Origin of the sequence: Vibrio sp. CCUG 15886, assembly GCF_028570825.1 — a bacterium.
Classification (GTDB): domain Bacteria; phylum Pseudomonadota; class Gammaproteobacteria; order Enterobacterales; family Vibrionaceae; genus Vibrio; species Vibrio vulnificus_B.
In genome coordinates this window covers 1-115,343 of sequence record NZ_JAQQBT010000006.1, presented here as the reverse complement: position 1 = coordinate 115,343, position 115,343 = coordinate 1, and the positions used below count along the sequence as shown (strand labels likewise).

108 protein-coding genes, 1 other RNA gene and 1 pseudogene (1 of these 110 running past the window's edge) are annotated in these 115,343 nt (G+C 47.0%); 59 read left to right on the top strand and 51 right to left on the bottom strand.

Annotated features, from left to right (window positions below; all coding sequences use genetic code 11):
- A protein-coding gene (locus tag PQQ36_RS13550) for a D-amino acid dehydrogenase (protein WP_013572339.1) crosses the window boundary here: on the bottom strand, window positions 1-253 show its start. It extends 1,001 nt beyond the left edge of the window; the window shows 253 of its 1,254 coding nt (coding positions 1-253); it begins with the start codon at window positions 251-253; the stop codon falls past the left edge of the window.
- Window positions 254-278: 25 nt separating this feature from the next.
- On the opposite strand from PQQ36_RS13550, the gene PQQ36_RS13545 reads away from it, so the two are divergent.
- Together PQQ36_RS13545 and PQQ36_RS13540 are read left to right on the top strand one after the other, a co-directional pair.
- Complete coding sequence (locus PQQ36_RS13545) at window positions 279-1,265, top strand: LysR substrate-binding domain-containing protein (RefSeq protein WP_080557505.1); 987 nt, start codon at window positions 279-281, stop codon at window positions 1,263-1,265.
- An 89-nt stretch (window positions 1,266-1,354) separates the two neighbouring features.
- Complete coding sequence (locus tag PQQ36_RS13540) at window positions 1,355-2,332, top strand: ion channel (RefSeq protein WP_072610743.1); 978 nt, start codon at window positions 1,355-1,357, stop codon at window positions 2,330-2,332.
- Between the two features lie 48 nt (window positions 2,333-2,380).
- On the opposite strand, the pseudogene PQQ36_RS13535 reads toward PQQ36_RS13540, so the two are convergent.
- The 3 genes and pseudogenes from PQQ36_RS13535 to PQQ36_RS13525 all read right to left on the bottom strand — a co-directional run bounded on the left by PQQ36_RS13535 (window position 2,381) and on the right by PQQ36_RS13525 (window position 6,410).
- Window positions 2,381-4,295 (bottom strand): annotated as a pseudogene (locus PQQ36_RS13535) (BCCT family transporter).
- Between the two features lie 224 nt (window positions 4,296-4,519).
- A complete protein-coding gene (locus PQQ36_RS13530) occupies window positions 4,520-5,125 on the bottom strand; it encodes a DedA family protein (protein ID WP_039552869.1) in 606 nt (201 codons plus the stop codon).
- Window positions 5,126-5,423: 298 nt separating this feature from the next.
- On the bottom strand, window positions 5,424-6,410 hold the full coding sequence (locus tag PQQ36_RS13525; RefSeq protein ID WP_039552872.1) for an L-threonylcarbamoyladenylate synthase: 987 nt from the start codon (window positions 6,408-6,410) through the stop codon (window positions 5,424-5,426).
- Between the two features lie 302 nt (window positions 6,411-6,712).
- Between PQQ36_RS13525 and PQQ36_RS13520 the strand changes: the two genes are divergently transcribed.
- The 6 genes from PQQ36_RS13520 to PQQ36_RS13495 are packed head-to-tail and all read left to right on the top strand — an operon-like array spanning window position 6,713 to window position 11,996.
- Window positions 6,713-7,300, top strand: a complete 588-nt coding sequence (locus PQQ36_RS13520) for a DedA family protein (protein ID WP_370443746.1) — start codon at window positions 6,713-6,715, stop codon at window positions 7,298-7,300.
- Entirely contained in the window at window positions 7,297-8,424 is a 1,128-nt protein-coding gene (locus tag PQQ36_RS13515; protein ID WP_273661675.1) for a D-alanine--D-alanine ligase, read from the top strand. The genes PQQ36_RS13520 and PQQ36_RS13515 overlap by 4 nt, the downstream gene beginning before the upstream one ends.
- A gap of 23 nt (window positions 8,425-8,447) precedes the next feature.
- Window positions 8,448-9,002, top strand: coding sequence for a hypothetical protein (locus PQQ36_RS13510; protein WP_011078504.1), 555 nt, complete (start codon window positions 8,448-8,450; stop codon window positions 9,000-9,002).
- A 1-nt stretch (window position 9,003) separates the two neighbouring features.
- Window positions 9,004-9,759 carry an NRDE family protein gene (locus PQQ36_RS13505; protein ID WP_011149623.1) on the top strand — a complete coding sequence of 252 codons (756 nt, stop codon included), beginning with the start codon at window positions 9,004-9,006 and terminating at the stop codon, window positions 9,757-9,759.
- A 14-nt stretch (window positions 9,760-9,773) separates the two neighbouring features.
- Window positions 9,774-10,211: a YHS domain-containing (seleno)protein gene (locus PQQ36_RS13500; protein ID WP_011078502.1), complete on the top strand. Its 438-nt coding sequence runs from the start codon at window positions 9,774-9,776 to the stop codon at window positions 10,209-10,211.
- Between the two features lie 42 nt (window positions 10,212-10,253).
- A complete protein-coding gene (locus tag PQQ36_RS13495) occupies window positions 10,254-11,996 on the top strand; it encodes a lysophospholipid acyltransferase family protein (protein ID WP_072610740.1) in 1,743 nt (580 codons plus the stop codon).
- A gap of 434 nt (window positions 11,997-12,430) precedes the next feature.
- On the opposite strand, the gene PQQ36_RS13490 is transcribed toward PQQ36_RS13495, so the two are convergent.
- From PQQ36_RS13490 to smpB, 4 genes are all read right to left on the bottom strand, one after another.
- Window positions 12,431-12,913, bottom strand: coding sequence for a helix-turn-helix transcriptional regulator (locus PQQ36_RS13490; protein WP_029786578.1), 483 nt, complete (start codon window positions 12,911-12,913; stop codon window positions 12,431-12,433).
- Entirely contained in the window at window positions 12,898-14,259 is a 1,362-nt protein-coding gene (locus PQQ36_RS13485; RefSeq protein ID WP_043877077.1) for a type II toxin-antitoxin system HipA family toxin, read from the bottom strand. Before PQQ36_RS13485 ends, PQQ36_RS13490 begins: the two co-directional genes overlap by 16 nt.
- Window positions 14,260-14,710: 451 nt before the next feature.
- Window positions 14,711-15,077, bottom strand: a transfer-messenger RNA (tmRNA) gene (gene ssrA, locus PQQ36_RS13480).
- Window positions 15,078-15,144: 67 nt separating this feature from the next.
- Window positions 15,145-15,630, bottom strand: a complete 486-nt coding sequence (gene smpB, locus PQQ36_RS13475) for an SsrA-binding protein SmpB (protein WP_011078466.1) — start codon at window positions 15,628-15,630, stop codon at window positions 15,145-15,147.
- 115 nt (window positions 15,631-15,745) lie between these two features.
- On the opposite strand from smpB, the gene PQQ36_RS13470 reads away from it, so the two are divergent.
- Together PQQ36_RS13470 and PQQ36_RS13465 are read left to right on the top strand one after the other, a co-directional pair.
- Window positions 15,746-16,177 (top strand): SRPBCC family protein, encoded by a 432-nt coding sequence (locus tag PQQ36_RS13470; protein WP_026050324.1) that lies wholly within the window; start codon window positions 15,746-15,748, stop codon window positions 16,175-16,177.
- On the top strand, window positions 16,174-16,527 hold the full coding sequence (locus tag PQQ36_RS13465; protein WP_039552946.1) for an RnfH family protein: 354 nt from the start codon (window positions 16,174-16,176) through the stop codon (window positions 16,525-16,527). Before PQQ36_RS13470 ends, PQQ36_RS13465 begins: the two co-directional genes overlap by 4 nt.
- 95 nt (window positions 16,528-16,622) lie before the next feature.
- Here the strand turns inward: PQQ36_RS13465 and bamE are convergent, their stop codons facing one another.
- The 3 genes from bamE to nadK form a co-directional block, all read right to left on the bottom strand.
- Window positions 16,623-16,982: an outer membrane protein assembly factor BamE gene (gene bamE, locus PQQ36_RS13460; RefSeq protein WP_011078463.1), complete on the bottom strand. Its 360-nt coding sequence runs from the start codon at window positions 16,980-16,982 to the stop codon at window positions 16,623-16,625.
- A gap of 178 nt (window positions 16,983-17,160) precedes the next feature.
- Entirely contained in the window at window positions 17,161-18,825 is a 1,665-nt protein-coding gene (recN, locus tag PQQ36_RS13455) for a DNA repair protein RecN (protein WP_108694289.1), read from the bottom strand.
- Window positions 18,826-19,073: 248 nt separating this feature from the next.
- Window positions 19,074-19,958 (bottom strand): NAD(+) kinase, encoded by an 885-nt coding sequence (gene nadK / locus PQQ36_RS13450; protein ID WP_045621470.1) that lies wholly within the window; start codon window positions 19,956-19,958, stop codon window positions 19,074-19,076.
- A 145-nt stretch (window positions 19,959-20,103) separates the two neighbouring features.
- Between nadK and grpE the strand changes: the two genes are divergently transcribed.
- The gene (gene grpE / locus PQQ36_RS13445; protein ID WP_017420013.1) at window positions 20,104-20,700 is read left to right on the top strand and encodes a nucleotide exchange factor GrpE; all 597 of its coding nucleotides are present in this window, start codon (window positions 20,104-20,106) and stop codon (window positions 20,698-20,700) included.
- A 282-nt stretch (window positions 20,701-20,982) separates the two neighbouring features.
- Window positions 20,983-22,263 (top strand): dicarboxylate/amino acid:cation symporter, encoded by a 1,281-nt coding sequence (locus PQQ36_RS13440; RefSeq protein ID WP_258427631.1) that lies wholly within the window; start codon window positions 20,983-20,985, stop codon window positions 22,261-22,263.
- 103 nt (window positions 22,264-22,366) lie between these two features.
- Here the strand turns inward: PQQ36_RS13440 and PQQ36_RS13435 are convergent, their stop codons facing one another.
- Entirely contained in the window at window positions 22,367-23,653 is a 1,287-nt protein-coding gene (locus tag PQQ36_RS13435; protein ID WP_273661668.1) for a hypothetical protein, read from the bottom strand.
- Between the two features lie 140 nt (window positions 23,654-23,793).
- On the opposite strand from PQQ36_RS13435, the gene PQQ36_RS13430 reads away from it, so the two are divergent.
- The 5 genes from PQQ36_RS13430 (at window position 23,794) to dnaJ (ending at window position 30,143) form a co-directional block, all read left to right on the top strand.
- Window positions 23,794-24,972 (top strand): TonB-dependent receptor, encoded by a 1,179-nt coding sequence (locus tag PQQ36_RS13430; RefSeq protein WP_309302339.1) that lies wholly within the window; start codon window positions 23,794-23,796, stop codon window positions 24,970-24,972.
- Window positions 24,956-25,855, top strand: coding sequence for a metal ABC transporter solute-binding protein, Zn/Mn family (locus PQQ36_RS13425; RefSeq protein ID WP_258427628.1), 900 nt, complete (start codon window positions 24,956-24,958; stop codon window positions 25,853-25,855). The genes PQQ36_RS13430 and PQQ36_RS13425 overlap by 17 nt, the downstream gene beginning before the upstream one ends.
- Entirely contained in the window at window positions 25,852-26,637 is a 786-nt protein-coding gene (locus PQQ36_RS13420) for a zinc ABC transporter permease (RefSeq protein ID WP_258427627.1), read from the top strand. The genes PQQ36_RS13425 and PQQ36_RS13420 overlap by 4 nt, the downstream gene beginning before the upstream one ends.
- A gap of 240 nt (window positions 26,638-26,877) precedes the next feature.
- The gene (gene dnaK / locus PQQ36_RS13415; RefSeq protein WP_011078453.1) at window positions 26,878-28,788 is read left to right on the top strand and encodes a molecular chaperone DnaK; all 1,911 of its coding nucleotides are present in this window, start codon (window positions 26,878-26,880) and stop codon (window positions 28,786-28,788) included.
- Between the two features lie 209 nt (window positions 28,789-28,997).
- Window positions 28,998-30,143, top strand: coding sequence for a molecular chaperone DnaJ (gene dnaJ / locus PQQ36_RS13410; RefSeq protein ID WP_013572321.1), 1,146 nt, complete (start codon window positions 28,998-29,000; stop codon window positions 30,141-30,143).
- 60 nt (window positions 30,144-30,203) lie between these two features.
- On the opposite strand, the gene PQQ36_RS13405 is transcribed toward dnaJ, so the two are convergent.
- Window positions 30,204-30,638 carry a type IV pilin protein gene (locus PQQ36_RS13405; RefSeq protein WP_013572320.1) on the bottom strand — a complete coding sequence of 145 codons (435 nt, stop codon included), beginning with the start codon at window positions 30,636-30,638 and terminating at the stop codon, window positions 30,204-30,206.
- Between the two features lie 102 nt (window positions 30,639-30,740).
- On the opposite strand from PQQ36_RS13405, the gene PQQ36_RS13400 reads away from it, so the two are divergent.
- The 5 genes from PQQ36_RS13400 (at window position 30,741) to PQQ36_RS13380 (ending at window position 35,436) form a co-directional block, all read left to right on the top strand.
- Window positions 30,741-31,253: a GspH/FimT family pseudopilin gene (locus tag PQQ36_RS13400; RefSeq protein ID WP_011078450.1), complete on the top strand. Its 513-nt coding sequence runs from the start codon at window positions 30,741-30,743 to the stop codon at window positions 31,251-31,253.
- The gene (locus PQQ36_RS13395; protein WP_108677666.1) at window positions 31,234-31,902 is read left to right on the top strand and encodes a PilW family protein; all 669 of its coding nucleotides are present in this window, start codon (window positions 31,234-31,236) and stop codon (window positions 31,900-31,902) included. The genes PQQ36_RS13400 and PQQ36_RS13395 overlap by 20 nt, the downstream gene beginning before the upstream one ends.
- Window positions 31,899-33,191 carry a hypothetical protein gene (locus PQQ36_RS13390; protein ID WP_130268114.1) on the top strand — a complete coding sequence of 431 codons (1,293 nt, stop codon included), beginning with the start codon at window positions 31,899-31,901 and terminating at the stop codon, window positions 33,189-33,191. The genes PQQ36_RS13395 and PQQ36_RS13390 overlap by 4 nt, the downstream gene beginning before the upstream one ends.
- Window positions 33,181-33,597 carry a type IV pilus modification PilV family protein gene (locus PQQ36_RS13385; RefSeq protein ID WP_011078447.1) on the top strand — a complete coding sequence of 139 codons (417 nt, stop codon included), beginning with the start codon at window positions 33,181-33,183 and terminating at the stop codon, window positions 33,595-33,597. Before PQQ36_RS13390 ends, PQQ36_RS13385 begins: the two co-directional genes overlap by 11 nt.
- Window positions 33,598-33,876: 279 nt before the next feature.
- Window positions 33,877-35,436, top strand: a complete 1,560-nt coding sequence (locus PQQ36_RS13380; RefSeq protein WP_011078446.1) for an AbgT family transporter — start codon at window positions 33,877-33,879, stop codon at window positions 35,434-35,436.
- Between the two features lie 45 nt (window positions 35,437-35,481).
- Here PQQ36_RS13380 and fghA read toward each other — a convergent pair whose 3' ends face one another.
- Entirely contained in the window at window positions 35,482-36,327 is an 846-nt protein-coding gene (gene fghA / locus PQQ36_RS13375; RefSeq protein ID WP_065090690.1) for an S-formylglutathione hydrolase, read from the bottom strand.
- Window positions 36,328-36,376: 49 nt separating this feature from the next.
- Entirely contained in the window at window positions 36,377-37,507 is a 1,131-nt protein-coding gene (locus PQQ36_RS13370) for an S-(hydroxymethyl)glutathione dehydrogenase/class III alcohol dehydrogenase (RefSeq protein ID WP_011078444.1), read from the bottom strand.
- 152 nt (window positions 37,508-37,659) lie between these two features.
- Between PQQ36_RS13370 and PQQ36_RS13365 the strand changes: the two genes are divergently transcribed.
- Together PQQ36_RS13365 and tadA are read left to right on the top strand one after the other, a co-directional pair.
- The gene (locus PQQ36_RS13365) at window positions 37,660-38,544 is read left to right on the top strand and encodes a LysR substrate-binding domain-containing protein (RefSeq protein ID WP_258427625.1); all 885 of its coding nucleotides are present in this window, start codon (window positions 37,660-37,662) and stop codon (window positions 38,542-38,544) included.
- Between the two features lie 36 nt (window positions 38,545-38,580).
- On the top strand, window positions 38,581-39,126 hold the full coding sequence (tadA, locus tag PQQ36_RS13360) for a tRNA adenosine(34) deaminase TadA (RefSeq protein WP_039552974.1): 546 nt from the start codon (window positions 38,581-38,583) through the stop codon (window positions 39,124-39,126).
- 446 nt (window positions 39,127-39,572) lie between these two features.
- Here the strand turns inward: tadA and mltF are convergent, their stop codons facing one another.
- Window positions 39,573-41,162, bottom strand: a complete 1,590-nt coding sequence (gene mltF, locus PQQ36_RS13355; protein ID WP_011078441.1) for a membrane-bound lytic murein transglycosylase MltF — start codon at window positions 41,160-41,162, stop codon at window positions 39,573-39,575.
- Window positions 41,163-41,459: 297 nt separating this feature from the next.
- On the opposite strand from mltF, the gene purL reads away from it, so the two are divergent.
- Window positions 41,460-45,353 (top strand): phosphoribosylformylglycinamidine synthase, encoded by a 3,894-nt coding sequence (purL, locus tag PQQ36_RS13350; RefSeq protein ID WP_258427623.1) that lies wholly within the window; start codon window positions 41,460-41,462, stop codon window positions 45,351-45,353.
- 159 nt (window positions 45,354-45,512) lie between these two features.
- Window positions 45,513-45,818, top strand: coding sequence for a DUF3622 domain-containing protein (locus PQQ36_RS13345; protein WP_258427621.1), 306 nt, complete (start codon window positions 45,513-45,515; stop codon window positions 45,816-45,818).
- 77 nt (window positions 45,819-45,895) lie between these two features.
- Here PQQ36_RS13345 and PQQ36_RS13340 read toward each other — a convergent pair whose 3' ends face one another.
- A complete protein-coding gene (locus PQQ36_RS13340; RefSeq protein ID WP_258427619.1) occupies window positions 45,896-46,360 on the bottom strand; it encodes a DNA-directed RNA polymerase subunit beta in 465 nt (154 codons plus the stop codon).
- 130 nt (window positions 46,361-46,490) lie between these two features.
- Window positions 46,491-47,549, bottom strand: coding sequence for a succinylglutamate desuccinylase/aspartoacylase family protein (locus PQQ36_RS13335; protein WP_011078437.1), 1,059 nt, complete (start codon window positions 47,547-47,549; stop codon window positions 46,491-46,493).
- Window positions 47,550-47,866: 317 nt separating this feature from the next.
- Between PQQ36_RS13335 and PQQ36_RS13330 the strand changes: the two genes are divergently transcribed.
- On the top strand, window positions 47,867-48,406 hold the full coding sequence (locus tag PQQ36_RS13330; protein WP_011149672.1) for a DUF3332 domain-containing protein: 540 nt from the start codon (window positions 47,867-47,869) through the stop codon (window positions 48,404-48,406).
- A gap of 56 nt (window positions 48,407-48,462) precedes the next feature.
- On the opposite strand, the gene PQQ36_RS13325 is transcribed toward PQQ36_RS13330, so the two are convergent.
- A complete protein-coding gene (locus PQQ36_RS13325) occupies window positions 48,463-49,935 on the bottom strand; it encodes an aminoacyl-histidine dipeptidase (RefSeq protein ID WP_080535732.1) in 1,473 nt (490 codons plus the stop codon).
- Window positions 49,936-50,943: 1,008 nt separating this feature from the next.
- Between PQQ36_RS13325 and PQQ36_RS13320 the strand changes: the two genes are divergently transcribed.
- The 14 genes from PQQ36_RS13320 (at window position 50,944) to pgpA (ending at window position 63,588) form a co-directional block, all read left to right on the top strand.
- Window positions 50,944-52,233, top strand: a complete 1,290-nt coding sequence (locus PQQ36_RS13320; protein WP_011078434.1) for an NCS2 family permease — start codon at window positions 50,944-50,946, stop codon at window positions 52,231-52,233.
- A gap of 144 nt (window positions 52,234-52,377) precedes the next feature.
- On the top strand, window positions 52,378-52,842 hold the full coding sequence (gene tet(34), locus PQQ36_RS13315; RefSeq protein ID WP_011078433.1) for an oxytetracycline resistance phosphoribosyltransferase domain-containing protein Tet(34): 465 nt from the start codon (window positions 52,378-52,380) through the stop codon (window positions 52,840-52,842).
- Window positions 52,843-53,003: 161 nt separating this feature from the next.
- Complete coding sequence (gene frsA, locus PQQ36_RS13310; RefSeq protein ID WP_011078432.1) at window positions 53,004-54,251, top strand: esterase FrsA; 1,248 nt, start codon at window positions 53,004-53,006, stop codon at window positions 54,249-54,251.
- Between the two features lie 105 nt (window positions 54,252-54,356).
- Window positions 54,357-54,746 carry a sigma factor-binding protein Crl gene (gene crl, locus PQQ36_RS13305; protein ID WP_011078431.1) on the top strand — a complete coding sequence of 130 codons (390 nt, stop codon included), beginning with the start codon at window positions 54,357-54,359 and terminating at the stop codon, window positions 54,744-54,746.
- Window positions 54,747-54,869: 123 nt separating this feature from the next.
- The gene (gene proB, locus PQQ36_RS13300) at window positions 54,870-56,009 is read left to right on the top strand and encodes a glutamate 5-kinase (RefSeq protein ID WP_130190989.1); all 1,140 of its coding nucleotides are present in this window, start codon (window positions 54,870-54,872) and stop codon (window positions 56,007-56,009) included.
- A gap of 12 nt (window positions 56,010-56,021) precedes the next feature.
- Window positions 56,022-57,290, top strand: a complete 1,269-nt coding sequence (locus tag PQQ36_RS13295; RefSeq protein ID WP_072602686.1) for a glutamate-5-semialdehyde dehydrogenase — start codon at window positions 56,022-56,024, stop codon at window positions 57,288-57,290.
- 200 nt (window positions 57,291-57,490) lie between these two features.
- Window positions 57,491-57,940: a transcriptional regulator NrdR gene (gene nrdR / locus PQQ36_RS13290; protein ID WP_011149678.1), complete on the top strand. Its 450-nt coding sequence runs from the start codon at window positions 57,491-57,493 to the stop codon at window positions 57,938-57,940.
- Between the two features lie 19 nt (window positions 57,941-57,959).
- On the top strand, window positions 57,960-59,066 hold the full coding sequence (gene ribD / locus PQQ36_RS13285) for a bifunctional diaminohydroxyphosphoribosylaminopyrimidine deaminase/5-amino-6-(5-phosphoribosylamino)uracil reductase RibD (protein ID WP_258427617.1): 1,107 nt from the start codon (window positions 57,960-57,962) through the stop codon (window positions 59,064-59,066).
- A 1-nt stretch (window position 59,067) separates the two neighbouring features.
- Window positions 59,068-59,724: a riboflavin synthase gene (locus PQQ36_RS13280; protein WP_072602689.1), complete on the top strand. Its 657-nt coding sequence runs from the start codon at window positions 59,068-59,070 to the stop codon at window positions 59,722-59,724.
- Window positions 59,725-59,821: 97 nt separating this feature from the next.
- On the top strand, window positions 59,822-60,931 hold the full coding sequence (ribBA, locus tag PQQ36_RS13275; RefSeq protein WP_258427615.1) for a bifunctional 3,4-dihydroxy-2-butanone-4-phosphate synthase/GTP cyclohydrolase II: 1,110 nt from the start codon (window positions 59,822-59,824) through the stop codon (window positions 60,929-60,931).
- 175 nt (window positions 60,932-61,106) lie between these two features.
- Complete coding sequence (ribH, locus tag PQQ36_RS13270) at window positions 61,107-61,577, top strand: 6,7-dimethyl-8-ribityllumazine synthase (RefSeq protein ID WP_011078424.1); 471 nt, start codon at window positions 61,107-61,109, stop codon at window positions 61,575-61,577.
- On the top strand, window positions 61,577-62,044 hold the full coding sequence (nusB, locus tag PQQ36_RS13265) for a transcription antitermination factor NusB (RefSeq protein ID WP_011078423.1): 468 nt from the start codon (window positions 61,577-61,579) through the stop codon (window positions 62,042-62,044). Before ribH ends, nusB begins: the two co-directional genes overlap by 1 nt.
- Window positions 62,045-62,110: 66 nt before the next feature.
- Entirely contained in the window at window positions 62,111-63,079 is a 969-nt protein-coding gene (gene thiL / locus PQQ36_RS13260; protein ID WP_273661651.1) for a thiamine-phosphate kinase, read from the top strand.
- 5 nt (window positions 63,080-63,084) lie between these two features.
- A complete protein-coding gene (gene pgpA / locus PQQ36_RS13255) occupies window positions 63,085-63,588 on the top strand; it encodes a phosphatidylglycerophosphatase A (protein ID WP_011078421.1) in 504 nt (167 codons plus the stop codon).
- A gap of 67 nt (window positions 63,589-63,655) precedes the next feature.
- Here the strand turns inward: pgpA and dxs are convergent, their stop codons facing one another.
- Genes dxs through xseB form a run of 3 tightly spaced genes read right to left on the bottom strand, consistent with a single transcriptional unit; the run spans window position 63,656 to window position 66,689 of the window.
- Window positions 63,656-65,521, bottom strand: coding sequence for a 1-deoxy-D-xylulose-5-phosphate synthase (gene dxs, locus PQQ36_RS13250; RefSeq protein WP_258427614.1), 1,866 nt, complete (start codon window positions 65,519-65,521; stop codon window positions 63,656-63,658).
- Between the two features lie 20 nt (window positions 65,522-65,541).
- Complete coding sequence (ispA, locus tag PQQ36_RS13245; RefSeq protein ID WP_103194603.1) at window positions 65,542-66,426, bottom strand: (2E,6E)-farnesyl diphosphate synthase; 885 nt, start codon at window positions 66,424-66,426, stop codon at window positions 65,542-65,544.
- A gap of 20 nt (window positions 66,427-66,446) precedes the next feature.
- The gene (gene xseB, locus PQQ36_RS13240) at window positions 66,447-66,689 is read right to left on the bottom strand and encodes an exodeoxyribonuclease VII small subunit (RefSeq protein ID WP_011078418.1); all 243 of its coding nucleotides are present in this window, start codon (window positions 66,687-66,689) and stop codon (window positions 66,447-66,449) included.
- 367 nt (window positions 66,690-67,056) lie between these two features.
- Between xseB and pomA the strand changes: the two genes are divergently transcribed.
- From pomA to rlmM, 9 genes are all read left to right on the top strand, one after another.
- Window positions 67,057-67,818: a flagellar motor protein PomA gene (gene pomA, locus PQQ36_RS13235; RefSeq protein WP_011078417.1), complete on the top strand. Its 762-nt coding sequence runs from the start codon at window positions 67,057-67,059 to the stop codon at window positions 67,816-67,818.
- A gap of 15 nt (window positions 67,819-67,833) precedes the next feature.
- Entirely contained in the window at window positions 67,834-68,787 is a 954-nt protein-coding gene (locus PQQ36_RS13230; RefSeq protein ID WP_026130493.1) for a flagellar motor protein MotB, read from the top strand.
- A gap of 144 nt (window positions 68,788-68,931) precedes the next feature.
- Window positions 68,932-70,380 (top strand): tRNA uracil 4-sulfurtransferase ThiI, encoded by a 1,449-nt coding sequence (gene thiI, locus PQQ36_RS13225; RefSeq protein WP_258427613.1) that lies wholly within the window; start codon window positions 68,932-68,934, stop codon window positions 70,378-70,380.
- A 168-nt stretch (window positions 70,381-70,548) separates the two neighbouring features.
- Window positions 70,549-70,716: a hypothetical protein gene (locus tag PQQ36_RS13220; protein ID WP_165386380.1), complete on the top strand. Its 168-nt coding sequence runs from the start codon at window positions 70,549-70,551 to the stop codon at window positions 70,714-70,716.
- Window positions 70,709-70,861 carry a hypothetical protein gene (locus tag PQQ36_RS13215; RefSeq protein WP_011149687.1) on the top strand — a complete coding sequence of 51 codons (153 nt, stop codon included), beginning with the start codon at window positions 70,709-70,711 and terminating at the stop codon, window positions 70,859-70,861. Before PQQ36_RS13220 ends, PQQ36_RS13215 begins: the two co-directional genes overlap by 8 nt.
- A 534-nt stretch (window positions 70,862-71,395) precedes the next feature.
- The gene (locus tag PQQ36_RS13210) at window positions 71,396-72,319 is read left to right on the top strand and encodes a transcriptional regulator GcvA (RefSeq protein ID WP_011078414.1); all 924 of its coding nucleotides are present in this window, start codon (window positions 71,396-71,398) and stop codon (window positions 72,317-72,319) included.
- Complete coding sequence (locus PQQ36_RS13205; protein WP_045621442.1) at window positions 72,297-72,923, top strand: alpha/beta fold hydrolase; 627 nt, start codon at window positions 72,297-72,299, stop codon at window positions 72,921-72,923. The genes PQQ36_RS13210 and PQQ36_RS13205 overlap by 23 nt, the downstream gene beginning before the upstream one ends.
- Window positions 72,913-73,311: a DUF423 domain-containing protein gene (locus PQQ36_RS13200; protein ID WP_013572298.1), complete on the top strand. Its 399-nt coding sequence runs from the start codon at window positions 72,913-72,915 to the stop codon at window positions 73,309-73,311. Before PQQ36_RS13205 ends, PQQ36_RS13200 begins: the two co-directional genes overlap by 11 nt.
- Window positions 73,308-74,399: a 23S rRNA (cytidine(2498)-2'-O)-methyltransferase RlmM gene (gene rlmM / locus PQQ36_RS13195; protein WP_011078411.1), complete on the top strand. Its 1,092-nt coding sequence runs from the start codon at window positions 73,308-73,310 to the stop codon at window positions 74,397-74,399. Before PQQ36_RS13200 ends, rlmM begins: the two co-directional genes overlap by 4 nt.
- A 63-nt stretch (window positions 74,400-74,462) precedes the next feature.
- Here rlmM and PQQ36_RS13190 read toward each other — a convergent pair whose 3' ends face one another.
- From PQQ36_RS13190 to queF, 6 genes are all read right to left on the bottom strand, one after another.
- Window positions 74,463-75,206: a DNA/RNA non-specific endonuclease gene (locus tag PQQ36_RS13190; protein ID WP_258427612.1), complete on the bottom strand. Its 744-nt coding sequence runs from the start codon at window positions 75,204-75,206 to the stop codon at window positions 74,463-74,465.
- Between the two features lie 236 nt (window positions 75,207-75,442).
- A complete protein-coding gene (xni, locus tag PQQ36_RS13185) occupies window positions 75,443-76,222 on the bottom strand; it encodes a flap endonuclease Xni (protein ID WP_258427611.1) in 780 nt (259 codons plus the stop codon).
- Window positions 76,223-76,282: 60 nt separating this feature from the next.
- Window positions 76,283-77,659, bottom strand: a complete 1,377-nt coding sequence (gene ppnN, locus PQQ36_RS13180) for a nucleotide 5'-monophosphate nucleosidase PpnN (protein WP_011078408.1) — start codon at window positions 77,657-77,659, stop codon at window positions 76,283-76,285.
- Window positions 77,660-77,898: 239 nt separating this feature from the next.
- Window positions 77,899-79,464, bottom strand: a complete 1,566-nt coding sequence (locus PQQ36_RS13175) for a GGDEF domain-containing protein (protein ID WP_011078407.1) — start codon at window positions 79,462-79,464, stop codon at window positions 77,899-77,901.
- 99 nt (window positions 79,465-79,563) lie between these two features.
- Window positions 79,564-81,828, bottom strand: coding sequence for a tetratricopeptide repeat protein (locus PQQ36_RS13170; RefSeq protein ID WP_011149694.1), 2,265 nt, complete (start codon window positions 81,826-81,828; stop codon window positions 79,564-79,566).
- Between the two features lie 25 nt (window positions 81,829-81,853).
- Complete coding sequence (queF, locus tag PQQ36_RS13165) at window positions 81,854-82,699, bottom strand: NADPH-dependent 7-cyano-7-deazaguanine reductase QueF (RefSeq protein ID WP_065090682.1); 846 nt, start codon at window positions 82,697-82,699, stop codon at window positions 81,854-81,856.
- A gap of 97 nt (window positions 82,700-82,796) precedes the next feature.
- On the opposite strand from queF, the gene syd reads away from it, so the two are divergent.
- Both syd and PQQ36_RS13155 read left to right on the top strand, forming a co-directional pair.
- A complete protein-coding gene (gene syd / locus PQQ36_RS13160) occupies window positions 82,797-83,342 on the top strand; it encodes a SecY-interacting protein (RefSeq protein WP_045597618.1) in 546 nt (181 codons plus the stop codon).
- A 3-nt stretch (window positions 83,343-83,345) separates the two neighbouring features.
- A complete protein-coding gene (locus PQQ36_RS13155) occupies window positions 83,346-84,122 on the top strand; it encodes a Zn-ribbon-containing protein (protein WP_011078403.1) in 777 nt (258 codons plus the stop codon).
- 87 nt (window positions 84,123-84,209) lie between these two features.
- Here the strand turns inward: PQQ36_RS13155 and ilpA are convergent, their stop codons facing one another.
- The 3 genes from ilpA to metN are packed head-to-tail and all read right to left on the bottom strand — an operon-like array spanning window position 84,210 to window position 86,756.
- A complete protein-coding gene (gene ilpA, locus PQQ36_RS13150; protein WP_011149697.1) occupies window positions 84,210-85,019 on the bottom strand; it encodes a MetQ/NlpA family lipoprotein adhesin IlpA in 810 nt (269 codons plus the stop codon).
- A 35-nt stretch (window positions 85,020-85,054) separates the two neighbouring features.
- Window positions 85,055-85,732, bottom strand: coding sequence for a methionine ABC transporter permease (locus PQQ36_RS13145; protein WP_101956750.1), 678 nt, complete (start codon window positions 85,730-85,732; stop codon window positions 85,055-85,057).
- Complete coding sequence (gene metN, locus PQQ36_RS13140; RefSeq protein ID WP_011078400.1) at window positions 85,722-86,756, bottom strand: methionine ABC transporter ATP-binding protein MetN; 1,035 nt, start codon at window positions 86,754-86,756, stop codon at window positions 85,722-85,724. The genes PQQ36_RS13145 and metN overlap by 11 nt, the downstream gene beginning before the upstream one ends.
- 198 nt (window positions 86,757-86,954) lie before the next feature.
- On the opposite strand from metN, the gene gmhB reads away from it, so the two are divergent.
- The 4 genes from gmhB to treC all read left to right on the top strand — a co-directional run bounded on the left by gmhB (window position 86,955) and on the right by treC (window position 91,925).
- The gene (gene gmhB / locus PQQ36_RS13135) at window positions 86,955-87,593 is read left to right on the top strand and encodes a D-glycero-beta-D-manno-heptose 1,7-bisphosphate 7-phosphatase (RefSeq protein WP_324167031.1); all 639 of its coding nucleotides are present in this window, start codon (window positions 86,955-86,957) and stop codon (window positions 87,591-87,593) included.
- Between the two features lie 38 nt (window positions 87,594-87,631).
- On the top strand, window positions 87,632-88,579 hold the full coding sequence (gene treR / locus PQQ36_RS13130; RefSeq protein ID WP_011078398.1) for a trehalose operon repressor TreR: 948 nt from the start codon (window positions 87,632-87,634) through the stop codon (window positions 88,577-88,579).
- A gap of 169 nt (window positions 88,580-88,748) precedes the next feature.
- Entirely contained in the window at window positions 88,749-90,173 is a 1,425-nt protein-coding gene (treB, locus tag PQQ36_RS13125) for a PTS trehalose transporter subunit IIBC (RefSeq protein WP_043920904.1), read from the top strand.
- 66 nt (window positions 90,174-90,239) lie between these two features.
- Complete coding sequence (gene treC / locus PQQ36_RS13120) at window positions 90,240-91,925, top strand: alpha,alpha-phosphotrehalase (protein ID WP_258427610.1); 1,686 nt, start codon at window positions 90,240-90,242, stop codon at window positions 91,923-91,925.
- 98 nt (window positions 91,926-92,023) lie between these two features.
- Here the strand turns inward: treC and PQQ36_RS13115 are convergent, their stop codons facing one another.
- The gene (locus PQQ36_RS13115; RefSeq protein WP_225470813.1) at window positions 92,024-92,623 is read right to left on the bottom strand and encodes a YitT family protein; all 600 of its coding nucleotides are present in this window, start codon (window positions 92,621-92,623) and stop codon (window positions 92,024-92,026) included.
- A gap of 345 nt (window positions 92,624-92,968) precedes the next feature.
- On the opposite strand from PQQ36_RS13115, the gene glyA reads away from it, so the two are divergent.
- The gene (gene glyA, locus PQQ36_RS13110; protein WP_011078394.1) at window positions 92,969-94,219 is read left to right on the top strand and encodes a serine hydroxymethyltransferase; all 1,251 of its coding nucleotides are present in this window, start codon (window positions 92,969-92,971) and stop codon (window positions 94,217-94,219) included.
- Window positions 94,220-94,351: 132 nt separating this feature from the next.
- Here the strand turns inward: glyA and PQQ36_RS13105 are convergent, their stop codons facing one another.
- The 13 genes from PQQ36_RS13105 to leuS all read right to left on the bottom strand — a co-directional run bounded on the left by PQQ36_RS13105 (window position 94,352) and on the right by leuS (window position 107,363).
- The gene (locus PQQ36_RS13105) at window positions 94,352-94,687 is read right to left on the bottom strand and encodes a hypothetical protein (protein ID WP_011078393.1); all 336 of its coding nucleotides are present in this window, start codon (window positions 94,685-94,687) and stop codon (window positions 94,352-94,354) included.
- Between the two features lie 199 nt (window positions 94,688-94,886).
- Window positions 94,887-95,852: a lipoyl synthase gene (gene lipA / locus PQQ36_RS13100; RefSeq protein WP_225470814.1), complete on the bottom strand. Its 966-nt coding sequence runs from the start codon at window positions 95,850-95,852 to the stop codon at window positions 94,887-94,889.
- Window positions 95,849-96,505, bottom strand: a complete 657-nt coding sequence (lipB, locus tag PQQ36_RS13095) for a lipoyl(octanoyl) transferase LipB (protein ID WP_013572280.1) — start codon at window positions 96,503-96,505, stop codon at window positions 95,849-95,851. Before lipB ends, lipA begins: the two co-directional genes overlap by 4 nt.
- Window positions 96,506-96,683: 178 nt before the next feature.
- Entirely contained in the window at window positions 96,684-96,962 is a 279-nt protein-coding gene (gene ybeD / locus PQQ36_RS13090; protein ID WP_011078390.1) for a DUF493 family protein YbeD, read from the bottom strand.
- Window positions 96,963-97,084: 122 nt separating this feature from the next.
- Window positions 97,085-98,266 carry a serine hydrolase gene (locus PQQ36_RS13085; RefSeq protein ID WP_011078389.1) on the bottom strand — a complete coding sequence of 394 codons (1,182 nt, stop codon included), beginning with the start codon at window positions 98,264-98,266 and terminating at the stop codon, window positions 97,085-97,087.
- A gap of 92 nt (window positions 98,267-98,358) precedes the next feature.
- The gene (locus PQQ36_RS13080; RefSeq protein WP_017420884.1) at window positions 98,359-99,153 is read right to left on the bottom strand and encodes a septal ring lytic transglycosylase RlpA family protein; all 795 of its coding nucleotides are present in this window, start codon (window positions 99,151-99,153) and stop codon (window positions 98,359-98,361) included.
- Window positions 99,153-100,274, bottom strand: coding sequence for a rod shape-determining protein RodA (gene rodA / locus PQQ36_RS13075; protein WP_011078387.1), 1,122 nt, complete (start codon window positions 100,272-100,274; stop codon window positions 99,153-99,155). The genes PQQ36_RS13080 and rodA overlap by 1 nt, the downstream gene beginning before the upstream one ends.
- Complete coding sequence (gene mrdA / locus PQQ36_RS13070) at window positions 100,274-102,166, bottom strand: penicillin-binding protein 2 (protein ID WP_080535754.1); 1,893 nt, start codon at window positions 102,164-102,166, stop codon at window positions 100,274-100,276. Before mrdA ends, rodA begins: the two co-directional genes overlap by 1 nt.
- A gap of 30 nt (window positions 102,167-102,196) precedes the next feature.
- Window positions 102,197-102,667 (bottom strand): 23S rRNA (pseudouridine(1915)-N(3))-methyltransferase RlmH, encoded by a 471-nt coding sequence (gene rlmH / locus PQQ36_RS13065; RefSeq protein WP_011078385.1) that lies wholly within the window; start codon window positions 102,665-102,667, stop codon window positions 102,197-102,199.
- 4 nt (window positions 102,668-102,671) lie between these two features.
- Window positions 102,672-102,989, bottom strand: coding sequence for a ribosome silencing factor (rsfS, locus tag PQQ36_RS13060; RefSeq protein WP_013572279.1), 318 nt, complete (start codon window positions 102,987-102,989; stop codon window positions 102,672-102,674).
- Between the two features lie 56 nt (window positions 102,990-103,045).
- Window positions 103,046-104,071, bottom strand: coding sequence for a DNA polymerase III subunit delta (holA, locus tag PQQ36_RS13055; protein ID WP_273661634.1), 1,026 nt, complete (start codon window positions 104,069-104,071; stop codon window positions 103,046-103,048).
- Window positions 104,072-104,073: 2 nt separating this feature from the next.
- Complete coding sequence (locus tag PQQ36_RS13050) at window positions 104,074-104,604, bottom strand: LPS-assembly lipoprotein LptE (protein ID WP_011078382.1); 531 nt, start codon at window positions 104,602-104,604, stop codon at window positions 104,074-104,076.
- 185 nt (window positions 104,605-104,789) lie between these two features.
- Window positions 104,790-107,363 carry a leucine--tRNA ligase gene (gene leuS / locus PQQ36_RS13045; RefSeq protein ID WP_045612907.1) on the bottom strand — a complete coding sequence of 858 codons (2,574 nt, stop codon included), beginning with the start codon at window positions 107,361-107,363 and terminating at the stop codon, window positions 104,790-104,792.
- A 122-nt stretch (window positions 107,364-107,485) separates the two neighbouring features.
- Here leuS and PQQ36_RS13040 point away from each other — a divergent pair, with 122 nt between their 5' ends.
- Window positions 107,486-107,956 carry a zinc ribbon-containing protein gene (locus PQQ36_RS13040; RefSeq protein ID WP_011078380.1) on the top strand — a complete coding sequence of 157 codons (471 nt, stop codon included), beginning with the start codon at window positions 107,486-107,488 and terminating at the stop codon, window positions 107,954-107,956.
- A 114-nt stretch (window positions 107,957-108,070) separates the two neighbouring features.
- On the opposite strand, the gene lnt is transcribed toward PQQ36_RS13040, so the two are convergent.
- The 5 genes from lnt to miaB all read right to left on the bottom strand — a co-directional run bounded on the left by lnt (window position 108,071) and on the right by miaB (window position 113,652).
- Window positions 108,071-109,591 (bottom strand): apolipoprotein N-acyltransferase, encoded by a 1,521-nt coding sequence (gene lnt, locus PQQ36_RS13035; RefSeq protein ID WP_225470815.1) that lies wholly within the window; start codon window positions 109,589-109,591, stop codon window positions 108,071-108,073.
- Between the two features lie 42 nt (window positions 109,592-109,633).
- Window positions 109,634-110,509, bottom strand: a complete 876-nt coding sequence (corC, locus tag PQQ36_RS13030; RefSeq protein WP_011078378.1) for a CNNM family magnesium/cobalt transport protein CorC — start codon at window positions 110,507-110,509, stop codon at window positions 109,634-109,636.
- A gap of 78 nt (window positions 110,510-110,587) precedes the next feature.
- Window positions 110,588-111,052, bottom strand: a complete 465-nt coding sequence (gene ybeY / locus PQQ36_RS13025) for an rRNA maturation RNase YbeY (RefSeq protein ID WP_045620344.1) — start codon at window positions 111,050-111,052, stop codon at window positions 110,588-110,590.
- Entirely contained in the window at window positions 111,042-112,154 is a 1,113-nt protein-coding gene (locus PQQ36_RS13020) for a PhoH family protein (protein ID WP_011149715.1), read from the bottom strand. Before PQQ36_RS13020 ends, ybeY begins: the two co-directional genes overlap by 11 nt.
- A 73-nt stretch (window positions 112,155-112,227) precedes the next feature.
- Window positions 112,228-113,652, bottom strand: a complete 1,425-nt coding sequence (gene miaB / locus PQQ36_RS13015) for a tRNA (N6-isopentenyl adenosine(37)-C2)-methylthiotransferase MiaB (protein ID WP_224638884.1) — start codon at window positions 113,650-113,652, stop codon at window positions 112,228-112,230.
- Window positions 113,653-113,958: 306 nt separating this feature from the next.
- Between miaB and PQQ36_RS13010 the strand changes: the two genes are divergently transcribed.
- Window positions 113,959-115,107, top strand: a complete 1,149-nt coding sequence (locus PQQ36_RS13010; protein ID WP_224638885.1) for a 2-octaprenyl-3-methyl-6-methoxy-1,4-benzoquinol hydroxylase — start codon at window positions 113,959-113,961, stop codon at window positions 115,105-115,107.
- Window positions 115,108-115,124: 17 nt separating this feature from the next.
- On the opposite strand, the gene PQQ36_RS13005 is transcribed toward PQQ36_RS13010, so the two are convergent.
- The coding region (locus tag PQQ36_RS13005) for a hypothetical protein (protein ID WP_225489748.1) at window positions 115,125-115,343 on the bottom strand (219 nt) is incomplete at its 5' end.

Sequence of the window (115,343 nt, the reverse complement as noted above, 5' to 3'; positions counted from 1 at the left end):
GTTGAGGATCAAGAGAGGGTTTGATTTTTAGTGGCGCGTGCTCTTCCATCAGCCAGCGAAGCGCTTTTTGTGGAATGCCCGGTGCAGCCCAAGGCGAAGAGTAGCCGTAAGAGATCTGCCCTGCGTTGGCAAAACTGGTTTCTTCCGCGCTGCGTGCTTGGCGGTCGACAACGGTCACCTGATAGCCCGCTTTTTGTAGATACCACGCGCTCATCAAGCCAACCACACCACTGCCCAATACCACTGCTTTCATTGATTTTCTCCTGATTAGAAACAGCGTGAGTTTCTTAGGTTTACAACTTGGTAACAATCGATATAAATTAATTGCTGCTTATAGAAAAACTAAACGCAAGTGGGCAAAAATGATCAAAAGCACTTATGTATCGGCACTGCATACTTTTGTGGAAGTGGGTAAGTACCCCAGTTTAACCGAGGCTGCAAGGCAACTTTGCTTAACTACCGGTGCGGTGAGTCAGCAGTTATTACAGCTAGAACAGCAACTTGGTTTTAGTTTGTTTGAACGGCACTCTCGCGGTATTCGCTTTACGGAGAAAGGTCGTCAACTTCATCAATGTGCAGCGTTGCACTTTGGGGAAATGGCAGCGGAAATCCAACGTTTAAAGCAAGAGCAGAATCGCCCACAGGAAGTGCGTCTTAAATTGACTCCTTCTTTTGCCTTCAAATGGCTGGTGCCAAAATTGGAAAGCTTTCACCAGCAGTACCCCGATATTCAAATCCAAATTTTTGCCGAAGGGGCTTTGGTGAACAGTGATACGCGAGATTTTGACCTCGCGATTGATTACCGCCCACACCCGTTTCGTCAAGCCAATACCGAGTTGCTATTGGATGAATATTTGCTGCCTGTGATGAACCCCAGATACTTGCAAACACACGCGTGGTTGCACAATGCCGTGTATGCGCTAGATGAGTGGAGTCAAGTGGTGCTTTTGCACGACGCTATGCCGTGGGAAAACGCGCCAAGGGATTATGAATGGCTTAGTTGGGTCGCGCAGAGACGGCTCGATTTACCAACCGAAAGAGGACACTTCTTTAACCGGACCGATATGGCGATGTCGGCTGCCGAAGCGGGTGTAGGGATTGCCATGGCACGCATGGCGCTGATTGATGATGAGTTGCAAACCGGCCGCTTAGTCTCTCCTTTTCAGCCCATCCGAGCAGAGGCGGGGTACTATTTGATCCACAACAGCAAAAATGACAGCACCGCAGCGTTTACCACTTGGCTTAAGCAACAAATTTCAAATTGAGTGGCAACTCAATAACTAGCTCCTACACTTACTTTTATACCGTGGTCATAACAAATAAATCCAAATCGGTATGACAAGAGGGGCAGCAAATGAAGTCAGAAAAAGGCCGATGCAGCTATCAAAATCCTGATGGCTGGTGCTGCGATCAACCGTGTGGGGAGTCTGGTTTCTGTTACTGGCACGATCCCAAAGTCGATAAAAGCAATGACGACGTCAAGTCGCAGGTTGAGCAATGGGCAGCAGAAGGTAAACCTTTAGACGGATTTCAGTTGGCAAAAACAAACTTGGTTGATCTCAATTTGGTTAACCGTGGTAGCAAGGTTGGGTTTCAGTGTCGAGGTGCCGATTTCTATCGCGCAGACTTAAGTGATGCTCATTTTTTTGGCTTAGATTTACGCGGTTCTTCACTGATGAAGAGCAAATTGGTGTGTGCCAATTTGCACTGCGCAAAACTAGAGGGTTGCAATTTACTCGGAGCGGACTTGGCGCGTGCCCGTCTCGAAAATATCGAGTGGGGGGAGGAGCTCAAACAGGAGCAAGAAGCGCGAGTTGCGATGAAAAAAGGCGATCATAAAAAAGCCAAATCCTTATGGCAAGAAGCGGAGGAAGTCTGCCGAGGGGTACGCAAGCAGTGTGAAAAACAAGGGTTGTTTGAAAGTGCAGGGCTATTTTTTAAAAAGGAAATGCGTTTTCGTCGTTATCAAATGCCGAGACTCAGCCTGCAGCGGATTTTATCGAAATTGGTTGATCTGTTTTGTGGCTACGGAGAAGACCCGCTTAGAGTCGTGTTGTTTTCACTGTTCCTGATTTTTGCCAGTGCAGCGGCTTACTTTTTCTTAGACACCACCTCGGCTAACCCGATTTATGCCGATGTGACGGGTTGGCAGTTCTATTTTCTGGAGTTTCTTAATGCCCTTTATTTTAGTGTGGTTACATTTACCACGCTTGGTTACGGAGACATATCGCCGGTTGGCGTGGCACGCTTTATAGCGGCATTGGAGGCGTTTCTTGGTAGCTTTACCATGGCCTTGTTTGTGGTGGTGTTTGTAAAGAAAATGACGCGATGAAAGAAAGCTCACTCGTACATGAGTGAGCTTTTTGGTTGTGATGAGTGATTAACTGAGTGATTCTGACTGAAGAGATTGCAACTCTTTTTCTTTGATCAGCTCGTTAAATTCAATGCGCGCTGCTTGAGCCGCTTCAGATGCTTGCAGTTTGTGTTCTTTAGCCTCCATTGCCGCGTTCGTTAGGCGTTGAATTTCTGTAAGTTGTTCCTCAGGAGCTTCTCCCAGTTCTAAGCCGCTTTCTCCGCGAGAGAGCGCTTCAGAACGTATCACTTTTTTCAGTTTCCAGATGGCAGCGAGAGCCTCGCGTTCTTGCTCTGCTGCCTCAACCGCTTCATCTTTCAATCGTTCGAATTTCGCCAGTGCCATACCTTCGCGTGACCAAGGATCAACATCAGGAAACTCTTCTATGTTGATAACGGGATCTTCATAACCTTCTTGGTGTGCTAAGTCTAAGCTTGCGGCTTTGATTCCGGAAATCATCAACATAATGGCGATACCTAGCAATGGTAAACCGCCCACAATGGCTGCGGTTTGCAATGTCGCTAAGCCACCCATGAATAAGAGAATGGAAGGCATGAGTGATAAGGTGAAAGCCCAAAACAGTCGGTTCCAGCGTAGTGGATCTTCCGTGACATTGTTTTGTACAACGGACGCGAGAATAAATGAAATCGAATCGAAGGTTGTCGCAGTGAAAATAATGCACAAAATAGTGAATACCGCGATCACGACAGTGCTGAGCGGAAGTTGTTCCAGAATGGCAAAAATGGCTCTTGTCGCACCGTGCTGGTTAAGAATGGCGACTACATCTAATTGACCCGAAAGTTGCAATGATAAACCAAAATTACCCAGCACCATAAAATAGAGCGCACAGCCCATTGAACCGAAAAAGATCGACCCTGACACCATCTGCTTTATGGTTCTCCCTCTCGAGATTCGCGCAACAAACAGTCCCATACTTGGGGCAAACACTAGCCACCATGCCCAGTAAAAAATCGTCCAGTCTTGAGGGAAGTGGGTATCCTCGAATGGCCCATAACCGCCAAATGGTTCCGCCCATGTTGCCATAACGAAGAAATTGGACAGCATTCGGCCGATAGAATCTAAGCCGGTTTCCAGCATGAAGAGTGTTGGGCCTGTCACTAAGATGAAAGCGAGCAAGGCGAGCGCACCCCAGAAATTGATGTTGCTGAGTACTTTAATACCACCATCCATGCCTTTATAAGAGGAATAGGCGAACAGCGCAGTACACAGGAGCAGTACACCAATTTGTGAGAGTGTTGTTGAAGGGATGCCAAATAAATAGCTGATCCCTTCATTGATGAGAGGGGCAGCTAAACCAAGCGTGGTGGCTGCGCCACCAAGAAGGCCAAAAATAAACAAAACATCGATCACTTTGCCCAATTTACCGTAACTTCTTGCTTCTCCAATCACAGGCATCAGTGCCGCAGAAATTTTCAGAACTGGCTGCTTACGAACATAGAAGAAGTAAGCAATGGGTAAAGCTGGAATCAGATAGATAGACCATGCAATCGGCCCCCAGTGGAAAATTCCGTAAGTGGCGGCCCAGCGAATGGCTTCTTCACTGCCTGCTTCTAGTTGGAATGGCGGATTTTGGTAGTAGTAAGCCCACTCGATAGTGCCCCAATAAAGAATGCTGGCTCCGATCCCTCCGCAGAAAAGCATCGCCGCCCAGGAGCCTGTGGCAAACTCTGGCTTTTCATCGGCATCGCCCAGTTTAATTTGACCGATATCGCTGAAAATGATGTAAACCATGAAGAAAAATGCAGCCAAACCAAGGCCTAGGTAAAGAAAACCCAGCTTATCGGTCATGAATGTTTTTGCTACGCCTATCCAGTATTCTCCTTGAGATGGCCAAACAAGAAGTGGAATAATCACCGAAAAAAGAAGCGCTAGAGCGCCAAAAAAAAGTGGGTTTATCGATGAGTTCAAAGTGCCTTTTCATAAAATTCCCTAGTACAAAATTACAATCAGTATGAAATACCGATTGTTCGATACTAATGAGGGAGTCTATTTGTGCAATTGAAATATTGAATGGTAACCACATGAATTTTTTATAGTATTCACGATGATGCTAAATTGGTTGGTGAGTAATTGCTTTTAGAAATAACAACAAGAGAAGCGTCACCTTTACTGTGGTGTAGGCATCACCATGTCTTCTATTCGTGGTTATTTTGAACGGCGTCGGTGTTTGATGACAGCATAAATCATCGAACAGAAGAGCAGGGCGCTGATCCCCCAAATAACAAAGTGGTGGGCAGAGTAAAAATGGGTGATCTGATGCAAATGTTCGAAGGCAAAGTGAGTCAGTAAGCCAAATACCGCAACCCAAATGCTGGTGGCGAGAAGGTTGCCTAAGAGAAATTCTTTGAGGGGCATTTTGGCAATCCCACACGCCAGTGGCATAAATTGTTTCATCCCTTCGACAAAGCGGCTGATGACTAGGCAAGCTGGGCCATATTTTTGAATGGCCTGTTGCAGCTTGTGAAACTTAGTACCTGAAATGTAGCCTTTTTTATCCAACCAAGACTCAAAGTGGTAACCCAACAAGTAACCACAGCTGTTGCCGATAAAACAGCTCAACCAAGAGACGATCATCACCCAATAAAAATTCATCACACCATCAGAAGATAGGATGGATGCTGCGATCATTAGCGATTGCCCTGGCATCGGTACGCCAACGCCCTCAAGCACGATGCTGACGATCAAAGCTAGGTAGCCATATTGTTCCAACAAAGGTTGCATAGAAATCAGCAGTTGGTTGAGATGTTGCACGGTCACTGTCCAGAAGGGGTATGCGATAAAGAGATGTTAATACGCCTGTCTATGGCGCGAATCAAGTGTGCTGATGGGTTCTTGCGTGGATTTTACAAAACCGTTCAGTTGTCGAGCGGTGACTCAGCAATGGTGATGTGTACAGCTTAAGAAGCATTTAGATCATCATGTACCTAAAGCATTTGGAACATGATGATCCTAATGCTTAAAAAGCAGAACCAACGGCTGAAAAAGTGGGAAAAATACATAAAGAAAACCCAGCGATAGCGGCTGGGTTTTCTGGTTATTCTTTTTTAAATCAAAGTTTTGATTGTGCTCGATTGAGTCGGTCATGAACGGCAAACCAGCTTTCGGTCACCGGTGGTCTTTCTACCCAAATTTCCTCACAGCCCCATTTGTCCGCCTCATCGAGTGTGCGATATAAGTCATGCGAGTATTCGGCGACGGAAGAAGGCATCTGTCTGGCTTCAACATTCTCTTGCGCAGTGAACGGCGTGTAGTGAAGGTAGGCGATCTTCTTATCCCCAACCAGTGCCAGATCGCTAGCTTGAACCAAGCGAACGCGGGTATTGGGTTGGTAGTGGCTAGTAACATTACCGGGTACCGCAACATTATGGCTAACCGGAGAGCTCACTTCCTCGCCCAATGTGGCAGAGAGTTGCGCGGCGGTCACTGGGCCGGTACGTAAAATACGGAAAGGTTTTTCGGTTAGATCGACAATCGTCGACTCAAGCCCGTGAGCGCAGTCCCCTCCATCTAATACGGCCGCAATTTTGCCACCGAGTGAATTCATAACGTGCTTGGCTGAAGTGGGGCTCAGTTTTTTGTAGGGGTTCGCTGAAGGCGCAGCAACCGCCATACCGGAAGATTGCAATAGGGTTGCAAATACGTCATGCGCAGGCATTCGAATGCCGATGGTCTCTAAGCCACCAGTAACCACGGGAGTAACATGGGGCGCTTTTTTCAACAGCAAGGTAACTGGGCCTGGCCAGTAGGCTTGCGCCAAAGTATACGCTTCTTCAGGAATGTCGATCGCCCAATCGGTCAATTGCTCCACACGGCCAATATGCACAATCAAAGGGTGATCGGCTGGTCTTCCTTTCGCGGCAAAGATCTTTTTCACAGCGTCTGGATTGGTGGCATCTGCGGCTAAGCCGTAAACCGTTTCAGTTGGGATCGCCACGAGCTCACCGCTGGCGAGAATCTTTTTGGCTTGATCGATGTCTTTTTGCTCTAGGGCAGAAAGATAAAGCGTGTTCAATGTTACTTCCTCAGAATTGGCCATGAGAGACCGATGTACTGCGTTATCCGAGCCCGCGCCGTGCGGTTCAAAACGAAGGCGACATTATACTCAACTAGTGTGAAGATGCGAGCACTAGCAGTACTGTGCTCTGTTCGTGCAAAATCACCTCGTTGATTCCTTCTTTAAGCTATTGATAAATGGTCAGCAGAGCAAAACTGCGGACCTCGCTCTGCCAGATCATTCGCGTATTTTTCTTCAATGCGTAATTTTTTTCATCCCCTTCCGGTCTATTCAAGCAGCTTATGCATTTCAAATATGACATTTGGCTTCATGGAGGGGAAATGTTGGCCGCCTATATCCAAGAAATATTGAGCTTACATCTGAGCTCGCCGCTGTGGCTGTTTATTGGCATCGTGCTGGTTTCCTATCTCTTGGAAGATCTTGCCATCGTGCTAGCCGCAGGGTTAGCCGTGGAAGGTTACCTCCCTTCTTTGGTTGCCATCGTTGCCATTTTTGTCGGTATTACTACTGGCGATTTAGCGCTCTATTGGTTGGGCAAATATGGTCAAAGTGTCCGTTTTTTGCGTTATCACACGCTCAAGCATAAAGCGTTTCGCCAGGTGAGAGGGCGTATTCAAAGTAAGGCTTTTGTGAGTTTGTTTGTGATTCGTTTTATTCCTGGATTGCGCACCTTAGGTTACACCCTAAGTGGTTATTGCCTCGTGCCGATGCGTGTTTTTTTGTTGGCGGTCATACTCGCCAGCGCGCTCTGGGTCGGGGGGGTGTTTGGGTCGGTGTACTGGTTAGGTAGCCAAGCTTTCTTAGCACAAAGCTCGTGGCTTTGGTGGTGGGTGTTAGGCGCATTTTTACTGCTGACCGTTATGAATCGTGTCGTGAGCCAGTCTTGGTCAAAAGGAAAAATATCAATATGAATCGAGCCATTGAAATGATTGAACAAGGCCGAGTGAATGCGGGCATGCCGTTGTTAAGTCAATCACCCAAGCGTGAGATTTCACCTTATGAGTTTCTACCGAGCTGGTTTTTTTATACCCCGGTTGTGGCGCAGAGTGTCGTGCAAGGTTTGTGGCATCGAGACATCATGCTGCCATTAATTTCGAATCCCACCATACATCTCAGCGGCATGGTGGGAGAGTCTAAGCACGATATTTTGACCTTAGCGGGCAAAGAGGCGCAGCGCTGGATTTCTCCTTTCATCACCGTCAGCAAACATGGGCAGGAGATTGAGAGTCTGTTGGCCGAGATTGAGCAATCGTTGCTTGATGCAGGATTGACTTATCCCTTAGTGGCAAAACCCGATCTTGGTTGCCGTGGCGCGGGCGTGAAGCTTATCGAAACCGAGCTGCAACTTCGTCAATATTTGCACACATTTCCGCAGCAAGCGCGGTTTCTGTTGCAGAAAAAAGCGCCTTTTTCGGCGGAGGCGGGGGTGTTTTACGTTCGTCATCCACAAGAAAAGCAGGGGCGGATTATTTCGATCACGTTGAAGTACGCGCCATCGGTGGTTGGTGATGGCCAGCGAACACTGAAAACATTAATTGAAGACTCGCCTCGAGCAGGTAAGTTGACGCATTTGTATTTCCCAAGGCACAGCAACAAGTTGGATTGGGTGCCTGACGCTGGTGAAGAAGTACAGCTAGCGTTTGCGGGAAGCCACGGTCGTGGTTCGATATTTCGCAATGGCAACCAATACATCACCCCAGAGTTGACTCAGCGTTTAGATGCCATTTTTGATGATTTCAACGGCTTTCATTATGGACGGTTGGATATCAAGTTCGCCGACATTGAACAGTTTATGGCTGGAGAAAATTTCACCATTTTGGAAGTGAATGGTGCCAGCAGTGAGGCTGCCCATATCTGGGATAGCGAAACGCCTTTGCTGGAGATTTTTTCTACGCTGCTTTTGCAATACCGACTGCTTTTCCAAATTGGTGCGCAACAGAAAAAACTGGGCCACCGCACGCCGAAAATCCGTGAATTGCTTCGCGCTTGGCAAACTGAGCGTCAATTAGTTCGTCAGTATCCCGCTACCGATTAGCCCCCATTGTTAGGAATTTCCTTATGTTAATGATTGCCAAATCAGACAACCAACAAGCCAGAATGGTGATGAGTTATCCCGCGGTTGTGCAGGGGTGTTTAGAAACCCTTGAACAAGCACAGCAGTTTTTACTCGATATTGAAGATCGTCACTATGTGACACCCGCGGCCCCGTACGTAAGCAGCAGTATTGGAGAGCATTTTCGTCATTGGTTAGATATTTTTCATGCGATTCGCTTAGCCAGTGAAGAGATTGACTACAACCAACGTCGCCGTGGTCACGCTGTTGAGCACTCTATCGAACAGGCGCAAGCAGAAATCGCACAGCTCACGACGTGGCTAGGGAATTTGAGCGCCGAAGCGGCAGTGATGAAAGTCTCCGTGACCAGTGAAGTGACGCTCTATCAAACACGGATTGCTGAGATGCAATCAACCCTTGAGCGAGAGTTGGCTTTCGCGGCGCTGCACGCCAACCATCATTTCGCTATGGCCAAAGTGGCGGCGCAGGTGATGCAAGTGGAAACCAATAGCGCGTTTGGCATTGCCCCAGCCACCGCGACTTACATCCGAGGCGAATAGCATGTGTTCGGTGACTTGGCTTATAGAGCCTGATGGCTATCAACTGTTTTTTAATCGTGATGAGCAAAAGGCAAGGCCATTGGCGTTGCCCCCTCAGCAAATTTGCATTCAACAAACATCGGTTCTCATGCCGATTGATCCCAAAGGGCGAGGCAGTTGGATCTCGCTCAATGAGCATGGGCTTTCCTTGTGTCTGCTGAATTACTATCAAGGAAAAGTGCCTGCCGGGGAGTTGGTCAGTCGCGGTTTATTATTGCGTCATCTTTCGCCGCATCAGCGAGTTGAGGACATTGTGAAAGTGTTTCGAACCATTCAGTTGAAACGCTTAGCGCCCTTTACTTTGCTGGCGTTTGATCCGTCGTTGACGGCGCGTTTTGGTGATGTCATGGCATTTGAATGGAATGGTGAAACACTAGGGATCTTTCCTGTAGATAGTCCGCTGTTTTCTTCCGCTGTGCATTTCGATGCTGTGCAGCATTATCGCCAGCAACTTTACCGGGAATGCACCGCAAAAGAGAAAACGCGCGAAGCACTGTTGGCTTTTCATCGTGCCTTTGAGGCAAAAGAGCCGCATCTCTCCCCGTGCATGGTACGAGAAGACGCACATACCGTGAGCTTTACCTCTATAAGCGTCAATCGTCAGCACAAGCGCATGAGTTATCTCCCTGGGTTGCCTGTTTTACAGCTCTCAGAAAGCGCACTTGAGGAACACGGTTATCACATTAATCCTGCCGCTGCTGCGGCAAATGATCATTGAGTAAGGAGCTCACAATGAAAAAATGGTTTGCTGTTTTATTGATGCTGGTGAGCGCGACGAGCTATGCCGCTGATGAAATCTACACAGGCTTTTTTAGCAACAAGGCTTTGGATGGGTATGACACCGTTGCTTACTTCACACAAAACAAGCCAGTGAAAGGAGAGGCCAAATTCAAAACGCAATACAAAGGTGCAGATTGGTTGTTTGCATCGCAAGCGCATCTTGATTTGTTTCTCGCTAATCCAGAGAAATACGCCCCTCAATACGGCGGTTATTGCGCTTGGGCCGTTTCCGAAAAGAGCGATTTTGCTCCGGGAGATCCACAATACTGGGCGATTGTTGATGGCAAGCTTTACCTCAATTACGACCAAAAAATTAAACAATGGTGGGACGAAGCACCGCAGCGACACATCACACAAGCCGATGCGAATTGGCCAGCGATGCTGAAGTGATAGCTGTTTGATGTTGGTTTTAACTCGCGTGGAGAGAGAAGTATGTTAACCAGTCCATTTCGATTACCCAGATATACACCTTTCGGCTTGGGAGAATCACTGGTTGAGTGGATGACAGGTTTAGCAAAACTTGATGGCTTTTATCAAGCTCGTCCGAACACTCAAAGCAGTTTTGAATTTATGCGCTATACCCTCTCTGCGTTGAACATTGATTATCGTGTCGAGCAGGGCTTAGTCACGCACATTCCTGAACAAGGGCCTGTTGTGATCGTGGCCAATCATCCGCTTGGGGCAATTGAAGGTGTGATCTTAGCTGATTTGGTTGGCGCAGTGCGTTCAGATGTAAAGGTGCTGGCCAATCAACTGCTCAAGCGCTTGCCTGAAATTGATGAGTTGTTTATCGGTATCGATGTTTTTGCAGGGCGCAGTGCAATGCGTACGAATGCCAACGCAGTGCGAGAAGCTCATCGTCATTTGGCGCAAGGAGGCGTGTTGATTGTCTTTCCTGCCGGAGAAGTTTCCACCTATCGAGAGGGGAGTGAAACCCTATCCGATATTGAATGGAGCCAATCGGTGGCGAAGTTTGTCACTCGTGCCAAAGCCACGACAATCCCCATTTACATCAATGGCCAAAATAGTGCGCTTTTTTACAAAGCCGGAAAAGTACACCCTCTGCTGCGTACCGCTTTGCTTGGTCGAGAGTTGCTGAACAAGAGTACTTCTACGATTGCCATTTCGATCGGAAATCCCATTCCTTATTCCGAGGTGAAAGAGTTTGAACATGAGCGAGATATTGTCCATTACTTACGGCTCAATACGTATCTCATGGGTGCAGAGCAAGATCCACCGTTTGCCTTTTGCTCGCCAGTGTACACGCAACCGCTCATCCAACCGGTTGAGAAAGCTTTGTTAGAGTGCGATCTGGCGGCTCTGCCTTCAAACGCGTTACTGCTAGAGCAAGGTGACTACGCCGTCTATTGCGTGGAATCGACAGCGATCCCTAATATGCTCAGGGAAATTGGCCGAGTTCGAGAAGAAAGTTTTCGTGAAGTGGGAGAGGGCAGTGGCTTGGCGTGCGATTTGGATTCCTTCGATGCCAGTTATCGACAATTGTTTGTTTGGAATCACAGTGAAGGTGAGTTGGTAGGGGCTTATCGATTAGGGCTGGTGGATGAACTTACCGTAGAGAAAGGCCTTGATGGGCTCTATTCGCGAAGCTTGTTTCAATACGACGAAGCCTTTCTTAATACGCTGGATAAAAGTATTGAATTGGGGCGCTCAGTGGTTGCCATCAAATACCAGCGCAGTTTGAATGCTTTACTGCTTTTGTGGAAAGGCATCGCTGCGTTTGTGTCGCAACATCCTCAATACACTCATTTGTTTGGCCCTGTTAGCATCAGTAATGACTACAGTTCAGTGGCTAGACAACTGATGGCGGCCACGCTTTCGATTCATCATTACGATCAAGAAAAAGCGCGATTAGTGACACCCACCACACCATTAAAAACAAGCACATCGCCTTTTTGGCACAAGAATCTGCTCTCGGCATTGGCCAGTGTTTCAGCGTTATCTAAAGTGATTTCGCGTTTGGAAAAAGGCCCTGGCCTACCAGTATTGCTACGCCAATATTTAGGCATGAAGGGGAAACTGGTGTGTTTTAACGTGGACCCTGCCTTTAACCACGCGCTGGATGGTTTGATCGTGGTGAACTTGAAACAAGTCCCGCTGAAAACGTTAGCCAAATATATGGGCAAGGAAGCCGCCCAGCGCTACCTTGAGCAATAAGGTTTACAAAAATAGAAGAGACTTAATAAAGGCTAACTCTTTGAGTTAGCCTTTATATTGCTGAACTACTCTCAAATAAATAGCGTTGTTCGCAAGGACGTCGATATCGGAAAGGCGAGTAACCTGATTTAGTTTAGTACCTTGTTTTAGTACTCACAGCCAAGTTACTGAGAAATAAAATACAAAAAGGGCGATAACTCAAAGAGTTATCGCCCTTTCCAAACGTTTGGTGGGCTGGGGAGTTGAAATGGTTTCTCACTTTTCATAAATTCAGTAACTTATATCGATGTTGCCAATTTGGTGCTGCATCAAATGTTACATCAATTTCCTGCTTCAAAAGGAATTGAACCCGCGTCCACATATTTCTAATTCATTTAAAAAGATTGAGTTCTTATGACAATTCAATCTAAAACAAGAAAGCTGATACAGGACATTTACCCAGCCTCACCATCTATTAGTAGCGATTTTAACACATCGGGAGAAGACGGTAGCATTCCGACTTTTAAGCCAAATGGCTTGAATACCTTGTTGAGAATCTCTGTATTGTAGCTGCCCCGATCATTCTCTATATCTGAGAGTGTTTTTCTTGAGACATCTACAAGTCTTGCGAACACATCCTGTTTGAGTCCCAGTATATTAATGCGTAAACTTTTTAACGCTTGGCCTTGTGTTAGCTCTCCAAGCAATAAGTGTTTGATGATTTTGTTTGCCTCTGTTTTGCGTTCTGCTGCACTTACTGCTTTGGCGTTTTTTGAGGTTTTCGATCTAGTCGGAGTATTAAGTTGCGATCGTTCTTTGGTCGAATGAGTTGCATCCGTCCCAGTCTTGGGCTGATGTTGATTTCGGTTTGCTCTTAGACGAGCAACGGTATCTTGTACGGACTCTTTATTGCTTGGCTTATTCATAGTAGCCCCCATTTAGTGAGCTTTTCTGATATATGATTAAGTCCAACGGCTGGCATCTCTAAGATTTGTTCTGGTACTCCTCGTAATGCTAGTCTCTGCTTTAAGTCAATGCATTTACTTGCAGTAATCTCTAGCTCTTGTAATAACACCTCTTTTGGCACGAGATCAGATAAGGTGTCCGCTATTCCGATGAAGTCGTAAGTTCCGCCAACCTCTAATGGGGCTTTCCATTTTGTTGTTCTTGGAATGCCTTCAGGATCAGCTTTCATTGGTGCGAAGTCGTAAACGGGAGCAAGCTTTATGACTCCATCACCTTTTAAGAATGAAGTGTTTCTGCCATGGTTATCACTATTACCAAACAAGATGTTGAGTAGATCTCTCTTCACCCATTCAATGACGAAAGCTTGGGTATCAAACCTATACCCTTGGTGTTTAACCATATTGCTTTCAGTAATTTTTTCTATGAGAGTTCGGATTGTTGTTTCGTGATCAAGAGTGACCCCAGCGCCTTTGTTCAAAATGGAATACACAGATTCCATGCCAAATCTCTCGATTTGCTGCTCATTAATTTGAACATCAAATCGAGGAAGCCATAAGGAAGGGTAGTTTAATCCTTCCTCCAAGCGCATACCGTCGGTGGAGATCGTTTCAACTCCCATTTCAGTTAGCTCGTGGTAGAAGTAGAACTCTGCTCTTAGAATATTACAGTCGATGGTGCTTCTTGAGCCTCTAGGGTACTTTACTAAGTAATGTAAGTCGTGGTTGCTATTGTCATCTTGGTATGGATCAATCCATATTTTTTCGCTGCCAGATCCATGATCGAGACCACATCGGAGGATCAGTTTTGGCGCTTCACCTCCAGCCCCTGTTGCACCACCCGCGGCTGCGCCCCTTTGCAGTGCATAGTCGAGGAAATCACCTGCTCGATTTTTAACATCATCAACAGAGAAGTAGAGGTTGTCTGCTACTTCGTAGCGCTCAGGAAGAGAGTCTTTTATTCTTAAGTTACCAACAGGCGACATTGTGCCAAACTTGAGCAAAACATAGTCTTGTTCATCAGAACTAAGGTCTTCAATATCTAGATATCTGACCCAGTACCGTCTACTAGCGCCGCTAGGCATAATATCGTCTAGAAACTTTAACCATCCAGGTTTACCCATGTCATTAAAAAAGAATGAGACAGGGTGGTTTAGTGAAACAGCGTGAAAGTCATCTTTATCGTGATGTTCTAGCGCATAGTCGCTGAGATAGTTGAGTTCAGTCACTCGGAAATTATGTTGGCTACTTTTTGGGAATGAGATGATACCAATGTCTATCCATTCACTTCTGATAAAAGCTTGTACGGTTAGTTCTTCCATCAACAATACCTCTACTTATCAATGAGTAAAACTTTACTCTTAAAGTTCCTATCTTTCAACTTATGAGTAACTATTTACTCATAAGTATGTGGCGAGACTCTTTGTGAGTAAATAATTACTCGTAATCTGTAAGCCCAAATTGTTGATGAACAGAATGGATGGAACTATTTATTAATTTTTGACGTAGGTCTTGAAATCGCCAATGATTCCAAGGCCGGTCTCCTTTCTCTTACGTAGGGTATGTTTGATTAGGTACGTAGCGACTGTTTGACTTCAGTATGGTGAACAAAGAGGTGACGATATTTTGGTCGTGAAAGTACCAGTTACCAGATGTTGAAAGGCTCAGGTAGTGCATCGTTTAGTACCTTGTTTTAGTACTCATAGCCAGTTATTGAGAGACAGAATACAAAAAGGGCGATAACTCAAAGAGTTATCGCCCTTTCCAAACGTTTGGTGGAGCTGGGGGGATTTGAACCCCCGTCCGAAAACCATTCATCATTGGTACTACATGCTTAGTCGATCTTTAATTTCACTACCACCTGCGAACCGACACGCGAATGAATAGCTAACCTGAATTATATCTTACGCTTCATCCCTCAGGTGGGGGAATCCACGCCAGCTTGATTTGGTTTGACCCCTCGTGATTCCCCGTCTTACAAGCGGAAGCTAGGGCGAGAGGGCTCTGAGCAGTTTATTAAGCTGCTAGTGCGTAGTTTTCGTCGTTTGCGACTATTTTTTTGCGGTTTGTTAACGAGGCCTACCGCACCTCGGCATGCACCTCAGACTGCAAAATTCCCGTCGAATCCTAAATCAGCCCCAAGGTAATTCGGGCATACTACCAGAAAAGCCTTTTCTGTCCAGTAGTATGCGTCTAAGTGGTTAAGTTTAACGCAGTGAACTCTTCATCACGCGAGCTTTTTGGCGTTGCCAATCGCGATCTTTAATATCATCACGTTTATCGTGTAGCTTTTTACCTTTTGCTACACCGATTTTGATCTTCACCCATGAGCGAGCCCAGTAGAGTGAAAGTGCTGCTAATGTCATGCCTTCGCGGTTGATACGTCCGAGTAAGTTATCAAGTTCACGACGGCTCATGAGCAGTTTGCGCACACGGGTAGGGTTCGCTACTACGTGTGTCGACGCTTGATTCAAAGGAGTGATAGTCATGCCGCTAACGAAGGCTTCGCCGTCACGCATAAATACGTAACTTTCAGAAATATTGGCTTTGCCCTGGCGAAGAGCTTTCACTTCCCACCCTTGTAGCTCCATGCCTGCTTCAATCTCATCTTCTATGAAATATTCGTGGCGAGCTTTTTTGTTCAGCGCGATAGTGTTGCTACCCGCTTTTGGTTTTGAATTTTTCTTTGCCATAGTGATGCCATTATACGGTGTGCAACTTTGATAGGAAATGCTTTTGTTTGCGCTGGCTCAGAATAACAGTAAAATTGTTTGGCGCTTTGAAGTGAAAGCTGTGAGAGGAGAGTCTATGAAGCAAGTCACCCGGTCTGCATTGGTATCGTTTAGTGCAGAACAGATGTATGCCCTAGTGAATGATGTGGCAAAGTACCCTGAATTTTTGCCAGGTTGTTCTGGGAGCCGAGTGATCGAGGCGTCGGACTCCAATATGGTCGCATCGGTAGATGTGGCAAAGGCCGGTATCAGCAAAACGTTCACCACCGCTAATCATCTTGTTCCAGGTGAAGCGATCATGATGACGCTGGTCGATGGCCCCTTTAAAACCCTCAAAGGAGGGTGGTTTTTTACTGCCTTAGATGAACAAGCGTGCAAAGTTGAGTTAAAGCTGGAGTTTGAGTTTTCAAGCAAGATGATTGAGCTCGCCTTTGGCAAAATCTTTAATGAGCTGACCAATAATATGGTCAATGCATTTACTCAGCGTGCGAAGCAGGTGTATTTATGAGTATTGAATCTGAGATGATCCACGTTGAGGTGGTTTATGCTTTACCTCAGGAGCAACGTGTATTAACCCTTGTGGTGAACCAACAAGCGACGGTGGAAGAGATCATTCGTCAATCTGGCGTGTTAGAGATCTATCCCGAGATTGACCTTGGCAAAAATAAGGTTGGGGTGTTTAGCCGTTTGGTGAAATTAGATGCAACGGTGCGCGATAAAGATCGTATTGAAATTTATCGTCCTTTATTGGCCGATCCCAAAGAGATTCGTCGTAAACGTGCTGAGCAAGCAAAAGAGAGTGGTGCGGCGGATCCTGTCACAGGCGGCAAGCCAAGCCCAGTGCGCAAAGCGGACTAACTTCAGCTTCAATACTGGCTAAAACAAACCCCGAATTCATCGGGGTTTGTTGTTATAGGACCATCGTAATGGATGCGGAAGAGACTCGATAACGCTTAGCGGAGCCCTTCAAAAAAGCTATCACTGGCAGGAAAGTCTCCTGCGATATCCACCAATGTGCCATCATCGTTGAAGTTAACGATAAGGTTTTTCTGGATAGATTCTTTGTGTCCTTCCGTATGGTGGTAGATATAGTACCAAGTATTTGGATAGCCATTTTCGATCAGCATCGGTGACCCCATGACAAAGCGCACTTGTGCTTTGGTCATGCCAAATTTCAATTTATCAACCGCTTGTTGTTCAACGTAGTTACCTTGGTTGATATCAATACGATAGACCAGTTTTTCTAACACCGAGCAGCCTGTCAGCATTGTCATTGCCAATGGTAAGGCAACCAACCACTTCTTTAATTGCATAGCTAAATTCTTAGTAACCTCAAAAATACTGCGACCGATAATAAACAAGCTCGGCTCAGATGTAAAAAGCTCTGTGGAGAGTATTGAGGAATCAGACAACGAATTTTGAGATGAGTTGCATTTATGAAGAAAAAAGCCAGGCTCAAGGAACCTGGCTGATTGTTGAAGAAGGCTTAAACTACGCTGCGATCAGCAACTCTTTTGCATTGGCGAGTGTGGATTCAGTAATTTGGCTTCCACCAAGTAGGCGTGCTAACTCCGACACGCGCTGATTTTGGTCTAACAAGCGCATTTGTGTTTCTGTGGTGCCATTTTTGGTGTTCTTAGCCACGAACATTTGCTGATGACCACACCCTGCAACTTGCGGTAAGTGAGTCACACATAGCACCTGAGTTGATTCTCCCAGTTTACGCAGCATTTTTCCGACGACTGCCGCTGTTGGCCCACTGATACCCACGTCTACTTCATCAAAAATGAGGCTAGGTGTGTCGACTTTTTGCGCCGTGATGACTTGAATGGCAAGAGAAATGCGCGACAACTCACCACCAGAAGCGACTTTAGCAATAGGTTGCAGTGGCTGGCCTGGGTTGGTTGAAACCAAGAAGCACACAGTGTCTAAGCCTAATGGCGAGGGATGTGTACCTTCATTGTTGACTTCAATGTTAAAGACCGCCTTTTCCATGCTCAGTTCATGCATACTTTGGGTAATCAGCTTGTTGAGTTCTTTGGCATAGCGACAGCGGGATTTATGCAGTTTCTCCGCTTGTTCAAGATAGTCTTGGTATTTAACCTGCACATTGGCGGCTAACTCATCCATTTTTTCATCGGAGCAATCTAACGCTTCTATTTGTTGCAACAGATCTTGATGATGTTGATAAAGCTCTTCAGGTTGAACGTGGTGTTTACGAGCCACGGACATTACCTTGGAAAAACGCTGCTCAACATAGGCCATACGAGCTGGATCTACATCGATACGATCGAGGTAATTTCTGAGTTCACTGTTGGCTTCTTCAAGCTGAATGATCGCTTCGGCGACCATATCAGGAAGAGCACTGAGTTTCGGGTCTAGCTCCGCCAATTCAATCAAAGCATTGCTGGCGCTTTGTAAAATACCGAGTGCGTTAACGTCTTCGCCTTCGTAGATAAGTTCTATTGCATGCTGGCAAGTGCTGGCGAGTTCTCCGCTATTGGATAGCAACTTATGTTCTTGTTCGAGCTCAGCAAATTCTTCTTCGCCAATCGCAAGTTCATTGAGTTCTTTTATTTGGTATTCCAATAACTGTTTTTGAGCTTGGTTTTGGAGGCTGTTCTCTTGCAACTGTTTTAAGTGATTATCTGCTTGACGCCAATTTTGGTAAGCGACACGTGTGTTTTTCAGCAAGTTGAGGTGGCCAGCGTATTGATCCAACATGGCCATTTGATGTTCGCTCTTCATCAATTGATGATGGGCGTGCTGGCCGTGAATGTTGATCAGTAGTTGTCCCAATGCTTTTAGCTGAGAAAGGGGAACCGGACTGCCGTTGATGAAGGCTCTAGAGCGCCCTTCACTGGTGATAATGCGGCGTAAAATACATTCACTGCCGTCTAAAAGTTCGTTGTCTTCTAGCCAGCGTGTGGCGTGAAGATTGTTGTCGAGTAGAAAGGCGGCACTGACTTCAGTTTTGTCCTCGCCTTGCCTCACCATGCTGGCTTCTGCGCGTCCACCAAGGCATAGCCCTAGTGCGTCAATGGCAATGGATTTACCTGCTCCGGTTTCACCGGTAATGGTTGTCATGCCTTTTGACAGCTCGAGTTGTAAAGACTTAACAATAGCAAAATTATTAACACTTAAATGAGCCAGCATTTTGGTTTACCTGTATAACTGAACAATACTGTATATAAATGCAGTATATACTGTTTCTTTATACAGTAAAGATATCCAAGAGAAAAAATGTGAAGGCGGTTTTATTTACCAACAGAGTGATGTTGCCAAAGAAGAAAACATAAAGGCAAAGCTCAAGTGAGAGGTTGAATTTCTTTTAATGGAAGTGTGTTTTTTTGATGGTGGTATAGAGGGTTAAGGTACGCCTTAACCCTTTTAAGGAAGGGCATTTAGAACAACTTACTCGACCAACCAAGCTTGTTACGTAAGACGTGATAGTAGCTGTAGTCTTTTGGATGGATTAGACGAAGTCGATTTGGACTTTGATAGATATGAATCTCATCGCCGGGAGAAACGGGAAGAGAGACTTGGCCATCACAGCTGACTTCTTGCGTTCCCCGGTTGTCTGGCGATACCAGTAGTTTAATCCTGCGATTGCCATCTACGACTAATGGTCGACTAGAAAGTGTATGAGGAAACATTGGCACCAAAGAAATGGCGTTCAGGCTCGGTGATAAAATGGGCCCCCCGCCAGAGAGCGAGTAAGCGGTTGAACCTGTTGGTGTGGAGACAATTAAACCGTCTGCACGTAGGGAAAATGCAAAGCTCTCATCGATGTAAACCTCAAACTCAATCATATGCGCGACTTGCCCCGGATGGAGCACGGCTTCATTGAGTGCGGCGTTGTGGCTTTTTACTTGCCCATGCCGGTGGATTTCTGCTTCAAGCAAAAATCGTTCTTCCTCGATGTAGGCTCCGTCCAATACGGCTTTCAGAGAGTGCTGGAAATCTTCAGGGTTTAAGTCGGTCAAGAATCCAAGATTGCCTCTGTTTACCCCGATAACACGGGTGTTAAAGCGAGAGAGAATACGGGCTGCACCGAGCATATTGCCATCACCACCAACAACAATGGCCAAATCGGCTTTTTCACCTAACTCGACCAAACCAGAAAAGTGTTCTTCGGGAACATCATTGAGAATGGCGGAAAGTCGATCGTCAATAAATACCTGATAGCCGAGTGAACTCAACCAATGAAATAGGTCGCGATGCGTCTGAATCGCTTGTTGATCTCTTGGCTTACCGATAATGGCGATCACGTTAAATGGTTTTTTCATAGCTTTTCCGCACTAAAGAGGCTTGAATCGGGATTCATCATCCCCATAATAATGGCAAGTTATCTAACTTTGCGAATTTTTGTGAAGATAAAGCCCATAAAACGTGAGGGGCTTTAAGGACAAATAGTTGAATTCTGGAGATATCATGAGCAACGAAGAAAACAAAATCAACGAAGAAGCGCTTAAACAGCAAGACGCTGCGGAAGTAGAAGTAGAAGCTGTTGGCACTGATGCTGATATCGAATGGAACGAAGAGGCCGATGAATCAGCGGCGAAGATCGCTGAACTGGAAGCCGCTTTATTAGCCAGCGAAGCGCGTGTGAAAGAGCAGCAAGATTCAGTGCTACGTGCGAAAGCAGAAGTGGAAAACATGCGTCGCCGTACTGAGCAAGAAATTGATAAAGCGCGTAAATATGCGTTGAATCGCTTTGCTGAAGAACTGCTGCCAGTGATTGATAATCTAGAGCGTGCGATTCAAGCGGCTGACGCTGAAAGCGAAGCGGTAAAACCGTTGCTTGAAGGCGTTGAATTGACTCATAAAACGTTCGTTGATGTGGTCAGTAAGTTTGGTTTGAAAGAAATCAATCCAGAAGGCCAACCATTTAACCCAGAATGGCATCAAGCGATGTCGATTCAGGAAAGCCCAGATCACGAGTCAAATACCGTGATGTTCGTGATGCAAAAAGGCTATGAATTGAATGGTCGAGTGATTCGTCCTGCGATGGTTATGGTTGCGAAATAAGCGAACTGATAGACCGATTCAAACACACAGAGCGGCTTTTGCCGCTCTTTTTTATGTTTCCAAAGCCCCCTGCACCTAACAAACCAACCCTTTGATTTAGTCGATTATTCTTTGCTTTTCCTTTAACTGAAAATTAATTTCTGATTGGAAATTTGTATCATTATTGTAAACAAACGCTTCATTTTGTAACTCAAGTGTGTATTATGTGCGAACTCCGTCTGAAATATAGGCGGTTTTAACTACAAAACCATAAATTACAAACACAACATTCTGGAGTGAAGGATGGATAAATCACTTTCAAGTAAGATTTTTGTAGGCTTGTTTGCTGGTCTACTTATCGGTACTGCTATTCAGTATCTCTTTAGTGGCGTTGCTATCTTTGATACTTATTTGCTGGGTGCCGCAGAGGGCGCTGGTGGTATGTTTGTATCGCTAATTAAGCTGCTGGTTGTGCCACTTGTTTATGTTTCGATTGTGTGTGGCATTGTTGACCTAAAAGACATTACTGCGTTTGGTCGCCTTGGTGGTAAAACTTTTGCGCTTTACATTATCAATACCATTATTGCGATTGCGGCAGCGCTGACGGTTGGTCTTATCTTCCAACCAGGGGCGGATGCACATCTTGCGGGTACCATTTCAGAAACGGTAAAACTGACCACAACGGAAACACCGGATATCTTTTCGTTGGTAGTGAACATTGTGCCAAGCAACCCAGTGCAAGCTTTCGCCAATGGTGACATGCTGCAAATCATCTTTATGGCGATTTTGACCGGTTTGGCAATCCAAGCGCTGGATTCTCGTGGTGGTCCTGCTATCCGTACTTTCAAAATGGCCAATGAGATCATGATGAAACTGGTTGGCCTTGTGATGAGCCTTGCGCCTTACGGTGTGTTTGCTCTGATGATTCAACTTGGAGCGACTTTGGATGCCAACACGCTGATGTCGGTTGCAGGCTATGTCGCGTTGGTTGTGGCCATGCTGGTGTTTTGGATCTTCTTCTTCTACCCAATGGTGGTGGGCATTACTACTGGGATTACACCCAAGGCATTTTTGCGTGCGACTCGTGAGCAGATCTTGTTCTCGTTATCGACCGCGAGTTCGAATGCAACCATCCCTGTGACCATGAGAACCCTGACTGAGAAGCTTAATGTATCTAAGTCTGTGGCTGGTTTTGGTGTGCCACTGGGCGCGACCATGAACATGTCAGGCGTGTCTATTTACATTGCGTTGGCGACCATGTTTGTGGCAAACGCATTTGGCCAGCCAATTAACACGGCAGACATCTTTACACTGGGCTTGACGATTCTTCTGCTTTCGATTGGTGCCGGTGGTGTACCTGGCGGTGGCGTAGTGATGGTGGGTGTACTGCTTCATCAACTTGGTTTGCCACCTGAAGGCCTTGCTATTATTGCCGCGGTAGACCGTATCAACGATATGTTCTGTACTTCGTCTAACGTGGTAGGCGATACCGCGGTGAATACCATCGTTGCGAAATCTGAAGGGGAAATTGGTGTGGCAGCGAACGAAGCGCAAACAGCGGCTTCAACCACAGCGAATGCGTAAGCACACTTTTTCTGCCAAACAAAAGCGAAGCCAAGTGGCTTCGCTTTTTTGTACTTTGAAATGATGCCCCTCTTTGCTCATTGAGTACATCAAGCGTCAAGCATCAATGCTGGTGTTCTTGTTCAACGGTCCCTACCCAAGTGAGTAAGTGAGGAACAAAATCAAGCGGATGTTGACGGACCTCTTCTTTGACAAGGTCGATTTCCAGCAGTTGGTTATTGGCAGGATCGCTCACAATAAGGTGACCTGTACGTTTGTCTTCTGTGAACTGAATTTTTTGTCCTTCCGCCAACGCTGGTGGCATTTCCCATAAATTGATGTTGTGGCTTTGAATGAAATTCGCCGCGGCATTAAACACTTTCAATGTGCCGTTGGAACTCACCACAACCAAGGCGTCGTTAGCAGCATAATGAGCTAAAACCCCTTCCTCCGGAGAGGACTTCCAATTGACCTCTTTCAGTTCTCCTTGGGCGAGATAAAAGGCTTGAGCCTGACGAGTGAGAAACAACAGTTTATCCGCAGCATCAAAACCCACCACAGTGCCAAATCGAGATCCCGTGTCTAAACCTGCCGGATTGGCGAGTTTAGTGAATTGTGGGGTGGCATTGGGTGTATCAACAACAATCACACCATCACTACACGCAAAAGCCACTTGTGTTTTGGATTGTGCACTGCCGTGAAGAGCGGGGCACGCATCGGTTGAGGTGCTCAATTCGTGAAAATGGTCACCGTGTTGTTCAAGAGCCACGACTTTGTTTGGCAAAGCGGGATTGGCCGCATTGTCGACAATGCCGGTAAACGCATGTTCCCCAAACAGTTGCGCGGTGCCGTGCACGGCATACCCAAAGGTGTAATGAGCTAGGGCAGTGCCATTGGCGATGCTGGCATCATTTAATACTCGAAACTCTGCGTTTTCTCCGCTGTTGCTGTCGCCATCAAAAAAGAGCGCCGCAGTGTCGTCACTAAGATCGTAATGCGTTGGTTTGATGCCCTGATACTGGGTAGTGAGTAATTGTGGACGCTCTACGTGTAAATGGAAATGATCGCCATGTGCTTCTGCTTCAATACCAGAATCGAGAACTTCCACGAGGTTTTGATTGCGTTGCAAGGCCAACGCGTAACGCCCATCAGGGCTGGTTTTCAGGCCTGATGGCGTATTTTGTAAATTAAACTGTTCCAAGGGTGCCCAATTTTTGCCTTCAAGAACGTAGAGGTTCGTGCTGCCTTGCTCTGTGACGACCAAACGGCTCATGGCGGATGGCGAATGTTCTGAATCTTGATGATTGTGATGGTCTGCTTTGTTCTCGCCTTCACTACAGCCACTGAGTGTCAGCATGACAGCCAGAGAGAGTGCGGTGTATTTGCCTTTGGTGGTCAACAGGGGTTGCATTTAAAGATGTCCTTTCATTTGAGCGATGGAATAAACCTACGAGATTAATTGAGGTAGGTCCGATTGATTTTTGAAATGTTATAACATAACATTTGTTTCATTCAATAGTTTTGAGACGTATTATCATTAATTAATCGGAGATGGATGTCGTGAGAGTCCCAGCAGTAAAGAAGAGTAGGTTGTTTTTGTGTGGTGCCATGCTCATCAGTAGTTCAGCGGTAAACGCAAATATTGATATTGGCGTCGTTCTGGATGGCAGTTATCAAAATGAATCTCGCCATTGGGGAAGCCGTGACAAGGGATTTTCGCTTGGTCATTCTGAGCTTGTACTAAGCAGTAACATTGATCATCACTTCAAAGGCCAGCTCGTTACGGTACTGGCGAGCCATGGGGGAGAAACTGAGCTTGAACTCGAAGAGGCTTGGATAGAAACGCTCAGTTTACCGCTGGGATTCAAACTGAAAGCGGGGAGATTGCTCTCTCACATTGGCTATCTAAACAATAAACACATGCATGAAGATGCGTTTATCGAGCGCCCGGCTGTTTATCGCGCATTTCTTGGTGGTCACTATTTTGATGATGGCGTTCAAATGAGTTGGTTGGCACCGAGCGATTTTTATCTGCAGACGAGTATCGAAGCGTTTAGCGGAAAGCCTTTGGATGCAGAGTATAGCGATCCGGTGAATGTTGGTGTGTATACCGCGAACGTGCAAATTGGCGCAGACTTAGGTGTGGAGCACAGTTGGCGCTGGGGAGTGAGTGCACTTTACAATGCCAATGGTCGTCAGTTTATTCATTCCGAGTCATCGGGTCACAGTGCGCATGACCATCATCATGATCACGCTGGCCATTCGCATGGGCCCGCGATAACCGGGCGTAATTTATACGGTACGGATTTCACTTGGAAATGGGCACCGGAAGGTAACTATCGTCAAACCAATGTGAGAGCCAGCAGTGAATTTTGGTATTTAGACAATCGATTTGATCCGCCAATGGCGAGTGTGCCTGGAGCGGAACAAGCTGCACAAGGTTGGTATGCGGAGCTGGCTTATCAATTCCATCCGAGTTGGACCATGAGTACACGTTATGGGGAAGTGAAAACTGTGGAAGGAGAAGTGCATGCTCATGGTGATCACTTGCATGGCGAGTTTTCTCGTGGCGATCTGAAAGAGTGGGATGTCGCGCTGGATTGGCATGCTTCCCATTTTGGTCGCATTCGTGGTCAGGTGACCTATGAAGAAAACGTTGATGGTGATGAGACCTTATTTAGCGTGCAATACGTGATGTCATTTGGAGCGCACCATGCTCATGCGTTTTAGTGTTTGTTTGTCGCTGTTACTTTTGAGCATGCCGAGCATCGCAGGGCTGAATGTCTTTGTCTGCCAGCCGGATTGGGCTGATTTGGTCCGCCAGCACGCGCCTGATGCACGGATTTACTCCGCAACCACGGCGATGCAAGATCCGCATTATGTTCAAGCTAGGCCATCACTGATTGCACAAATGCGCCGTGCAGATCTGGTGGTCTGTTCTGGTGCTGAGCTAGAGATCGGTTGGCTACCTGAACTGCAAAGACAAAGCCGCAACCCGAAAGTACAAAACGGGCAAACGGGGTTGTTTTGGGTCAGTGACTATGTGCAAATGTTGGATAAACATGAGCAGCTTGATCGTGCTATGGGCGATGTGCACGCACACGGTAATCCTCACGTCCAATTTGCACTGGCCGATATGCCAGCGGTGTCTCGTGCGTTAGCGGATAGGCTTGCGCTTATCGATCCAGACAATCAGTCCCTATATAAAGGGATGGGGGTAAAGTTTCGTCATGCGTGGCAAAAACGTTTGTCCTTTTGGCGTGAGCAAGCAAGATCATTACAAGGTATGCAAGTGGTGGGTTACCACCAGACCTATCGCTACCTTTATGCTTGGTTGGGAATAGAACAAGTGGCGGATCTTGAACCAAAGCCCGGATTGCCACCGACGATGGCGCATCTGCAAAAGTTGAATCAGCTCGATTTGAGTCAGGTGAGTGGTATCGTCTACTCCAGCCATCAACCTGTGGATGCGGCCAACTGGCTGGCCCAGCGAAGCCAGTTGCCGATTGTGCAGTTGGCTCAAAGTGTTGGAGGAAGAGAGCAGGCCAGTGATCTGATCGCGCTGATTGATGACAGTATTGCGCAACTGCTTCAGTTGAGAAGTGCGCCATGAGTGTGCACATCTGGCTAATGACACCAGTGGCCATTGGGTTACTGGCTTTGGTGAGTAACATCATTTTAGGAAGGCAAGTGTTACGCCGTGGGGTGGTCTTTATTGATTTGGCCATGGCACAAATCTCGGCACTGGCGATGATCATCGTAGAGCTCTATGCGGGGTTTGAAGCCAGTTTGCTGAGTAAAGTACTGGCTTCGTATTTATTGACTTTACCAGTGGCTGGGTTACTCAGCTATTTAGAGTATCGAGCGACGCCGCATTTGGAAGCCATGATTGGACTGCTGTATGTCATTGCTGCGTGCGTTTCCATCAATGTTGTGAGCGTTCAGGCACATGGTAAAGAGTTGATTGATTCGCTGCTGGGTGGCCGCTTGCTATGGACAGACATCGCTGATGTTGGGTTGGTTTTGATGGTGACGCTCAGTTTGCTTTGGGTGCAATGGCAGCGTCCTCATTGGTTGGAGGGGGCAAAATTCTATCTGCTGTTTGCTTTGGCGGTTCCGCCTTTGGTGATCAACCTAGGGGTTTATCTTGAATTTGCAGCACTCATTTTGCCCGCTCTGTTTGCCTTGCTCTTTCGAACTTCGCTCTATTGGTGGGCGGCGATAAGCCTTGGTATTGTTGGTGGGAGCGCGGGCTTTTTGATGTCATTGTGGGGAGATTATCCGGTCGGGCCCAGTATTGTGCTGACCATGGCAGGTGTCGGCGCCGTTGGCGTGACGGTTAAGCGAGCGAGTTTATATTTTCAACGCGCAGATTCTCGTCCTCTCTCGTCTTAAATTATCCTTTCAATTGTGCGGAGCGGATATTGACTCCGCCATCTGATGACTCGAATCCAATAAAAAAATATCACTTTTTTTCTTGTTGCCCCTTGAAAAGGTTTTTGACGCCCCTATTTATGAGGCATAAGTGAAACACACAACTTATTTTGGTTTTGTGAGTAAGGGTTGAATCCCCATTGTCGATCCCCATATAGGGGATAAAGCAAAAGAAAATAGAATTTATTTGGAGATAGCCAGATGGGTAAAATCATTGGTATTGACTTAGGTACTACTAACTCTTGTGTTGCTGTACTAGACGGCGACAAACCACGTGTAATCGAAAATGCGGAGGGTGAGCGCACAACTCCTTCAGTTATCGCTTATACCGATGGTGAGACTCTTGTTGGTCAACCTGCAAAACGTCAAGCGGTAACAAACCCAGAAAACACGCTATTTGCAATCAAGCGTTTGATTGGTCGTCGTTTTGAAGATGAAGAAGTTCAGCGCGACATCGAAATCATGCCATACAAAATTGTGAAGGCAGATAACGGTGATGCTTGGGTTGAAGCGAAAGGCCAAAAAATGGCAGCTCCTCAGGTTTCTGCTGAAGTTCTTAAGAAAATGAAGAAAACAGCAGAAGACTTCCTAGGTGAAGAAGTAACAGGTGCAGTAATTACCGTTCCTGCATACTTTAACGATGCTCAGCGCCAAGCAACAAAGGATGCTGGTCGTATCGCGGGTCTAGAAGTTAAGCGTATTATCAACGAACCAACTGCGGCAGCGCTAGCATACGGCCTAGACAAGCAAGGTGGTGATCGCACTATCGCAGTATACGACCTCGGTGGTGGTACATTCGATATCTCTATCATCGAAATCGATGAAGTTGAAGGCGAGAAAACCTTTGAAGTACTAGCAACCAATGGTGATACTCACCTTGGTGGTGAAGACTTTGACAACCGTCTAATCAACTACCTAGTAGCAGAATTCAAGAAAGATCAAGGTATCGATCTGAAGAACGATCCACTAGCAATGCAGCGCGTTAAAGAAGCGGCAGAAAAAGCGAAGATCGAACTGTCTTCTACTAACCAGACTGACGTAAACCTGCCATACATCACGGCAGATGCAACGGGTCCTAAGCACATGAACATCAAAGTGACACGTGCGAAGCTAGAATCACTGGTTGAAGACCTAGTTCAACGTTCACTAGAGCCGCTAAAAGTTGCGCTTGCGGATGCAGATCTTTCTGTAGGTGACATCACTGACGTTATCCTAGTGGGTGGTCAGACTCGTATGCCTATGGTTCAAGCGAAAGTAACAGAGTTCTTTGGTAAAGAACCACGTCGTGATGTAAACCCAGACGAAGCAGTAGCGGTAGGCGCGGCTGTTCAAGGTGGTGTACTAGCAGGTGATGTTAAAGACGTTCTTCTACTAGACGTAACACCGCTGTCTCTAGGTATCGAGACTATGGGTGGTGTAATGACGAAGTTGGTTGAGAAGAACACTACTATCCCAACCAAAGCGAACCAAGTGTTCTCGACAGCAGAAGATAACCAGAGTGCGGTAACGATTCACGTGCTACAAGGTGAGCGTAAACAAGCGATGTACAACAAGTCGCTAGGTCAGTTCAACCTTGAAGGTATCAACCCTGCACCACGTGGTATGCCACAGATCGAAGTGACTTTCGACCTTGATGCGGATGGTATCCTACACGTATCTGCGAAAGATAAGCAGACTGGTAAAGAGCAGAAGATCACTATCCAAGCTTCTGGCGGTTTAAGCGACGCTGAGATTGAGAAAATGGTACAAGAAGCAGAAGCAAACAAAGAAGCGGACAAAAAGTTCGAAGAGTTAGCAACTGCACGTAACCAAGCTGACCAAATCATCCACGGTACACGCAAGCAAGTAGAAGAAGCGGGCGAAGCGCTACCAGCAGATGAGAAGGCGAAGATCGAAACAGCAATCAGCGAACTTGAAGAAGCTCGTAAAGGCGAAGACAAAGAAGCGATCGAAGCGAAAATCCAAGCGCTAATGGCTGCAGCTCAGAAGCTAATGGAAATCGCTCAGCAACAAGCTCAAGCACAACAAGGTTCAGCGGAAGCTGGTGCTCAGTCTCAAGAAGACGATGTTGTTGATGCAGAGTTTGAAGAAGTGAAAGACGACAAGAAATAATCTTGTTTAACCAGATGGCAATACGCCATCTGGTGTTGAACTTCCTGTTTGCGGGCGTTTGGGGTAACTCTTACGCCCGTAAGTTTGTAAATACCTGTGTACTTATAGATAAAGGACTTCATTGTTTTCAAACGTCGAACCTTTATCTATATCGATACAAACACCAAGCGGAATCAACCGTTTGCAGTAATTAATTGGTGACGAATAACATGTCAAAACGTGATTTTTACGAAGTATTAGGCGTTAGTCGCGATGCCTCAGAGCGAGACATCAAAAAGGCGTATAAGCGCTTGGCGATGAAATTTCACCCAGATCGCAATCAGGGTGACGAGTCTGCTGCGGATAAGTTTAAAGAAGTAAAAGAAGCGTACGAAATTCTGACCGATCCACAGAAAAAAGCGGCTTACGATCAATATGGCCATGCTGCATTTGAACAAGGCGGTGGCGGCTTCGGCGGTGGTTTTGGTGGCGGTGGTGCTGACTTTGGTGACATCTTCGGCGACGTTTTTGGCGATATTTTTGGTGGTGGTCGCCGTGGTGGTGGTCATGCTCGTCCACAGCGTGGCGCGGATCTGCGCTACAACATGGAACTGTCGCTAGAAGAGGCCGTTCGTGGTGTTTCGAAGGAAATTGAAGTTCCGACATTGGTTCATTGTGATACTTGTGAAGGCTCGGGCGCGAAGAAAGGCACTTCTGCCGAAACTTGTGGCACCTGTCATGGCCATGGTCAGGTTCAGATGCGCCAAGGTTTCTTCGCTGTGCAGCAAACCTGTCCAACTTGTCACGGCAAAGGCAAGATCATCAAAGACCCATGTAATGTGTGTCATGGTCAAGGCCGCAAGCAGAAAACCAAAACGCTCAATGTTAAGATTCCAGCAGGGGTTGACACAGGCGATCGCATTCGTCTCTCTGGTGAAGGGGAAGCGGGCGAGCGCGGCGCTCCAGCGGGTGATTTGTATGTACAAGTGCACGTAAGAGAGCACCACATCTTTGAACGTGAAGGCAATAACCTTTACTGTGAAGTGCCAGTAAGTTTTGCTATGGCGGCACTGGGTGGCGAAGTGGAAGTACCAACACTCGATGGCCGTGTGAATTTGAAAGTACCATCAGAGACCCAAACGGGCCGCATGTTCCGTATGCGTGGCAAAGGCGTAAAAGGCGTTCGCGGCGGCGCAATCGGTGATTTGATTGTGAAACTTGTGGTCGAGACGCCAGTGAACTTGAGTTCACGTCAAAAAGAGTTGCTGAAAGAGTTTGAAGAGTCTTGCTGTGGTGAAGCGGCCACCAAGCACAAACCAAAATCAGAAGGCTTCTTTAATGGTGTTAAGAAGTTCTTTGACGATTTGACCAGCTAGTCATGTGATAAGAGTTCAGTACGACAAAGCCCGTTTGGTGATGCCAAACGGGCTTTTTTGTTACCAACAAGCCGTTGGTTTTGCTTGGTTGGTTGAATCGAGCGTCATTTTTTTTATCGTTTCATTGGCTAGGCAAGGATCGTTGCTTTGACCTTTATCGGTTTTCGCTGTCGCTGTAATGGTATATGAAATGGTTGCAGAACTGGCAACAGAAAATGTATATCTTTCCGAGAGAGAGTCACATATCAGGCAAGTGCTGCCGGATAGAATTTGCGTCCATTGATAACCACTATTGTAGCTACGTTCCAGCTCCAACTGAATTTTTGCCATATCTGCTTTGGCTACTGTTCTATGCGACTCGATCACATAATTTTTGTAGCTCGGGTAGCTGATGCTTGCCAAGATCCCCACGATGACTACGGCGATTAATAATTCGATCAATGTCATACCAGATGAGTGTTTATTGTAGTGTTTGCAGGGAAAATTTCGAATCATCACGAACACTTCCTCGTTGATTTTCCTCCTATTTTTCTATGGTGCTAGCATTGGTGCAAGTTGAATTGTTGCTTAGCAATAGATTACATAGGAATTTGGGAAATGACTCGCGGCTTCACACTTTTGGAGCTCTTAATTACAGTGGCTGTACTGGCTGTAATTTTAGCTTGGGCAGTACCTAGTTTTACTGGTGTTACGAATACAACCAAAATGCAGAGACTAGGAAATGAATTGCATGGCTTTGTTATCCAAGCAAAATCGGAGGCTGTATTACGTCGACAAAATCTTTGGGCACATATTTCCATCGCAGCTAATGGGGATAGTTTAGGGACTTGGAAAATTGAACTTACTGACAATGCAACTCCAGGAATTGGTACTGTCTTGCTTAATCTTTCGGGTGCTCCTTACAAAGGAGTATTAGTTAAATCGCAGTTCCCGTCTGATCAGATCAGTTTTGATGGTGTTTATGGCCGTCCTAGTCAGGGCAACATCCGTTTTTACCCTACAGGTGAATCTACGAAAGCAATTAAGTTAATTGCGCATAATCGTTCTGCCCGTTTCCGCCTATGTAGTGATAACCAGAGTGATGAATACTATGGCTACCCTCGTTGCTAAACAAATTTCTTTTCAACGTAAGAGGCAGTTAGGTGCCTCGTTGGTCGAATTTATGATATCCGCAACTATTGGCTTGTTTGCATTAGGTGTTGTTGGTTCGATTTTTATTCAAGGACAAAATGCGTCAGCGAAGCGCAGCAAAGATTTGATGTTATTGCAAAACACAAGGAGTGTTACGCAGATGATGCATTCAGACATGTTGAGAGCTGGCTATGATGGAAGTAATGGTCAAACGGTCAGACTATCAGGGGCAACCACGGTGATCTATTCACACAATAGTGCAGATGAGGGGTTAATTGCTTACGCTTATTTTACCAAAATGTCTGGAGCAACGCCGCTATATAAGAATGTAGTTTATGAACAAAGAGATAATGATAGTCACATTCTTAGAATATGTGAAAAGGAGTTAGATTATTTGATTACGACAGCTCAAGCGAGCAATTTTGTCGGTTCATTTGTAAATTCCTGTAATTCTTTATTTGTGGCTAGCCAGATCCAGGTAGAGGCATTCAATGTAGTGCAGAAAAATATAGCGGGTGGTGGTGCGACGTCAGCTTATTTTGATATTGAATTGATTACGCGCTTGACCGACCTCCCATCCAGTAAAGAAAACGTTTCATTCTCAGTAACGCAGAGGAATTGGCAATGATAAATCGTGAACAAGGTGCGACGACCTTGCTTGTTACGAGTGTATTGCTGATCGCTGCACTCATGGCGACTTTAGGTAGTTATAAAACATTGCTTTATCAAATCAAACGAGCGCAAAATGAGGTATTGTCACGGCAAAGTTACTGGAAAGCGGAGGGGGGATTGGAGTGCGCGTTTGCGCTTGTCAGACAGCAAGGTGATATTCTTGCTGCAACTACTCTTTTTCCTTCTACGTGTAAAAACCCATTAGGACTGTCTAATCTTGCTATCGATAGCAACAATAAAATTACGAGCAAAGTAGCCTCTAGCGGACATGCGACGATAAGCAAAACTCTTAAACTGAGTCGTGGTGCATCTAGCGGTGCTCTGAAAAGTAGCTCCGATCTCTATATCAACGGTAGTGCTACTTTTTCTACACCTGATCCTGGTGATTTTGATGATGGATGGGAATGTACAGCAATCCGTTACAAAAGTGCATTTCACTCTAGATCAGGCGCCACTAACCAAGGCGTGATACATGGCAGTGTTCCATATCAAGGCTTCAATCATAAATCTAAAGATTGTAAAGCTTCGCACAAGACCAATATCTCCGCAGATACTGGATATGGTGATGATTTTATTCAGGATGGCGCTCTGGAGCCTTTCTATGATCTTTTCAGAGTGCAGAGATCCAATTGGAGTAGCGTAAAAACTAATCTCAACTTTGCCACTGTAAATTTTGACAACGTGTTGGATAAGATAGTTACGGATTGTGGAAAAAAAGTGGCTGATCAGATAAACGCAGGTAAGCGAAGAATATGGGTAACGGGTTCGTGTGAATTTACGTCTTCCACAAAAATTAATGGTAATTATCCAACCGATTCAAACGGTAACCCGATTAAAGGTGGGATCGATCATATTTCCGAGGCTTTTGTTAGTTCGGGAGGGGATCCTGTTTTATTACTAGTGCACAACGGCATTTTTGCTGCACATGGCGCGATGACGTTTCCTGGAATGCTGTATCAACTTCATACAACAGCACCAACTAACTTAGATACTCTTTGGGATAACTTTGAAGCAAAAGATCATTTTGCAGAGGTTGTTCACTTTACAGGGTTGAGTAAAAACCGAATTGTTTATTTTCAAAGAGGGGCATTTACTTTCTCTGGGGGGCAAGTTTTAGATAGTCCAAGCTATGCAGCTTACTTCGCAAACTCACTGAACTTTGCTTTCAATAGAGACAATATAGAAGAGGTGGTTGATCCCGTTATTTTTTACGCATGGGAAAAGGGGAGCTGGAATGATTTGTAAGCAAAGTGGTTTCAGTTTGATAGAAGTGCTGATCTCTTTTCTACTTATTGGTATCGGAGCCTTGGGGTTGATAAAACTTCAAGTGTACATGGAGCGTAAAGCCGATTTTGCTGAGAGGAGCATTGAGGCGCTCAACTTAGCAGAACAAAAACTCGAATGGTTTCGGACACGTGGTATTTCTGATGCTATGTCATCTATTTCTGGGGCTGACTTTTCGACAGATTTCTCTGCGGGAAGTTCTGCTGTTGCTAGTGGTTACAACGTGTATTGGAATGTTCCTAGCAGTAGTGTTTCCGGTGCCTTAAAAACAATAGAGATAAAAACTACGTGGACGGATCGGCTAGGTGATTCGCACTCTATTGAGCTTAAAACAATGATTTCCAAATACAGCGAATTTGATATGTGATGAGTTGATATTGAGTGGTTAAATGGTGACAGGTGCTTCAGTTGTTATCGTGATGTATTTCAATATGGTGTCGTTTTTGTTTCAAAAAAGGGTTTTTGATTGTGTTTAATTTGTTGCGCATTGATTGTGTTTTTGCAAAATATGTCTCCAAATATGGAAAAACTTTCGGAACCTTGTGCTTTTCTTAAACGGATTTAATAGAATCAAACGTTGAAAAATAGGCTGAAACAATAATTTTAAGAAGCCATTGGCACCAACATCATTGATTATGGAGTTACCATGAGTAACCAAGCTGTAAATCAAGCGCCATCGCCGAAGCCGAGCGGTATGGATCGTTTTTTGAACTTCATCGAAAGGGTAGGGAACAAGATCCCAGATCCTGCGATTTTGTTCTTCTGGGCACTAGTGATTACTTGGGCTGCGTCTGCACTTTTGTCAAACGTTTCGTTTGATCTTATCAATCCTCGAACTGGCGACGCTCTTGCAATCAAAAACCTTCTAACCGGTGAATCATTAGCCAGTTTTCTTGCAAACATGGTGACCACGTTTACTGGTTTTGCACCTCTAGGAATCGTGTTAGTGGCGATGCTTGGTGTCGGTGTTGCGGACTCTTCAGGCTTTATTACCACAGGCCTTAAGAAGATGCTGAATTTCACGCCAGCTAAGCTTCTGACTCCTATGCTGATTTTGGTGGCGATCGTATCGCACACCGCAGCGGATGCAGGCTACGTGCTGGTTATTCCGCTAGGTGGTATCATTTTCCATGCGGCAGGTCGTCACCCTCTTGCGGGTATCGCGGCTGCGTTTGCGGGTGTATCGGGTGGTTTCTCGGCCAACTTTATCCCTTCAGGTATCGACCCTCTATTGGCTGGCTTTACACAAACGGCAGCTCAGGTTCTTGATCCTGCATACGTGGTTAACCCACTGGCGAACATTTTCTTCACTGGTCTTTCTTCAGTGATCATCATTGCGATTGGCTGGTATGTGACAGAGAAAATCATCGAGCCTCGTCTAGCGAGCACGCCGATTGATGACGATGCGGAAAAAGCACCGGATCTTGGTTCATTCACCGAGTTAGAATCGAAAGCGTTCCGTTACGCTGGTTGGGCAATGATGGCAGGTATTGCACTGCTTATCGCGGCTATCTGGCCTGAGAACTCAGCGCTGCGTTCACCAAATGGTGAAATTACGGCGTTCTCTGCTCCGATCATGAAGTCAATTGTTCCATTGATCTTCATCCTGTTTATCATCCCTGGTTATGTCTACGGTCGTGTGTCTGGCACGTTCAAATCCAGTAACGACATTATCAAAGCGATGGCAACAACAATGTCGACGATGGGCGCATACATTGTGATGTCGTTCTTCTGTGCACAGTTCTTGTCGGCATTTGCTCAGTCAAACATCGGTACCATGTTGGCGCTTTACGGCGCTGAAGGTCTGAAAGCGATGAACCTGCCGGGTGAAGCGACCATCGTTGGTATGATTCTGCTGACTGCGTCAGTGAACCTACTTATCGGTTCTGCATCGGCTAAGTGGGCATTGATTGGTCCTATCCTAGTTCCAATGCTAATGGCTGTGGGTATTTCTCCTGAGCTTTCTCAAGCGGCTTACCGTGTGGGTGACTCTGTATCCAACATCATTTCACCTTTGATGGTGTTCTTCCCACTCGTTGTTGTTTACTGTCAACGTTACGTGAAATCAACCGGTATCGGTACGCTTGCATCACTGATGATGCCGTTCTCTATCGCGATGCTGATTGGTTGGACGATCTTCCTGCTTGCTTACTGGGCAGTGGGTATTCCGTTGGGTGTTCAAGCGCCATACACCTACACAATGTAATACCATTGGATAAGAAAAAAGCCTGCTTCAGCAGGCTTTTTTTCATTATGTACTAAGGTGTTGCCAGTGAAAGGCGAGATGATCCGCAATAAAGCTTTGGATGAAGAAATAGCTGTGATCGTACCCCGGCTGCAGGCGAATTTGAGTATGTGCAGGAGCGTTTTGTAACGCTTGTTGCAGCGTCTCAATTTGCAGTTGTTCTTCTAAGAAGGGGTCGGCAGCGCCTTGATCGACCAGTAACGGACGTGTAAGGCGATGCTCTTTGAGCAGTTCAACGGCATCGTATTGTGCCCATTGACCAGTCTCTTCCCCTAAATAATGGCGAAAGGCTTTTTGCCCCCAAGGTACCTTGGTGGGGTGGCAAATCGGACTGAATGCGGAAATAGAACAATATCGCTCTGGATTACGAATCCCAATTGTCAGAGCACCGTGTCCCCCCATGCTGTGTCCTGCAATGGCCCTTTTTTCCGTGACAGGAAAATTAGCTTCAATTAACTGAGGCAGCTCACTCACGATGTAGTCGTACATCTGATAATGCTTTTTCCACGGCGTTTGAGTGGCATTAAGGTAAAATCCAGCGCCAAGACCAAGGTCATAGTGCCCATCGGGATCGTCGGCGACCCCTTCACCTCTGGGGCTGGTATCGGGGGCAACAATAGCCATACCTAGCTCTGCCGCCTTTTCAAATGCCGCCGCTTTTTGCATAAAGTTTTCGTCGCTACAGGTGAGGCCGGATAACCAATACAGGACGGGTACTTTGTGATGGTTGGTGGCTTGGGGAGGCAAAAAAATCGCAAATCGCATCTCGCAATTCAGCGTGCTTGAGTGATGTTGGTACTGCTTGTGCCAACCTTGGAAAACTTTTGATTGGCTAAGGTGGGTCAAAACCATGCTTGCTCCTTTGGCGAGCCGAAGCTCGCCAATGTTAATAGGGGAGGGGTTATTCGAAGTGAACCACTGAGCGAATGCTCTCTCCTGAGTGCATCAGTTCAAAGGCGTCGTTGATCCCTTCCAGTGGCATTGTATGCGTGATGAATTCTTGTAAACCAAATTCACCAGCAAGGTATTGCTCAACAATCGCAGGCAGTTGAGAGCGACCTTTCACGCCGCCAAAAGCGCTACCACGCCAAACTCGACCTGTGACCAGTTGGAAAGGGCGTGTTGAGATTTCTTGCCCTGCTCCTGCGACCCCGATGATGACAGATTCCCCCCAGCCCTTATGGCAGCATTCGAGCGCTTGGCGCATGACGTTGACATTACCGATGCATTCGAAAGAAAAATCCACGCCGCCGTCAGTCATCTCGATGATTACCTCTTGGATCGGTTGAGCATGTTCTTTAGGGTTAATGCAATCTGTTGCACCCAGCTGCTTGGCTAATTCAAATTTTCTATCGTTGATATCAACAGCAATAATGCGACTCGCACCAGCCATACGCGCACCAATAATCGCTGACAAGCCAATTCCACCTAAACCGAAGATCGCAACCGTATCCCCTTGCTTCACTTTCGCTGTATTGATTACCGCGCCCATCCCAGTCGTGACACCACAGCCAAGTAAGCAGATCTCTTCCAGCGGCGCTTCTTTATTTACTTTTGCTAGTGAGATTTCAGGTAACACGGTGTACTCCGAAAAGGTTGAGCAGCCCATATAGTGGAAGATAGGCTTGCCATCTTTATAAAAGCGCGTCGTGCCATCAGGCATTAAGCCTTTACCTTGTGTTTCTCGCACTGCTTGGCACAAGTTGGTTTTACCAGACAGACAGAACTTACATTGACCACACTCTGCGGTGTAAAGGGGAATGACGTGATCACCGACTGAGACGCTGGTTACCCCTTCGCCAACCATTTCAACAATACCGCCACCTTCATGACCTAAAATCGCTGGAAAAACCCCTTCTGGATCATCGCCTGATAGCGTAAAAGCATCCGTGTGACAAACCCCAGTCGCGACGATGCGAACAAGGACTTCGCCTTTTCTGGGCAGCATGACATCGACTTCTTCGATGCTCAGTGGTTGTTTTGGCCCCCAAGCTACAGCGGCGCGAGATTTGATGAATTTATCTTGAGTCATGGAGAGGCTCCTTTAAGCGTCTAACTAAGCGGTGGTGCATAGGCACACCGAACCAAGAATTTCAGTATAGTCATTCCAAATTGTTTTATAATCCTGTCAAATTGAGAATGACTTTTACACATGAGTAATAATGAATGTGAAGGAGAAGTGTGATGGCCAATATTCATTGGGAAGGTGTGAACGAGTTTGTTGCGGTGGCCGAAAGCAGCAGCTTCACTCAGGCCGCCACGCGCTTAGCAACATCGGTCGCAAATGTGAGCCGCCGAGTCGGACAACTGGAAGAGCGGTTAGGTGTAAAACTGTTACTGCGCTCAACAAGAAAAGTGTCACTCACTGAGGCTGGGCAGATCTACGTTCAGCATTGTCGCAGCATACTGGAAGGGCTGCATCAAGCGGAGCTAGCCGTGACACAAATGCAGCAGACTCCACTAGGGAAACTAAGAATTACCGCCCCAGTCACTTACGGTGAGCAAAAGATTGCGTCGTTGCTGAATGACTTTCTGATTCGCTACCCTAAAATCGATTTAGAGTTAGTGCTCACCAACCAAAAGCTCGACTTGATTGAGCAGGGTGTGGATATCGCGGTTCGGCTGGGTCAGCTTGAGGATTCTAGTTCCATGGCGCGTCGACTAAGTGATCGTCATCTGCATGTTTGTGCGACGCCGGAATATTTTGAACAGCATGGCATGCCTCACACGTTATCGGATTTGTCGTCACACAACTGCCTGATCGGTACCCATGATCATTGGCGTTTCAAAGAGAATCATCAAGGTCGTTCCATTAAAGTGAATGGGCGTATTCGTTGCTCTAGTGGTGTTGTGCTATTGGATGCCGCTCTGAAAGGGATTGGTTTGGTTCAGTTGCCGGATTACTACGTTGATGAGCACTTGCGCGCAGGGCGACTTATCGAAGTGCTGACACATTTTCGTGATGATCGTGAAGGAGTTTGGGCGCTGTATCCACACAATCGACATTTATCGCCGAAAGTTCGTTTGCTGGTGGATCATCTGGCACAACATTTATCTGCAGCCGCATAACCGCTATAATCCCCAACCCAGACGATAGAGGTAAACATGGCAGAGACACATCAACCCTTTTCACTTCAAGATGAAGTTTTTATGCGCAGAGCGATTGAGCTTGCCGCGATTGCTGAAAGTGAAGGGGAAGTGCCTGTTGGCGCGGTACTGGTCAAAGATGGCGAAGTGATTGCTGAAGGGTGGAATCAATCGATTGGTCAACATGATGCAACGGCCCATGCAGAAATACAGACCTTACGCCAGGCTGGGCAGAGTCTGGGTAACTATCGTCTGCTTGACACCACATTGTACGTCACCTTAGAGCCTTGCCCAATGTGTGCAGGCGCACTACTGCATAGCCGTGTAAAACGCATTGTCTTTGGTGCTCCTGACTTGAAAGCAGGGGCGGCTGGGACGGTACTCGATCTGTTTTCTAGTCAAGCGGCGTACCACTACGCAACCATCGAAAAAGGATTGTTAGAGTCGGAATGTCGTGACCAGTTACAGGCCTTTTTTAAGCGCCGTCGAAAAGAGATCAAGGCGTTGAAGAAGGAGCAGCAGACTCAAAGTGATCATGAAGATGTGGACGAGAAAGAAAAGTAGAGAGTAGTAGCAAACATCTGCGTTTTATGGTGCAGATGTTTACTCATCAATTAAGCGTGGTTCACAAGGTGCACAAAAATGCGATTGCGAGCGCTAATTTTTCTTTTTGTATTCGCTAACTTACGTTTACGTCGGTTAGCCGCTACAGTTTTGTTCAGGCGTTTGGATTGGACGCGACGTCTTAACACAACGACCTCCTACTGACGATAAATAATCCCCTTAACGACGACGATAACGTCTCCGCATTCTTTAGAGCCTTGGCTTTAAGAGAAGTTTTTGGGGTGGTTAAATATGAACTCTTTCAGTACAAGCTTGACGCTTGGAAAGTGACGCTAAGATTTAGATCGACCGAAGTGGTCTGCTTAGCTTAATTCAGAAGAGCGATTTTAGATAAAGTTGTCGATAAAAAGCAATCGACTTTTACAAAAATCGCTCCACTTCTGCTCTTAAGGTTGGACTTCTGTGGTGAGTGTCGCTTGGCTCACGCCGACATCTGGAGACAGAGCTTCGTTTTCTGCTGCGTCAATGTCGCTAGCTGCCACTAGCTCACTGTTTTCGAGTGGCGGGATCACTTGAATTTCGCCCTCTTGATCGCTCGCAATCAGAGAGTTTTGTCCCACATGACCAATGATGCTTTGGTAGTAGCGGCGGATATTCTCAACGTAATTTTTCGCCTCGTCTCCACGGGCATAACCGTAGCGAGTTTGGCTGAAATACTTCTTCTGTCTTAATAGCGGCAGTCTCTCTTTCACATCTCCCCAAGAATCTGGATCGCCACCTTGTCGTTTGGTTAAACGGCGTGCATCCATCATATGGCCAAAGCCAACGTTGTAGGACGCTAAAGCAAACCAGATTTTCTCATGTTGAGGGATCGATTCAGGTACACGAGCGACAATACGACGCAGATATTCAACGCCACCACGAATAGACTGCTCTGGGTCTAAGCGGTTTTTTACGCCAACACTTTGCGCAGTTGGCAACGTCAGCATCATCATACCGCGCACACCGGTCGGCGATTTCGCGAGGGGATTCCAATGTGATTCTTGGTATGCCAGCGCGGCAATTAAGCGCCAGTCAAATTCTGCGGAATATTGCTCAAATAAAGGGGCCCATTTGGGTAATTTATTGTCCAACGCACGAATAAAAGCGCGCGTATCAACATAATCGAAGCTGCCAATGTGGCCAATGTATTTTTCTTCTAAACGTGCAAGTTCGCCAGATTGGCTAATGTTGCCAAAAAACTCAATCATCAGCGCATACAAAGATTCATCCGGTGAACGGCGAACAAACCAAGAAACGGGTTGATCTTCGGTGACTTCAAATGCAGTGGCTAAATCGGGGTAGAGACGTTGAGCCAGTGATAATTCGATAGAATCGCTGATGGCAAACCTCAGCTCTCCTGTTGAGACGCGGCGAAGCAAATCGTAATTGTCGGCATCAGAGACGGTGGTAAATTGAAGCTCTGGGTAATCGCTCTGTAGCGATTTTAACAACGTCACATTTTGTGATTGTTTCACCACTTGCAGAGTGTTGGCAGCCGCGTTGTTACTCGCTTCGGCTTCATCTTCTGAAGCGGTTTTGGCGTTTTGGTATTCGACTAACTGTTTTAAGTTACGTGGGCGTAGGGCACCATTTTTGTACACCACGACTTGACTGACGTAATAATAACTTGGGCCGGGGCGAAATTGTTTAATCGCTCTTGGGGTCTGGTTGAGACCGGTGGCGATCAGGTCGATGTCTCCGCGTTTGAGCATGGGGAACAACTCGGCTTGGCGAAAAGCCACTTTCACTTCAAGTTTGACGCCAAGTTCATCTGCAAACTGGCGAGCGAGTTCGTAATCTAAACCAGTTTGGCCATCAGGACCGATGTAATAAGAGAGTTGATTATTGAGAGTGCCGACACGGAGTACACCTCTCTGTTTGATCTGATCAAGCTCGCTAGTGGGCTTTGATTCAATCTGACACGCTGATAAAAACAGCGTTGTCGCGATAATAAACAGAAAGTTACGTAGTTGGTGAAGATTAAATATTGGCATCAAGTCTGCTCTCAAAAATCGATTCGTCTCTTTATATCAAAGCGGGCAAGGTAGGCAAAGAAAAAGCGATAGGCAAAATTGTACACCTTTTCTTAGCGACGACATTTTGGTTGTATTTCAAATTTGACAAAAAAAGTGACGCAAACGGTTGCTTTTGGTGTTACATCACAAAAACAATTGCTATATAATGCGCCCGCAACAGAGAGGTGCAATCGGCATAAGTTCGAAGTAAAACAGTATAACCCACTGAATTTATTCCAATATCACCTTAATCAATTGCATAAGAGACCTAAGCACATGAGAATTTTGCGTGGCTCCCCAGCTCTTTCTGAGTTTCGAGTTAATAAACTACTGGAACTTTGTCGTGAACAAGATCTGCCTGTAACGGGCATTTACGCCGAGTTTATGCACTTTGCGGATTTGACCTCTGAGTTAGACGCAGAAGCGCTAGAAAAGTTAGAGAAACTTCTTACTTACGGCCCAACTATCGAAGAGCACGAGCCTCAAGGTCTCTTATTGCTGGTCACTCCTCGTCCTGGCACCATCTCTCCTTGGTCATCAAAAGCGACAGACATTGCACAAAACTGTGGCCTTAACGCAGTGAAGCGTTTAGAGCGCGGCACGGCGTACTATGTTGAGTCGTCTTCAGAGCTTTCTAGCGTACAAATCGACATCGTAAAAAGCATTATTCATGACCGTATGATGGAAGCGGTATTTGGTGATTTAGAAGCGGCAGCGGCATTGTTCAGCGTTGCGCAGCCTGCACCAATGACTCAGGTGGATATCCTTTCTGGAGGTCGTCTTGCGCTTGAAGAAGCAAACGTTTCACTTGGCCTAGCATTGGCAGAAGATGAAATTGATTACTTGGTGGAGAACTTTACTAAGCTTGGCCGTAATCCAAATGACATCGAACTTATGATGTTTGCTCAGGCCAACTCTGAGCACTGTCGTCACAAGATCTTTAACGCCGATTGGACGATCGACGGTGTGGAACAGCCAAAATCGCTGTTTAAGATGATCAAAAATACCTTTGAAACAACGCCAGATCACGTGCTGTCTGCTTACAAAGATAACGCAGCGGTAATGACGGGTTCAAAAGTGGGTCGTTTCTTCCCCGATCCAGAAACGCGTCAATACAACTACCATCACGAAGATGCACACATCTTGATGAAGGTAGAGACGCACAACCACCCAACCGCAATCTCACCATGGCCAGGTGCTTCCACCGGTTCTGGTGGTGAAATTCGTGACGAAGGCGCAACCGGCATTGGCGGTAAGCCAAAAGCGGGTCTGGTTGGTTTTACCACCTCGAACTTGCGTATTCCTGGCTTTGAACAGCCATGGGAAACCGATTTTGGTAAGCCAGGTCGTATCGTCAACGCCCTTGACATCATGCTAGAAGGCCCGCTTGGCGGCGCGGCATTCAACAACGAATTTGGTCGTCCAAACCTCCTTGGTTACTTCCGTACTTACGAAGAGAAAGTGACGTCACACGCAGGTGAAGAAGTGCGTGGCTACCACAAGCCAATCATGATTGCTGGTGGTATGGGTAACATTCGTGACGAGCACGTACAGAAGAAAGAGATCCCTGTCGGTGCGAGCTTAATCGTGCTGGGTGGCCCAGCGATGAACATTGGTCTGGGTGGTGGTGCCGCTTCGTCTATGGCATCAGGTCAGTCGGCAGAAGATCTGGATTTCGCTTCGGTACAGCGTGAAAACCCAGAGATGGAACGCCGTTGTCAGGAAGTGATTGATCGCTGTTGGCAGCTTGGCGACAACAACCCAATCGCGTTTATTCACGACGTTGGCGCAGGTGGTATTTCAAATGCGTTACCCGAATTGGTCAATGATGGTGAGCGTGGTGGTAAGTTCCAACTGCGTGATGTACCAAACGATGAACCGGGAATGAGCCCATTGGAAATCTGGTGTAACGAATCTCAAGAGCGTTATGTGCTCGCGGTCGCACCAGAAAACATGGCGGCATTTGATGCAATCTGTAAACGTGAGCGTGCGCCATATGCCGTGGTCGGTGTGGCAACGGAAGAGCGTCACCTAACGCTGGAAGATGCGCACTTCGACAATACACCGATTGATATGCCAATGGATATTCTGCTTGGCAAGCCACCAAAGATGCATCGTGAAGCAACCACACTCAAAGTAGACAGCCCAGCGATGACGCGTGATGGCATCGAACTTAACGAAGCGGTGGATCGTGTACTTCGTCTTCCAACCGTGGCTGAAAAAACTTTCTTGATCACCATTGGTGACCGTACCGTCACAGGCTTAGTGGCGCGCGACCAAATGGTCGGTCCGTGGCAGGTGCCAGTTGCAAACTGTGCGGTAACCGCTGCCAGCTACGATACGTATCACGGTGAAGCCATGTCTATGGGTGAACGTACGCCTGTTGCGCTGCTTGACTTTGGCGCGTCAGCTCGTCTAGCCGTTGGTGAGTCTCTGACTAACATCGCAGCGACTGACATCGGCGATATCAAGCGCATTAAGCTGTCGGCAAACTGGATGTCACCAGCAGGTCACCCAGGTGAAGACGCGGGTCTTTACGAAGCGGTGAAAGCGGTGGGTGAAGAACTGTGCCCTGCATTAGGTCTTACTATCCCTGTTGGTAAAGACTCAATGTCAATGAAGACCAAGTGGAATGAGAACGGTGAAGAGAAAGAAGTGACTTCTCCACTGTCTCTGATCATCACCGCGTTTGCTCGTGTTGAAGATGTACGTAAAACCATTACTCCTCAGTTGCGTACCGACAAAGGCGAGACTTCACTGGTTCTTGTTGACCTTGGCAACGGTAAGAACCGCTTAGGTGCTACGGCGCTGGCTCAGGTTTACAAGCAATTGGGTGATAAGCCGGCTGACGTCGACAACGCAGAACAATTGAAAGGCTTCTTCGATGCGATGCAAGCTCTGGTTCGCCAAGACAAATTGCTTGCGTACCACGATAAAGGGGATGGTGGCCTATTGGTGACACTTGCAGAGATGGCATTTGCTGGTCACTGTGGTGTCAACGCGAATATCGCTGCGCTGGGTGATGATGTTCTGGCGGCGTTATTTAACGAAGAGCTCGGTGCGGTTGTTCAAGTTAAGAACGACGAATTGGATTCCGTGCTGTCGACGTTGGCGGCCAATGGTCTAGAAGCGTGTTCACACGTGATTGGTGCGGTTGACGCTTCAGACAACTTTGTGATTCGCTCTGGTGATGCTTTGATACTGGAACGTTCACGCACTGATTTGCGTGTTATCTGGGCGGAAACGACGCATAAGATGCAGGCACTGCGTGATAACCCAGCGTGTGCAGACCAAGAGTTTGAAGCGAAGAAAGACAATTCAGACCCAGGTCTGAATGTATCTCTAAGCTTTGATGTGAATGAAGATATCGCAGCTCCTTATATCGCGAAAGGCGCGAAACCTAAGATGGCGATCCTGCGTGAGCAGGGGGTTAACTCTCACGTTGAAATGGCAGCAGCGTTTGACCGTGCTGGCTTTGAAGCGACTGACATCCACATGAGTGACATTCTGACGGGTCAAGCAGTGCTGGATGAGTACCATGGTCTAGTGGCTTGTGGTGGTTTCTCGTACGGTGATGTATTAGGTGCGGGTGAAGGTTGGGCGAAATCTGTGCTCTTTAATGCGCAAGCACGTGAGCAGTTCCAAGCCTTCTTTAATCGTGAAAACACCTTCTCACTGGGTGTATGTAACGGCTGTCAGATGCTTTCAAACTTGAAAGAATTGATCCCAGGTGCCGACTTGTGGCCACGTTTCGTTCGCAACGAATCAGAGCGTTTTGAAGCACGCTTTAGCCTAGTCGAAGTACAGAAATCGGATTCCGTCTTCTTTGATGGCATGGCAGGCTCTCGTATGCCTATCGCTGTTTCGCACGGCGAAGGTCGTGTGGAAGTACGCGATGCTCAACATCTCGCTGCGATTGAAGCATCGGGCACCGTTGCGGTCCGCTTTGTTGATAACCTAGGAAATCCAACACAACAATACCCGAACAACCCGAACGGTTCACCAAATGCGATTACCGGTTTGACGACAAAAGATGGTCGCGTAACCATCATGATGCCGCACCCAGAGCGTGTATTCCGCACCGTAGCAAACTCATGGGCACCAGAAGGTTGGGGTGAAAATGGCGCGTGGATGCGTATGTTCCAAAACGCACGCAAAAATCTAGGCTAATCCGATTGAAATAATGTGATACTGAATAAACCGCTAGAGAGTTTCTCTGGCGGTTTTTTTATCAGTGAGCCAATAGCCAATCGCAAATAATTGTGGTCTAATACGCCGCTTGCCAAGGGATGGCTTGAATCCCTTTACAATCCCTTAGGAACATCTGACATGTCTAAAAACCAAAAATTTGCCATCCGCGTAACTGAGAAACGTGAAGGTTGGGCGGCTGAGATTACTCGTCAAGTAACCTCTCGTAAAACTGTTGTTTCAAAGCGTCAAATGGGTTTTGACTCTGAAGCGACTGCTCAAGCGTGGGCAGAAGCTGAACTCGCTGGTTTTGTTAAAAACCAAGCCGAGCGCAACGAGCGTAAAGCTCAGCAACGCAAAGAGCGCGATGCTGAAGCGTTGAGCGCAAAACTACGTAAAGCAGAACAACGTCGCGTTCGCGATGTTGAAGAAGATGACGAAGAGTAATCGTCTGCTGGATACTGTTTGAAAAAGCCCCGATGCTCACACATCGGGGCTTTTTGCATTTATGCGTTTTATCTAGGTTAGTTGAAGCAATCTGAGGAGAGTGAAACATGGAAGTCTCCCGCCGCAGGGGCGGCAAACTGCTTGCTACTAGGGATTAATCCCGGCGTATTGCTGTTGACTTGATTGCGGTAATATTCTTGTTCGCTTTTGCGTTTTGGTAAGTCGAAGTGTTGCAAACCATCAGAAAGATCTTTGGCTTCGCCATAGTCAAAGTGGGGCTCTTGACCTGATTGAGAGACCAGCATGTCGCAGTTGATGCGATTCGCTCCACGATCTAAGGTCCATTCGATGTTTTCTTTCCCTGCGTCCAGATCAAGCGATGTCGATAGCTTTTCCGTTTGTGTCATCCTGTCCTGACTCGGATCCTGATTGGCTTCAAAATGCTGTTGCAGGTAGTGGGCGAGATCCGGTGTTTGGGTATGTTGTGCCATGCTTGGCAGTGACAACAAAGCGACAAAAGAAAGAATGAAACGAAACATCATAGTGACTCGGCGGCTATATCAATAATCCAGTCATGGTAAATATCAATGAAACGCCGTTCAATTTATTTCGTGTAATGATATGTATGGCTCACGTCAATAGCATGAGCCAACGTATTGTAGCGAAAAAAGGTTAAAGGGGGATTTGCCCTGTGGTGATCAAGTCAATGTCACTTTCAACGAGCTCTTCAATATAGCTTTCCACCACTTGCTCGACGACTTCGTCATCTTGACGGAAGTAAGCCACATTAAAAATAGCGTCTCCTTCATTAACCAGAGGCAGTGTTTGTTGGCCAATCACAATGCCACCTTTCGGGGCTTTCAACTCCACTTCGTCATGGCCCAGCGGTGAACTGATATAGGCTAAGGTTTCCCCTTTTTCAACTTTGGCGCCCAAGTTGACCACGGTACGCAAAATGCCGTTTCCTGATGCTCGTACCCAACTGGTGGACTTAGCGATGACAGGTTGAGGCAATTTTTTTCGACTGGCTCGGAGCATGCCAATGGCTTGCATCACGCGTTTAACACCGAGCACTCCGGCACTAATGGAGAGAGGATCAAATCTGAGCGCTTCGCCAGCTTCATAGGTGAGTACGGGAATATCGCATTTTTCAGCTTCGGAGCGAATGGAACCATCTCTAAGGGCTGAATCGATGATAACGGGCGCGCCGAAGGCTTTGGCTATTCTCAACGTTTCTGGATTACTCAAATTGGCACGGATTTGAGGCAAATTGGTTCGATGGATGGCTCCGGTGTGAAGATCAAGAATATAGTCGGCTCTTAGGGCCACATTACTAAAGAAGGTATGTGCCATGCGTGAAGCCAGTGCGCCTTTTTCACTACCGGGAAAACAGCGGTTGAGATCGCGTCTGTCCGGCAGATAGCGAGATTTATGAATAAACCCGAACACATTCACGATTGGAACGGCAATAACGGTACCTTTGATTTGGTTGGGATCGAGGCTGTTAATCAGTTGTCTAACAATCTCAACGCCATTGAGTTCATCACCATGTATTGCAGCGTTGATCATCAGTACAGGGCCAGCATTGCGTCCATTGATGATCTCAATCGGGATCGAAAGAGGAGAGTGGGTGTAAAGCTGCGCCGCATCGAGCTCTATCTCTAACCGTTGTGCGGGGGGAATTTTGTGCCCTAAGATCTCGAACACTTTGTTTTTCTTGATACGAACCATACTACTTCCTGTATTTGCTGTTCCACTGACTCTAACAACGCAGCTAAGGTGAAACCATTCGACCTTATTAAGATTACGATAAAAATCGCTAATCGTTCACTGACTTTTCTCTGATTTTTGTCGATAGGTTGTTAATTTTGGTTGATTGAAATTTAACCGCTCAATGTGTCTTGTTTTGGCATATGACCTTGTTATGTAAAGAGTCTTAATTTTGAGATCGCTTTAGCAACACAGAATTTTCCTACTTTGAGGATGGTTTTTATCTGCGCTAATATGCGCCCCCAATTCCTGTTCTCCAAATTACATTCGAGGTAAATATGAAAAAGACGATCACTAAAGTCGTGGCATTATCTGTAGCAGCAATGGCATTGTCTGGCTGTGTAGGTAGCAATGCAGTAACGGGTTATGTTATGGGCTTCAACCTGAAAGCTGTAGACAACCGTTATGCTCGTGGTGGTCTAAACATGTTGTTGGCGCCAGTATACGGTGTGGCGATTGCAGCAGACTACATTGTGTTTAACTCACTGGAATTCTGGACGGGCAAAAACCCTCTAAACGGCAAGCCACACATCTTTGACACTAAGATGGACACTTACATTGATGTGAACCACCAACTAGATAAGTCGCTAACAACTGCACCGATTGCGCCGTTAACGAATAACCGTATCATTGAGCAAGGTATGATGCAGCAGATCGACGAAAATACCGTTCAAATGGACATCACCTACAACAATGGTGAAAAAGCGACATTGACCGGTGTACGTGAAGGTGATTTCGTGACTTATTACATTGATGGTGAAGTGGTTGCACAAACTTCAATGGATGAGCTAGCGGCTTACGCACAAAATCGTGCTTAATCGATAGTGAACGAGACAGAAAGGGCGCGAGTTTCGCGCCCTTTGTTTTTATCGTGTTACGCCTTTTCAGGAATCGCTTCCAGTAACGCCACCATTTGATCCCAGTAGAGTTGTACCGTGTCAATCTTCACTTTTTCATCTGGAGAGTGCGGGAATTTAATCGTTGGGCCAAATGACACCATGTCCATGTCAGGGTAAGGTTTCTTGAATAGGCCGCATTCTAGGCCCGCGTGAATGACCATGATGTTCGGTTTGTGACCGTAAATGCCTTCGTACATATCACGGAAGATCGCCATGATTTCAGAATCAGCATCCGGTTTCCAACCTGGGTAAGCGCCAGAGAACACGATGTGTGCACCTGCCAGTTCCGCTACTGATGTCAGCATGCTTTCCACTTGGCTGCGACCTGAGTCGATCAGTGAACGGATCAAGCACAATACGGTGATTTTGTTCTCTTCAGTGGTGATAACACCCACGTTAAGCGACGTTTCAACCACACCTTCAATCTCATCGCTCATGCGAATGACACCGTTTGGACAAGCATTTAATGCAGCGACAAAGCGTTGTTGATCAGCATTCGTCAATACACCCACTTCTACATCGACCGCTTGGTTAAACGTGACAATATTGGTTTCCACTTTACCGAGTTCGGTTTTGAGAAGTTCAGTGTAGTAGTCAAACAGTTGAGCAAGCTTATCTTGGTTTTCTGCAGGCAGCGCCACTTTGACGAATGCTTCACGAGGAATCGCATTACGCAGGCTACCACCGCGGAACTCTACTAAACGCAGATCCAATTCTTGTGCATGGCCAGCAAGGAAACGTGCCATCAGTTTGTTTGCGTTACCGCGGCCAGTGTGGATGTCACAACCTGAGTGACCGCCTTTTAAGCCTTTTAGCGTTAACTGACGAGTAATAAAGCCCGCAGGAACCGCTTCGCGTTGAATATCAAACGTCATCGCGCCGTCGATACCGCCTGCGCAGCCCATGTAGACTTCACCCTCTTGCTCAGAATCGGTATTAAGAAGAATGTCGCCTTCTAGCCAACCCGCTTCCAAACCAAAAGCACCCGTCATGCCCGCTTCTTCATCAATGGTTAGCAGTACTTCAATTGGACCATGCTTGATCTCTGTTGAGGCCAACACCGCAAGGCAGGAAGCCATGCCAATTCCATTATCCGCACCGAGCGTCGTACCTTCTGCGGTTACCCACTCACCGTCAATGTATGGACGAATAGGATCGGTGGTGAAGTCGTGTTGAGTGTCTTCGTTTTTCTGAGGCACCATGTCGATGTGCGCTTGAAGAACAACACCCTTTTTGTTTTCCATGCCTGGTGTCGCAGGCTTTTTAATAAACACATTGCCGGTTGGATCGCGACGGACGTCTAGACCTTGCTCTGTCGCCCAGTTGACGATGTACTGAGCAAGGGCTTCTTCATGCTTTGATGGGTGTGGGATAGAACAAATCTTATCAAAAAACTGCCAAAGTGGAGCAGGTGATAAGGTACTGATTTCAGAATGGAACTCAGACACAGATGACTCCTTTTTCTAGGTTTGCCGGATGATGGCACTGCTGTTAGCCCAGTAGATTAGATGGTTGTGGGTTCAGCAGATAATAAGTTGTGAGCAAGGATATCACTTGCAAGCAGAGCCGAGTAGTGCCAGTCACAGGCTGTTTACAAGTGCACTGTCACAGAATGTGAACATCGCTGTCAGCGCTTACTCAATTGGTTGGTTATGCTCTGTAACTTAACCTATTTTGAGCTTGATAATTCTGTAATTTAATTACCAAATTAACTTGATATAGATCATTAAATGAAATTTATGTGATTTTAATCACTAAAAGTATTGTAATAAAATTTCTTGGTGGTATATTTGTAACCAACTTCTAAAGCGAAGAAAAAATGCTCAAAGGATGAGTCCGTTTATCGCCTCCAAGGAACCGAGAAATCAAACGTGTTTAATTGATTTAATAAGGTGATAGTTATGAAAGGTTTAGCATCTGCAATGTTTTGGACAAACAACTCTGTTTACACCAGCAACTTTGCATACCCAACAAGCTTTGGTTACAAGTAACGTACGCTAACCAAGTGCATGTGACCCCCGAACGATTTGTTCACCCCTAAATTGGAATTTTCTTTCAGTAATCGAACTGACATGATTCTACCGCCACTCAAATTGAGTGGCGTTTTTTTGTTTTCTCAATATTAGTGATACGAGAACAGACCTCACTTCCGAAACCAATCGAATCCGCCGCATTTCTTACATGTAAACTCTGCAATTTTCCCTCGTTATTCCGTGTAAGTTTACGACATTGTCGATTTATTCTTCAGTTTATCTTCTAAAGCCCCTGTTTTTTCTGGTTGTTTCTTAAAGGAAAAATAATAGCGGCTAATTTTTCTTGCTGAATTGGTTTCATAATCCAGCGAGAAATCTTTATTAGAGTGAAAAATCTATCTGGAATTTGTTATTTGATAACTTTATAATCTGCAGCCAATCGATTACGCAACCGTTTACTTTTTACCTTTACAGGACTCGATCATGCTCGAAAGGCTATTTAAACTCAGCGAACATGGCACAAATGTGCGCACTGAGATCATTGCAGGTATTACTACCTTCTTGACGATGGCTTACATCATTTTTGTTAACCCAGCGATTCTAGCTGATGCGGGAATGGACCGTGGTGCCGTGTTTGTTGCTACCTGTCTTGCCGCAGCAATTGGCTGTTTCATCATGGGTCTACTTGCCAACTACCCAATCGCACAGGCGCCAGGTATGGGCTTAAATGCCTTCTTTACCTACGCGGTTGTTCTGGGAATGGGATACACCTGGCAAGTCGCATTGGCGGCCGTATTTGTGTCGGGTGTGCTTTTTATCCTGTTGAGCATCTTCAAAATTCGTGAGTGGATCATCAACTCGATTCCGCTCTCTTTGAGAACGGGGATCTCAGCGGGTATCGGCTTGTTCCTTGCGTTCATTGCACTGAAAAATGCAGGCATTGTTGTTGATAATCCTGCGACGTTTGTTTCTCTTGGCGATATCACTTCTCTCGCACCAGCTCTGGCGGCTTTTGGTTTCTTTTTGACTATTGCACTGGTTCACCGTGGTGTGAAAGGGGCAGTAATGATTGCGATCTTGGCAGTGACAGCACTTGGTTTGGTGTTTGGTGATGTCCAATGGGCGGGTGTGATGTCAACCCCACCAAGTATTGCGCCTACGTTCATGCAACTGGACTTCTCTGCGGTATTTGAAGTAGGCATGATTTCAGTGGTGTTTGCTTTCTTGTTCGTTGACCTGTTCGACACAGCGGGTACGCTCGTGGGTGTTGCAACCAAAGCGAACCTGATTGAGAAAGATGGCAAACTGCCACGTTTGAACAAAGCACTGCTTGCTGACTCAACAGCGACTTCTGTAGGTGCGCTACTAGGGACATCAAACACAACGTCTTACATCGAAAGTGTCTCTGGTGTGGCAGCTGGTGGCCGTACCGGTTTAACTGCGGTTGTCGTGGGTGTGCTATTCCTATTGGCACTGTTCTTCTCACCACTGGCAGGCATGATTCCGGCGTACGCAACAGCGGGTGCCCTGTTCTACGTGGCAATTTTGATGCTTTCTGGATTGGTCAGCATTGATTGGCGCGACTTAACCGAGGCGGCTCCTGTTGTTGTAACATGCTTGCTGATGCCACTGACTTTCTCGATTGCAGAAGGGATTTCTTTAGGTTTCATCGCGTACGCTGCCATTAAATTGTTCAGCGGAAAAGGGCGTGATGTTTCACTCAGCGTCTGGATTATGTCGGCTATTTTTATCATCAAGTATCTGGTGGCTTAAATAGCTTTTAGAGTTGCGTTCCGGTAGAATAATCGTTTGCGCAGCTCGATACCCAAACTTTCTGTTACGTTTCGGGCTCTCATCTTTATGAGAGCCTGTTGTCTGTTTGGGACAATAGATTTTTCAAATAATTAGGTTATTACAATGAGCAACAAATTCGTTATTACCTGGGACGCCATGCAAACTTACTGCCGTCAACTTGCTGAAAAACAGATGCCAGCAGACCAATGGAAAGGCATTTGGGCAGTGAGCCGTGGTGGTTTGGTTCCTGGGGCTATTCTGGCTCGTGAGCTAGGTATTCGCTATGTCGACACCATCTGTATTTCCAGCTATGACCATGATCATCAACGTGATATGACTGTACTGAAAGCACCGGAAGGTGACGGCGAAGGCTACCTAATCGTTGAAGATCTAGTCGATAGCGGTGACACCGCGCGTAAACTGCGTGAAATGTACCCTAAAGCGAAACTGATTGCGGTGTGTGCAAAACCTTCTGGTAAAGAGTTGTTGGATGATTATGTCGTCGACATCGCTCAAGATACTTGGATTGAGCAGCCATGGGATATGGCATTGGCTTACGCTGAACCAGTAAACCGAAAGCAGAAGTAAATCCTGATTTTGTTGAGAGAATGACCCTTTTACGGGTCATTTTTTTTATACTGTTATACTGATTTGGCTTTTAGGCGCATACACTCTTGCATGGAAAGAGTATTAAGCCACTGAGCCGTATTTGTTTTTTAGTCTTTTGGAATGTCACTCTGAGCCCGAATATGTCAGAAGAAGTCAGCAAAAACCTGTCAGAAACGCTATTTGTCAAACATAAGCAAGCCAAAGAAACCTCGGCATTGACTCAATACATGCCGACCAGCCAATCCTTACTTGATGAAATTAAAGAGAAGAATGGTTTTTCTTGGTATCGCAACCTTCGTCGCTTGCAATGGGTGTGGCAAGGTGTTGATCCTATTGAGCAAGAACAAGTATTGGCTCGTATTGCGTCTTCCAAACATTCACGCACTGATGAGCAATGGCTCGATACGGTGATGGGATATCACAGTGGTAACTGGGCTTATGAATGGACGAGGCTCGGTATGGAGCATCAAAAGCGTGCCGGTGAGATGACGAATGAAGCAGCATCGGAAGCGCTCTTCTCCGCATCCTTGTGTTACAGCATCGCAGGTTACCCACACCTCAAGAGCGATAATTTGGCCATTCAAGCCCAGGTATTGGCCAACAGCGCTTATCTTGAAGCCGCGAAAAAAAGCAAATACATCATCAAGCAGCTCGAGATCCCATTTGAGAAAGGGAAGATCACCGCGCATTTGCATCTGACCAATACCGACAAACCGCATCCTGTGGTTATTGTGAGTGCGGGATTAGACAGCTTGCAAACAGACATGTGGCGTCTATTTCGAGATCACCTTGCCAAGCACGATATTGCCATGTTGACAGTAGACATGCCATCGGTGGGGTACAGCTCAAAATACCCATTAACGGAGGATTACAGTCGACTTCACCAAGCGGTGTTGAACGAGCTTTTCTCTATTCCTTATGTCGATCATCATCGAGTGGGTTTGATCGGCTTTCGTTTTGGCGGTAACGCCATGGTGAGGCTCTCGTTTCTTGAGCAAGAAAAGATCAAAGCGTGCGTCATCTTAGGCGCACCTATTCATGATATTTTTGCCTCCCCACAGAAATTGCAGCAAATGCCGAAGATGTATCTCGATGTCTTAGCCTCGCGTTTAGGTAAGAGTGTGGTGGATATTTACAGCTTATCGGGGCAAATGGCCGCGTGGTCACTGAAAGTACAAGGCTTTTTGAGCAGTCGTAAAACCAAGGTGCCTATCTTGGCGATGAGCTTAGAAGGGGATCCGGTCTCGCCATATTCGGATAATCAGATGGTTGCGTTTTTTAGCACTTATGGAAAAGCGAAGAAAATCAGTTCCAAAACAATTACACAAGGATATGAGCAATCCCTCGATTTAGCGATAAAGTGGCTGGAAGATGAACTCTTAAGGTGACAAATCTCCTAATTTAGTCAAGAGTGATATATGAGCCTGAAAATTTAAGCTCATGATAAATAAAAATTATTGTCATTCTTAACATTGAAGAAAATGGAGATTCACATGTCAGAAGTGACGAACAACCCTACCCACAATCGTTTATTGGCAAAATTGCGAGCGATGGGGCCTTACTTGAGAGACCCTCAATCTAAGGAAGGGCTTTACTACTTTGATTGCTTGTCTGTTTGTATTGATGATCGAAAATCACCAGAGTTGCGCGAGTTTTGGGGCTGGTGGATGGAGCTGGAAGCGACTGAGGGAGGCTTTACAGCAAACTATCATATTGGAAAATATGATGTTGAAGGGAACTGGCTCGATTTGGCTATTCCTAAAAATGCACTTGAAGAAGTGAATAAAACTCAGAACTGTTTTCACCTCAAATTAGTCAAAACCTTGGAAGAAAATTTTCAGCTAAGCGTGGCGTATCACGAACAGTCTGTGGAATTTGTCTGATTTCATCCTCTTGGAACTACCTAAATCAAAAAGGTGCGATTTTCGCACCTTTTCTGCTTGTGAATTCTTCATTTGATTGTTAAAACATCTTCTCTATTTTTGTGTTTCATTTCAGAAGACATCATGACAACGAATCAACAAAGCGTCGTAGCTTCTCAACCAAAAACTATCGTTGTGAAGCTTGGAACCAGTGTATTGACCGGTGGCACATTAGCGTTAGATCGCGCTCATATGGTTGAGCTTGCGCGCCAATGTGCAGAGTTAAAAAAACAAGGCCACTCTGTGGTGGTCGTCTCGTCAGGCGCGATTGCCGCTGGACGTGAGCACTTAGGTTACCCCGCGCTGCCCAATGCGATGGCAAGCAAACAGTTGCTTGCTGCGGTTGGGCAAAGTCAGTTGATTCAAACTTGGGAATCGTTATTTGCACTGTATGGCATCAAAATTGGCCAAATGTTGCTCACTCGAGCGGATCTCGAAGATCGCGAACGTTTTCTCAATGCTCGAGATACGATTAACGCGTTAGTGGATAACGGCATTATCCCTGTCGTTAATGAAAATGACGCCGTCGCCACGAGCGAAATCAAAGTGGGTGACAACGACAACCTCTCTGCGTTGGTGGGCATTTTATGTGGTGCAGATAAACTACTGTTGCTGACAGACCAAAAAGGCTTGTATACCGCCGATCCGCGTAAAGATCCCAATGCTGAGCTGATCAAAGAAGTTAAAGTCATTGACGATACTTTGCGTAAAATTGCTGGTGGCAGCGGTACAACACTAGGTACTGGTGGAATGGCAACTAAGCTCCAAGCTGCGGACATTGCGCGTCGTGCTGGCATTGAAGTCATCATTGCGGCAGGCCGTGGTCAAAATGTCATTTTTGATGCGTTGAGCCCAGCCCCTCAAGGAACTCGTTTCTTGCCTTGTGAAGAAGCGTTGGAAAATCGTAAGCGTTGGATTCTCGCTGGCCCTGCGGCCTCTGGTGATATTGTGATTGACCAAGGTGCGGTGAAAGCCGTGGTCGAAAAAGGCAGCAGTTTGTTGGCGAAAGGGGTGACCAAAGTACTTGGCGAGTTTTCTCGTGGCGAAGTGGTTCGTGTAACGGATGCACAAGGCCATTTGGTTGCGCGAGGTATTGCGAGTTATTCCAACCAAGATATGGCGAAAATTGCCGGTAAGCACAGCAAAGACATTATTTCGATTCTGGGCTATGACTATGGTTCAGAAGTGATTCACCGTGACGACATGGTTGTCATTCAAGAATAGTCGCTCACCAGAATCAAAGAGGACAACAAAGTGGATTTAATCACATTAGGCAAAGCGGCAAAAGATGCGGCTTTTCAGCTTGCCACCGCTTCTACGGCACAAAAGAACAAAGCATTGGCCATCATTGCAGATGAACTTGAAGCGAATGCGGCGGATATTTTGGCGGCAAACAACAAAGATATTGAACTCGGTCGACAAGCGGGTTTGAGCGAAGCGATGCTGGATCGTTTACTTTTGAATGAATCTCGCTTGAATGGCATCGCCAACGATGTACGTAACGTGATCAGCCTTACGGATCCGGTCGGTAGCGAAATCGACAGTAAAGTGTTAGAAAATGGCATGCAGTTGTCACGCCGTCGTGTGCCGCTTGGCGTGGTTGGTGTGATTTACGAAGCACGCCCAAATGTCACCATCGACATCGCGGCATTGTGCCTAAAAACCGGCAATGCGAGCATCCTACGTGGCGGAAAAGAGACCTTCTTCTCCAACATGGAGTTGGTGAAGGTGATTCAATCGGCGTTAGCGAAAGCTGGCCTGCCTGCGGCCTCCGTGCAGTACATTGAAAAACCGGATCGCGAGCTGGTCACTCAATTACTGAAACTGGACGATTACGTTGACATGATCATCCCTCGTGGTGGCGCGGGGCTGCACAAAATGTGTAAAGAGAACAGCACCATCCCTGTGATCATTGGTGGTTTCGGTATCAGCCATATTTTTGTTGATGAAACGGCTGATCTCGCGAAAAGCGTGGATGTGGTGGAGAATGCAAAAGCTCAGCGTCCTTCCGCTTGTAATGCGCTGGATACCTTACTTGTTCATGAGCGTATCGCAGAGCAGTTTCTTCCGATGCTGGTGGCAAAACTCAATGGCAAAGTGACTTTTGTTGTTGAGCCAAAAGCCAAAGCGTACATGACTAAAGCTGAACAGGTGCGTGATGCGAGTGATGGTGATTTTGATACCGAATGGTTGAGTTACACGCTGGGAGTTAAAGTGGTTGCGGATGTGCAAGAAGCGATCGACCACATGCGTGAACATAATGCGAGTCACTCTGATGCCATCATGACTAACCATCTGCAAAATGCTGAGTTGTTTATCAACTCGGCGGGCTCTGCGGCGGTGTATGTCAACGCATCGACACGCTTTACCGATGGCGCACAATTTGGTTTGGGCGCAGAAGTGGCGGTGTCTACTCAGAAATTGCACGCACGTGGTCCAATGGGATTAGAAGAGTTAACCAGTTACAAATGGGTTGGCAAGGCGAATTACCTTTCACGCGCGTAAGCGTAATCGAGTTTGAGTTAACATATCCGGTCTAAACCGTTTTGAAAAAGGGGCATCACGCCCCTTTTTGTTTTATTCGGCCTAGCAATTCCGCTAAACTAGCCGCAAGTTCTGCACCTGCTTTGCCGCCGTGATTCTCTGTATTACCACGGATATTAGCAATAGCGTGCAGATGGATCTATGCATCATTGGGAGGTGATATGCATTGTCCTTTCTGTTCAGAAAATGACACCAAAGTAATTGATTCACGTTTGGTGGCCGATGGTCATCAAGTACGTCGCCGTCGTCAGTGCCTCGCGTGTAACGAGCGTTTTACCACGTTTGAAACCGCGGAGCTGTTAATGCCAAAGGTGATCAAATCCAATGGCAACCGTGAGCCGTTTAATGAAGACAAGATGGTTGGTGGTATTCAGCGTGCTTTAGAGAAGCGCCCTGTCAGTGCCGATGCGATTGAACTGGCGATCAGCATGATCAAATCCAAATTACGTGCCACTGGCGAGCGTGAAGTACCGAGCAAAATGATCGGTAACTTGGTGATGGAACAGCTCAAACATTTAGACAAAGTGGCCTATATTCGCTTTGCTTCCGTATACCGTAGTTTTGAAGATATTCGTGAATTTGGTGAGGAAATCGCCAGATTGGAAGATTAACGCAAGGTAACGGTTCACCATGTCGGAATTTACTGCAATCGATAGACAAATGATGCTGCGCGCCATTGCTTTGGCGAAACGCGGCCTCTATACCACCGCACCTAATCCTAATGTTGGTTGTGTCTTACTGCGCGACGGCGAAATTGTCGGAGAAGGTTTTCACTTTCGCGCTGGCGAGCCTCATGCGGAAGTGCACGCGATGCGCATGGCTGGTGACAAAGCCAAAGGTGCGACCGCTTATGTCACGCTAGAGCCTTGTTCACACTATGGTCGAACGCCCCCGTGTGCAGAAGGCTTAATTAAAGCTGGGGTAAGCCGAGTGGTGTGTGCCATGGAAGACCCAAACCCCCAAGTCGCGGGGAGAGGTTTTGCCATGTTGCGAGAGGCAGGGATCGAGGTATCGGTGGGCCTACTTCAAGCAGAAGCAGAAGCACTGAATCCTGCTTTTATTAAACGAATGAAAACGGGCATGCCGTTTGTTCAACTCAAAATGGCCGCGTCCCTCGACGGTCAAACGGCGTTGGCCAATGGCAAGAGTCAGTGGATCACCTCATCACAAGCTCGCCGAGATGTGCAACGTTTTCGGGCGCAATCAGGGGCGATTTTGTCCACCAGTAAAACGGTGCTCGCTGACAATGCGTCTCTTAATGTTCGTTGGTCCGAGTTACCTTCATCTGTGCAACGCGCTTTACCGCAAGAACAGCTGCGCCAACCCACTCGTGTTGTGTTAGACAGACAAGCCGAGCTTTCGCCGGAGCTAAAACTTTACCAAACCGAGGGTGAGCGACTCATTGTTGGTCCTAAAGGCGATCTCCCTGCACCTTTGGATGAGCACGGACAGACCGATTTGCCCCAACTGTTCGCGCAACTGAGTCAAACACAGTCAATTAATCATCTTTGGGTTGAAGCGGGAGCAACGCTGGCCGCTGGACTGATAAAACACCAGTTGGTGGACGAACTGATTGTTTACCTCGCCCCCAAACTGATGGGCAGCGATGGACGTGGATTGATTGGTGCGCTGGGTTTGCAAGCCATGTCACACGTGATCGATTTAGACATTAAAGATGTGCGAATGGTTGGGCCGGATATCCGCATCATTGCGCACATCAAAGCAAAAGAAAGTTGATATGTTCACAGGAATTATCGAAGCAGTTGGAACATTGGCTGCGATTACCCCGAGAGGGGAAGACATTACCGTAACGGTTAACACAGGCAAGCTCGATATGTCGGACGTTAAGTTGGGCGACAGTATTGCCACGAATGGTGTTTGCCTGACGGTGATTGATTTTTCAGACCGTCATTACAGTGCCGATCTCTCGTTAGAGTCTTTAAAGAAAACGGGCTTTGCCAATTATCAAGTGGGTGACAAGGTCAATCTCGAGAAAGCGATGCTGCCTACCACCCGTTTTGGCGGGCATATTGTTTCTGGCCATGTGGATGGCGTTGGTGAAATTGTTGAGCGTAATCAGGTTGGTCGTGCTATCGAGTTTTGGGTCGCAATGCCTGAGAGCTTGAGTAAATACGTTGCGGAAAAAGGCTCAATCACCGTTGATGGGATCAGTTTGACCGTGAATGATCTACGCAAGAATGCGTTTAAACTCACCATCGTTCCTCATACGGGGGACGAAACCACGATTAATGATTTCCAAGTGGGGCGCAAAGTTAACTTGGAAGTGGATGTTCTTGCTCGCTACATGGAACGTTTGCTACTTGGTCAACAAGCACAATCCAATAATGAATCCCGCATCACCATGGAATTCTTGCAACAGAATGGTTTTGCTTAGTTCACAGAATGTTAGCCCACAGGTTGACACTCGGTAACGATGAATCAGACTAGTGTCTATCAGCGTTTTAGCGCTTAAATTGACAGGAAATATCGCTATGCCAATCAGTACACCCCAAGAGATCATTGAAGACATTCGTTTGGGCAAAATGGTCATCCTAATGGACGATGAAGACCGTGAAAACGAAGGTGATTTGATTATGGCGGCGGAGCACATTACGCCAGAAGCCATCAATTTTATGGCCAAATATGGTCGCGGTTTGATCTGTTTGACCATGACCAAAGAGCGTTGCCAGCGTCTTGGATTACCACCAATGGTGCAAGATAACAACGCGCAATACACCACCAACTTCACTGTTTCCATCGAAGCGGCGGAAGGCGTGACAACAGGTATTTCAGCAGCGGATCGTGCTCGTACCGTGCAAGCGGCAGTCGCAAAAGAAGCTAAAGCAGCAGACTTGGTGCAACCGGGGCACATTTTTCCATTAGCCGCGCAAAATGGCGGCGTATTGACTCGCGCGGGTCATACCGAGGCGGGCTGCGACCTTGCTCGTTTGGCGGGTTTTGAACCAGCTTCCGTTATCGTTGAAATTCTGAATGACGATGGCACTATGGCGCGTCGCCCTGATTTGGAAGTGTTTGCTGAGCAACATGGTCTCAAACTCGGCACCATTGCCGATTTGATTGAGTATCGAAACAACACGGAAACCACGATTGAGCGCGTTGCTGAGTGCAAGCTACCCACAGAGTTTGGTGAGTTTGATCTCGTGACCTACCGCGACACCATTGATAATCAAATTCACTTTGCTTTGCGTAAAGGTACGATGGGTGATCAAACACCACTGGTTCGTGTTCATTTACAAGACACCTTTACCGATTTACTGCGCAGCGATCGCAATGCTGAGCGCAGTTGGACGCTTGATAAAGCGATGAAGCGTATTGGCCAAGAAGGGGGCGTTCTGGTGATTCTGGGTAATGAAGAGTCACCTGAGCTGCTGATCCATCGCGTCAAAATGTTTGAAGCTCAAGACAAAGAAGAGGCACCTAAATTGGCGAAGAAGCAGGGCACTTCACGTCGTGTTGGTGTTGGCTCGCAAATCCTTGCAGACTTAGGTGTGCACGACATGCGTCTACTTTCTTCTAGCAACAAGAAATACCATGCCCTTGGCGGTTTTGGTCTGAACGTTGTTGAGTATGTGTGTGAATAACACCGCTTCTAATAAACGCAGCGAAAATAACGCTGCGTTTATTTTTCTCCCCTAATTCGACTTATCTCTTCGCTGTAAGGCAGTATTTCGTGGCGAAATACCATTAGATATTGCTCACAAAATTGTGCTAGAATCCGGCGATTCTCACTTGATGAACATAGTTAAAGGAAGGCTTATGAAAGTGATCGAGGGTGGCTTCCCTGCGCCAAACGCAAAAATTGCTATCGTTATTTCTCGTTTCAACAGTTTTATTAACGAAAGTCTATTGTCTGGTGCCATCGACACTTTGAAGCGTCACGGTCAAGTCAGTGAAGACAACATCACCGTTGTACGTTGTCCTGGTGCTGTTGAACTACCTCTAGTGGCTCAGCGCGTAGCAAAAACAGGTAAGTTCGACGCGATTGTATCTCTTGGCTCAGTGATCCGTGGTGGTACACCACACTTTGACTATGTTTGTAGTGAAATGAATAAAGGTCTCGCACAAGTGTCTCTTGAATTTAGCATTCCAGTGGCGTTTGGTGTTTTGACCGTTGATACTATCGATCAAGCTATTGAACGCGCAGGAACCAAGGCTGGTAACAAAGGTGCAGAAGCTGCACTGAGCGCACTTGAGATGATAAACGTTCTTTCTGAAATTGATTCCTAATGGGGGCCAGTGTGAAACCAGCCGCACGTCGTAACGCACGTCAATTCGCTTTACAAGCAATCTATTCATGGCAAATTACTAAAGAAAATGTTGCCACTATCGAAGCTCAGTTTTTGGCTGGCGAAAAGTATGATGAAGAAGAGCATCGTGCTGCTGAGCCTGCACTAGCAGCTCCGGAGACTGACGTAGCATACTTCCGCGACTTGTTGACCGGTGTTGTTCTAAGCCACACCGAACTGGATAGTAAGATTCGCCCTTACGTTTCTCGTCCAATGCAAGATTTGGATATGATGGAACTGGCGTTGTTACGTTTGGCGATGTACGAAATGACTCGCCGTGAAGACGTACCTTACAAAGTTGTGATTAACGAAGCGATTGAACTGGCTAAAGTTTTTGCCGCTGAAGACAGTCACAAGTTTGTTAACGGTGTGCTTGATAAAGCCGCACCGCACGTACGCAAAAAATAAGCGTCACTGAATAACGAAAAGGTCAGCACAATGCTGGCCTTTTTTATAACAAAGGAAAGGATTTTGATGTCAGGCGAGTTTAATCTGATTGAAAAATACTTCGTTGGCCGTCAGGCACAACGTAAAGATGTCCACCTAGCCGCTGGCGACGACTGCGCGCTAGTTAAGCCACCAAGCAACGTGCAAATTGCCATTAGCACCGATACCCTAGTATGTGGCACTCATTTCTTAGCCGATGCCGATCCCGCTTGGGTGGCGCATAAGGCGTTAGCGTCAAACATCAGCGATTTGGCTGCCATGGGCGCAACCCCTGCGTGGGTCTCATTTGCTTTGACTATGCCGCAAGCCGACGAAGCCTGGTTGGCTCCCTTTTGTGATGGTTTTTTTAAGCTGGCGGATTACTTCGGCATACAGCTCATTGGTGGTGACACGACGAAAGGTCCACTGAGTTTGACCATGACGGTGCAAGGGTTTGTCCCTGAAGGGAAAGCGATCACGCGCAGTGGTGCCAAACCGGGCGACTATGTGTTTGTTACGGGGACGCTAGGCGATGCAAAGGCGGGATTGGATGTGATTCTCGATAGCAACTTGCGTACTCGCCCAGCCGCACAAGCGCTAGAAAAAGCGCACTATATGAGTATGCCGCGGATTTTAGCAGGGCAAGCGTTGGTCGGATTAGCCTCGGCGGCGATCGATATCTCCGATGGCTTAATTGCGGATTTAGGGCACATCTTAAACCGTTCTCAGGTTGGTGTTAGCCTGGATGTCTCTAAGCTGCCGATTTCATCTGAACTGCTCTCTTTTTTGACCGAGCGCGAAACGGCTCTTCAATATGCGCTGACCAGCGGCGAAGAATACGAGCTTTGTTTTACCGTGCCCGAAGAGGTAAGAGGAACAATCGAAAGTGCCTTGGCACACGTTGGTTGCAAAGTGACGTGCATCGGGCAAATTCGTCCACATGGCTTTTTTGAACTCCATGATGATGGCACAAAATTAAACTGGGATTTGAGTGGCTTTGACCACTTTAAGGCGTAATCACCATGAACAATCCACTTGATAAAATTTCTTTAAATAATCCTTGGCATTTATTGGCAACGGGGTTTGGCAGTGGCTTATCGCCGATTATCCCTGGCACCATGGGGACGTTGGCATCCATTCCTCTGTTTTTGGTTTTCGCTCCATTGCCTCTTCCTGTCTATTTGGTGATTGTTCTCGCTGCCTGTCTAGTCGGTATTAAAATTTGCCAGGTGACGTCAGATGACATGGGCGTGCACGATCACGGCTCGATTGTCTGGGATGAGTTTGCTGGCTTTTGGATTACCATGACCATCATGCCTGCGTTGCAAATCCCCATTTCTGAGTTGAAATGGGTAGGCGCAGGGTTCGTGTTGTTCCGCTTCTTCGATATGGTCAAACCTTGGCCGATTGGCTGGTTGGATAAGCGTGTGCATGGTGGGTTAGGTATTATGCTGGATGACATTGTCGCTGGGGTGATGTCTGCCATTTCTCTCTATGTGCTCGGGTATTTTGCTGGTTGGCTATAAGCCAGAAAGGCATAAACAAAAGGGATTGGCTTTGCCAATCCCTTTTTTGTGTCTGTTCGTCTTTACTTTATTTTGCAAGATAGTGGCGAATCGCTTGTTCAATGCCTTTGGCATCTAAGCCGAGTTCTTCATGCAACTCTTCTTGAGTACCTTGATGGATGAACTTATCCGGTAGACCAAGGTTTAAGACTGGTTTCATGATCTTTTCTTGCATCATAAACTCGATCACGCCCGCACCAGCACCACCGGCAATGGCGTTTTCTTCAATCGTGATGAGCACATCATGCTCGTTGGCCAATTGACGAATAAGTGCTTCATCAAGAGGTTTAACAAAACGCATGTCTGCAACGGTCGCATTCAATGCCTCTGCCGCTTCAAGCGCGTTGGCTAAGAAGGTGCCGAAACTCAGAATGGCCACCTTTTCGCCTTGGCGAACCAAGCGGCCTTTACCAATCTCAAGCGCGGTAAATTCAGATTCGATAGGCGTGCCCATGCCATTGCCACGAGGATAACGCACCGCGCTCGGTCCTTGATGTTTGTGGCCAGTATAGAGCATTTGGCGGCATTCGTTCTCATCGCTTGGCGCCATGATCACCATGTTTGGAATACAGCGCATGTAGCTTAAATCGAACGCGCCTTGGTGAGTTTGACCATCTGCGCCCACCAAACCAGCGCGGTCAATCGCGAACATCACAGGCAGGTTCATGATTGCCACATCGTGGATCAGTTGGTCATAGCCGCGTTGCAAGAACGTCGAGTAAATCGCCACAATCGGGTTGTAGCCGCCAATGGCCATCCCGGTAGCCAGTGTCACTGCGTGCTGCTCTGCAATCGCCACATCGAAATATTGCTCTGGGTATTCTTTAGAGAAACGCACCATGCCGGAGCCTTCACGCATGGCTGGAGTGATCGCCATTAGTTTTGGATCTTGCGCGGCCATGTCACAAAGGAAATCGCCAAAAATGTTGGAAAAACTTGGCTTGCCGCCACTGTTTTTCGGCAGGCTGGTATGGGCAGGATCGAACTTTGGCACACCATGATAGCCAATCGGATCTTTTTCGGCAGGCTCATAACCTTTGCCTTTTTTGGTCATGATATGTAGGAACTGCGGGCCTTTTAGCTCGCGCATGTTCTTCAGGGTTTTGACCAGCTCCACCACATCGTGACCATCAATCGGACCGATGTAGTTAAACCCCAGTTCCTCGAAAAGGGTGCCCGGAACCACCATGCCTTTAAGATGCTCTTCGGTGCGACGAACCAGCTCTTTAATCGGCGGCACACCAGAGAGCACTTTCTTGCCACCTTCACGGATGGAGGTATAAAGATTGCCAGAAAGGACACGAGCAAGATGGTTGTTAAGCGCGCCCACGTTTTCGGAGATCGACATTTCGTTGTCATTGAGGATCACGAGCATATCGCTGTGTACATCGCCAGCATGGTTCATCGCTTCAAACGCCATGCCCGCGGTGATCGCGCCATCACCAATCACACTGACGACTTTGCGGTTTTGGCCTTCTTTTTCTGCGCAGATGGCCATACCAAGCGCAGCACTGATCGAGGTCGAAGAGTGGCCAACAGACAGGGTGTCGTACTCACTTTCTTCACGCCATGGAAAAGGGTGTAAGCCGCCTTTTTGACGGATAGTCGGCATTTGTTCACGACGACCAGTCAGGATTTTGTGTGGGTAAGCTTGATGGCCAACATCCCAAATCAGTTGATCAAAAGGCGTGTTGTAAACGTAGTGAAGGGCAACCGTAAGCTCAACGGTGCCAAGACCAGAGGCTAGGTGACCGCTTGATTGACTGACGGAGTTCAGTAAGTAAGTGCGTAATTCATCGCACAGTGTTGGCAACGTCTCTTTTGGTAAGAGACGCAGCTCATCGGGTGTTTCTGCTAGTGCCAGTGTCGGGTACTTTGAAATATCAAGAGTCATAGGTATGCGCGCTTATTGTGTTAGTTCTTGCGCTCGACGACGTATCGGGCGAACTCTTCTAAGTGTTGGGTATTGTATGGGATTGCTTCCAAAGCTTGAAGTGCTTCATGTAACAGAGTGTGAGCTTTCTCCATTGCGCCTTCTAAACCCAGCAGCGATGGGTAGGTACTCTTGTTGAGTTCTTGGTCAGAGCCTTGTGGCTTCCCGAGCGTTTCGGTATCGCTAATGATATCTAAAATGTCATCTTGTACCTGAAACGCTAACCCAATCGCAGTGGAGTACTTATCCAACTGAGGCAAAATAGCCAAACCTTTTTCGCCTGCAGCTAAGGCACCTAAGCGTACCGCACAACGGATCAAAGCGCCGGTTTTGTTACGGTGAATCTCTTCTAACTCTTCCAGCGTGACTGCGCGGTTTTCCGCGGCCAAATCCAACGCCTGACCAATGCACATGCCTTGCGCTCCAGAGGCTTGTGCCAATGCTTGGATCATGGCAACGCGTTGTGTTTCTCCATCAGGAGACAATGTACCTTCAGCGAGAATGGTGAATGCGAGCGTTTGTAAAGCATCACCAGTTAGAATGGCGGTGGCTTCGTCAAATTTAACATGGCAGGTTGGTTGGCCACGGCGCAGTTCATCATCATCCATGGCTGGCAGATCATCATGGATAAGAGAGTAAGCATGGATACACTCAATCGCTGACGCAGGTGTGTCGAGCTGCTCTTGGCTGCAACCAAGCATCTCACCGGTGGCATACACCAAAAAAGGGCGAGCACGTTTTCCACCTAGCACTAATCCATAGCGCATCGCTTGGATCAGCGCTTGATTTTGGTGTGGCAGTTTATCGAGCCAAAGATTGAGTTGTTGGTTGTTACGCTGCTGAAAAGACGCAAGGACGTCAATCATAGAGTTATCCATTTAAAACATTACTCTGCCAAGGTGGAGAAATCGCTGAGAGGAGCATCATCACTGTCGCTCAGTAAAATGCTAACTCTTTGTTCTGCTTCTGTTAGTTTAGCTTGGCTGGCTCTGGCTAATGCGATCCCACGCTCAAATTTCTTAAGAGCGTCATCTAAAGCCAGATCACCGTTTTCCAGTTGATCCACCAAATTGTCCAATTCTTCGATGGTTGCTTCGAAGGACATGTTTTCTGGTTTCTTGGTTGCCATATCTATTCTGCCTTTAAAAGAATGCCCGCAAGTTACCTTAGCACGCTGACTTGGTCAAATTTAAGCGGGCAAATTTATCTGAAAATGAGGTTAATAAGGAGGAGAATATTGACTCGCTAACAAAAAGGTTGCCCGTGAGCGTTAAAATGGCAGTAAACTTGCTATAACTTGTAAAAAGCCTCGAGATGATGCCCGGCACTTTGCCGCCTCATCGAAATAATCAAGGGTAACGGCTTTATTTTGACGCTTTGCGGCAAAATTGTGACTTGTTGGCCAAGTTTTTTCTAAAAGATCGTTACTCATTGTCGATAAAGAAAATAATCTCTTTATATTGCGGTAAATCGGAAAATAGCATGAGGAGTGCTTTGTGGATTTAGCAACCCTTTTAGGTTTGATAGGTGGCCTTGCTTTCGTCGTGATGGCGATGATTCTTGGCGGCAGCATCATGATGTTCGTCGATGTGACCTCAATCCTCATCGTTGTCGGTGGTTCAATCTTCGTTGTATTGATGAAGTTTACGATGGGGCAATTTTTTGGCGCGGCGAAGATTGCGGGCAAAGCCTTCATGTTCAAAGCCGATGAACCAGAAGATTTGATTGCGAAAATTGTCGAAATGGCGGACGCGGCACGTAAAGGCGGTTTCTTGGCCTTGGAAGAGATGGAGATCTCCAACAGCTTCATGCAAAAAGGCATTGATTTGTTGGTGGATGGCCACGACGCCGATGTGGTGCGTGCAGCACTACAGAAAGACATTGCTCTGACCGATGAACGTCACACGCAAGGAACGGGCGTGTTTCGCGCGTTTGGTGACGTTGCGCCTGCGATGGGGATGATCGGTACCCTTGTTGGTCTGGTGGCGATGTTGTCCAACATGGACGACCCCAAATCCATCGGCCCTGCGATGGCGGTCGCGCTTTTGACCACACTCTACGGTGCGATTTTGTCGAACATGGTGTTCTTCCCGATTGCGGATAAATTGGCGCTTCGTCGCGACCAAGAGACCCTCAATCGTCGTTTGATCATGGATGGCGTGTTGGCGATCCAAGATGGCCAGAACCCACGTGTTATCGACAGCTACTTGAAAAACTACCTCAACGAGAGCAAGCGTGCCCTCGATATCAACGATTAATCACGGGAGTATGTGATGGATGACGATAGCAAATGTGATTGTCCCCCTCCCGGATTACCTCTGTGGATGGGTACCTTCGCTGACTTGATGTCACTGTTGATGTGTTTCTTCGTACTGCTGCTTTCGTTTTCGGAAATGGATGTACTGAAGTTCAAACAGATCGCGGGCTCAATGAAATTTGCCTTTGGTGTGCAAAATCGCCTTGAGGTGAAAGACATCCCCAAAGGCACCAGTATCATCGCTCAAGAATTTCGTCCGGGGCGTCCAGAGCCGACACCGATTGACGTGATCATGCAGCAAACCATTGATATCACCCAGCAAACCTTAGAGTTTCATGAGGGAGAGTCGGATCGTGCTGGTGGTACTCAGCGTGACCAAGGCAAAATGACGGGCGGGCAGTCGCCTGAAACCTCGACCCAGACCAACCAAAATACTGAACAACAACAGCAACAGCAGCAATCGGAAGCCATGTCGAAAGAGATGGAAACGCTGATGGAAAGCATCAAGAAGGCCCTTGAGCGTGAAATAGAGCAAGGGGCGATTGAAGTGGAAAACTTGGGGCAGCAAATTGTGATTCGCATGCGAGAGAAGGGCGCCTTCCCAGAAGGCTCTGCGTTCTTGCAGCCTAAGTTCCGCCCGCTAGTGCGACAAATTGCCGAGTTGGTGAAAGATGTCCCTGGCATTGTGCGGATTTCAGGCCACACGGACAATCAGCGTCTTGATTCGGAGCTTTATCGTTCTAACTGGGATCTCTCTGCGCAGCGTGCCGTTTCGGTGGCGCAAGAGATGGAGAAAGTGCGCGGATTTTCTCATCAGCGCTTACGAGTGCGAGGTATGGCTGATACCGATCCTCTAGTCGACAACGATACTGAAGAAAACCGTGCAAGAAACCGCCGAGTGGAAATCAGCATTATGCAAGGTGAGCCTTTGTATAGTGATGAAATTCCAGCCATTCCTCAAGACCAGTAATTGGGTACGTGAGTTGAATAAAAGACGAGCAGAAATGCTCGTCTTTTTTATGGTTATAATTCGTGTATAATCTTGCGCCCTAAGTCCCACACCTTAGTGCAAGCTGCGGTGTGAATTGATAGCCAACAGACTGCGAATTGAACTATGAAATTTATTGTAAAGCCCCATCCAGAAATTTTTGTAAAGAGTGAGTCGGTACGTAAGCGCTTTACCAAGATTCTTGAGAGCAACATCCGAATCATTATTCAGAATCGCACTGAATCTGTGGCTGTCTTTAACCGTCGCGATCACATCGAAGTGTCGGCTAACAGCCATCAATATTACCAACAAGTGCTCGAAATCTTGACGACGACACCAGGCATTCAGCAAGTGTTGGAAGTGAAGCAATCTGACTTTAAAGATCTGCACGACATCTATGAGCAAGTGTTGGAGCTCAGCCGCGAGCGCATCGAAAACAAAACCTTTGTGGTGCGTGCTAAGCGCCGTGGTAAGCATGACTTTACCTCAATTGAGCTGGAGCGTTACGTCGGTGGTGGCTTAAATCAATCGGTAGAGAGCGCCTCGGTCAAACTGCACAACCCAGACATTACCATCAAAATTGAAGTGGTGGATGACAAACTGAACCAGATTTTGGCCCAACACAAAGGTCTTGGCGGTTTCCCACTAGGCACGCAAGAAGATCTGCTGAGCCTGATCTCTGGTGGTTTTGATTCGGGTGTTTCGAGCTATCTGCACATCAAACGTGGCTCTAAAGTGCATTACTGTTTCTTCAATCTGGGTGGCCCTGCGCATGAAATTGGCGTTAAACAAGTGGCTCACTTCTTGTGGAATAAATATGGCTCATCGGCCAAAGTGCGCTTCATCTCTGTTGACTTTGAACCTGTAGTGGCAGAGATCTTAGAGAAGGTTGAAGACGGTCAAATGGGCGTGGTACTAAAACGCATGTTCATGCGTGCAGCCGGCATGGTTGCCGAGAAGTTTGATATTCAAGCTTTGGTCACCGGTGAAGCCCTCGGCCAAGTATCAAGCCAAACTTTGACCAACTTACGCCACATTGATGTGGTGACGGATCGTTTGATTCTCCGTCCCCTAATCAACTGGGATAAAGACGAGATCATTAAAGTTGCACGTGACATCGGCACCGAAGATTTCGCCAAAACCATGCCAGAATACTGTGGCGTGATTTCGAAGAAGCCAACCGTGAAAGCAGTCAAAGAGAAGCTAGAAGCGGAAGAAGCCAACTTCAATTTCGACATCTTGGAACAAGTGGTACGCAATGCTCGTCAAATGGACATTCGTGATATCGCGAAAGAGTCGGCGCAAGCAGCGCCAGAAGTAGAGCAAGTTCAAGCGATTGAAGAGCACGCTGTGGTGCTGGATATTCGTAGCCCAGATGAAGAAGACGACAGTCCGCTAGAGATCGATGGTGTTGAGGTAAAACACATTCCGTTTTACAAGCTCAGTACTCAGTTTGGTGACTTAGACCAGTCGAAAACGTATCTGCTTTACTGTGCTCGCGGTGTGATGAGCCGTTTGCAAGCTCTCTACCTACAAGAGCAAGGCTTTAACAACGTTAAAGTGTATCGCCCATAGCGGTGATGTGTTAACCCTGATGTCTAAAAATCCGAATGCCTGCATTCGGATTTTTTATTGCCCACGTCCAAGGTTTTATAAATCTGAACCTAGGTTAAATTCTCTTTGATTTTTATGAACACAGGCTTGAATTAGCATTATGGCGGAACGGGTAAACGGGGATGCACCATGCAAGATGAAGAGTGGCTTGAACAAATAGAGATCAGTTTAACAGAAGAAGAGATCGAAGCATTGGGGTGGCAGCCCAAACGAAATTGGTGGGCGATGGGGTGTTTTGTGATTTTGGTTGGCCTCAGTGGCATCATTTCACTGTGGCGGAGACGCAGGCATGAATAAAGCCCAACGAGAGGTAAAAGAAATACTCAAACACAGCGTGCTTTGGACTCTCTATTTTGTCGCGATTCTTGCCGTGGCACTGGTGGTAATCTATACCCAAGTAACCTCGAGATGTGAGTTTCAGCGAGAGTTAACTGGCGTTTAGACAAGGCATCGATTTGAAGGTCTAGTCGCTCTACATCGAGAATCGATAACGCAGTATGAAGGCCAGTTAAACTCGCCCTTGGGAGCGCATATTCTGTCTCATTTCTGTGTCATAGAACTTGGAAAGGGCTCGTCATTCCGCTGCGTTCTCTTCCTTGAACTGAACCAGAATATGAAGCTCTGAATCCTGCATCTTGAAGTCACTTGGGTATATCACTGTGATGTGAGCATATTTCGCAGATAAAAAAACACCGCCTAATAGGCGGTGTAACAAATTTGACAGACAGGTCAAAAATAAATACAGGAAGTATAGGTTTTGTCACAGGGAGTTGGACAAAACACTACGGTAGAAATCTACCTAACTCGAAATACGAGTTTGCAAACACAACATCGCAACAACTAAGCCAATTGATTTACAAAGAAATCAAGCCGTTCAGGCTAGCGTTGCGGGGTGAAATATAGAATTTATCTGGCTGTTCTACAACGGACAAATTATAATGTTTCAGATTAAAAAAACTAATGGTTAGAGAGCCGTATGTCCCGAAGATTGCCCCCACTGAATTCCCTTCGTGTATTCGAAGCCGCCGCTAGACATCTTAGTTTCACTCGAGCTGCAGAAGAGCTCTTTGTCACTCAAGCGGCAGTGAGTCATCAGATCAAAGCGCTTGAAGAGTTTCTTTCATTGAAACTCTTCCGCCGCCGCAACCGTTCTTTACTCCTCACTGAAGAGGGGCAAAGTTACTTTTTAGACATCAAAGATATCTTCTCAGCACTCGCGGAAGCGACCGATAAGGTATTGGAACGTAGCGAAAAAGGGGCATTGACCATCAGTTTGCCACCGAGTTTTGCCATTCAATGGTTGGTACCAAGATTGGCGGATTTCAATGCTAAAGAGCCAGACATTGACGTGCGAATCAAAGCGGTGGACATGGACGAAGGCTCTTTGACGGACGATGTGGACGTGGCGATTTATTACGGTCGTGGCAATTGGCCGGGGTTACGTGCCGATAAATTGTACCAAGAATATTTGATCCCACTTTGTTCACCTTCATTACTTTTAGGTAACAAACCATTAGAATCTTTGCAGGATTTAAAACGACATACGTTACTCCATGACACCTCCAGAAAAGATTGGAAACAATTTGCTAAGGAAAACGGTCTGGATGAGGTCAATGTCAACCAAGGTCCGATTTTTAGTCACTCGACCATGGTTCTGCAAGCGGCGGCTCACGGGCAAGGGGTAGCCTTGGGCAACAATGTATTGGCCAAACCAGAAATGGAAGCTGGCCGTTTGATTGCACCCTTTGATGAAATATTGTTGTCGAAGAACTCGTTTTACGTCGTCTGCCATGAACAGCAAGCTGACATGGGCCGTATCGCGCGATTTAGAGACTGGATGCTAGTGACCGCGCGCAAAGAACAAGAAGAGGTGTTAGATGAATCTGCCATGCATTATTGATGGACCAGACAACGGACCACTGTTTATTTTTGCTCACGGTGCAGGGGCTCCGATGGAGCATGCTTTTATGACCTCGGTGGCTCAAGGATTGGCAAAGGAAGGGATTCGTGTGGTGCGTTTCAATTTCCCTTATATGGCCAAACGAGCTGAAGATGGCAAAAAACGCCCACCGGATCGCGCGCCGAAATTGCTGGAAGCCTTTTCCGAAGTGATAGCATCCGTGACCGATGACCCCGTGATCATTGGGGGGAAGTCGATGGGCGGACGCATGGCGAGTTTGTTGTCGGAGCACCCCCTCGTGAAAGGGATTGCCTGTTTAGGTTTTCCGTTTCATCCCCCCGGTAAGCCTGAAAAGTTCAAAGGTGAGCACTTACAAACATTGAGTAAACCGACGTTGATTTTGCAAGGTGAGCGAGACACGTTTGGTACTCAAACTGAGTGTCAGCAATTTGAGTTCTCCTCAATGGTGCGTTTGGCGTTTTTGCCTGACGGCGATCATAGTTTTAAACCGAGAAAAAGTTCTGGCTATACAGAAGCCGGCAATGTGCAGTTGGCGATTGAGCAGTTGTGCGCTTTTATTAAAGGAGTTGACGATGAAAAGTAAGTGGTTACTCACTTTTGTTGGTTTCTCAGGCGCATTGGCGGTCGCACTTGGCGCGTTTGCCGCTCACGGACTCAAAAGCCAATTGTCGCCGTATTTGTTAGGTGTGTTTGAGACGGGCGTGATGTACCAGTTTTGGCATACCCTCGCCATCGCCCTGTGCGCCGTTCTGCTGTCTTTGCCGACTGGAGAGAAAGCGCAAAAATATTTTTTCCGCGCGGCAATTTGTTTTATCATCGGCATCTTTTGCTTTAGCGGCAGCTTATACGCCCTCGCATTAACTGGCATAAAATGGTTTGGCCCCATAACTCCTATGGGAGGCTTGCTGTTTATTATTGGTTGGATAATGTTGATGTTGGCAGCTTTAAAAACGAACGAGGTATCTCAGTGAAACAATTAATGCTCTATTGTCGTCAGGGCTTTGAAAAAGAGTGTGCTGGTGAAATTCAGGACAAAGCGACTCAGTTAGAGGTTTATGGTTTTCCACGTGTGTTCAAAAACGCAGGGTATGTTCTGTTCGAATGTTACCAAGATGGGGATGCCGATAAACTGGCACGTGAACTGGACTTCAACGCGCTGATTTTTGCGCGTCAAATGTTTGCGGTTGCAGCAGAGTTCACCGAACTGCCGAGTGAAGATCGCATTAGCCCAATCCTTGCGGAGCTGGGTGAGATCGACGCGTTCCCTGTTTGTGGTGATTTGCGTATTGAAACACCCGACACCAACGAAGCAAAAGAGCTGTTGAAGTTCTGTCGCAAGTTTACCGTCCCAATGCGCCAAGCATTACGTGGTAAAGGCTTATTGCTGGCGAAAGAAAATGCCAAGAAGCCAGTGTTCCACCTTTGCTTTGTTGCGTCAGGCCACTGCTTTGCCGGTTACTCTTATTCGCACAATAATTCGCGCTTCTTTATGGGTATTCCACGTTTAAAATTCCCGGCCGATGCACCAAGCCGCTCAACGTTGAAGTTGGAAGAGGCTTTTCATGTGTTTATTCCGCGTGAAGAGTGGGATACGCGTTTGTCTTCGGGCATGTGGGCGGTGGATTTAGGCGCGTGTCCTGGTGGATGGACCTATCAGCTAGTGCAGCGCTCTATGTTCGTTCACTGTGTGGACAACGGTATGATGGCAGACAGCTTGATGGAAACAGGCCAGATCAAGCATCACATGGTGGATGGCTTTAAATTTGAGCCAGACCGTAAGAACGTGACTTGGTTAGTGTGTGACATGGTGGAAAAGCCAGCTCGCGTGGCGCATCTGATGGGCGAATGGCTCATTAAAGGGTGGGCGAAAGAGACCATCTTTAACCTCAAGTTGCCGATGAAAGGTCGTTATGACGAGGTTTTACAAGACATTGAAAATCTTAAGACCTTCCTGATTGAGAACAAGGTGAAGTTTAAGCTGCAAGCGAAACACCTTTATCACGATCGCGAAGAGATCACCGTACACATTCAGGTGCTATCGAACATTTCTCCGCACTAAGATGAGTTGAAGAAACGGTTCGCTAAAAAACGCTCCTCGACATGAGGAGCGTTTTTGTTTGTGTTAGTTCGACGTTGGCCACATTTCCCACACCTGTGCTTCCATGCTCGCTTCTGTGCTGTCATCGACAGCTGAGAAGAAGTCAAGTTGGGTCAATCTTTCGACCTCGTCAATCGTGGTGATGAAGTTCGCTAGCTCACTGCCAGAGACATCTCGGTGTGGCACGACAAACGCAATCGCGTCATTAAACGCAGGGTCAAGAATGACTTTGAAAAAGGCGCTAGGAATGACCACTCCGTTACCAATCGCGTTTTCGCCACCTTGGTAAATGGGCCCAGTGACGACGTAAAGCTCGTTATATTCATTGGCAAGATCACGAACATGCTCTTCCAGCAAACGCCAACCCACGCGATTAAAGCCCGGTAACTGCGGTGACATGTTGCTCATCAGGAAGCTTTGTTGCATTGACTGCTGACTGAAATCCATCGCCGCTGACGGGGCAAGATGGCCTCTGTCGTAACCTGATTTGCTGTAATCCGCTAAGGTGGAGCGAGCATAGTCGGGCAGTTCGGCATCTTCTTTAAAGCTGTTGCTGCGCTTATAGGAAGCATTCACACTCTCTGCCGTAATATGGTAGGCCACCCAATCGGCGTTTTTGGTGTTGTAGTTGTAACCTACCGCGTAGCCATCGCGGCAAAGCACTTGATCCGGTTGTGTGGAGGGCATGCCTTTGTCGAGGTGTTGGCCACAAATTTCAGCCGCAGCAGGTAAAGCAAATAATAGTGATAGTAGGATGAGGTTTTTCATTTTCATTACTCCTTGTTAGAGAGTGGTGAAAATAGAGTAAATGCTCATCAATGCTGTGATGTTGATAATAAATTAATCAATACTCAGTAAGGTATTGATTAATTTGTTGTTATTGTTGTGAATGTAACCCATTACACAACAATAACGTTTAACATTTATTGATGGTGTTTTGTGATGCACTTGGTGGGATTTGCACGGTCAATGTGTTCTGACTGGCAAGGCGTTGTTCTTGGAAATTAACGGGCCTCATTAGCGGTAAAACGCAGATCTTGCAGGTTAAAACCGAGTTCAATATCGGTTTTGAGTGCCGAGACTCGTTTGCAACGGCGAGCTAACTCGATATGTTGCTCGAACTTAGTGCGATATTTCTTTGGTAGATCCGGCGAGAGAAAAGCCTGTTCGATATCGTCAAATTGGCTGAGGATCTCTTTGGCTGCTTTTGGGCCAATGCCGGGAATGCCGGTCACTTGACTGGAACTGATGCCCGTCAGGCCCCAATAGTCAGAAAGCTGTTGAGGTTTTACGCCAAACTCTTGTTCAATAAACGGCTGATCTAACCAACGGTGTTGGAAGTAATCGCGAATCTGCAGAGTGGGAGAAAGGAGTTGGCAGTAGCCTTTATCGGTTGAAATGATGGTGACCTTCTCACCGTGTTGCGCGACTTTGCACGCTAGGGTGGCCACTAAGTCATCGGCTTCATCACCTTCAGAAAGCAGCGAATCAATACCCAACTGCCACCATGCATCTTGTATTTTCTCCAAACCATTGAGCAAAGGTTCTGGCATCGGCTTTCGCCCTTGTTTGTATTCTGGAAGGATCTCTGCACGCCATCCTCGGTCGCTACCAAGATGATCAAACACCGCGACGATATGCGTAGGATGACTTTCATTAATGATTCGCTGCAAGGTACGACAGGTGTTTTGGATGGTGTTGGCTATGTCTGTCGGGTCCGGTTGAGCCGAGTGGACACGACGGATCAGATTGAGTGCATCGATGATAACAAGATGAATAGCCATAGAAAATTACAGTATTGAAAAGGGGCCTAAGGCCCCTGAGTGTAACGTAAATCGTATGGACTATCGACCGCCATTTTCCGCTGACGCGATCTTATAGCAAGGTTCATATGCACTGCCGCCGGGCAGTTTCATACGGTGCTGGGCGACGAAATCGCGCAGCAGTTTGTCCATTTTTTTCATCAGTGCAGGGTCACCATCAATAATGAATGGCCCTTTGCGTTCGATCTCGCGAATGCCTTCGGCTTTTACGTTACCCGCCACAATACCTGAGAAGGCACGGCGTAAGTTAGCGGCCAGTACTTGAGGCTTCTGATTGAGATGCAGATCCAAACTTGCCATAGAGTCGTGTGTGGGTTCAAATGGCAACTGGAACTCAGGCTCAATCTTTAAAGACCAGTTGTAGCTGTAAGCATCGCCTTTGTCTTTACGGTGCTGACGTACTGCTGGCATCGCTTGTTTCATCACACGGGCAACCTGAGCTGGGTCATCAATGATGATTTGGTAGTGCTTCTGACCTTCTTCCCCCAAAGTAGCACCAATAAACGCATCCAGTGAGCGGAAGTAAGCCTCGCTCTCTTTAGGGCCTGTTAAGACGATGGGCATCGGCTGATCGGCGTTTTCTGGATGCATCATAATGCCCAGTATGTAGAGCAGCTCTTCAGCAGTACCGGCACCACCCGGGAAAATGATGATGCCATGCCCCATGCGGACAAATGCTTCTAAGCGTTTCTCGATATCAGGCATGATCACCAATTCATTGACGATCGGGTTTGGCGGCTCAGCGGCTATAATTGAAGGCTCGGTTAAGCCCAAGTAACGTTGCGTACTGTAGCGCTGTTTGGCATGACCAATTGCGGCGCCTTTCATTGGCCCTTCCATCGCGCCCGGTCCACAGCCAGTACAAATGTTCAATTCACGCAGGCCGAGCTCGTTCCCCACTTCGCGCGTGTATTGGTACTCAACAGGGTTGATGGAGTGACCGCCCCAACACACCACCAGATTTGGCTCAATACCAGGAATCAAAGCGCCAGCATTACGCAAAATACCAAAAACAAGGTTAGTAATGTGGGTGGCATTCGTGAGGTTAAGGCGTTGGTTATCCGCAAGGTGCATGTTGACGTAAACAATATCACGCAGCACAGAAAACAAATGTTCTTGGATACCTTTGATGATCTCACCATCGACAAAGGCGTGCTCAGGCGGATTGGTGAGCTCTAACTTAATGCCACGCTCACGGCGCACTACGTTGACATCAAAAGATTGATATTTGTCGAGCAGCTCTTTGGAGTTATCCGTGTGGCTACCTGAGTTCAACACCGCTAACGTACAGTTGCGGTAGAGTTGGTAAAGCTCACTAGAGGCGGTTTTTTTCAGACGCTCAACTTCAAGTTGAGAGAGCAGATCCATACTTCCTGCTGGGCTGATATGAGTAATCATATGGCCTCCTTGCTTAGCATTGTAATTAACAGGCAGAGATCCACGAGGAAAAATAATGGTTGTTATTGAATCCGATAAGCGCGTGAATCTCTGTTCTATGCCGAGAAAAAATCTCGGCAAAACACGTCATGAATGTAGTTAGCTTAGCAAAGTATGAGCAAAAAGAAATGTGATAACTAATTGAAAAAACTATAACTGATGGTGAAATTTCGTCTGAGCGGTTAATAAATGACCACTCATTAACGCCATTCTAGCTGTTTTTTTCCACGTCGTTTGCATTCGTTGAGCATGATGCCTAGGCGATCCACCACGTATTCCGGATTATCCGACTCTTTAAAAGCCACGGAAGCGGCGCTGAGCGTGATGGTGATTTGTTGTTCACGGAATTTGAACGGTAGTTTGCTGACTTCTGCTTGAATGTGCTTAATCAGCTCGAGTGTGTACTCTTCACTTTGCTCTGGAATGAGCAAGATAAACTCTTCACCACTAAAGCGTGCCACGGTATCGGTGTCGGCCGCCGCTTTGCGAATGGTTCGCGCAATGATCTTCAATGCTTTGTCGCCAGCAGAGTAGCCATAGCTATCGTTGATGGCTTTAAAACCATCAATGTCGAGCAGTACCACACGCAGATTGTGCTGTGCGCGGATCCAGCGACGATATTCAAGTTCAAGACGATCGTTAAAGGCGGTGCGGTTATACACCTTAGTGAGGGGATCAAGCAGCATGCGCTGCGCCTGATCTTCTAGGCGTTTACGATAGTCTTGGGTAATTTCAAATACCGCTTCAAGTTGATTTTTGTTGTATTGCAGTCTTTCTTGTAGCGCTTGTTCTTTCTCTTCCGCCAGTTGCAAACGTTGAGACAACGAGGCCATTTGCGCTAACAAGGGGGAAATGTTGTTTTTGAGCTGTTCGAGCTCGGTTGCATTGTCCAATGAAGCCTGGCTTTTCGCCACCAATCCTTCTAACTCTCGATTGAGCTGTTGGCGATGTTCAAAATACGTTTGGCTTTGGTCAACGTTGACGTGAGAGGTTTTTAAGTTGGCAGCGAGTGAGCCATTAAGCTGTTCTAGGAAATGCTCGGATGATTTTCTTTCAAACTTCGTCCCTTCAATCACCAGTTTGAGCACTTGAAGCGTCAGTTCTAGTAGTGACTCGGTGGAAACACCCAACAACAGCTTAGTGCGGATATCCAATAACAAGTCGCCCGATTCGCCTTCAAAATCCAGTTCCGTGATCACGTGTTGTAGCTCTGCGGAGAGGCAGTCTAGCTGCGAGCGATCGGGAGTATCACTGAGTTCATTAAAGTTGATTCGAGAGTTGGAGGTGATGATCTTCAGCGCACGTTCGTAAATATTGAGCAGACGTACTGCTTGATCGACATTGCGCGCTTTATTGACGTCATTGAACGTCATTAAACTGCGCAATTCGCGTTTTAGTTGTGGGGGAAGCCCAGCGACGCGCTGTAAAGTCTCACCGCTGTGCTTAATCTGTTCGTCGAGAAAACCGCTCTGTTTATCCATAGCCACTGCTTGTTGTCTGAGCATTCTTTCTAACACGGCAAGGCGTGGAATAAGAGTGCTTACATCTTTTTGTTGTTCAAGTTCCTGCTGAACCGCCTTCAAATGCTGCGTGAGCGTCGGGTCGCCCCCCTGGCATGCTGCGCTCAGGGAAGTAACGATGCGCTTCAGAACTTGTTGTTCACGCTTAAATTTGAGTGACGAGTCGCGATGTGTCAATCGAAGTTGGTCTAATTGACAACTTAACTGATGCAGCTGCGATTGAATATCGGATTCCAGAATGCCCATTAAGAACTACAACACGGTCCATGTACGACTAAAGAATGAGTTCGATAATAACAAAAAACATTATAGCGTCATCTCTCTTACGGTTTGATTGCTTGAGAATTATTCACTTTTTAATAATTTTTTGAGGTTGTCCTCATTCTGATACGACGAGTGTATCTTTATTAAGCCTTGATGGATGGCCTGCTGGCAGGCATTTCTTATGTTACCAGTTGCAAGGCTTGCTGCGGGGGCATTCTCTATAGCTTTAAGATAAACGTAATGGCTGCACTTGTCTGTCAAACTGACTTCACGAGCAAGATGAGTTGCGAGCAACAGCAAATCAAGCAGCTCTTGATCGTTGATCGCCGTGTAGGCGCGCGGCAAAAATGGGTAATCGGCCATGCCCATTCGAACGGTTCGGTTGACCGCGTGTTCAGCGGCAAACTCATCTACCCACGCTTGCACTTTACTAAAAACCGCCTCAGCTGAATAATCGCGCTCGGCATTGGGTTCGATGTAAAGCAGATTTGCATCCGAAAAGTGGTAGAGGCGCGCAGGTTTTTGGATTTTCTCACTCATGAACGCACCAAAGGCGCGCTCAAGTTCTAGGCCCGCTTTATAGCCATGCTGCACGTACATGCTGCGCAAAAACGGCAAATCAATCATCACAAAGCGTAAGCGATCGTTGAGCGGCTCGTGGATCAGTTCACCCAGCTGCCATTGCTCAAACGTTTCATTGGCTTTGCGCAATGAATTTGAGAGTTTCACGTTCAACATGCGCAGATTACGTAGCTTTGAGCGTGAGTGGGTGTACAGATCGCTCGTAAGCTGCTCGATTTGCGCCGACTGCCGTTGCAGTAACACGCCGCGTCTCATGAGCAATAAGAAAAGCACGAGAGAGAGCAAGAATAGCGCAAAGGCGATTTTCTGGAATTTGGCGTGCTCCACCGTTACTTTTTCGAGTTGTTGTGCTTGGCCAATGTAGTGAATGGTCTGCTCGGCAAATTCTTTTTGTTGGCGGAAGGCATCTTCACTGATTTGGTTCAGTTCTTTTTGTTCAATACTGACCAAATTATTGTAGCGGCGCAGATTTTGTAGCGATAACGCGTATTGTGCTGATTGCTCGTAACCCAAAGAGAGCAGTTGGTAAGCGTTCTGCTTCACGCTCAGTTGTTCTTCTGGCTGCGCGTTGGCAATCTCCAACGCTTTGTTGGCGTTGCTGATCACCGCTTGGCTGTCATTTTGGTAAAACGCCAATCCTGCTTTCATTAATGCCGCTTTGGCTTTTAACTCGGGAATATCGGAAAACTCGAGAACGTCTTCGGCGCGCTCTAGGTATTGCTCTGCCAGTGGGTAGTTATAGAGTTGCAGATAGGTGGCGGCAAGGTTCAAACGAATGCTGATCACCTGCTTGATGTTGCGAGCCGAGCTGTCATGGTCGAGCACATTGAAGTAGTGCACTAATGCTAAGTTGTACTTGCCTTGGCGGAAGTAGATATCGCCCATTTGCTCCATCACTTGTGCAAGGATAGGGGAGTTGGGGTAGCTATCGTAAAAGTCGGCTGCCTGCGATAAGTATTCAAGGGCTTTGTCGAGTACGCGTCGCTCTTCAAACAGTTGTGCCAAAAGGCGGTTTACTTTGGCCAGTCGAGCGCTCTTGTTGCCTTCCACCGCTTGCCAATAACCAAACAGCAATTCAGACAGCGCCAAGTTGTACTTTTGATGGCTCAGATAAAACTCACCCACCGCGATGTGGTAGTCGATAATGATGTTTTCTGAGCGGGTGTTTTTGATCAGCTCTTTCGCCTGCGCATAATATTGCTCAGCTTGTTGCAACGCATTCTGCTGGGAAGCGAGCAAGGCTTGTTGCATCAGCAAACGGTATTTCACACTGTCGCTCATTTGCAATGAGTTAGTGGCCTGCTCCAACTGTTCACTAATCTGCTTAAGCGCTTGCTCTGCCGTCGCGTAGTCCTTGCTGTATTGCCACTCCAACTGGGTACGCATCAGTTTGACTTCCATCTCAAGATAAGGGAGATGGAAGGTTTTGCTCAGTTGTTGCGCCGTCTCTAGCTGCATGAGAGCCGATCGTTGATTACCAAGAGCAAATTCCGCTTGCGCGAGGATTTTGTATGCTTCAACGCTGCCACTTGGGGTGCGCAAAGTGCGATCGGCGTCTTCACGAGAAATCGCCGACGGACTTTTTTCTTGATTGTCAGTTAATTCGCGTTGGGTGAGGTAATTCTGCACGATTTTTTTTGCTTGGTCGGGTTCAATTTCCACCAATTGCTCAGCCTCAGTGAGTAGCACTGAGGAGAGCGGGTTCGCTTGCACTTGCATGCAAACCAGCAAAAATAAAACTGCGAAAAACCGTTGCCAACGCATAGTGAATTCCTTTTTGACAGACGTGTTACTGACGAGCCATTCGATGATTATGATCTGGCTTCGCTTGCTCGGTTGAACGGTATGGATTGATGTCTAATCCACCGCGGCGAGTATAACGAGCAAACACCGTCAGTGATTCTGGCTGACAATATTTCATGAGGTCGGTGAAGATGCGCTCTACGCACTGTTCATGGAACTCATTGTGTTCGCGGAATGACACAAGGTAGCGCAACAGTTTTTCGCGATCAATCTTGTGGCCTTGGTAGCGAATTTCGACGCTGCCCCAGTCCGGTTGATTGGTGATCAAACAGTTCGATTTGAGCAGATGGCTGTGCAGCGTTTCTGTCACCCACTCTTCGCCCGCAGCGCCTTCGAGCAAGCGGTCATCAAAATCGTAACTGGATATGTCGATGTCTTGTTCGTCGATGCATTCCCCTTCCATCGTCACGATAGGTTGCTGGGTGTAGTGAGTGACCGAATTCACCTCCACTTCCACCGCTTCGCCTGCGCAATGAGAAAGATCGGTAATCAAGCGTTGACGAACTTCTTCCCAGCTAGCAAAACGGGTTTGGTTGTAGCTGTTGAGGTAGAGTTTGAATGACTTTGATTCAATCAGGTTGGCGCTGGTGGCTGGGATATACACTTCACCGACCGCGACCTGAGGCAACCCTTTGCTGTTGAGCCAAGAGAGCTCATATAACGTCCAGATGTCGTGGCCCATAAAGGGCAGCTCATCACCCAACTGAAGATCGTCACGGTTGAGGCTACGTGGTACAGGCTGTAGCAAGCTAGGATCGTATTGGTTGGCGTAGTCGGTTTTCTTACCCAGCGTTAGGCCAGCAAGCTCTTTCGCGTCAGAATATTTGCTCATACTTTGCGGTCATTTTCGATTAGAATGGCGGGAATTTTACTGAATCCATCGTTTAAAAGCCATCTTGTTGGCTCACAAGGTATAGAAGGAGTTATTCATGTCATCTCCAGTTTCACTGGCACTTGCTGACTTTAGTCAACGTTTTCAAGCAGCGTGGCAAGCACAGCACAACGCATTGCCTAGCAGTGAAGAGTTGGCGGATTTGCCTTCTCCTTGCGTGGTGGAGTCAAAAGGAGATGAAGTGCTCTGGCGCTCAGTGAGCCTGTCTGCGCCTGCGGACTTCGCCAATGTTGAACAGGCGATTGAGTTGACACTGCATGACGACATCAAAGCCTTTTATGGCAGTCAATTGAGTGCCGATATGACAGCCACGTGGGAGGGTAATGAGCTTACGCTGTTGCAAGTGTGGAATGACGATGATTTTACTCGCCTGCAGGAGAACATTTTGGGTCATTTAGTGACGCAACGACGTCTAAAACTCAAACCAACGGTGTTTATTGCCGCAACCGATGCTGAGTTAGATGTTCTGTCGATTTGCAATATCACCGGGAATGTTGTGCTGGAGCGATTGGGCACTTCTCAGCGAGATGTCTTGGCGGAAAACGTCACCGAGTTTCTTACCAAACTCCAACCAATGGTGTAACCGATGTACGTAGTTGAATTGCAGTTTGAGTGTTTCGACAACACCACCATCAGCGCGGTCGATAAAGCGATTAATGGCCTAATGGATGCGTTGCGTTATAACGGCCAAGTGCTGGGGCGTGAGTTTCCGATTGTGATGGGCGATGGGGAATTTTTTGTTCGTGCGGTTTGCCCTGAAAAAGAGAGCTTACACCCGCGTTATCATTCGGATTATGTGCGCGTTTGTTTCAATCGACTTTCAGAGGCGGCGTTACTTGCGCCCAAAATGCGCTTGCTGGGACGAGACATTAACTCAGAAGAAGCGGCAGAAATCGAAACGCCAAGTTGGCAGGTGCTGTATACCACTTATGTGCATACCTGCTCGCCGCTGAGAAGCGGTGAAACTTTGCTGCCAATCCCTTTGTATCGCAATGGCCCGACGTTAAATGGCGATCACAAAGCGGTGATTAAGTGGCAAACCGAATGGCAAGCGTGTGATGAGCTGCAGATGGCCGGGGCGTGTCGCGCCGAGCATGCCGCACTGCATGAGATGTGCGACGTGGACAGTGTCTTGTTCAAGCGAGGTTGGGATCTTCGTGGCCGTATTGAGTACATCACGAAAGTGCCGACCTACTATTACCAATATCGTGTTGGCGGTCATTCGCTCGCCGAAGAGCAAGCGCGCAAGTGCCCGAAATGTGGTGGTGAATGGCTACTCGATGAGCCACTGCACGATATCTTTTATTTCAAATGTGACGACTGCCGTATCGTCTCAAACATCTCTTGGGATCATTTGAAGTAGCAAGTGGCATCTCAACATGCAAAAAGGGTTGGCGCTCTCACACCAACCCTTTTTTGTTTTGATGAACTTCGACTTTTGCTATCGAAATTACCAGCCTTTTACAACGCCGCCTTTGAAGATTTCTTTTGCTGCCGTGTAGACTTCTTCAGTTTGGTAGGCTTTAACAAAGTTCTGTACATTTTCGTTTTGAACGTTGTCTTGGCGAGCCACAATCAGGTTCACGTATGGAGACTCTTTGTCTTCAACAAATACGCCGTCTTTTTCCGGAGTTAGGTTGATAGAGCTCGCGTAAGTGGTGTTGATGATAGACAGAGCCACGTCGTCAAGTGAGCGTGGAAGCTGAGCAGCATCGAGCTCGACGATAGTGATGTTCTTTGGATTCTCAACGATGTCACGAACGGTCGCAAGTAGGCCTACTTCTGGACGTAGTTTGATCAAACCTTGTTGCTCAAGAAGCAGCAGAGAGCGGCCAAGGTTGGTTGGATCGTTTGGTACCGCAATACGCACGCCGTCAGCCAACTCTTCGACCGATTTCACTTGCTTTGAGTAGCCCGCGATAGGGTAAACAAAAGTATTGCCAGCGATGGTCAGTTTGTAACCACGGTCTTCCACTTGACGATCTAGGTATGGTTTGTGTTGGAACGCGTTGATATCGATAGAACCGTCATCCAATGCCGCGTTTGGTGTCACGTAGTCAGTGAAGGTGACCAATTCCACGTCAAGGCCGTATTTTTCTTTGGCTACTTTCGCAGCGACTTCCGCAACTTGCGCTTCGGCACCCGCCATAACGCCAACTTTTACTTTGCTCGTGTCAGTCGCTTTTTCGCCACAACCAGCCAATACCAATGTTGAGGCAGCAGCAATAATGGTCAGTAAACCTTTAAGGCTAAATTTCATAGTAAATCTCCTTATTATTTTGAATCTTTCAATGCTTATCTGTGGTCTACACGGCGCACGATGGCGTCACCGATAGACTGAATAATTTGTACCAACACAATCAACATCACCACAGTGACCGCCATGATAGTGACATCGTAGCGGTGGAAACCGTAGCGAATGGCTACGTCACCGAGACCGCCGCCACCAACGGTGCCCGCCATGGCAGAGTAGCTCACCAATGTTACCAACGTAATAGTGACGGAGTTAACAATGGTCGGCAATGCTTCAGGAAGCAGTACCTTAGTGATGATTTGTAGTGGTGTTGCACCCATCGATTGTGCCGCTTCAATCAGGCCAGTTGGAACTTCCAACAATGCTCCTTCAATCAGGCGCGCAACAAATGGGATAGCCCCAATGGTGAGTGGAACAATCGCTGCTGTAGTGCCGATAAATGTCCCCACTAACAGTTTTGTGACGGGAATGATCGCCACCATCAAGACCAAAAATGGCACCGAGCGGCCAATATTAACAATGGCGCCAAGTACGTTGTTGAGTTTGGTGTTTTCAAGCAAGCCGCCTTTTTTGGTGGTGTGCAGAATCACGCCCAAAGGAATACCAATCGCAAAACCAACGACGCCAGCAACGGCAACCATATAAAGCGTTTGCCAAGTCGCGCCCAGCAGCAGGTCAGTGTTCAAACTGAGCCATTGAGATAGGTCATTAAAGGACATAACCCAGAACCTCCACTTTTACGTTGTGCTCGCGCAGGTATTCAATCGCTGCGTTATCGTCTTCTTCGTTACCAAACAGTTCTGCGACCATCATGCCAAACTTCACTCCGCCGGCGTAGTCGAGATCGGAACTGAGAATGCTGATGTCGATGTTGTATTTACGAGAAATCTGCGACACCAAAGGTGCATCAACCGTCGCGCCGGTAAATTCCAAACGCACTAAAGGATAGCTGCCTGCGACGCGAGTGGGTTGCAAACGCACTTGGTAATCTTCAGGAATAGAAAGATCCAGTGTTGAGCGGATAAAATCATGCGCCAATTCCGTTTTAGGATGGGCAAAAATTTCACCGACGGTGCCTTTCTCAACCAATTCACCGCCACCAATGATTGCTACTTCGTGACAGATGCTTTTCACGACATCCATTTCATGAGTGATGAGCAAAATGGTGATTTTCAGCTTGCGGTTGATCTCTTTGAGCAACTCCAAAATGGATTGAGTGGTCGCAGGATCCAGCGCGCTGGTGGCTTCATCACACAGCAGTACTTTGGGATCGCTGGCCAATGCTCGTGCAATCGCCACACGTTGCTTTTGACCACCACTTAAGTTGGCTGGATAGCTTTCGTGCTTGTCGGCCAAACCAACCAGCTTCAGAAGTTCCGTCACTTTGCTTTGGATTTGCTCTTTGTCTTTTCCAGCCAACTCTAATGGCAGTGCAACGTTGTCAAACACAGTGCGAGAAGAAAGCAAGTTGAAGTGCTGGAAAATCATGCCGATATTGCGGCGAGTTTCGCTGAGTTGCTTTTTACTCAATTTTGTTAAATCAACACCATCCACCACAATGGAACCACTGGTTGGTGCTTCTAACATGTTCACGCAGCGGATCAGCGTGCTTTTCCCTGCACCCGATGATCCGATCACACCAAAAATGGTGCCTTCTGCGATGTGTAAGTTAATGTCTTTCAAGGCATGGATTTCCTTACTGCCTTGATAGAACACTTTATTTACTTGGTTAATTTCAATCATTTCTCAACCTGTGCAGGGACAACAGAATAATATTTTGAGCTCTAGCTCACTTTTCAGATGATGCTATGGCTTTCGTGTTTTTAAGTCAATAGATATTTTTACGTCTAGACGTCTAAACGTTCATTTAAGGCTAGCGGATTTGCTATGAGTTAGTTGATATTCGTATATAGAGGGTGTTTTGACGATGTACCTCACGGCTTGGAAACTCGCAATGTAGCGCTTTTAAGGTATAATCTCGGCTTATATTCCTTTGTGACAGAGACAGATACTTTGGCAAAACCAGCTGTTTTTTTGGATCGTGATGGCGTGATTAACGTTGATCATGGTTACGTTCATGACGAGCACGACTTTGAATACATTGAAGGTGTGTTTGAGGCGACGAAGGCCCTAAAGGATATGGGGTATCTTTTGGTGTTGGTCACCAATCAGTCGGGGATTGCCCGCGGCAAATTTAGCGAAGATCGCTTCCTTTCTCTGACCCAATGGATGGATTGGAATTTTGCGGACAACGGCGTTGAGTTTGACGGCATTTATTACTGTCCGCACCATGCAGAACACGGTGTGGGGGATTACAAACAAGATTGTGATTGTCGCAAACCAAAACCTGGGATGTTTATCTCAGCGCGTGATTTCCTCAAAATCGATATGGCTCGCTCAGTGATGGTGGGTGACAAAGCCGAAGATATGATGGCTGCCGAAGCGGCAGGGGTTGCAACGAAGATTTTGGTACGCACTGGAAAACCTGTTACACAGCAGGGTGAGCAACTGGCAACCGTGGTGCTCGATAGCATCCGTGATGTGCCACTTTATGTAAAAGAACAAGTAAAAGGTCGCTAAGCGGCCTTTTTATTATTGAACGTCTTTCTTGGCCTATTATGAGCAAAAAGCTGACTATTCTTGATATTGCCCGTTTGTCTGGGGTCGGTAAATCGACCGTCTCGCGCGTGCTGACCAATGATCCCAAGGTAAAACCTGAAACCCGAGCGAAGGTAGAACAGGTGATACAAGATTCCGGTTATGTGCCTTCTAAATCCGCTCAATCGATGCGTGGCGGTAGCCAGAAGGTGGTTGGGGTAATTATCTCGCGTCTCGACTCTCCCTCAGAAAATCGTGCTGTCGGTAGTATGCTTAATGTGCTGTATCAAGCGGGATACGATGCGGTGATCATGGAGAGTCAGTTCGATCGCGAGAAAACCAACGAGCACTTAGAAGTGCTGCGTCGTCGCAATGTCGATGGCGTCATTGTGTTTGGCTTTACCGATATCGATCTACAAACCTTAGCCAGTTGGCAAGATCGAGCCGTGGTGATTGCCACGCCTGCAGAAGAGGTGTCTTCGATTAACTACGATAATCAGCGTGTGATTGAGCTGGCGTTAGAACACTTGCAATCTTTATCGCTGAGCCATATCGCTTATATCGGTGTGAATAAAGAAGATAAAACCACGGGCTGGTCGCGTTTAAATGCCTACTTGTCGTGGTGCCAAAAACACGATGTTGAAGCTCGTTATCAAACTGGCAAACTCAACCATGAGAGTGCTTATCACTTAGTTGATGAGGTGTTAGCGGAAAACACTCAAGCGATTGTCTGTGCGAGCGACACCTTGGCTTTGGGCGTCATCAAGCGACTTCAAGAACTGGGGCGCGAAGAGGTTTGTGTCACCGGTGTGGGTGGCAATGAGTTGCTCTCTTTTCTTTTTCCAAAGGTGTTCAGTGTCGATCCCGGTTACAAGCAAGCGGGAGAAAAGGCCGCTAAGATGCTGATTTCTCAGATGAATGGTGAGGAAGCTATCTCGCACATCACTCAGGCACCGATCCAAAACTAACCCTTTCATTTTTCTTGTTTTTCCGATCTAGACTGTGATCACTTTCAATTAATGGGACTGTTCCCATTTTGTTTATTTATAAAAGCTGGCAATATTAAATCAAGAAATGGGAATGTTCCCATTATCTAAAAACTATAATTGAGTAGATCAGAATAGGGTGGACAGAGTTATGAGTAAGATAGCGCGCAAGGACGTTGAACGTCTCATCGAGCTAGTCGGAGGAAGCGACAACATCGCCAGTGTCAGCCACTGTTTGACACGCCTTCGCTTTGTGTTGAACGACACGTCGGCCGCCGATGTTAAGCAAATCGAAACATTGTCGATGGTCAAAGGATGCTTTACCAACGCGGGTCAATTTCAAGTGGTGATTGGCACGGAAGTTGATGCTGTCTATAAAGTGTTGCTCGAGATTTCAGGTAAATCGGAAGCGAGCAAAGACGATGCGAAATTGGCGGCTCGTCAAAACATGAACATCATTGAGCGCGGAATCTCCCATCTTGCTGAAATTTTTGTCCCTCTGCTCCCTGCGATCATCACTGGTGGTTTAATCCTTGGTTTCCGTAATGTGATTGGCGACATCAAGATGTTTGATGGCCAGACATTGACGGAGATTAGCCAGTTTTGGGCAACGGTTCACTCCTTTTTATGGTTGATTGGCGAAGCGATTTTCTTCTTCCTACCAGTAGGGGTGTGCTGGTCTACCGTGAAGAAACTCGGCGGGACACCGATTTTGGGCATTACACTCGGTGTAACACTGGTTTCACCGCAGCTCATGAACGCCTACTTAATAGGTAAACAAGCCCCAGAAGTGTGGGACTTTGGTCTGTTTGTGATTGAAAAGGTCGGCTATCAAGCGCAGGTGATCCCAGCCATGTTGGCAGGTGTTGCGTTGGCTTTCATTGAAACTAACCTAAAACGTATCGTCCCTTCTTATCTCTACCTCGTGGTGGTGCCGTTTGTCTCGATCATCCTATCCGTTATTCTTGCTCATTCTTTGATTGGCCCGTTTGGCCGTGTGCTTGGTGATGGCGTGGCATTTGCGGCAAAAGCGGCCATGACGGGCGACTTTGCAGTGTTAGGCTCAATGATTTTTGGCTTCTTGTACGCACCACTTGTGATCACCGGTATTCACCATACAACCAACGCTGTGGATTTGCAGTTGATGCAAGAGATGGGTGGTACGCCAATTTGGCCGCTGATTGCGTTGTCAAATATTGCACAGGCGTCTGCCGTTGTTGGCATCATCATTATCAGTAAAAAACATGGCGAGCGTGACATCTCTGTGCCCGCTGCGATTTCAGCCTATTTAGGTGTGACTGAGCCTGCCATGTACGGCATCAACCTCAAGTACAAGTTCCCTATGCTGAGCGCGATGATTGGTAGTGCTGTCGCAGCCGCAATTTGTGGTGGTGCTGGTGTGATGGCAAATGGCATCGGGGTGGGTGGCCTACCTGGCATTCTCTCAATTCAACCACAATTTTGGGGTATTTACGCACTGGCGATGCTGACCGCCATTGTGTTGCCAGCAGCCCTCACTCTAGTGTTTTACAAGCGAGCAGAAGCCAAAGGCGAACTCGAACCGGTAAACGCATAATTTCATCGATTTGGAGTGGCGAATGGCCACTCCGCTTTGTTTCTCTTCGGTAAGTGAGTCTTTACCATGACAACACGTAACACAGATGCACATTGGTGGAAAACCGCCACTATCTATCAAATCTACCCAAAAAGTTTTTGCGACAGCGGGGCAAAGGGGACGGGAGATATTCAAGGCATCATCTCTAAGTTGGAATATTTGAAGCATCTCGGTATTGATGCAATCTGGCTGACGCCGGTTTACCAATCGCCGATGGTCGATAATGGATACGACATTTCGGATTACTACCGAATTAATCCTCAGTTTGGCACGATGGCGGATTTTGATGAATTGCTCGAGAAAGCGCATCAGCTCGGAATCCGTCTTATCATGGACATTGTGGTGAACCACACCTCGACCGAACACGCTTGGTTTCAATCGGCACTGGGTAACAAAAACAGTCCATATCGGGATTACTACATCTGGAAAGACCCGGTCGAAGGAAAGGTACCCAATAATTGGCAGTCTAAGTTTGGTGGCAGCGCTTGGGCGCTGGATGAACAAACGGGCCAATATTATCTGCACCTTTTCGCCAAAGAGCAGGCCGATCTCAATTGGGAAAATCCCACGGTTCGTGAGGAAGTGAAAAATGTTATTCGTTTTTGGGCGGAAAAAGGCGTTGACGGATTTCGTCTGGACGTCATCAATCTGATTTCGAAGCAACAAGATTTTTGCGACGATGAGATTGGCGATGGGCGTCGTTTCTATACTGATGGACCGCGTGTGCACGACTATCTCCAAGAGATCAGTCAAGCCGTTTTCCAAAAGTATGGCAGTGTGACAGTGGGTGAGATGTCATCGACAACCTTAGAGCATTGTCAGCAGTACTCCTCACTTGATGGTAAAGAGCTTTCCATGGTGTTCAATTTCCATCATCTGAAAGTGGATTATCCAAATGGTGAAAAATGGACCAAGGCACCATTTGACTTTCTCCAGCTCAAACAGATTTTTAATCATTGGCAAACCGGCCTGAATGGGAAAGGGTGGGGAGCGCTCTTTTGGTGTAACCATGATCAGCCACGTATCGTGAGCCGTTTGGGCAACGATCAAGCGTATCGTGTTGAATCGGCAAAAATGTTGGCAGCTTCGGTTCATATGATGCAAGGCACGCCTTATGTTTATCAAGGCGAAGAAATTGGCATGACCAACCCAGGGTATACCGAGATTGAACAGTATCGTGATGTTGAAAGCACCAACATGTATCAGATCATGGTTGAGCAGCAGGGAGTTGACCATGACGAGATGATGGCGATTTTGGCACAAAAGTCTCGTGATAATTCACGCACCCCAATGCAGTGGTCAGAAGAAAAACACGCAGGATTTACGCAAGGAGAACCTTGGTTAGCGGTGGCGAGTAACTACTCGAAGATCAACGCGGAAGCGGCTGTGGCGGATCTCAATTCTGTATTCTATTTCTATAAACGATTGATTGAACTACGTAAAGAGGTGCCAGTGATCACCCAAGGTGATTATCAAGACTTATTACCCGAGCATCAGAGTGTGTTTGCTTATGCGCGGACCAGTGCGGCTCAGCAACTGGTGTGCATCAATAACTACTACGGGGAAGAGGTGGAGTGTGTATTGCCATTGGGTCTCGACATGCGTAAAGCGAAATGTTTGCTGTCTAATTACCAAAATCGACCGAGTGCCATGGCTTCACATCACCAAGTACTCAAACCTTACGAGACTCGTATTCTCTTGATTGAACGTTAAGTTTGTTGTTGGTTATAAAGAACGCTAACGGCACGCCCCTAATACGTTCAAAGGCTTTGGAAGTCCCAAAGCCTTTTTTTGTTGCAGGGTAAAACAGATTACTGATAACGAACCGAGTATCGATGCGGCTTATGATTCATCGCGAGTACTAAATTCAATGCAAAAGCGCCGAGAATCGACAGTGCGATCGTGGTCGGGCTGACAAAGAAAAAGGAAGCAAATAGGATGGTTGCATCAATTGCCATCTGCGATTTGCCCACTGAAACACCAAATTTATCTTGGATGTCGAGGCAAAGCACGTTAAAGCCCCCCAAACTGGAGCGATGACGAAATAGGATAAGCATGCCTAGACCCATTAACAGCCCACCCGCAATCGCGCAGTAAACTTCATTGATATGCTCAACAGAGATTACTAAATATAGGTTATCGGCAAAAATCGAGACTAAACCACCAGAAATGGCACTATTAAAAGCAAAGCGACGCCCATAGCGTTTCCAAGCCAATAAATAGAAAGGACAATTCGCCAAAAAATACAACATTCCAAAAGTGAATGGAGTAAACTGAGTGACTAACAGAGCAAGCCCAGTTGTCCCGCCTGTCAGTAGATTGGCTGATTGCAGAAAAAAGACGCCTTGGGCGACGAGAAAGGTGCCGGTTAATATGGCGATCCAGTCTTCTCTACGTGAGTGTTTTTCCATCAGTGGTTAAATTTCATTTGCGATTAAGGGCGTGCATAGTAGTAAAAAGCTGATCTTTTTGGTAGCTAGCGGGTTAAAATTAGGGTAAACCTATGTAATTGTTGTTTTACAGGGTGTGAAACGCAAAATTGACACTTTAGATTGCATTTTCGCTTAAGGACAAAGCCAAGATGAAATCTTTCACATGTCATCATGAAGAAACTGCATAGAGAAAAGTGAATTTTCTCTTTATGACCTGGATCAAATTATGTAGAATGCGCGCCATTATGGTGACGAAAACGTTTGCGTTGGGTCATTAACCAGTTTTTTTGCAACTTTCAGTCAAATCTGAGTCAGGAGATACAGATGCTTAAGCGTGATATGAATATCGCTGATTACGATGCGGAGCTATTCGCAGCTATCCAGGAAGAAACTCTTCGCCAGGAAGAACACATCGAGCTGATCGCTTCAGAAAACTACACAAGCCCACGTGTAATGGAAGCTCAAGGCTCTCAGCTAACCAATAAGTACGCTGAAGGCTACCCAGGCAAGCGTTACTACGGTGGCTGTGAATATGTTGATAAAGCGGAAGCACTCGCAATTGATCGCGCATGCCAGTTGTTCGGTTGTGAATATGCAAACGTACAGCCTCACTCAGGTTCTCAAGCAAACAGTGCAGTGTATATGGCGCTGCTTAACCCAGGCGACACTGTATTAGGTATGAGCCTTGCGCACGGTGGCCACTTGACGCACGGCTCACCAGTTAACTTCTCTGGTAAGCACTACAACGTTATCCCTTACGGTATCGATGAAGCGGGTCAAATTAACTACGACGAGATGGAAACGCTAGCGCTTGAGCACAAACCTAAGATGATCATCGGTGGTTTCTCAGCGTACTCTCAAATCGTTGATTGGAAGCGCATGCGTGAAATCGCGGACAAAGTTGACGCTTACCTATTCGTCGATATGGCGCACGTTGCGGGTCTTATCGCAGCAGGTGAATACCCAACACCTGTGCCACACGCACACGTAGTAACGACAACGACGCACAAAACGCTAGCAGGTCCACGTGGTGGTCTTATCCTGTCTAACGCTGGCGAAGACATGTACAAGAAACTGAACTCGGCCGTTTTCCCTGGTGGCCAAGGCGGTCCTCTAATGCACGTTATCGCGGGTAAAGCAGTAGCGTTCAAAGAAGCGATGGAACCTGAGTTTAAAGCTTACCAAGCGCGCGTAGTGAAAAACGCAAAAGCGATGGTGGCTCAATTCCAAGAGCGTGGTTACAAAATCGTATCTAACGGTACAGAAAACCACCTGTTCCTTGTTGACCTAATCGACAAAGACATTACAGGTAAAGATGCTGACGCGGCACTAGGCGCAGCAAACATCACGGTAAACAAGAACTCAGTACCAAATGACCCTCGTAGTCCGTTTGTGACTTCGGGTATCCGTGTTGGTACGCCAGCGATCACTCGCCGTGGCTTCACTGAAGCGGACGCGAAAGAGCTAGCAAACTGGATGTGTGACGTATTAGACAACATCGGCAATGAAGCGGTTATCGAAGCAACGAAACAGAAAGTACTAGAAATCTGTAAGCGTCTACCTGTTTACGCATAAGATTTTGGTTACTTGAACATCAAAAAGGCTTCCGGATGGAAGCCTTTTTCATTCGTACATTTCTTAGTTAAAACAGTAAAAGGAACAAGAAAAGTCACCATTCAACCAAGAGTGTTTGAGTGGCGAGAGCTATTACTTGTCTTTAGAAATGCTTAATAGCGAACCTGATTTACATTGGAACGAGTAGTAACTATTGGTTTCGCTAAACTTGCCTAAGCCTTCGCCATCACAGTAATCGATATTGATATCACGCATCACATTCAATGTCTCTTCACTGTTTAGTGCAAACTTCGCACCATCAGCGCATACAATGCGGACACGTCCGTCTTTACTGACTGAGTAAAGTTTTACTTCGGTATTGCATAGCTCAAAAGACGCTTCGCGGTAGTTATCTTGTGCGGTGTTTTGTTGGGCACAACCAACCAAAAGAGCCGAGGCGAATAGGGTGATAAAACCTAATTTGTTCATCTAATCAATCCTACTTTTTTGAAAATTTAGAATGCCATACGCAATGCGATGGATATACGTTTGCATCAAGCCTATAGAATTGACCAATAGATGACAAGCAATTCATGTCGTGAAGGCTGGATAGACAAAGATTTAAGACAAATAAAAAGCTGGTTATCAATACCAGCTTTTTGTTTTTCGAGGCAATCAGTGATTTGGCTTATTTGACTTCTAAGCCTTGCGCCTGCATATCGGCATGATAAGACGAACGCACAAATGGACCACAAGCTGCATGAGTGAAACCGAGTTCCAGAGCAATCTCTTTGAGCTCATCAAATTCTGCTGGTGGAACGTAACGCTCTACCGGAAGATGGTGGCGACTTGGAGCAAGGTATTGGCCGAGTGTCAGCATGGTCACACCATGCGCACGAAGATCTTTGAGCACTTCAACGATCTCTTCTTTGGTTTCACCTAAACCCATCATGAGTCCCGATTTGGTTGGGACATCAGGATGCTGCTCTTTGAATTTCTTCAGAAGATCCAATGACCATTGGTAGTTTGCCCCTGGACGCACCTTACGGTACAGGCGTGGCGCAGTTTCCAAGTTGTGGTTGAACACGTCTGGCGGATTCTCTTTTAGTGCATCTAGCGCCACGTCCATACGACCACGGAAGTCAGGAACCAATGTTTCGATACGAATTTGTGGGCTTTGAGCGCGAATTTCACGGTTACAATCGGCAAAATGTTTTGCTCCACCGTCACGCAGATCGTCGCGGTCAACGGACGTAATCACCACGTATTTGAGTTTCATATCGGCAATGGTTTTTGCCAGCTTTGTGGGTTCTTCTGCTTCTGGTGGAAGAGGTCGGCCATGGGCAACATCACAGAATGGGCAACGGCGAGTACAAATGGCACCTAGAATCATAAAGGTTGCCGTACCGTGGTTAAAGCACTCCGCCAAGTTTGGACAAGAAGCCTCTTCGCAAACCGAGTGCAGATTATTTTTACGCATAGCGGATTTAATATCTTGAATGCGTTGGCTATCTGCAGGCAACTTGATCTTCATCCAATCAGGCTTGCGTAGGACCTCTTTTTGCTCTGTCGGCATGTTCTTGACGGGAATCAGAGCCATTTTGTCGGCGTCACGATATTTAACGCCTTTTTCCATCTGGATTGGTTTACTCATGCTTCTCTTACTTCTGCTTCTGTGCTGAATTCAACTTGCTCATAACCAAGCAAATTTACCAGTTCTTTGACTAATTGTTGCTCAACGAGAGCGATGTCCGTGGGGCCTCCCAGTTCACTCACTTGAACCATCTCCATGCCTTGATAACCACATGGGTTAATTCTCAAGAAAGGGGAAAGGTCCATATTTACGTTGAGTGCGAGCCCGTGGAAAGAGCATCCTTTGCGGATACGCAGACCTAACGAACATATCTTTCTACCGTCGACGTAAACGCCGGGTGCATCCGGTCTGGCTGCGGAGTCGATATTGTATGCTTTAAGCGTATTGATTACGAGGTTCTCGATAGTCGTGACGAGATCTCGCACACCCAATTTTTTGCGACGTAGGTTGATGAGGAAATAGGCCACCAGTTGACCGGGTCCATGATAAGTCACTTGTCCGCCACGATCGCTTTGCACAACAGGAATATCACCGGTATTGAGAAGGTGCTCTGCTTTACCCGCTTGGCCTTGGGTAAAAACGGGGTTGTGTTCAACCAACCACACTTCGTCCGGTGTCTCCTCGTTGCGTGTATCAGTAAATTCATGCATTGCTTGCCATACTGGCAGGTAATCTCGACGGCCAAGTCGTTTTACAACTAATTGGTTTTGCATGATATTTCCTGTTATCGCTTAGTAAAGTTTTTGCATTATAAACCTGTTCACGGTTGGGAACTATATTTGTTTCACAACTATTTAACGCATTTGGTCGTGCTTAGGTTTTTATCTCTCTGATAAATATAAAGAAAGCAGCCATAAGCTGCTTTCAAAAAAAATTTAATTTATCAAAAAATTATAGAACCATGCGTACAATGTCGATTTCGCCGAGCTCTTTGTACAGCGTTTCAACCTGCTCGATAGAGGTGGCAGTGATGTTGATAGAAACCGAGTGATAGTTACCTTTTGCACTAGGTTTTACTGCAGGGCTGTAATCTCCAGGAGCATGGCGCTGAATCACTTCCAACACTTTCTCTGGCAGTTCAGGTTTTGCGTAACCCATTACCTTGTATGTAAATGAACAAGGGAACTCAAGAAGATCTTTCAGTTTGGCATCAGAGTTGATGGTGAGCATTGAGGATAACTCCAGTTAGATATTCGGTTATGCGGGGCGCAATAGTAACGTCTGTTTTATGTGAACTCAAGTACAACAAAGCCGCCAAATTGGCGGCTTTAGGCTAACAGTCTGTTTTGAAATTAGAACAGGCTCTTAAATAGCAGTACTAGATAATCCCAAAGACGGCTGAATAGGCTGCCTTCATCAACCGACTCAAGAGCCAGTAGTGGGTACTGAGCCACATCTTCACCATCGACTTGGTAGTAAAGCTTACCAACCACATCGCCTTTCTTAATCGGAGCTTGAAGTTCTTTTTCAAGTACAAAACTGGCGGTGAGGTTTTTCGCTTGACCACGAGGTAACGTGACGTAAGTGTCTTCATTAACACCCAATGCTAGGGTGTCTTTGTTACCCATCCAGATTTTTTCTTCGACGAAAGTTTCACCGGCTTTGTGCGGCGCAACGGTTTCGAAGAAACGGAAGCCGTAACTCAGAAGTTTCTTACTTTCTGACTTACGTGCGTTCATGTCTTTGGTGCCCATGACGACAGCGATAAGACGCATCTTACCTTCAGTGGCAGAACTTACTAGGCTGTAACCTGCATTGCTTGTGTGGCCCGTTTTGATGCCATCCACATTCATGCTTTTATCCCACAACAGACCGTTACGGTTGTACTGGGTAATGCCGTTGTAAGTAAATTTTTGCTCTGAGTAGATACGGTATTCATCCGGCACATCACGGATCAATGCTTGACCAAGGAGCGCCATGTCGTACGGCGTTGAGTATAGGTTGGCGTTATCCAAACCATGTACGTTGGCAAAATGTGTGTTGGTCATGCCAATAGAACTTGCCCAAGCGTTCATGAGATCAACAAACGCATCTTCTGAACCCGCAATATGTTCTGCCATGGCCACACAGGCGTCGTTACCGGATTGGATGATGATGCCACGGTTAAGATCTTTTACTTTTACCGTGGTGCCCACTTCGATAAACATTTTTGAAGAGTCAGGGAAGTTCTTCGCCCAAGCGTTTTTACTGACGACTACGTCATCTTCTAGGCTGATGTTGCCACGTTCAAGCTCTTGGCCAATCACGTAGCTGGTCATCATTTTGGTCAAGCTGGCTGGAGAGAGCTTCGTATTCATCTCTTTTTCAGCCAGGACTTTGCCTGAATGGTAGTCCATTAGAACAAAACCTTTGGCTGCGATTTGTGGCGCGTCAGGCACCACAACTGGAGCAGCAGAAACTGAGTAAGCCAGCGTTGCAGAAAGTGCAAGGGAAGAAACGAGAGTGGATTTCACAATTTTTGTTGTTTTGTTCATGGTAATTCAATTTTTTTGGTTAATTGTCCATATCTTAACAGATTCGCACTGTAAGTCAGAGCGTCTAACACTAGAAAGTGTCGTGTCAGTTGTCAACGAGTTATGGCTCGCTTTCTGATGAAGGCGCTTTCATGACCCGCCAACTTAACCTGATCCAAGATCTGTTGCGTCAGCGTAAAGTCAGTAAATGGCCCCAACATGAGACGATGCGTATCGTCGGTACTTTCTAAGAAAGACTCTGCATTCAGGCTTTGACCAAGATCTTGTCCTAAAGTTCTCGCTCGTTCGGCAGATTTTGAACTTAATACTTGAATGAAATATTTGGGATGATTTTCCAGCGCTTTAGCATCGGTTGGTGGTTCAAAGTTCAATACTTCAATTTCCACATTGGCGGTGCCCGTTTTTAGTACATCCAGTTTGTAAGCGGCGGCGTAGCTCAGGTCAATAATACGTCCTTCGTGGAAAGGACCACGATCGTTCACCCGCACAATGGTGCTTTTGCCATTGTCTTTATTGGTCACTTTCACGTAACTGGGCAATGGCAGGGTTTTATGCGCTGCTGTCATCGAGTACATATCGTAGATTTCACCATTCGAGGTGAGATGGCCCTGGAATTTTTTACCGTACCAAGAGGCAATACCAGACTCTTTAAAACCTTTTACATCGCGCACAATTTTGTAGTCTTGACCGCGCAAAGTGTAATCTTTGTTTCCACCTAAGCTGTATGGCTCATAACGTGGGTGGGCATCTTCGATATGCTCGACGGAAATCGGCTGGTCAGGAGCAACATCTGACTCTAGGCTATAGCGCCCCTCAGGTTTAGAGCTACAGCCCGCTAAAAGCGACGCGCCGCAAAGTAAACTGAAGATAACAATGGATTTATTCATTAATTTGCCTTTGAGAATGCTTTACGGTGAGTATGGATAGACATCAGAATACCGAAGCCCGCCATCAAGGTCACCATGGAAGTACCGCCATAACTGATGAGTGGCAGTGGTACCCCCACAACGGGCAAGATACCGCTGACCATGCCGATGTTAACAAAGATGTAAACGAAAAAGCTCAACACAACACTGCCTGCCATCATACGGCCAAACGCCGTTTGTGCTTGAGACGCTAAGTAAAGCCCACGACCGATGATGAATAGGTACAGCGAAAGCAGCAGTAAGAAGCCAATCATGCCCCATTCTTCGGCAATCACCGCAAAGATGAAGTCGGTATGTCGCTCAGGAAGAAATTCGAGTTGAGACTGTGTCCCTTGCAGCCAGCCCTTACCAGATATGCCGCCAGAACCGATGGCGATTTTACTCTGAATAATATGATAGCCCGCACCAAGAGGATCTGACTCAGGATTAAAAAGGGTCCTGACACGCACTTTCTGATACTCGCGCATCAAGAAGAACCACAAAATTGGGATAAATGCGGCTAACGCCACCGCTGCCGCACCAATAATGCGCCAGCTGATCCCCGCTAAGAAGATAACGAAAATACCCGAGGCCGCAATCAGAATCGAAGTGCCGAGGTCAGGTTGTTTAGCGATCAAAATGGTCGGAATGAACACCATCACCAATGCGATACACAAGGTTTGGAAGGTGGGAGGCAGCGGCCGTTTACCAATGAAGCGCGCTACCATTAATGGTACCGCCAGTTTAAGCAGCTCTGAGGGCTGAAAGCGGACGAAACCAAGATTCAACCAGCGTTGAGCTCCTTTTGACGCTTCACCGAAAAAGAGTACGCCAAGAAGAAGGATTACGCCGCCAACAAACATTAAAGGGGCTAACGATTCGTAGGTGCGTGGTGAAATTTGTGCTAACACGAGCATCACCACGATAGAGAGTGCCATGCGCATCGCTTGGCGATCCATCATCGCCAAACTTTGCCCGCTGGCACTGTACATCACAACTAAGCCAAACCCCATCAGGGCCAAAATGCCTAGAAGAAGTGGCAGGTCGATATGAAATCGCTCAAACAGAGCGCGATTCTTTCCGGTTGCTGGATCGAGTTTCATCAGTGTTTGACCTCGTCACTGTCTTTATCGAGTAACACTTTATCAAAAATACGTCTTGCGACAGGAGCACCATTGGAGGAGCCGCCGCCGGCGTTTTCTAACACTATAGTGACGATGATTTTGGGATCGTCAAATGGCGCAAAGCCAGTAAAGAGAGCGTGGTCGCGTAAGTGCTCGGCCAGCTCATCGGCGTTGTATTCTTGGTCTTCTGCCAAGCCAAAAACCTGCGCTGTGCCTGATTTACCTGCGGTCATGTAAGACATACCGGTAAATGAGCGTCGCGCGGTGCCTTTCTTGCCATGGTTAACCAAGCGCATCCCTTCTTTGGCGAGGTTCCAGTATTTGTCTGGTACGTTTTGAATGGGGGGGTAAGTGACGTAATCCGACAACACTCGGTTGTCAAACGCTTCACCGTTTTCAATCGTCGCACGCAATAAGTGCGGTGCGGTCACGTTTCCTTCGTTAACTAATACAGAAGTGGCTTTCGCAAGTTGCATTGGGGTGGCTGTCCAGTAACCTTGGCCAATACCAACAGGAATGGTGTCGCCTTTGTACCAAGGTGTTTTATGACGAGACATTTTCCAATCGCGTGTTGGCATGTTGGCTTTGCTTTCTTCAAAGATATCGATGCCGGTGTAGTCACCAAAACCAAACATGCTCATCCAATTGGAAAGACGATCAATGCCCAAGTCGTAAGCGATTTGGTAGAAGAAGGTATCGACCGATTCTTCAATGGATTGCACCAAGTTCACTCGACCATGTCCCCAACGCAGCCAGTCACGGAAGGGACGTGTATCGGAGTTGGGGATGCGCCAATAACCAGGATCGTTTCTGGTTGTGTTTGGTGTTACCACACCTTCTTGCAATGCAGAGACGGCGATAAAGGGTTTGACGGTCGAAGCGGGGGGGTAAATCCCCAGCGTCGAACGGTTTACCAACGGGCGGTTTTTGTCGTTAAGAAGATCGCTGTAACCTTTGCCTGAAATACCGTGGACGAACGCATTGGGGTCATAACTTGGGCTCGATACCATGGCCAAAATGCCATTGTCTTTCGGATCCAGTACGATCGCACTGCCTCGTCTACCGTCGAGCAACTGATGAACATAGGTTTGCAGTTTGATATCAATGTTCAACACAATATCTTTGCCAGGCACTGGCGGAACAAATTTGAGGGTGCGGATGACCCGCCCACGGCTGTTGACCTCGACTTCTTGGTAGCCTGCCGTTCCGTGGAGCATGTCTTCGTAAAACTTCTCAATGCCAAGCTTGCCGATGTCGCGTGTTGCTTGATAGTTGGCTTCTTTACCTTCATCACTCAGCCGTTGCATGTCTCGGTCGTTGATGCGTGATACGTAGCCAATCACATGAGTGAGAATTTCGCCATAAGGGTAGTAGCGCTTCAATGTGCCAGACACTTCAACGCCAGGAAAACGGTATTGATTCACGGAGAATACCGCGACTTGTTTTTCTGTAAGTTGACTGAGAATCGGGACCGATTTGAAGCGACGCGTGCGTTTTCGCTCGCGATGGAAACGTTCGATTTGTTCTGGCGTGATTTCAAACAGAGTTTGCAACTGAGTAATCGTGGCATCCATGTTTTTGACTTTTTCCGGTGTGATTTCCAAGTCAAAAACCGGTCTGTTTTCCGCTAATAACACGCCGTTGCGATCATAAATCAAGCCACGATTTGGTGCGATGGGCACCACTTTAATGCGGTTGTCATTCGAGCGGGTTTTGTAATCTTGATACTGGTTGACCTGAATGTTGTATAGGTTGGTCACCAGAACGCCCATTAAGGCGACGATACCGAAAAAAGACACCAGAGCACGATTGGCAAACAACCGTGCTTCGGCTTGGTAATCTCGTATCGTGGTTCGGCGTTTTCTCATCATTAACGCAGCGTCTCACTCATTGGGCTGAACTTATTCTCGATGATAAGGGTGATTCGTGGTGATACTCCACGCACGATATAAACTCTCGGCCATCACAATGCGCACTAACGGGTGAGGTAAGGTGAGCGCTGAAAGAGACCAACTTTGTTCCGCAGCGGCTTTGCATGCCGGTGCTAATCCTTCTGGGCCACCAATCAAGATCGAGACATCTCGACCATCCAGTTTCCACGCTTCAAGCTGTTGTGCCAACTCTGGGGTATCCCACTTCTTTCCAGGGATATCGAGTGTGACAATGCGATTGCCTTTTGGAATGGCGGCTAACATCGCTTCGCCTTCTTTTTGCAAAATACGGGCGATATCTGCGTTTTTGCCTCGTTTACCCGCCGTGATTTCGATGAGCTCTAGTGGCATATCGTGCGGGAAACGACGGCGATATTCTTGAAAACCTTCTTCAACCCACTTTGGCATTTTTGTGCCAACGGCGATCAACTGAATTTTCAAACCATTAACCCCAAAGTTTTTCGAGTTGGTATAGCTGGCGGTGTTCTTCTTGCATTACGTGTAGCATCGCATCACCCATATCCAGTACGACCCATTCGCCTTCGTTTTCACCTTCCATGCCTAATGGCTGAAGGCCTACTTTTTTTACTTCATCAGCGACGTGATCAGCAATCGATGCAACATGACGTTTCGATGTGCCAGTGCAGATGACCATATAATCTGTCACGCTGGATTTGTCTTCCACGTTCAGAATTACGATGTTTTCTGCTTTCATATCGTCGGCTTTATCAGCCAAAAAGTCTTTTAGTTCTTCGCGAAGCACGAATATTTCCTCGGTGTTGTTCTCTGTTTTACATGCGCGCGCAATATAGCACGCTTTTAACTTTTAAAAGCTAACTCTACGTCAGGGAGAGACATCTCGACGCTTAATTGCTGAAGAATTGGCCATACTGGTTGCTCATACTGCGTTTTGGCCAGAATCTCTGCCTTTGCAAGCAATGTGAGCAGTTGTCTTAGCTTAGTGCTCTTGAGTCGAGTTAAAGCCGCAGTGTAGAGCGGTTTCTTGTTTTGCCAAATTCGGTGCTTTTCGAACACTTGCATCATAGAGCTTTGCTGCAGTTGTTGCTGCATTTGTAAAAGCAATAGCAGCTCTTTTTGCAATGAGCGCAACAAAATAATCGCTTCAATGTCTTCTGCTTCAAGTTGGCGCAAGATTTTTTGGCAGCGGTTGGCTTTCCCTTCTAATAGTGCGTCAATCCAGTGAAAAACAGTAAAGTGATTATGTCGACTGAGGGATCCCTCCAAACGAATCAAATTGAGTTCGCCGTCTGGATAGAGCAGTGCCAATTTCTCCAGGCTTTGAGAAAGGGCAAAAAGATTTCCTTCATGCCATTGCGCTAGCATTTGTACCGCTTGTTGGTCTGGTTTTAAATTCAGTAGACGGCAGCGATTTAATACAAACTGTGGCAGGCGTTGATTATCGGGTGTTAGACAACTGATCCAGTGGCCTTGCTGGCTCAATGTTTTGAACCATTTGGCGTTTTCTTGCGCTTTGGTGAGTTTGCTGCCAATGATGACTAACATAATATCGGCATGCAGTATCTGAGCGACAGAAAGCAACTCGTTGGCGATTGAGACGTTGACACCGCTTTCTGGCAGTTCAAGTTCAATCAGTTGGCGGCTGGAAAAAAGACTCAAAGCTTGGCAGCAGTCATAGACTTGATTCCAATCTAAGCTTGCATCTACGGCAAAGCGATGACGCTCTTCGAAACCTTGTTGAAACGCTGCTTTTTGAATAGCAGAGCGGCTTTCTTGGATCAGTAGCGGTTCATTCCCGAAAATCAAATAGACAGGTTTGAGTTCTTTCGTCAGTTGCTGAGCAAGGTTATCGGCAAAAATTCGCATAATTACTGATTACTTGAGTTGACGGTTTGTTCCTCGTATTCCGCACGAAGGCGACCTAGTTGACGCATCATTTGACTGGCCGCTTGGTTGCGCATTTCATCCTCGATCACTTCACGTTCCACCGATTTTGCCAACGCAGTCAGCGGGTTATCTAGGTAGTTGCGATTGACGGTTGTTTGGAAGCTTTGACTGCCAAGATCAGGTACGGTAACTCGGTAGCTCACGACGTAAGTCAGCTCTTTTTCTGCGGCACGGCTGTTTTGGTAAAGCGATAAAGTGCGCTCAGAGATGTTCTCGCCAATCAAATATAGATTTGGAACTGTTTCAGCTGGAGCGACGAGATTGACTTTGTTCAGAATCAATTGCGCTTTCACTGAACGAGTGAGCGGGCTGTAATCATCGTAGCTGGTAAACGAGAGTGTGCTTAGTTCTTCAGGAACGGAGTACTCACCACGTAAATGAAAACCACATGCAGACAACATGGCTGATAGAACCAAAATGGATGAGAGTTTAAACACGGACGTAAAACGCATTGAGATGCTCTTCTTGATGTTCAGAAAACGGGCTACCGCTAGCAGCACGACGGTTAGACTTATCTAAAATCACTCTGTGCTAATGATTTTAGATAAGTAGGGGTAGGCGAGCTACCCCAAACTTTGACCAAGATGAAGCGCGTTGGTTCGCCTCACCTGGTGGTTTTTCGCTCTTGATATCGTGATCAGTTCGCCACGATGCTCAATAGTTTGCCTGGTACGTAAATCACTTTACGGATAGTCACGCCGTCTAGGTGTTTAGAGACGTTTTCTTCGTTAAGACCAATTTCTTCAACTTGCTCTTTGGTTGCGTCTGCAGCAACGGTGATTTTACCGCGGACTTTGCCGTTTACTTGAACAACAATCAGTTTTTCGTCTTCAACCAGAGCTTGCTCATCGTAAGTTGGCCAAGATGCGTTGTCGATGTCTTGCTGGCCAAGTGCTGTCCACATTTCGAAACAGATATGCGGAGTGATTGGGTACAGCATCGCAACGACCGCTTTTAGCGCTTCATCAAGGATCGCACGATCTTGTGCAGATTCTTGTGGCGCTTTCGCCAGCTTGTTCATCAACTCCATGACCGCAGCGATTGCGGTGTTGAATGTCTGACGACGCGCAACGTCATCGGTTACTTTGGCGATGGTTTTGTGAACGTCACGACGCAGTGCTTTTTGATCACCAGACAGTGCTGCTGCATTTACTGCTTCTGCTGCGCCTTTTGATGTGTGCTCGTTTACGAGTTTCCAAACACGTTTCAGGAAGCGGTTAGCCCCTTCTACGCCAGACTCTTGCCACTCAAGTGTCATGTCTGCTGGAGAAGCAAACATCATGAATAGACGTACTGTGTCTGCGCCGTATTTGTCGACCATCTCTTGTGGGTCGATGCCGTTGTTTTTCGACTTAGACATTTTGATCATGCCTGAGTGTTCTACGTTACGACCTTCGTTGTCAACAGCCGAAGTGATGCGACCTTTGCCATCGCGTTCAACTTTCACTTCTGTTGGTGATACCCACTCTTTGCCACCTTTATCGTTGGTGTAGTAGAAGGCATCTGCCAGTACCATGCCTTGACACAGTAGTTGCTTGAACGGCTCGTCAGACGTCACGTAGCCCGCATCACGCAGCAGTTTGTGGAAGAAGCGAGAGTACAGTAGGTGCATACACGCGTGCTCGATACCGCCGATGTATTGGTCTACAGGCAGCCAGTAGTTGGCTTTTTCTGGATCTAGGATGTCGTCAGCTTGTGGTGAACAGTAACGTGCGTAGTACCAAGAAGATTCCATAAAGGTATCGAACGTATCTGTCTCACGCAGAGCTGGCTCACCGTTGAAGGTTGTCTTCGCCCACTCTTTGTCGGCTTTGATTGGGCTCGTTACGCCGTCCATTACTACGTCTTCAGGAAGAATCACGGGTAGTTGGTCTGCGGGTACTGGGTGAACTTGGCCATCTTCAGTGGTGACCATTGGGATTGGTGCACCCCAGTAACGTTGACGAGATACACCCCAGTCACGTAGACGGAAGTTAACCGTCTTAGTGCCTTTGCCTTCTGCTTCTAGCTTCGCTGCGATGGCATCGAACGCTGCTTGGAATTCTAGGCCATCGAACTCACCTGAATCGAACAGCACGCCTTTCTCTGTGTAGGCCGCTTCTGAGATGTCTAGCTCGCTGCCATCAATTGGCTTGATTACCGGAATGATGTCTAGACCGTACTTAGTGGCGAACTCGAAGTCACGTTGGTCGTGTGCCGGTACTGCCATAACAGCGCCTGTACCGTAGTCCATCAATACGAAGTTAGCGACGTACACTGGCACTTCACGGCCGTTTAATGGATGAATAGCAGTAAGGCCCGTCGCCATACCTTTCTTCTCCATGGTGGCCAATTCAGCTTCAGCAACTTTGGTGTTCTTACATTCTTCGATGAACGCAGCAAGCTCTGGGTTATTCTCAGCGGCAATTTTCGCTAGAGGGTGACCTGCTGCGATACCGACATAAGTTACACCCATTAGTGTGTCTGGACGAGTGGTGTACACTTCTAGGTCTTGTTGACCTTTCACTTCAAACTTGAGCTCCACACCTTCAGAACGACCAATCCAGTTGCGTTGCATGGTTTTCACCATTTCTGGCCAGCCTTCAAGTTTGTCTAGATCATCAAGCAGTTCTTGAGCGTACTCTGTGATCTTGATAAACCATTGAGGAATTTCTTTTTGCTCTACAGGCGTATCACAACGCCAGCAGCAGCCGTCTTCAACCTGCTCGTTCGCAAGAACAGTTTGGTCGTTTGGACACCAGTTAACAGAAGACGTCTTCTTGTAAACCAGACCTTTCTGGTAAAGCTTAGTGAAGAACTCTTGTTCCCAACGGTAGTACTCAGGCGTACAAGTGGCGAATTCGCGGTTCCAGTCATAACCAAAGCCAAGAAGCTTAAGTTGGTTCTTCATGTATTCGATGTTTTCGTAAGTCCAAGGCGCAGGCGCGGTGTTGTTTTTCACCGCTGCGTTTTCTGCAGGTAGACCGAATGCGTCCCAGCCGATTGGCTGCATGACGTTTTTGCCTTGTAGGCGTTGGAAACGAGATACTACGTCACCGATGGTGTAGTTACGCACGTGACCCATGTGCAGTCGACCACTTGGGTATGGGAACATAGAGAGGCAGTAGAACTTCTCTTTGGTTGGATCTTCAGTCACAACAAATGTTTTGTTGTTGTCCCAGTGCTGTTGAACTTTCTGTTCAATATCTTGTGGATTATATTGTTCTTGCATCGATGGTATCCGGTTATCTTGGAATTTGTGAGTTCGGTTAGAACAGATTGAAATAGATCGTCATAGAATACCTAAAGGTACCGTGCACAACAATAGCCAATCTTTACAGATGGAGGACTGCCATGCCGAAACGTAAATCCGGTTATGAAGAAATGTTGGAAGATGTCATCGAGACACTCAAACATAGCCCAGATGAAGTGAACAACGTCCTAGAAACATCTGGCAAGGTGATATCAGCGGCGAATGATATGACCAAAGATGAGTTGGCGTTGATCTCTGCGTACGTAAAAGCGGACTTAAAAGAGTTTGCCGACAACTATGAAGAGAGCAAAAGTGGACCTTTTTACCTCACCATTGCCGATTCTATTTGGCAAGGTTTGCTCGAAATTACTGACAGAACCAAAGTGGAATGGGTTGAACTGTTTGAAGATCTTGAACATCAAGGTCTTTACGAAGCGGGAGAGGTGATAGGGCTTGGTGTGTTGGTGTGTGATGAATGTGGCCATAAAACTTCCTACAATCATCCAACCGTGATCATTCCTTGCATCAAATGTGGTCATAAGGGCTTTAGCCGCCAAGCGTTGAAACCGTAATCACGCTCTTTTTGCTCACGTGAGAAACAGAAAAGGTACGCATTGCGTACCTTTTGTTTTTTGCCCATCTGTGCTTGCGCTTTTCGCAACGGGTTTTCTCCATTGCTTTTGCCGCTAAGCACTCGTGCGGCGTTTTCGCCACCATGCGAGAGCAAGTGACAAGGCAACCCAAATGTAGAGTGGCCAACTGCCCAGTTGATGATAGGGCGTTTGTCCTTGGGTTGGCGTAAGCTCTGCCCGCAGTACCGCCGTTTCAAACTGTGGAATAGAGGCGATAATTTTACCTCTATGGTCAGTAACGGCCGTTAAACCATTATTGGTGGAACGAATCAGCGGTTTGCCCAGTTCTAGAGCACGCATTCGCGCGATTTCCATGTGTTGCAAGGGACCAATTGAACGACCAAACCAAGCGTCGTTTGATAGGGTCAAAAGGAAATCGGTGTCGTCGGTAACGTTTTGTCTTACTTGCTCGTTAAAGATGATTTCGTAACACAGCGCTGGCGCCATTGGATGGCCATTTGCCACGATATTAGGCTGCACAAAATCCCCACGGCTAAATGATGACATGGGCAAATTAAAAAACGGTGCTAATGGACGTAAAATGCTCTCAAACGGGACAAACTCACCGAACGGCAGCAGGTGATGCTTATGATAACGCTCAGTGAGATCAAAAGAGTAATCCCCATAAGGCGTCAGGCCAACAGCAAGAATGCTGTTGTAAAACTGACCATCTTCGGCTTGATTGACAATGCCACTGATGATCGCGCTTTGATTCATTTTTGCCGCACTGTCCAAATTACTCAGGTAGGAGGGTAACTCGACTTCAAACGCTGGAATGGCAGCCTCTGGCCAAATAATAATATCGGCGTCCCAGTTTTCACGGCTCAAATCGGTGTACTTCATAATGGTTGGCCAGCGTTGGCTTGGTAACCATTTTAAGTTTTGGTCGACATTGCCTTGGATAAGCGCCACTTTGGTGGTTTTGTCCGGTTGCGGTGTGACCCAGTCCCAGTGTGATAAGCCATAACCCGTGCTGAGTAACACCGTTGGGATGAGTAGCATTGACCAACGTTTATGAATTACCGCATAGGCGATCGCTCCGGCACCGACCAGAAGCAGTAACGTAAGCAGCTCAACACCACCAATTGGAGCGAAACTCGCCAGAGGTGAATCGATTTGACTGTAACCGAGCCAAAGCCAAGGGAAGCCCGTCATCACCCAACCACGCAGCCAGTCGGCTATCAACCAAAGGGCTGGCGCCGCAAGCAACAAGTTGAGCAAGGTAGCTTTGGCAAAAAAGCGTTGATAGCTCCAAGTGAAGAGTGCAGGGTAGATGGCCAGATAGGCGATGAGTGCACCCATCAAAAAGAGGTTAGCCGCCAGAGGCATGCCACCAAAGCCTGCGATACTGACGTAGACCCAGCTAATGCCGGAGGCAAACTGCCCTAATCCCCATGCGTAACCCGTCCAAATGGCTTGGCGACGTGATTGACCATGGATAAGGATCAGTAACAGGGCTGGTGTAATAAGCGCAACCAACCAAATTTGGTAAGGTGCAAAGGCAAGCGTAGTGAGAGCGCCAACAAAAGCGGCCGCTATGGGCCGCTTGAGGCGATGAAATAGGGTATTTTTCATCTATCGTTCGTCTGATATTCCTCTTTGCAGAGGCGGTTATCGTTACTCAGGAGTGGTTTCTGCAACAGAAACCGAGTCAGGCACGGTGACTTGTAACTGGATAACACGACGGTTATCGGCGGCGGTCACTTTGAAATTGAAACCATCAATTTCTACGATCTCGCCACGAGTTGGTAAGTGACCAAAGGCTGTCATCACCAAACCACCCACTGTATCCACTTCTTCATCGCTAAAACGACTGCCAAAGGTTTCGTTAAACTCTTCAATGGTGGTCAATGCTTTGACCGCATAAGTATGCTTGCTGAGTTTACGAATATCGGCATCTTCCTCTTCGTCGAACTCATCTTCGATATCCCCAACAATTTCTTCAAGAATATCTTCGATGGTGACAAGGCCGGAGACGCCACCAAATTCATCAACAACAATGGCCATGTGATAACGTTCTTGGCGGAATTCTTTCAGTAGGCGATCGACTCGCTTACTTTCAGGAACCACGACCGCTGGGCGGATAACCTCTTCGATATCAAATGGAGCACTGTCTGAGCCTAAGTATTTGAGTAAGTCCTTCGCAAGTAGGATGCCTTCTACATGGTCTTTATCTTCACTGATAACTGGGTAGCGCGAGTGTTGCGCATCAGTGATCAGTGCGATAAGTGAATCGAGATTGTCTTTTCTCTCGATGGTGACCATTTGCGAGCGAGGGATCATGATGTCCCTAACGCGCATTTCAGCAATTTCCATCACACCTTCGAGCATATCTCGAGTGTCATGGTCAATCAGGTCATTTACTTCAGAATCTCGGATAACATCCACTAACTCTTGGCGATCTTTAGGCTCACCCTGAAATAATTGACCCAGGCGTCCGAAGAAGGACTTTCTACTCGGACCTTCTGAATTTTGAGAATTGTCGTCGTTCATTGTTTCTCTATTAAGTAACGCTATCAGATGTGTGATAGCACACATTTGGCATTCAACGCGCTAGTGCGTATCGAATGCTCACTCTTTTTCTGCTAAGTATGGGTCAGTAAATCCCATACCTTGCATGATTTCTGTTTCGAGGGACTCCATCTCTTCAGCTTCGTCGTCCTCAATATGGTCATAACCTAACAGATGCAAGCTACCATGTACAACCATATGCGCCCAATGTGCCATCAGGGGTTTGTCTTGCTCTATGGCTTCTTGTTCAACCACTTGGCGACAAATAACCAAATCACCCAACAAATCCATTTCCATTCCAGGGGGCGATTCAAACGGAAAAGAAAGCACGTTAGTGGGCTTATCTTTACCACGATAATCGTGATTCAGCTGATGGCTCTCTTGGCTATCAACGATGCGAATCGTGACTTCTGCCTGTTGCTGAAACGGCGGAATGGTCTTGTCCAGCCAGGTTTGGAAATCTTGCGCACTAGGTAGGCCGTTTTGATCTTCGACCGCAAGTTGCAGATCCAGTTCAATTGCCATGTGTGGTTTCCTTATCCGCGCTGATTTGTGCAGAAAGCTCGGCTTTGGCGGCTTCAAGCAGTTTGGCATCGCGCTCTTCTCGGCGACGTTGTTCAAACTCTTTACGTTCTTTTTGGTCTTGTGCTTCCCACTTCTCGTAGGCATTGACGATGCGCGCGACGACTGGGTGGCGAACGACGTCATCGGATTGGAAGAAGTTAAAGCTGATCTCTTCTACTTCATTGAGCACTTCGATGGCATGACGAAGGCCAGATTTTGCACCGCGAGGTAAGTCAATCTGCGTGACATCCCCTGTGATCACGGCGCGAGAGTTAAAGCCGATACGGGTCAGGAACATTTTCATCTGTTCTACTGTGGTGTTTTGGCTCTCATCGAGAATGATGAAGGCATCGTTGAGTGTGCGACCACGCATGTATGCCAGTGGTGCCACTTCGATGACGTTACGCTCAATCAGCTTTTCAACCCGTTCAAAACCGAGCATTTCAAACAATGCATCGTAAAGCGGGCGTAAATAAGGATCGACTTTCTGACTCAAATCACCCGGTAGGAAGCCGAGTTTTTCACCCGCTTCAACGGCAGGACGAGTGAGCAGAATGCGGCGGATCTCTTGACGCTCTAGCGCATCGACAGCTGCAGCAACTGCAAGATAGGTTTTACCCGTACCAGCAGGGCCAATACCGAAAGTGATGTCGTGCGTGACCATGTTGACCAAGTATTGCGCCTGATTCGGCGTACGAGGTTTGATTACCCCTTTCTTGGTTTTGACAAACACTTCTTTACCATGTGCGATGGCTGACTCTTGGTTCTGTTCAAGCACACCAGATTCTTTGATCGCAAGGTGGATATCTTCAGGTTCAACGTCTTTAATTTGGCCGCGAACAGTCGCGGTTTCAACGTAAAGCGTTTTAATGATATCGAGCGCGGCAGCGGATGTGTGGGGTTTACCAACGATGGTAAAAAAGTTGCCACGGTAACTGATTTCAACGCCGAGTCGACGTTCTAAGTGTTTGATATTGTCATCAAAAGGACCGCACAAGCTTGCAAGACGGCGGTTATCGGAGGGTTCTAGGTTAATCTCTAGAGTGACGATTTTATTGCTCAATGTTGCCTCTCATTGTCTGCCACTTAACGAGAGCCTGATAACAACCAGGCTCTCAATGGCGATTAATACGAGCTTATGGCGTAAATGTCGCTACACCTAGCTCATCTTCGCGGCGTGTTTTGGCCATCATTTGTGTTGGCGAAATCATGCTACGTAGGTCCATGTCTTTTTCAGTACGTACAATCTCACCACGCAGTGAGTTTGCAAATACATCGGTAATTTTCACATCAACGAACTGACCAATCAGATCTGCGCTACCTTCAAAGTTTACTACACGGTTGTTTTCTGTACGAGCACGTAGCTCCATCAAGTTCTTCTTAGAAGGACCTTCAACCAGTACACGCTGCTCTGTGCCTAGCATGAGGCGAGAGTAACGCATGGCTTGTGCGTTGATTTGTTGTTGCAGTTCGTACAAGCGCTCTTTCTTCGTCTCTTCTGAAAGATCACATGGGTAATCTGCCGCAGGAGTACCTGGGCGAGGAGAGAAGATGAAGCTGAAGCTCATGTCAAAGTCGACATCTTTGATCAGTTTCATGGTGTCTTGGAAATCTTTGTCGGTTTCACCGGGGAAGCCAACAATAAAGTCAGAACTGATTTGGATATCAGGACGCGCTTTACGCAGTTTACGGATGATCGACTTGTATTCGATGCCAGTGTGAGGACGTTTCATCATCGTCAGAATGCGATCGCTACCACTTTGTACTGGTAGATGAAGGAAGCTCACCAGCTCTGGCGTATCTTCGTAGACAGCGATGATATCATCGGTGAACTCAAGTGGGTGGCTGGTGGTAAAGCGAATACGGTCGATACCATCGATAGACGCAACAAGGCGAAGCAGTTCTGCAAAAGAACAGATTTCACCATCGTGCGTTGGGCCACGGTATGCGTTTACGTTTTGGCCTAGCAGGTTGACTTCGCGAACACCTTGCTCGGCAAGTTGCGCGATTTCGTAAAGCACATCGTCCATTGGGCGGCTGACTTCTTCACCACGAGTGTAAGGCACTACGCAGTAAGTACAGTACTTAGAACAGCCTTCCATGATAGAAACGAATGCGGTTGCGCCTTCTGCACGTGGTTCTGGCAGACTGTCAAACTTCTCGATTTCTGGGAATGAAATGTCCATCACTGGTGCATCTTCACTTTGTGATTGTTTGATCATTTCAGGAAGACGGTGCAAGGTTTGAGGACCAAAGATAACGTCAACAAAAGGAGCACGCTCACGAATGTGATCGCCTTCCTGTGTTGCTACACAACCACCAACACCGATCACGACGCCTGGCTTTTTATCTTTGAGTGTTTTCCAACGACCAAGCTGGTGGAACACTTTTTCTTGCGCCTTTTCACGGATCGAACAGGTGTTAAGTAATAGAACATCTGCTTCTTCTGGTTCTTCTGTCAATTCGTAGCCATTTGCTGCGTTCAGCAGATCCGCCATTTTCGATGAATCGTATTCGTTCATCTGGCAACCCCAGGTTTTAATTAGCAGTTTCTTACTCATCTCACTTTCGCTCGTGTTAATACTAAAAATTCGTTGAACAAATTGTTCAAAGTATAGCCGCCATCACGGCGGTAAGCGGCGTATTGTACTGCTTTAAAAACCTACTGACTAGTGATCTGGTGAATTCTTCGCAAAGCCTGATTTTATCTAGGGTCTTGTCAGGTATTTCGCCTTGGTTTTCTAAGGTTTTTGTCGATGGAAACTGAGTGACCTAAGCCGCTTGATAGGGACAAAGTGTTTCGCAAACTTGCCAGTAAAACGTACAATGCAAAACCGTCTTTGAATCAAGTTGATCAAGAGTACAAGATGAATAAATACGACATTGCCGTCGTCGGTGGCGGCATGGTAGGTGCGGCTGTGGCCATCGGATTTGCCAAACAAGGCAGAAAAGTCATCGTGGTTGAAGGGTTTGAGCCGAAAGCGTTTGAAGCAAGCCAACCGATGGACATCCGAGTGTCCGCCATTTCCCATAACTCCGTGCGTTTGCTGGAATCGCTAGGGGCCTGGCAACATATTCAAGAAACTCGAGTTTGCCCCTACAAACGGTTAGAAACCTGGGAGCACCCAGAATGTCGTACACGTTTTCACAGCGATGAGCTCAATTTGGAACAGCTAGGTTACATTGTGGAGAACCGTCTCATTCAATTGGGGTTGTGGCAAGAGTTTTCTCAGTACCCGAATTTGACTCTGCAATGCCCAGATAAACTGAAGCGTCTTGAGTTCGATGAGATCAACACGTTGACGCTTGAGAGTGGTTTAGAAATTGAAGCCTCTTGGGTCATTGGCGCAGATGGTGCCAACTCTCAGGTGCGTGAGTTGGCTGGCATTGGCATTACCGCATGGGATTATCGCCAGCATTGTATGTTGATCAATATTGCGACGACATCTGCGCAACAGGCGATCACTTGGCAGCAATTTACCCCAAGTGGCCCACGATCTTTTTTGCCATTGAAAGGCCAGCAAGGTTCTTTGGTTTGGTACGATTCACCCAAACGTATTCGCGAATTGTCAGCCATGAGCGCAGAAAAGCTGAAACAGGAAATTATTCGTCATTTCCCTGATGAATTGGGAGAGTTTGACGTGCTGTACTGGGATTCTTTCCCATTAACCCGACGACATGCACAAGCGTATTATCAACAAAATTGTTTGTTGGTTGGCGATGCAGCCCACACGATCAATCCATTAGCAGGTCAAGGGGTCAATCTTGGTTTTAAAGACGTTGAAGCGTTACTCAAGGCGACGGAAAACCAACCTTTGACAGTGGCTCAACAAGCGGCCTATCAGAAAGCACGCTATGCGGACAACTTGCTAATGCAAACTGGAATGGATCTGTTCTACAAAGGCTTTAGTAACGATATCACCCCATTAAAATTGGTTCGTAACGCAGCCCTCAAGTTGGCTGAGCACTCTGGGCCTATCAAACATCAAGTGTTGAAATATGCGCTAGGAATGTGATGGCATTGGGAGAGGGCTCATAAACGAGCGTTTGTATCAGGAAAGGAAAGCGGACTCATCGAGTTCGCTTTTTTTTTGTTTTCACAAACAATGAACAATGCAATGAAGATATGAACGTCAGATAAAACAAAACCCAGCCTAAGCTGGGTTTGTTCAATGATGGTGCGGAAGGAGAGACTCGAACTCTCACACCTCGCGGCGCCAGAACCTAAATCTGGTGCGTCTACCAATTTCGC

Bases quoted from the DNA above. Each gene is read 5' to 3' on its own strand.
- PQQ36_RS13190 (WP_258427612.1), bottom strand. From the start codon at position 75,206: ATGAAAAACCTCATCCTACTATCACTATTATTTGCTTTACCTGCTGCG.
- PQQ36_RS13505 (WP_011149623.1), top strand. From the start codon at position 9,004: ATGTGTTCGGTGACTTGGCTTATAGAGCCTGATGGCTATCAACTGTTT.
- PQQ36_RS13435 (WP_273661668.1), bottom strand. From the start codon at position 23,653: ATGCAACCCCTGTTGACCACCAAAGGCAAATACACCGCACTCTCTCTG.
- PQQ36_RS13495 (WP_072610740.1), top strand. From the start codon at position 10,254: ATGTTAACCAGTCCATTTCGATTACCCAGATATACACCTTTCGGCTTG.
- PQQ36_RS13320 (WP_011078434.1), top strand. From the start codon at position 50,944: ATGCTCGAAAGGCTATTTAAACTCAGCGAACATGGCACAAATGTGCGC.
- recN (WP_108694289.1), bottom strand. From the start codon at position 18,825: ATGCTGGCTCATTTAAGTGTTAATAATTTTGCTATTGTTAAGTCTTTA.
- bamE (WP_011078463.1), bottom strand. From the start codon at position 16,982: ATGCAATTAAAGAAGTGGTTGGTTGCCTTACCATTGGCAATGACAATG.
- PQQ36_RS13500 (WP_011078502.1), top strand. From the start codon at position 9,774: ATGAAAAAATGGTTTGCTGTTTTATTGATGCTGGTGAGCGCGACGAGC.
- PQQ36_RS13280 (WP_072602689.1), top strand. From the start codon at position 59,068: ATGTTCACAGGAATTATCGAAGCAGTTGGAACATTGGCTGCGATTACC.
- metN (WP_011078400.1), bottom strand. From the start codon at position 86,756: ATGATTGAAATTAACCAAGTAAATAAAGTGTTCTATCAAGGCAGTAAG.
- ribH (WP_011078424.1), top strand. From the start codon at position 61,107: ATGAAAGTGATCGAGGGTGGCTTCCCTGCGCCAAACGCAAAAATTGCT.
- proB (WP_130190989.1), top strand. From the start codon at position 54,870: ATGACAACGAATCAACAAAGCGTCGTAGCTTCTCAACCAAAAACTATC.
- miaB (WP_224638884.1), bottom strand. From the start codon at position 113,652: ATGAGTAAGAAACTGCTAATTAAAACCTGGGGTTGCCAGATGAACGAA.
- ilpA (WP_011149697.1), bottom strand. From the start codon at position 85,019: ATGAAATTTAGCCTTAAAGGTTTACTGACCATTATTGCTGCTGCCTCA.
- holA (WP_273661634.1), bottom strand. From the start codon at position 104,071: ATGCGAATTTTTGCCGATAACCTTGCTCAGCAACTGACGAAAGAACTC.
- thiI (WP_258427613.1), top strand. From the start codon at position 68,932: ATGAAATTTATTGTAAAGCCCCATCCAGAAATTTTTGTAAAGAGTGAG.
- PQQ36_RS13340 (WP_258427619.1), bottom strand. From the start codon at position 46,360: ATGATGTTTCGTTTCATTCTTTCTTTTGTCGCTTTGTTGTCACTGCCA.
- PQQ36_RS13220 (WP_165386380.1), top strand. From the start codon at position 70,549: ATGCAAGATGAAGAGTGGCTTGAACAAATAGAGATCAGTTTAACAGAA.
- mrdA (WP_080535754.1), bottom strand. From the start codon at position 102,166: ATGATGAGAAAACGCCGAACCACGATACGAGATTACCAAGCCGAAGCA.
- PQQ36_RS13515 (WP_273661675.1), top strand. From the start codon at position 7,297: ATGAATCGAGCCATTGAAATGATTGAACAAGGCCGAGTGAATGCGGGC.
- PQQ36_RS13145 (WP_101956750.1), bottom strand. From the start codon at position 85,732: ATGTCCTTTAATGACCTATCTCAATGGCTCAGTTTGAACACTGACCTG.
- dnaK (WP_011078453.1), top strand. From the start codon at position 26,878: ATGGGTAAAATCATTGGTATTGACTTAGGTACTACTAACTCTTGTGTT.
- leuS (WP_045612907.1), bottom strand. From the start codon at position 107,363: ATGCAAGAACAATATAATCCACAAGATATTGAACAGAAAGTTCAACAG.
- ppnN (WP_011078408.1), bottom strand. From the start codon at position 77,659: ATGATTACTCATATCAGCCCAGCAGGAAGTATGGATCTGCTCTCTCAA.
- PQQ36_RS13430 (WP_309302339.1), top strand. From the start codon at position 23,794: ATGGATGTCGTGAGAGTCCCAGCAGTAAAGAAGAGTAGGTTGTTTTTG.
- crl (WP_011078431.1), top strand. From the start codon at position 54,357: ATGTCAGAAGTGACGAACAACCCTACCCACAATCGTTTATTGGCAAAA.
- glyA (WP_011078394.1), top strand. From the start codon at position 92,969: ATGCTTAAGCGTGATATGAATATCGCTGATTACGATGCGGAGCTATTC.
- frsA (WP_011078432.1), top strand. From the start codon at position 53,004: ATGTCAGAAGAAGTCAGCAAAAACCTGTCAGAAACGCTATTTGTCAAA.
- purL (WP_258427623.1), top strand. From the start codon at position 41,460: ATGAGAATTTTGCGTGGCTCCCCAGCTCTTTCTGAGTTTCGAGTTAAT.
- PQQ36_RS13485 (WP_043877077.1), bottom strand. From the start codon at position 14,259: ATGGAAGAACTAACCGTACAAGCTTTTATCAGAAGTGAATGGATAGAC.
- PQQ36_RS13420 (WP_258427627.1), top strand. From the start codon at position 25,852: ATGAGTGTGCACATCTGGCTAATGACACCAGTGGCCATTGGGTTACTG.
- PQQ36_RS13385 (WP_011078447.1), top strand. From the start codon at position 33,181: ATGATTTGTAAGCAAAGTGGTTTCAGTTTGATAGAAGTGCTGATCTCT.
- PQQ36_RS13085 (WP_011078389.1), bottom strand. From the start codon at position 98,266: ATGAACAAAACAACAAAAATTGTGAAATCCACTCTCGTTTCTTCCCTT.
- PQQ36_RS13210 (WP_011078414.1), top strand. From the start codon at position 71,396: ATGTCCCGAAGATTGCCCCCACTGAATTCCCTTCGTGTATTCGAAGCC.
- PQQ36_RS13370 (WP_011078444.1), bottom strand. From the start codon at position 37,507: ATGACTCAAGATAAATTCATCAAATCTCGCGCCGCTGTAGCTTGGGGG.
- rodA (WP_011078387.1), bottom strand. From the start codon at position 100,274: ATGAAACTCGATCCAGCAACCGGAAAGAATCGCGCTCTGTTTGAGCGA.
- PQQ36_RS13170 (WP_011149694.1), bottom strand. From the start codon at position 81,828: ATGCGTTGGCAACGGTTTTTCGCAGTTTTATTTTTGCTGGTTTGCATG.
- fghA (WP_065090690.1), bottom strand. From the start codon at position 36,327: ATGGTTTTGACCCACCTTAGCCAATCAAAAGTTTTCCAAGGTTGGCAC.
- PQQ36_RS13215 (WP_011149687.1), top strand. From the start codon at position 70,709: ATGAATAAAGCCCAACGAGAGGTAAAAGAAATACTCAAACACAGCGTG.
- ybeD (WP_011078390.1), bottom strand. From the start codon at position 96,962: ATGCTCACCATCAACTCTGATGCCAAACTGAAAGATCTTCTTGAGTTC.
- PQQ36_RS13425 (WP_258427628.1), top strand. From the start codon at position 24,956: ATGCTCATGCGTTTTAGTGTTTGTTTGTCGCTGTTACTTTTGAGCATG.
- PQQ36_RS13470 (WP_026050324.1), top strand. From the start codon at position 15,746: ATGAAGCAAGTCACCCGGTCTGCATTGGTATCGTTTAGTGCAGAACAG.
- PQQ36_RS13380 (WP_011078446.1), top strand. From the start codon at position 33,877: ATGAGTAACCAAGCTGTAAATCAAGCGCCATCGCCGAAGCCGAGCGGT.
- corC (WP_011078378.1), bottom strand. From the start codon at position 110,509: ATGAACGACGACAATTCTCAAAATTCAGAAGGTCCGAGTAGAAAGTCC.
- PQQ36_RS13080 (WP_017420884.1), bottom strand. From the start codon at position 99,153: ATGAATAAATCCATTGTTATCTTCAGTTTACTTTGCGGCGCGTCGCTT.
- nadK (WP_045621470.1), bottom strand. From the start codon at position 19,958: ATGAAAAAACCATTTAACGTGATCGCCATTATCGGTAAGCCAAGAGAT.
- PQQ36_RS13115 (WP_225470813.1), bottom strand. From the start codon at position 92,623: ATGGAAAAACACTCACGTAGAGAAGACTGGATCGCCATATTAACCGGC.
- PQQ36_RS13400 (WP_011078450.1), top strand. From the start codon at position 30,741: ATGACTCGCGGCTTCACACTTTTGGAGCTCTTAATTACAGTGGCTGTA.
- PQQ36_RS13510 (WP_011078504.1), top strand. From the start codon at position 8,448: ATGTTAATGATTGCCAAATCAGACAACCAACAAGCCAGAATGGTGATG.
- PQQ36_RS13175 (WP_011078407.1), bottom strand. From the start codon at position 79,464: ATGGGCATTCTGGAATCCGATATTCAATCGCAGCTGCATCAGTTAAGT.
- treB (WP_043920904.1), top strand. From the start codon at position 88,749: ATGAGTAAGATAGCGCGCAAGGACGTTGAACGTCTCATCGAGCTAGTC.
- ribBA (WP_258427615.1), top strand. From the start codon at position 59,822: ATGCCAATCAGTACACCCCAAGAGATCATTGAAGACATTCGTTTGGGC.
- lipA (WP_225470814.1), bottom strand. From the start codon at position 95,852: ATGAGTAAACCAATCCAGATGGAAAAAGGCGTTAAATATCGTGACGCC.
- PQQ36_RS13365 (WP_258427625.1), top strand. From the start codon at position 37,660: ATGGCCAATATTCATTGGGAAGGTGTGAACGAGTTTGTTGCGGTGGCC.
- PQQ36_RS13540 (WP_072610743.1), top strand. From the start codon at position 1,355: ATGAAGTCAGAAAAAGGCCGATGCAGCTATCAAAATCCTGATGGCTGG.
- xni (WP_258427611.1), bottom strand. From the start codon at position 76,222: ATGGCTATTCATCTTGTTATCATCGATGCACTCAATCTGATCCGTCGT.
- ispA (WP_103194603.1), bottom strand. From the start codon at position 66,426: ATGATTGACGTCCTTGCGTCTTTTCAGCAGCGTAACAACCAACAACTC.
- PQQ36_RS13395 (WP_108677666.1), top strand. From the start codon at position 31,234: ATGGCTACCCTCGTTGCTAAACAAATTTCTTTTCAACGTAAGAGGCAG.
- tadA (WP_039552974.1), top strand. From the start codon at position 38,581: ATGGCAGAGACACATCAACCCTTTTCACTTCAAGATGAAGTTTTTATG.
- PQQ36_RS13040 (WP_011078380.1), top strand. From the start codon at position 107,486: ATGCCGAAACGTAAATCCGGTTATGAAGAAATGTTGGAAGATGTCATC.
- PQQ36_RS13525 (WP_039552872.1), bottom strand. From the start codon at position 6,410: ATGGCCAATTCTGAGGAAGTAACATTGAACACGCTTTATCTTTCTGCC.
- nusB (WP_011078423.1), top strand. From the start codon at position 61,577: ATGGGGGCCAGTGTGAAACCAGCCGCACGTCGTAACGCACGTCAATTC.
- thiL (WP_273661651.1), top strand. From the start codon at position 62,111: ATGTCAGGCGAGTTTAATCTGATTGAAAAATACTTCGTTGGCCGTCAG.
- PQQ36_RS13465 (WP_039552946.1), top strand. From the start codon at position 16,174: ATGAGTATTGAATCTGAGATGATCCACGTTGAGGTGGTTTATGCTTTA.
- PQQ36_RS13490 (WP_029786578.1), bottom strand. From the start codon at position 12,913: ATGGGGGCTACTATGAATAAGCCAAGCAATAAAGAGTCCGTACAAGAT.
- dxs (WP_258427614.1), bottom strand. From the start codon at position 65,521: ATGACTCTTGATATTTCAAAGTACCCGACACTGGCACTAGCAGAAACA.
- mltF (WP_011078441.1), bottom strand. From the start codon at position 41,162: ATGCCAATATTTAATCTTCACCAACTACGTAACTTTCTGTTTATTATC.
- pgpA (WP_011078421.1), top strand. From the start codon at position 63,085: ATGAACAATCCACTTGATAAAATTTCTTTAAATAATCCTTGGCATTTA.
- PQQ36_RS13335 (WP_011078437.1), bottom strand. From the start codon at position 47,549: ATGGTTCGTATCAAGAAAAACAAAGTGTTCGAGATCTTAGGGCACAAA.
- smpB (WP_011078466.1), bottom strand. From the start codon at position 15,630: ATGGCAAAGAAAAATTCAAAACCAAAAGCGGGTAGCAACACTATCGCG.
- PQQ36_RS13155 (WP_011078403.1), top strand. From the start codon at position 83,346: ATGTACGTAGTTGAATTGCAGTTTGAGTGTTTCGACAACACCACCATC.
- syd (WP_045597618.1), top strand. From the start codon at position 82,797: ATGTCATCTCCAGTTTCACTGGCACTTGCTGACTTTAGTCAACGTTTT.
- lipB (WP_013572280.1), bottom strand. From the start codon at position 96,505: ATGCAAAACCAATTAGTTGTAAAACGACTTGGCCGTCGAGATTACCTG.
- PQQ36_RS13345 (WP_258427621.1), top strand. From the start codon at position 45,513: ATGTCTAAAAACCAAAAATTTGCCATCCGCGTAACTGAGAAACGTGAA.
- PQQ36_RS13105 (WP_011078393.1), bottom strand. From the start codon at position 94,687: ATGAACAAATTAGGTTTTATCACCCTATTCGCCTCGGCTCTTTTGGTT.
- PQQ36_RS13205 (WP_045621442.1), top strand. From the start codon at position 72,297: ATGAATCTGCCATGCATTATTGATGGACCAGACAACGGACCACTGTTT.
- PQQ36_RS13050 (WP_011078382.1), bottom strand. From the start codon at position 104,604: ATGCGTTTTACGTCCGTGTTTAAACTCTCATCCATTTTGGTTCTATCA.
- nrdR (WP_011149678.1), top strand. From the start codon at position 57,491: ATGCATTGTCCTTTCTGTTCAGAAAATGACACCAAAGTAATTGATTCA.
- PQQ36_RS13405 (WP_013572320.1), bottom strand. From the start codon at position 30,638: ATGATTCGAAATTTTCCCTGCAAACACTACAATAAACACTCATCTGGT.
- PQQ36_RS13230 (WP_026130493.1), top strand. From the start codon at position 67,834: ATGGATGACGATAGCAAATGTGATTGTCCCCCTCCCGGATTACCTCTG.
- PQQ36_RS13200 (WP_013572298.1), top strand. From the start codon at position 72,913: ATGAAAAGTAAGTGGTTACTCACTTTTGTTGGTTTCTCAGGCGCATTG.
- ybeY (WP_045620344.1), bottom strand. From the start codon at position 111,052: ATGGCAATTGAACTGGATCTGCAACTTGCGGTCGAAGATCAAAACGGC.
- dnaJ (WP_013572321.1), top strand. From the start codon at position 28,998: ATGTCAAAACGTGATTTTTACGAAGTATTAGGCGTTAGTCGCGATGCC.
- grpE (WP_017420013.1), top strand. From the start codon at position 20,104: ATGAGCAACGAAGAAAACAAAATCAACGAAGAAGCGCTTAAACAGCAA.
- PQQ36_RS13330 (WP_011149672.1), top strand. From the start codon at position 47,867: ATGAAAAAGACGATCACTAAAGTCGTGGCATTATCTGTAGCAGCAATG.
- ribD (WP_258427617.1), top strand. From the start codon at position 57,960: ATGTCGGAATTTACTGCAATCGATAGACAAATGATGCTGCGCGCCATT.
- PQQ36_RS13010 (WP_224638885.1), top strand. From the start codon at position 113,959: ATGAATAAATACGACATTGCCGTCGTCGGTGGCGGCATGGTAGGTGCG.
- xseB (WP_011078418.1), bottom strand. From the start codon at position 66,689: ATGGCAACCAAGAAACCAGAAAACATGTCCTTCGAAGCAACCATCGAA.
- PQQ36_RS13390 (WP_130268114.1), top strand. From the start codon at position 31,899: ATGATAAATCGTGAACAAGGTGCGACGACCTTGCTTGTTACGAGTGTA.
- PQQ36_RS13440 (WP_258427631.1), top strand. From the start codon at position 20,983: ATGGATAAATCACTTTCAAGTAAGATTTTTGTAGGCTTGTTTGCTGGT.
- lnt (WP_225470815.1), bottom strand. From the start codon at position 109,591: ATGAAAAATACCCTATTTCATCGCCTCAAGCGGCCCATAGCGGCCGCT.
- treR (WP_011078398.1), top strand. From the start codon at position 87,632: ATGAGCAAAAAGCTGACTATTCTTGATATTGCCCGTTTGTCTGGGGTC.
- queF (WP_065090682.1), bottom strand. From the start codon at position 82,699: ATGAGCAAATATTCTGACGCGAAAGAGCTTGCTGGCCTAACGCTGGGT.
- treC (WP_258427610.1), top strand. From the start codon at position 90,240: ATGACAACACGTAACACAGATGCACATTGGTGGAAAACCGCCACTATC.